This window comes from Streptomyces sp. NPDC052687 (genome assembly GCF_040678395.1).
Taxonomy (GTDB): Bacteria; Actinomycetota; Actinomycetes; order Streptomycetales; family Streptomycetaceae; genus Streptomyces.
The window spans coordinates 1-112578 of record NZ_JBFATR010000008.1 but is presented as its reverse complement, the minus strand read 5'-3'; the positions used below and the strand labels follow the sequence as shown (position 1 = coordinate 112578).

Here is a 112578-nt window from a genome sequence, read left to right as displayed (position 1 = left end):
GCCGGGCAGCTGCTCGAACGTCACCGTGTGCGCGGCCTGCATCAGATCGCGCAGGATCCGCCCGGTGTCCGCGGTGGCTTCCATCGTCGCCGGTCCTTGGTTCGCAGGGTCATCTCACCGGGGGCGGCCGGTCCGCCGCCGGTGCGCCGTCGGGCGCGCTTCCGCGTACCCACACAGCGGGAGGCGACGCCTGGCGGCCGGTCGCCCCGGTCGGGTCGGGCTGGACGGGGGCGCGTCATGACTCCGGGCGGTCCGCGCCGGGCCGGCGCACCACCGTGAGCAGCCCGTCGCGGGCGGCCAGCGCCTCCAGGGAGAGGGTGTGATAGCCGGCGTGGTCGAACAGCACCGTGATGCGGTCCCGGTCCTCGCTCAGCACCGTGCCGTCGCCCCACTGCTCGTGCCGTACCTCGGTCCCGACGGGATAGCGGGCCGCGGCCGGGTGGACGGGCCGCTCCTCGGGTCCGCTCCCGGCGCTCACCGCGCTTCGCGGGTCGTCCTCGTCGCAGCGGTCGCAGTTGCCGCACGGCGCCTCGTACTCCTCGCCGAAGTAGCCGAGCAGGAAGTGCCGCCGGCAGCCGGTGGTCTCGGCGAACGCGCGGGCCATCTCGACGCGTGACCGGTCGGTGCGGCGGTGTGCCTGCGCGGCCCGCGCGGCCCGCTCCGTCGCGCGGCCCGGGGTCATGCCGGGGGCGGGGCGGATCTCCCCGTCCTCCCCCGTGGCGACGGCGCCGGCCTCCTCCAGCAGGTTGACGGCGGCGGTGACCCGGTTCCTGGACAGGCCGGTCTCCTCGCGCAGCTCGTCCAGGCCGGCGGCGTCGTCGCCGTCGTCGTCGTGGACGGCGTCGGCCACGTCGGACAGGGTCTCGCGGCTCGGGGTGCGGCCGGCGAACCAGGTCTGCATCCCGGTGTCCCGCGGCCGGTAGTGCAGTACGGCGAGGGCCGGGCGGCCGTCCCTGCCGCAGCGGCCGATCTCCTGGTAGTAGGCGTCCAGGGAGCCCGGCAGCGACGCGTGGAGGACGAACCGTACGTCCTCCTTGTCGATGCCCATGCCGAACGCCGAGGTCGCCACGACCACGTCGGCGGCGCCGGAGAGGAAGGCGTCGTGGACGCGGGACCGCTCGGCGGCGCGCAGCCCGGCGTGGTACGCCTCGGCGGTCAGTCCGAGGGCGGCCAGTTCGGCGGCGTAGTGCTCGGTGTCCTTGCGGGTCCCGGCGTAGACGATGCCCGGCTTGGGCTCGGCGGCGGCCCGTTCGACGACGGCGCGGCGCCGGTCGTCCTCGTCCATGAAACGGTGGACCTCCAGCCTGATGTTCGGCCGGTCGAAGCCGGTCACCATCACGCGTGGCCGCCGCATGCCGAGGCGCTCGGTGATCTCCCTGCGCACCGGTGGGGCGGCGGTGGCGGTCAGGGCCAGGACCGGCGGTCTGCCCACCCGGCGCACCGCGTGGTGCAGTCGCAGGTAGTCGGGGCGGAAGTCGTGGCCCCAGGAGGACACGCACTGCGCCTCGTCCACGACGAACAGCGCGGGCCGGGTCTGCGCCAGCCGCTCCACCACCTCGTCCTTGGCGAGCTGCTCGGGGGACAGATACAGGAAACGGGCCTCGCCGCGGCGCACCGCCTCCCAGGCGGCCTCGGTCGCCGCCGCGCCCACGTCGGAGTTGACCGCGACGGCCCCGGCGGCGGCGTCGTCGTCCGGCAGCCCGGCGATCTGGTCGCGCTGCAGGGCCAGCAGGGGGGACACCACCACGACCGGCCCGGACAGCATGAGGGCGGGGACCTGGTAGACGGCGGACTTGCCGGATCCGGTCGGCATGACGACGAGGGCGTCCTCGCCGCCGGCCACCCACTCCATGGCCGTGAGCTGGCCCGGCAGGAGCGTGTCCCAGCCGAACACGTCCGCGGCGATCTCCCGCAGGCGCGCGGCGCGGGCCTCTTCCTTCCGCGACCGTCCCGCCATGGCCCGCTCCCCTCTCCGCTCGTGCGGGCGCGCCCGGCCGCGTCCCGACGCCAGGCGAGTACCCGGTGAGGGGATGCGCACCCGCGCGCCGGGGAAGCGTGCGCCGGGCCCGCGCGGTGTTCAGGCGAGGTCCGTGGGGATGGGCGGCAGTCCCGCGCCCACCCGCGCCGCCGTCTCCCGCAGCCAGATGTGGGCCGCGTCGTGGGTGTGCACCGGGTGCCACCACAGCGCCTCGCGCAGGGGTACCGCCTCGTACGGCGGTTCCAGGACGCGGACGGCGGCGAGCGGTTCGACGAGGCGGGCGAGGCGTTCCTGGATGAGCGCGATCCGTCGGGTCCCGGCGACCAGCAGTGGCAGCAGCTGGAAGCTGTCGACGGAGACCTCGGCGCGCGGTTCGATGCCGAGCATGCCGAGCTGCCGTACGGCGGGGGCGTCGTAGGTGCGCTGGTAGGTGACCCACGGGAGCTGGGCCAGGTCCTGCCGGGTGAGCCGGTCGCCGACGCTCGGGTGATCGTCGGCGACGAGGAAGACCCAGCGGTCGTCGTAGAGGTCGGTGGCGGGGAAGTCGCTGATCACTCCGTGCGGCATGAGCAGGCCGTCGGTGGCGCTGAGCAGCGTCGCGGTGTCGTCCACCACGGTGGACGGGGTCTGGGTGAAGCGGAGCCGGATGCCGGGGGCCTCGGCGTGCACCACGCGGGCCAGCTCGGCGCCGAAGACGGCCACGGCGTAGTCGGAGGCGACCAGCTTGAACTCGCGGCTCTCGCGCAGCGGGTCGAAGTCGGCCTGGCTGGAGAAGAGGCGTTCGAGGACGTCGCAGGCGGTGGAGGTGCGGTCCAGGAGGACCTGGCCGAGGGCGGTCAGTTCGTAGTGGCCGCCGACGCGGGCGAGCAGGTCGTCGTCGAAGTGGCGGCGCAGCCGGGCGAGGGCGGCGCTCATCGCGGGCTGGCTGAGTCCGACGCGCTGCCCGGCGCGGGTGACGTTGCGTTCCTCCAGGAGGGCGCGCAGGGCCACGACGAGGTTGAGGTCGAGGCGGGCGAGGTTCACGGGGCTTTCCCTTGCGGTGGGGCGACGATCCAGGGGGTATACACGCGACGGATGCCGATCATCCACACAATCTATTTCCCTGATCGCGGGCGGCGGGTCCAGATTAGTGCCACCGCACTCAGGAGGACATGTCCGTGAAACCTGAACCCGCGTCCGCGCTCTTCGCCGGACCGTTCGCCCTCGCCACTCTCTCGGCCCCGGACGGGCCCGCCTTCCCCGCCCTCGTCACCCCCGACGCCCAGGTGCTCGATCTGCGAGTCGCCCTCGCCGACGGACAGTTGACCGTGCGGGGACTCCTTGAGGACTGGGAGGCGGCCCTGCCGCGGCTGCGGGCGCTGGCCGGGGGCGGCGGGCCGGAGCGCGCGCCGCTGGCCGGCTTGCGCGTGCACGCGCCGGTCGAGCCGCGGCAGGTGTTCCAGTCGGGGGCGAACTACCGGCAGCACGTGATCGACCTGCACGTCGCCCACCGCGCCCCCGGCGACGACCGGCCCGAGGCCGAACGGCGCGCCGAGGCGGCGGAGATCATGGACCGCCGGGCGGCCGAGGACCTGCCGTACGTCTTCATCGGCCTGCCGAGCGCGATCACCGGGCCGTACGACGATGTCGTCCTCCCGGCGTGGGCGCAGCAGCCCGACTGGGAGCTGGAGTTGGCGGTCGTGATCGGCCGGCCCGCGCACCGGGTGTCCGTGGCGGAGGCGCTGGACCACGTCGCCGGGTACACGATCGCCAACGACCTGACCGACCGCGCGACGGTCTTCCGCCGGGACATGCCGCAGATCGGCACCGACTGGCTGCGCAGCAAGAACGCGCCCGGCTTCACCCCGCTCGGCCCGTGGATCGTGCCCGCCGAATCGATCGCGGACCCCGACGATCTGCGGGTCACGCTGAAGCTGAACGGCGAGACCATGCAGGACGAGTCCACCAAGGACATGATCTTCAAGGTCGCCCGCATGGTGTCCTACGCCTCCCAGAGCGCGCGGCTCCTGCCGGGCGACCTGGTGCTGACCGGCTCCCCGGCCGGCAACGGCATGCACTGGGGCCGGCTGCTGCGCGACGGTGACGTGATGGAGGGCTCGATCACCGGGCTCGGCGTCCAGCGCACCCGGTGTGTCGCCGAGGACGCCTCGTGAACCGCGACGACCCCGAGGGCGCGATCGCCGAGGCCGCCGAGTCCTGCTCGAACTGGGGGCGTTGGGGTGAGGACGACGTCCTGGGCACGCTCAACTTCCTCGACGAGGCGAAGCGGTGCGAGGGTGCCGCACTGGTTCGGCGGGGCGTCAGCTTCTCGCTGTCGCAGCGGTTCGACATGAACGGCCCGCAGAAGGGCTGGCGGCGGCGCACCAACCCGGTGCACACCATGCTGGACACCGGCACCGACGCCGCCCTCGGCGTCCAGGGGTTCCCGCACGGCATCGGCGGCGCGGACGACGTGATCGCGATGCCGTTGCAGTGCTCCACCCAGTGGGACGGGCTCGGCCACATCTTCGACCACGGCCTGGCGTGGAACGGCCGCCCGGCCGAGAAGGTCGTCACCTCCGACGGCGACCTCGTCACCGGCATCGAGCACATGGCGCCGTACGTCGCGGGGCGCGGGGTGCTGCTGGACACCGGCCGGGTCATCGGCGACGACGGAGAGCTGCCCGACGGTTTCGCGATCACCGAGGAGCACCTGACGGCGACCGCCGAGGCGCACGGGCTGCGGGTGGGCCGCGGTGACATCGTGCTGGTGCGCACCGGGCAGCTCGCCCGCGTCCGCCGCGACGGCTGGGGCGACTACGCGGGCGGCCCGGCGCCCGGTCTGTCGTTCACCACGGCCGGCTGGCTGCACCGCACCGAGATCGCCGCCGTCGCCACCGACACCTGGGGCTTCGAGGTGCGGCCCAACGAGTTCGAGAACGCCTTCCAGCCGCTGCACCAGGTCGTCATCCCCCACATGGGCCTGCTCGTGGGCGAGATGTGGGACCTGGAGGCGCTGGCCGAGGACTGCGCGGCCGACGGCGTGTACGAGTTCTGGCTCACCGCCGCTCCCCTGCCGATCACCGGGGCGGTCGGTTCCCCGGTCAGTCCGATCGCCGTCAAGTGACCCGGCCCTCACGCACGTTGCCTCCTCCAGCAAGCGCGGAACGAAGGAGTTCCCCATGAGCACACCCCGCCAGGTCCTCGTCGTCGGCGGTGGCGCGGCCGGCAACGCCGTGACGATCCTGCTGCGCCGGGCCGGGATCGCCGTGGACCTGATCGAGGCCAAGGACGACTGGAACGCCACCGCCGGCTCCGGCATCACCCTCCAGGGCAACGCCCTGCGCATCCTGCGGGAACTCGGCGTGTGGGAGCGGGTGCGGGAGTCCGGCTTCGGCTTCGGCTCGGTCGGCATCACCGCCCCGGACGGCACCGTCCTGCACGTCGCCCGCGACATCCGCACCGGCGGCGACGACCTGCCCGCCACCGTCGGCATGCAGCGCCCGCGCCTCCAGCAGATCCTCATCGACGCCGTCCGTGCCTCCGGAGCGGCCGTTCGCCTCGGCACCCGGGCCGAGGCCTTCGACCAGGACGGCGAGGGCGTCTCCGTACGGTTCGACGACTGCACCCAGGGCCGCTACGACCTGGTCGTCGCCGCCGACGGCCTGGGCTCCGCGACCCGCGCCGCCATCGGCATCACCGACAAGCCGGAACCGACCGGCATGGCAATCTGGCGGATCGCCGCCCCGCGCCCCGCGGGCGTGGTCCGCACCGACCTCGCCTACGGCGGCCCCGCCTACATCGCCGGGTACTGCCCCACCAGCGACACCACCCTCTACGCGTACGTCGTCGAGGCCAACCGCGACCGCGCCTCCATACCCCCCGAGTCGTACGCCGACGAGATGCGCCGCCTGGCCTCCGCGTACGGCGGCCACTGGCCGGAGATCACCGCGCACATCACCGACCCCGCGAAGGTCAACTACACCTGGTTCGACCGGCTGCTGGTGGAGGGCTCCTGGCACCGCGGCCGCATCGTCCTGATCGGCGACGCCGCGCACTGCTGCCCGCCCACCCTCGCCCAGGGCGCCGCGCTGTCCCTGGAGGACGCGTGGGTGCTGGCCCGGCTGCTGACCGGCGCCGACCGCTGGGACGACGCGCTCCTCCAGGCTTACTACGAGCGGCGGATCGCCCGGGTCCGTCCGGTCGTGGAGGCGTCGGTGCGGATCGGGCAGTGGCAGCTGAAGGGTGTACGGGACGCCGACATGCCCGGTCTGATGGCCCGCACCATGACGATGCTGCGGAAGCTGCCGTGAGCACGGCCCCCACCGTGGACGTCCACGCCCATGTGCTGTTGCCGGAGGTCGACGCGCTGGTGGCCGGCCTGCCGGGGCTGGCCGAGGCGAAGGCCCTGGACGCCCGGCGCAACGGCCCCGCGGCCCTGGCCGTCAGTGGCCCCATGGTGCGCGAGCGGATACCGAGGCTGACCGACGTCGGCGTGCGCCTGGCGGCGATGGACGCCCAGGGTGTGGACGTGCAACTGGTCAGCCCGTCCCCCTCGCACTACCACTACTGGGCGGACGCGGAGACGGCGGAGAAGGTGTGCCGGCTGGCCAACGAGGCGACGGCGGCGCACTGTTGGGCCGCCCCGGACCGGCTGCGCGGGCTCGGCCTCGTGCCGCTCCAGCACCCCGAACACACCGTCCGCGCCCTCGATCACGCCCTGGAGCAGGGCCTGTCCGGAGTGGAGATCTCCAGTCACGCCCCGGGGCGGGAACTGTCCGACCCGGCCTACGAGCCACTCTGGTCGCGGGCGGAGCAGACCGGCGCCCTGATCTTCCTGCACCCCTTCGGCTGCACGCTCGACGAGCGGCTGGACCAGTGGTACCTGTCCAACACCGTCGGACAGCCCACCGAGAACGCCGTCGCGCTCTCGCACCTCATCTTCTCCGGTGTGCTCGACCGGCACCCGGGGCTGAAGCTGATCGCCGCCCACGGCGGCGGCTATCTGCCCACCCACATCGGCCGCTCCGACCACGCCTGGACCGCCCGCCCCGACGCGCGCGCCGACTGCGCCCACCTGCCCAGCAGCTATCTGAAACGCCTGTACTTCGACTCCCTCGTCCACGACCCGCACGTCCTGCGGGAGCTGGTCCGGGTCGCCGGTGCCGACCGGGTGCTGCTCGGCTCCGACTTCCCCTTCGACATGGGAACCGAGGACCCCGTCGCGGCACTGCGCGCCGCACGGCTTTCCGAAGCCGACTTCGACGCAGTACGCGGCGCGAACGCCGCCGCCCTGCTCAACCTCACCCCCGCCTGAGGAGGACTCCCATGAGCGCACGTCTGCTCACCCATCTGCGGCACGTCGACCTCGCCGTGCCCGACTACGCCAAGCAGCTCGACTTCTACGCCGGCGTCTGGGGCCTGACCAAGGTCGCCGAGGACTCCGGCATCGCCTTCCTCGCCGCCGAGGGCTCCCCGGAGCAGTACGTCGTCCGGCTGCGCCAGTCCGACGAGAAGCGCCTCGACCTCGTCGCCTACGGCGCCGCGAGCCCGGCCGACGTCGACACGCTCGCCGAGCGACTCCTCGCCGGGGGCGTGCGGCTGATCTCCCAGCCCGGCAAGGTCGACACCCCCGGCGGTGGTTACGGCTTCCGCTTCTTCGACGTCGACGGCCGCACCATCGAGGTCTCCGCCGACGTCGAGGTGCGGCAGCACCGCAAGATCGAGGAGAAGGAGTCCATCCCGGTCAAGCTGAGCCACGTCGTCCTCAACTCCCCTGACCTGAACCGGACTCGCGAGTGGTACGAGCACCACCTCGGCTTCCGCCTCTCCGACACGCTCAGCTCGCCGCACATGGGCGAGGTCATGCACTTCATGCGGATCTCCAACCAGCACCACTCCATGGCGCTGGCCAAGGGCCCGCACACCTCCCTGCACCACATCTCCTTCGAAATGCGCGGCCTCGACGAGTACATGCGTGGCTCCGGCCGCGTCATCCGCGCGGGGTACCGGAAGATCTGGGGCCCGGGACGGCACATGGCGGGCGACAACACCTTCACCTACTTCCTCGACCCGCACGGCAACACCGTCGAGTACACGACGGAGCTGGAGTGCCTGGACGAGGACACCTGGCACCCGCACGTCTACGACTTCTCCCGGCCCGAGGTCACCGACCAGTGGGGCACGGCCAACCCCATGAACGAACTCGTCGCCAAGGAGTCCTTCAACGACCCCGACCGCGGTGTCTTCGTCGCCCCGCCGGTCTGACCCCACCCCTCGCTCCTGGGGGCGCGGCCGGCTGTCACCTGCCCTGACTCGGTCCCGCCGCGCCCCTTGGCCCGCCCCCGGAGCCGCACCATGCGTTTCGCCGCCTACACACACCACCATCGCCGCCGCGTGGCCGTCGTGGAGGACGACGGCACCCTGCTGCCGCTGCCCGGCGTCACCTCCCTCACGGACCTGCTGCGGGAGTCCGGCGGCCTGCCCGGCCTGCTCGCCGCGGGCGCGGCGGCGCTCGACGTTCCGCCCGGCCCGCATCTCTCCGAGGTCCGCCTGCTGCCTCCCCTCCAGCCCGCCTCCCTACGGGACTTCGTCACCTTCGAGGAGCACGTCGAGGGCGTACGGCGGTCCGTGGACAGCGTGGCGGGCGTACCCGAGCAGTGGTACGCGGCGCCGGCCTTCTACTTCACCAACCCGCACGCCGTCTACGGCCCGGACGACGGGATACCGGTACCGCCCGGCTCCGCCGTCCTCGACTTCGAGCTCGAAGTGGCCGCCGTCATCGGCCGCGAGGGCCGCGACCTCACCCCCGAGCAGGCCCGCGACCACATCGCCGGCTACACGATCCTCAACGACTGGTCCGCCCGCGACCTGCAGTCCGCGGAGATGCGGGTCGGTCTCGGTCCCTGCAAGGGCAAGGACACCGCGACCACGCTCGGCCCTCACCTGGTCACCGCCGACGAACTGGAGCCGTACCGGGACCCGGACGGCTTCCTGCGCCTGGCGCTGACCGCCGAGGTCAACGGCGAGGTCGTCGGCCGTGACCTGCTGTCCAACATGAGCTGGACCTTCGAGGAGATGGTGGCCTACGCCTCCCGTGGCACCCGGGTCGTGCCCGGTGACGTCCTGGGCTCGGGCACCTGCGGCAACGGCGGCTGCCTCGCCGAACTGTGGGGCCTGCGCGGCGAACGGGACCCGCGCCCGCTCGCACCCGGTGACACCGTCACCCTCACCGTGGAGGGCATCGGCACCGTGTCCAACACGGTCGTCCCGGGCCCGGCCCCGGTGACGATCCCCGCCGGCCGCCGCCGTCCCCGGGAGCGGCCGTGAGCGGTCCGCGGTCCGCGGTCCGCGGTCCGCGGTCAGGGCACGTTCACCAGTTTCTGCCGCACGACGATGGCGTTGAGCCGGACGGCGAACGGCGCGGTGTCGGTGAGCCCCAGGGTGCCCACGCGGGTCTTGTCCAGGCCGACGGTGACGTCGGCGCAGAAGGCGACGGCGTACAGGTGGTCGCCGGCCACCTCGTCCTGGAGCGCGAAGAACAGGTCGCGGTAGTAGCCGGTGCGGTCGGATTCCTCCGCGTAGTACGCCAGTCCCGGTGCGCCCTCTTGCTCCGCGAGACCGGTGAAGGCGTCCATGAGGTGGCGCTCGACGGTGTCCCAGAAGGCGGCCTCGGCCGCCTCGCGCGGAAGCGCCTGACGGACCGCCTCCTTGAGGGAGAGCGCCATCACCAGCATCGGCGCCTCCTCCCGGAGCCCCCAGCCGCGGACCGTCCTGACGATCTCGCTGTCGGGAAGCGCGGCGGCGGCATCGCGGATGTGGGCGAAGTCGTAGTCGACGGTGGCGGGTGCGATCGCCTCCTGAAAGGCGCGGTCCAGCGCCCGCGCCTGTGCGAGATGTGCCTCGTCCACCTCGATGACGGTCCTGAAACGGGCAGCCAACTCCCCCTCCTTCAACATTTTGTTGCAGCGGTGAGGCGTCAGTATGCCCGCACCGACGCAGCCGGCGCGACCCTCGGGACGCCGGGGCGGATGTGGGGTGGCTTTCGGTGAACTACTTTCCGGCGAACGCGAGCACCGGCCCCGGCTATGCTCGGGTGCGCTTTCGCATACAGCATCGCCGCCTGTCCGAGGACGTGACCTGGCTTGAAGTCGACGCCTGTTGAGCTGGTGGCCCTCATCGCCGTCTTGGTGCTTGTCGCCGTGTTCGTCGCCGCCTGGCTGCTGCGGAGAACGCGGCGGCGGACGGTCGCCGCTGCGGACGGTCCTCCCCCACCGGGCACCGCGGACGTGACCGGACTCCCTCCGGCAGGGCTGCTGGTCCCGGAGCAGGTCCTCGCGGCCGCCGGCTCGACGTCCGCCACGATCTGGGACGCGCTGGAGGCCGCGGCGGCGCCGGTCGCCGTCGAGTACCACCCGGTCGGCGAGAGCGAGCTGGCGAAACTGCGGACCGTGCCCGTGAACGCGGCGATGCAGCAGGCGCTGACCGATATCGTGAAGGCCCTCGACCCGAAGAGCCCGACCCTGTTCCGCGTCGTGCTGCCCAAGGGCGCCGAGCTGGTCAAGGCGGCGGGAACGTCCGGGTTCAGAGGGTTCTCCCGTACGGGCGGCACGACGGCACACGCGGTTCTCAAGCCTGTCGCCGCCGGAGGAGCCGTCGCGGCGGGCTGGCCGGTGCTGGCCGTCGCGGGAACCGTCCTGGCGATGGACATGATGGCGCAACGTGAACAGCGAGCACACCAGCGCCGGGTCGAAGCCGTCCTGGGCCGCCAGGAGGAACGACACTACGTCGAGCGCATCGCGCACCAGCGGTCGGCGGACGCCCAGTTGTCCCGCGCGGCCAGTCTCATACTCGACGGGCATCACCCCCGGCTCGAACTCGCGCTGAAGAGCGCGGACGACGAGTTCTACCGGGCTCAGCAGTTCCTGGAGAAGTACCGCGGCGCCGTCGACGAGCTGGTGGACGAGGACGGGAAGGCCGACTTCCGCCGTCTGGAAGAGGCTCTGGGCGGCGAGACGAAGGAGACCGGTCACTTCGTCCGGGAGCTGCACCTGGCACGGGCGGCGATCGCGGTGCAGCGCAAGGCGCTGGTCGTGCACGCGGCGGCGGTGGCTCTCGCCGATCCCGCCAATCCCTACACCGCGCTGCGGAGATTCGTGGAGTCGCAGGTGCACCGCCTGGAGGACGCCGACGCGGTCGCGACCGAACTCACCGAACGCCTCGGGCAGGTCCAGCTCAAGGGCCGCTGGTACGACTCCGACAAGTCCGTGTCGGCGCGGCAGGAGTTGCTGCGCGCGCAGATCTCCCCTGCCGAGGTCGAGGGCGACACGGAGATCCGCTGCGTCGTGACGTCGTCCGGCCGGATCCTCCAGGTCCTTCCGCCCGCCGAAGACGAGCCCGCGGAACCCGCGCACGACGAGTAGCCGCGGTCAATACTCCGTCCGGGAGTCGCCTTGGACACCGCGGAAGGTTCTACGCGCGTCGTCGTCGACGTCGGTATATCGGAAGACACCAGCCCGAACTGCCGTGGTTGGAGCAATGACCACAACCATTGATCAGGGGCCGCAATACACCCTGAGCTGGGGCAGAATTCCGGCCGCACCGTCCAGAAAAGGCAAGAGGAAACATCTGTGCGACCACGACTCTCCGGCGCTCGCGCCTCCATAGCCGCACTCGGACTGCTGGCCTCCCTCGTCACCGCCTGCGGCTCGTCCGGCGGCGGCGCCGACAGGACGACGCTGCGCCTGGTGGCAGCCGAGTACGGCAACAGCCCCTCGACCAGCTCCAAGGCGTACTGGGACGAGCTGAGCGCCGCCTTCACCGCCGCCCACCCCGGCACGAAGGTCGAGGTGACGCTCCTCCCGTGGACCGATGTCGACCGTGAGGTCACCCGCATGGTCGAGGAGGGCAACGCCCCGGACGTGGCGCTGATGGGCGCGTACTCCGACTTCGCCGCACAGGGCCGGCTCTACGCGGCGAGCGAGGTGCTGTCGGTCAGGGCGGAGTCGAACTTCCTGGCGCCGCTCGCCGAGGCGGGTTCGGTCCGCGGCACCCTCTACGGCCTGCCCTTCGTGGCCAGCAGCCGGCTGCTCTTCTACAACAAGGAGCTGTTCGACGAGGCCGGGGCGCAGCCGCCGAAGACCTGGTCGGATCTCAAGGCCGCCGCCCAGGCGCTCAAGGCGCGGGGCGTGCCGTACCCGTACGCCCTGCCGCTCGGCCCGGAGGAGGCGCACGCCGAGGCCCTGATCTGGCAGCTGAGCAACGGCGGCGGGTACGCCGACGACAGCGGCGGCTACAGCATCGCGTCCGAGCGGAACACGCAGACGTTCCGCTGGATCAGGGACAACCTGGTCGCCCCCGGCCTGACCGGTCCCGTCCCGCCGGCCCGGCTCGACCGGCAGGACGCCTTCGCCGCGTTCCTGCGCGGCGATGTCGGCATGCTCAACGGCTACCCGTCCCTCCTGCACGAGGCGCGGGCGAAGGGCATCGAGGTCGGAACCCTGCGCATGCCGGTGTCGGACACCCTGGGCGACGGACAGGCCCCGCCGTCCGTGGGCGTCGCCGACTGGATGATGGCCTTCAAGCACGCCGACAACCGCGAACTGACCAGCGACTTTCTGGAGTTCGTATACAAGGACGAGAACCTCAGCGAGTTCGCCGGGCGCTACCACCTGCTGCCCTCGACGGTGACCGCCACGCGCACCTCCGCGGACGCGGCGGCGGACCCCAGCGGAGAGCAGTTCCTCGCCGCACTGCGCGGTGCCCGGCTGTACCCGGTCAACGAACCGTCCTGGCTCCAGGTCAGCAACATCATCAAGCGCAACATCGGCAAGGCGGTCGCACCGTCCGCCGACCCCGAGGCCGTACTGGAGGACATCGCCCGGCAGGCCCGGAAGACCACCGGGAACCCGTAGGCGGGTGACCAGGCGGTTCGTCGCCGGTCGAGGTGTCGCCCCGGGCGGGCAGGGGCACCCGTGCGCCATGGACACACCTCACCGCTCCCTCGCCGATCACACGTTGCCCGCGCTCGCCGAGGGGTACGCCTGGCTGCCCAACCGGATGAGGCGGAGCGCGGACCAGGTCGTGCGGACCCGCCTCATGGGCCGTCCGGCGCTGGCCGTGCGGGGGCCGGAAGCGGTGAGGTTCTTCTACGACGAGCGGCACGTGCGCCGCCACGACGCCCTTCCCGGCCCGGTGCTGAGCACCCTGTTCGGCCACGGGGCGGTCCACACCCTCGACGGGGACGCCCACCGCGTGCGCAAGGACCTGTTCCTGCCCCTGCTGGGCGTCGAGCGGATCGCGGGGGTGGTCGAGCATGTCACCGCCGCGTGGGACGAGGCGGTCCCCACGTGGGCCGGCCGCTCCTCCGTCGTACTGCTCGACGAGGCGAGCGTGGTGCTCACCCGAGGGGTCTGCCGCTGGGCGGGGATCCCCCTGACCGACGACGACGCCGAGCCGCTGGCGCGGGACCTGGTCGCGATGGTGGACGGGTTCGCCACCCTGGGGCCGCGCCACTGGCGGGCCCGGCGTGCCCGCGCCCGGCAGGAGGCACGGCTGGCCCGCCTGGTCGAGGACGTCCGGTCCGGCGCGGTGACCGCCCCCGCGGACTCGGCCCTCGACCAGGTCTGCCGGCACCCGCACGCGACCGGTGAGCCGCTGGAGCCGCGGACGGCCGCGGTGGAACTGCTCAACGTCATCCGCCCCACCGTCGCCGTCTGCTGGTTCGTCGCCTTCGCGGCGCACGCGCTGCACCGGTGGCCGCAGAACCGGGAGCGGCTGCGCGGCGGTGACGCCGCCTGGGCCGCGGCCTTCACGCACGAGGTCCGCCGCTTCTACCCGTTCGCCCCGTTCCTGGGCGGCCGGGCCGTCACCGACCTGACCTGGCAGGGCGAACACGTGCCGGCCGGCGGAATGGTGCTGCTGGACGTGTACGGGCAGCACCACGACGAGAAGCTGTGGGGAGATCCGTACGCCTTCCGCCCGCAACGGTTCCTGGACCGGCCCGTCGACCGCGACGAACTGATCCCGCAGGGCGGCGGCGATCCCCGGCACGGGCACCGCTGCCCGGGCGAGGGCATGACCATCGGACTGCTGGAGGCTCTGGCGACACGGCTGGCCCGCCTGGAGTACACCGTTCCGGAGCAGGACCTGACGATCTCGCTGCGGCGCATCCCGGCACGACCGCGCAGCGGCTTCGTCATCGCCGACGTGCGCCCGCCCGCCGCATGACCGCCGAGGTGACGAAGGCGGCGCGGCTGGTCGCGCGAGCCGCGGCGGGCAGCCCCGGTGCGGAGGTTCCCCGGCGGGTGTGCGCGGCGGTGCGCGAAGGGCTCGGCGTGGACGGTGCCACCTTGTCGTTGCTCACCGACACCCCCGCCCGCCAGCTGCTCGCCGCGTCGGACGATGCCGCCCTGCAGCTGGAGGAGATCCAGTTCACGGTGGCGGAGGGACCCTGCGTCAGCGCCGCGCGGACCGGCGAGCCCGTCGCCGTGAACGATCTGCGGCACGAGCTGACGCCCTGGCCGCTGTTCGGGGCGATGACACGGGAGAAGCTGCCGGAGGTGCGCTCCGTCTACGCGCTCCCGCTGTTCTTCGGCGACTACGTCCTCGGGTCGGTCGACCTGCTGGCGACGCGGCCCGGCGCGCTAGACGAGGAGGCCCTGGAGCAGGCGGCCGACGTGGCCGACGCCGTGACGGCGGCGCTCATGCCGACCCGCGAGATGCTGCTGACCGGGAACGACGCCCCCGTGTGGGAGCCGGAGCGGGTGGTCCGGGCCCACTGGTTCGACACCTGGCGCGCGGTCGGGGCGCTGGCGGCCCGACGGCGGGTCACCCCGGAGGACGCCCTCGCCCTCATGCGCGCCGAGGCCTTCCGCACCGGCAGGTCGCTGCCGGACATCACCACGGACATCCTGCGCGACCCGCCCGGTACGTCGTAGGCGCGCCGGCATGCAGTAGGCGCGGTACGTCGTAGACGCGCCGGTACCTAGTAGGCGCGGTACGTCGTAGACGCGCAGGTTCAGGCGCCGAGCTGTGTCACGGCGACGTCCAGGCGCGCGGCGATCGCCTCCAGGTCGCGCCCGGACGCGTCGTCGGTGTCGAGCCGGGCGACGAGGTCTTCCCTGGAGATGACCTCCGCGGCACCGCGCCACCGATCGTCCGTGAGCGCCGACGCCGGTACGACGGCGGCGGCACCGGCCACGACGACCAGGACCGGCTCGTCGGCGTCGGACTCCAGCAGGGCCTTGACGTGCTCAGACGTGATCATTGCGGTTCCTCCGTTCCTTCGGTTTCTCCGGTCGCCGCGGACGGCTCACGGGTAACCCACAGCACCGCGCGCACTCCACTCAGGCGGTGCGTGCCGCGGAGAGATAGGGCGACGCGGTCGGGGTACTCGCCGCACACCGGGGCCCACCGGCGCGCGCCCTCCGCGCGGACGGCGCGCGCCGCTCCCCCGCACCCCCACTCCGCTTCCCGAGGATGTGATCCCCCATGACTCCCGCTGGGAAATCGCTGACGGCGGCCGCCGCGGGTCTGGCCGCCGGGACCGCCGTCCTGCTGCGCCGCGCGAAGGCACGTACGACAGCGAAATCCGCCGGAGACCGGTGGCTGACGGTGACGGTCAACCGTGAACCCGGTGAGGTGCAGCCCGACAAGCTGCCGTCCCCGCTGCGGGAGTACGGCGACCGGATCGAGACGCGCGTCCGCCCGGCACCCGGCGACCGGGGCACGGAACTGGCGGTGCGCCTGCGGGAGGCGGAGCCGGACGCCGCGTACTCCGTGCCGGCCCGGCTCGCCGGTGCGGACCCGCGTCAGGACCTGCGCCAGGCCCTGCGCGAGGCGAAGTCGCTGCTGGAGGCGGGTGAGGTCCTGCGACCCGACGCCCCGCCCACCACACACGACACCCCGGGCGGAAAGCTCGTCGGTCTGCTGAGTCGCCGCGCGGGCGGGGAGGGAGTGCTGTGAAGGCCCTGTGCTGGGAAGGCGTCAACAAGCTCGCCGTGGAGCAGGTGCCCGATCCGGAACTGCGCAACGACCAGGACGTGATCGTACGGCTCATCGCGGGCACCACCTGCGGTTCGGACCTCCATCTCATCGGCGGCTACATCCCGTTCATGCGCTCCGGTGACGTCATCGGCCACGAGTTCCTCGGCGAGGTCGTCGAGGTCGGCTCCGGCGTACGCAAGCACCGGGTGGGCGACCGGGTGGTGGTCTCCTCGTTCGTCGGCTGCGGGCGCTGCTGGTACTGCGCCCACGACCTGTGGTCCCTGTGCGACAACACCAACACCAACCCCGGCATCGGCCAGGCCCTGTTCGGCGCCGACACGGGCGGCATCTTCGGCTACTCGCACGCCATGGGCGGCCTGCGCGGCAGCCACGCCGAGTACGTGCGCGTCCCCTTCGCCGACTACGGCGCCTTCCCCGTCCCGGAGGGTGTCGACGACACCAGCGCCCTGTTCGTGTCCGACTCGGTGCCGACGGGCTGGATGGGCGCCGACCTGGCGGGCGTGAAGCCGGGCGACGTGGTCGCCGTATGGGGCTGCGGGGCGGTGGGCCAGATGGCCGCCCGCGCCGCGATCCTGCTGGGCGCGGAGCGGGTGATCTCCATCGACCGCATTCCCGAACGGCTGGAGATGACCGAGCGGTACATCGGCAGCGAGGTCATCGACTACACCGCCACCGACGTCGGGGCCGAGCTGCGTGAACGCACCGGCGGCCGGGGGCCGGACGTGTGCATCGAGGCGGTCGGCATGGAAGCCCACAGCGACAGCCCCGTGCACCTCTACGACCAGGTCAAACAGCAATTGCGGCTGCAGACGGACCGCCCCACCGCCGTACGCCAGGCCATCCACGCCTGCCGCAAGGGCGGCACGGTGTTCGTCCTCGGTGTCTTCGCCGGCGCGGTCGACAAGTTCCCGCTGGGCGCGGTGATCAACAAGGGTCTGACCGTGCGGGGCGCGCAGCAGCACGGCCAGCGTTACATCCCGATGCTGCTGGACCGCCTGGCGGCCGGTGAGCTGAGCACCGCCCACCTGGCGACCCACACCCTCTCCCTGGACGAGGCGCCGCGCGCGTACGACATGTTCAAGGAGAAGACGGACGGCTGCGTCCGCGCGGTGATCCGTCCGGACGCGTGAGCCGTCGGGGGGCGGCGGTCAGTCGGTGACGGACAGGACGATCTTGCCGGTGGTCCGGCGGGAGTCGCCGAGTTCGTGGGCCCGGGCCGCCTGGGCCAGCGGGAGCACCGCGGCGATCTCGGGGCGCAGCAGGCCCGCGTCCACGAGTGCCGCGATCTCGCGCAGGCCCGCCTGGTCGGCTTCCACGATCATGAACGCGGCGCGCCGGCCGAGGGCCGCCGCCTCGTCCGCGAGGTAGGCCTCGGCCGGGGAGGCGAGTGAGACGAGCACGCCGCCCGGGCGCAGGGTGCGCAGCGAGCGCGGCCCGTAGGCGCCTCCGATCGCGTCGACGACCACGTCGACCGGTTCGATCACCGTCTCGAAGTCGGTCTCGGTGTAGTCGACGAGTTCGTCCGCGCCGAGGCCGCGCAGGAATGCGTGCTTGGCCGCGCGGGCGGTCCCGATCACGTGTGCGCCGCGTGCCTTGGCCACCTGGACGGCGAGGTGTCCGACGCCGCCCGCCGCCGCGTGGATCAGGACGCGCTGCCCCGGCCGCACCTCGGCGACGTCGACGAGCGCCTGCCAGGCGGTGAGCGCGGCCAGCGGCAGCGCCGCGGCCTGCGCGTGGGTCAGGGCGCGGGGCTTGCGGACCAGGTGCCGGGCGGGCGAGGTCACGTACTCGGCGTAGGTCCCCGCCGGGAGCGGGTGGCGCGGCAGCCCGAACACCTCGTCGCCGGCCGCCAGCGTGGTCACTCCGGGACCGACCGCCTCGACCACGCCGGAGACGTCCCAGCCGAGCCGGACCACCGTGCCGGCCAGTCCCCCGGAGGCGCGGTGCCAGGAGTCGGTCGGGTTGACGCCGGCCGCGCGTACCCGGACCAATACCTCGGCCGGACCGGGCTCCGGACGCCGCGCCTCGACCAGTCGCAGGACCTCGGGGCCGCCGAAACCGTCCTGGCCGATCGCACGCATGGTCGTCTCCCCCATGTGACTCTCCCGTTCTCGTCGGTGCGGGGCCCTTCGGCCCGGTGTTCTCGTGGCTCGCGGGTGCGGCCGGCGCGGAACGAGCGCGCGGTCCGGAGCCGGGCTGCCGCGAACCGGCCGGCTGCGGCGTCCCGGCGACCGTCAGCGGCAACCCCCCGGGCGTGCGCAGTCGTCAGCACTGCACGTGAACACAGCAGGTCAACGCGGCACATCGCCGTCTGGCAGACTGCCCGCCGGTAACCGGCCGATCAACGCCCGATACCGCAACCCGTGTTTAGCCCCACTCAACACCGCAGGAGCGCCCGTGTTCGAACGTCTGGAACTGGAGGCCTTCCTCACCCTGGCCGAGGAACTGCACTTCGGGCGCACCGCCGAACGTCTGCACGTGACCACCGGCCGGGTCAGCCAGACGATCAAGCAGTTGGAACGCCGGGTCGGCACGGACCTGTTCGAGCGGACCAACCGGAGCGTTCGCCTCACGCCCCTCGGTCTGCGGCTCTACGAGGACGTCCGGCCGGCGTACGAACAACTGCGGACGGCGATGGACCGCGCGGTGGCGGCCGTCCGCCGCGCCCGCAGCACCCTGCGGGTGGGTTACGTCGGCGCGGCAGCGGGCCAGGTCGTCCACCGGGCGGCGGACCTGTTCGCCCGGCAGGAGCCGGACTGCCTGGTCCGGGCCCGGGAGACCCAGGTCGCGGAGGCGCTCCAGCGGCTGCGCGCCGGTGACGTGGACGTCCTCGTCACCAGCCTGCCGCTCGCCGCGTCCGACATCGCCGTCGGCCCCGTGATCTTCTCCGAGGCCCGGATGCTGGCCGTGCCGTCCCGGCACCCGCTCTCCGGCCGCACGGCGGTGGTCATGGAGGACCTCGGTGACATACCCCTGCTGCGGCTGGCCGGCGCGTTGCCGGGCGACTGGCCCTCCGACCGCTGGCCGGAGCGCACCCCGGAGGGGAGGCTCATCCGCAGCGGGCCGCGTTTCGAGACGTTCCAGGAGGCCCTGCACCTGGTCGGCACCGGCAGCGGGGGAGTGATCGTCGGCGCCCAGGTCACCCGCTTCTACGGCCGTCCCGACATCACGTACATCCCCTTCTCCGACGCCCCGCCCGTCGACTGGGCACCGGTCTGGCTCAAGAGCGGCACCACCCCCTTGGTCCGCGCCTTCGCCCACACCGCACGCGAGGCCGCCGACCAGGTCCACCGGGAGGACGGGGAGGACCGCTGAGGACCGGGACGACCGGACGACCGGGAGAACGGGGAGGACCGGGAGGACCGCTGAGGACCGGGACGACCGGGAGGACCATGAGCACCGGCCCCTTCCTACCGTGTGGCGACACGCAAAACGTCCCCGTCGAACGTCAGGAAGTGGTGCCGATGCTGTCGCCCGCGACCGCTCCACCAGCCCCGTCCAACCTCAAGCGCATCGTCGCCGCCCGACGGCGGTGGCTCGGCGCCCGCGACGCTGTTCGCGCCGCGGGCCGGGACCTTCGGCCATAGAGGCGCACTACGGGAGGACGATGTTGCGGCCGGGCCCGCCTTCGAGGGCGTCCTCTCCGGTGCCGCCCCAGACGAGGTCGTCGCCGCCTTCGCCGTCCAGTGTGTCGTTGCCGGGGCCGCCGAGGACGATGTCGCGGCCGTCCCCGCCCATGGCGTGGTCGTCGCCGGGGCCGGCGTGCACGGTGTCGTCACCACCGTAGCCCTCGATCATGTCGTCGCCCCGGCCGCCCCACATCTGCTGGTTGCTGCTGTCACCCATCAGGTGGTCCATGCCGTCGCCGCCGTGCAGGGCGGCCGGTCCCATGACCATGTCGTTCCCCGCGCCGCCCAGCACCGTGCGTGCGGTGTGGGCGTGCAGTTCGTCGTCGCCGGGGCCGCCGCTGACGGTGCCGATCCCGGGGGTGAAGGCGGCGATCGTGTCGTTGCCGTCGCCGAGGAAGACGTCGATCCTGTCGGGCCGAGGGCTGTCGGCGGGCAGTTCGCAGACGACGGAGGTGGTGTCCTCGGCTCTGGAGTACGCACAGTGGTCGCCCGGTTCGAGCGGGACCACGTCGCTGAAGCCGATCCGCCGGATCCCGTCGCTGGTGTACATGGAGAATATGCTGAGGTCGTTGGTCTGCCCCGCGGCGGCGGTGAAGACAATCGACTGAGTTGTCCAGTCGGCTCCGACGCGGGCCTTCGCCTCGGTGGTGGCGGCTGCCGGGCCGACGGCGAGGCCGGCGGTGAACAGGATCACGGCGACCGCGCTGACGGCGGCTCGGTTTCGGTTCATGAGACCTCATCTCGCTGGAGTGACGGTGGACCGACCTGCTTGGCGTGGTGCTGCGGGGACCGGGCGGACCCGGTCGTGAAGGCAGTCTCCCCCGCTGGTCCAGATCTGCAAGACCGCGAATTTCAGGCTTCGCTAGCTCATTTCTGGCTCAGCGAAGGCGAGTTGGCCGACGTTGTCGATGGTGGGGACTGCCGGAGGAGCGGAAGTCGCTGCCTGGGTCCGGGCGCAGGAACCTCGCCAACCGGGTGCTCGCGGTGACTACCGCCGGATCGTCGAGCTGGTGGCTGCCACGTGGGTGAGGGCGGAGTGCTCTGCGGGAGAACCATCATCAGTGGAACGGACCCGGGCGTCGATCTACTCGCGGCAGATCCCCTGCTCGCGCCCACCCCTGTGATCAACTGTGTTTGTTTCATTGACATTTCACCCAGAGCCCCTACCGTTGGGAGCGCTCCCATAACAGCGTAGCAACTGGAAGGAGTTCCCCCCACATGCGCAAACAGAGTCCGTTAACCGGGCGTTCGCGGTCGTCCCTCCGTCGGCCTCTCCAGGCGCTCGTCATGCTGTTCGCCGTGGTTGCCGGCGCACTGACCTGGTCGGCACCCGCCCAGGCGCACGGCACCATCGTCAGCCCCGCCACCCGCGCGTACCAGTGCTGGAAGACGTGGGGCAGCAACCACACGAACCCGGCCATGCAGACCCAGGACCCCATGTGCTGGCAGGCCTTCCAGGCCAACCCCGACACCATGTGGAACTGGATGAGCGCGCTCCGCGACGGCCTCGGTGGCCAGTTCCAGGCGCGGACCCCCGACGGGACGCTCTGCAGCAACAACCTTTCCAGGAACGCCAGCCTGAACAAGCCCGGGCCGTGGAAGACGACCAACGTCAGCAACAACTTCACGGTTCAGCTGTACGACCAGGCGTCCCACGGTGCCGACTACTTCAGGGTCTACGTGAGCAAGCAGGGCTTCGACCCCAAGACCCAGACCCTGGGCTGGGGCAACCTCGACTTCATCACGCAGACCGGCCGCTTCGCCCCGGCGCAGAACATCTCGTTCCCCGTCCAGACCTCCGGCTACACCGGACACCACATCCTGTTCGTGATCTGGCAAGCCTCGCACCTCGACCAGGCCTACATGTGGTGCAGCGACGTGAACTTCGGCTGAGCCGGGGAGCACCGCACACGGCACCGACCTCTGCCAGGCGCCGGTAACCCGCCGCCCGGCCGACCGAGCTCCGTCGCGGCATGGGACCCATGTGGTCACCCTGCCCGACGGAGCTTCCTGCGCTCCTGGTGCTGTGACGGAGACCTTTGCCGGGCCGCTCGTTGTGCTGGATGTCAGGACGGCGTGTGACAGGGGGCGGATATGGCATCACCGATGAGGGTTCGCGTCCAGGCCGACGAAGACACCGTCCGGGATGTGATCCACCGGTTCAACGAGATGGGCCTGGCCTGTCTGGACCGGTGGGCAGGAGGCCGTCCCCGCCTGCTGGGCAGCGCGGACGAGAACGTCATCGTCGCGGCGGATCCGCCGGTTCAGGTGCGCCGGCGGGGCCTGGACGTGTGTCGTGTCACTGGCTGCTCCGTGGGCTGTAGGGCTGGAGGAGTTGGTCGACGGGTGCGTAGTCGTCGGTGAGCGGTCGGGCATCGCCGATCCAGGAGGTGAGGTCGTCACCGGTCGCGATCCTCCAGCCGGTATGCCGGGCGTCCAGCGCATCCTGGACCGCGCGCAGGTCGACCGGTCGGCCGGAGGCGACCACCACCAGATTGCCGCCCTCGGGGGCGGTGGTCGGGTCGAGGCCGATGTCGGCGGCTTCGCCGACGAGGGCGACGTGCTCGAAGGTATCGCTGAGAGTGGCTGCTTCGGCACGTGCGAAGGCCATACCACCGTGATCGATGAGGTTGGCGACGTACAGGCCGTCCTCGTCGAGCACCCGCCGTACGTCCTTCATCGCTTCGACCGTGGTGAGGTGCCACGGCACGCTGACGCCCCCGAAGGCGTCGCCGACAACGAGGTCACAACTGCCGGCGTCCAGTCGCCGCAGGCCGAGCCTGCCGTCCTCGGTACGTACATCGATACCGGCTTCTGATCCCAGACCGAGTCGGTCGCGGTTGATGCGCACGACCCCGCTGTCGATCTCCGATACAAGGCTGCGCGTCCCGGGCCGCGTGGCCGCGAGGTAACGGGGGAAAGTGAGTCCGCCGCCGCCCAGGTGGTAGGCAGCGAGTGGCTCACCTTCAGGAAAGGCGGCATCGACCACCGACGCGATGGCGCGCACATACGTGAACTCCAGGAACGTCGGGTCGTCGAGGTCGACGTAGGAGTGCCGCACGCCGTCCAGGACGAGTGTGCGGCCGCTGCCCCGGTCGGGGTCTGCGACGACCCGTACGCAGTGGTACTTGGTCTCCGTGTCGCAGGCACCGGGCGCGACCACGGTGGCGAGGCCGCCGGCCACGACCACGAGTGTCAGGGCAGGGGTGCCGCTCCACCCGCGCGTTCGCCACTCGACCAGCGCCGAGCCGACCACCAGCAGCGTTCCGAGGCCGATCAGTATGCCGCTGACCGGCAACCGCGACACGAGGACGAAACCGGTGAGGACCGTGCCGGCGATGGCGCCGACGGTGCCGACACCGGACAGCCGGCCGACAACCGTTCCGGTCTCGGCGAGGCTGGTCAGACGCATCTTGGTCACGATCGGCGTCACTGCGGAGAGCAGCGCGCCCGGCACGAGGATGGTCAGCGACGCGATGAACAGGAGCACCGGTGGTGCCCACTCCGCGGTGGTGCGCAGAACGGCCGGGGTGAGCGCCACGACCACTCCCGACACCCCGAGCGACGGGCCCAGGAGCCGTCGTGCATCGACCTGGTCAGCGATGCGCCCACCCAGCCAGGAGCCGACGGCGATCGCGGTGAGGGCGATCCCGATCACCATGGTGCTGGTCTCGAGGGTGAGACCGAGGTAGGGAGCCAGCAGCCGCAAAGCCACGATCTCGACCACCAGGACCGCGGCCGAGGACCCGGACACAAGCACGGCAGCGGCACGGGGACCCAGGCCGGAGTTGTCAGGCGTGCCCTCGGCGACAGACGAGGAAGACGATCCGGTCACGAGCGACATCCTTGCACGCGACTCATCGAAGCGAGGTCGATAGTTCCCGAGGAGACCGTCGGAGGCGACGGCGCACTACCCAGCTGCGTGCAGCCTGCCGCGCGCCATCGCCGACGCTGCACCGGCCTGGACGACGACCCGACAACCCAGTGATCATCACCGGCTTGAGGCCACCTCTGGAACACGCTCATTCGGTCACACGTCCTGCCCCCATCAACGCAGCACAGTCAGCGCCAAGTCAGCACCGGAGACGTGAGGACGGGTCATGACGCGGGCTTTCAGTCAGGACTGAACCAGGTCGCCGAAGCACCCTTCGACGAGCCAGCATGGGGACCGCGCGCATAGCTCGCCTCAGAACTATGGTGTCCCACCACATACGCCTCTGACGTGCCCGTTTCTACGGTGTGGCGACACGCAAAACGTCCCCGTCGAACGAACGTCAGGAAGTGGTGCCGATGTCGTCGCCCGCGACCGCTCCGCCAGCCCCGTCCAACCTCAAGCGCATCGTCGCCGCCAGCCTCATCGGCACCACCATCGAGTGGTACGACTTCTTCCTCTACGGCTCCGCGGCCGCGCTCGTCTTCAACCAGTTGTTCTTCCCGGAGTCCGATCCGCTGGTGGGAACGCTGCTGTCGTTCCTGACGTACGCGGTGGGATTCGCGGCCCGCCCGCTCGGGGCGCTGGTGTTCGGGCACTACGGTGACCGGCTCGGGCGCAAGAAGCTGCTGGTGCTGAGTCTGCTGCTGATGGGCGGGGCGACGTTCGCGATCGGCCTGCTGCCGACGCACGCGACGATCGGCAGCGCCGCGCCCGTCCTGCTGACCGTGCTGCGGCTCGTGCAGGGGTTCGCGCTCGGCGGCGAGTGGGGCGGGGCCGTGCTCCTGGTGTCCGAGCACGGGGACGCGCGGCGCCGCGGGTTCTGGGCCTCGTGGCCGCAGACCGGCGCGCCGGCCGGGCAGTTGCTCGCCACGGGTGTGCTGTCGCTGCTGACCGCCGTGCTGTCGGACAGCGCGTTCACCAGCTGGGGCTGGCGGATCCCGTTCCTGCTGTCCGGGGTGCTGGTGATCGTCGGGCTGTGGATCCGGCTGTCCGTCGACGAGTCGCCCGTCTTCCGGCAGGCGCTCGCGCAGGCCGAGGCGCGCAAGGCGGAGCGGTCGGCGGAGGTCGAGAAGCTGCCGCTGGTGGCCGTCCTGCGGCACCACTGGCGGGACGTGCTCATCGCGATGGGCGCGCGCATGGCGGAGAACATCAGCTACTACGTCGTCACCGCGTTCATCCTCGTCTACGCCACCACCGCCGCCGACGTCTCCAAGCAGACCGCGCTCAACGCGGTGCTCATCGCCTCGGCCGTGCACTTCGCCGTCATCCCGCTGTGGGGCGCGCTGTCGGACCGGGTCGGGCGCCGGCCCGTGTACCTGGTGGGCGCGGTCGGGGTGGCCCTGTGGATGTTCCCGTTCTTCGCGCTCGTCGACACCGGTTCCTTCGGCAGCCTGCTCCTCGCGGTGACCGTCGGTCTGGTGCTGCACGGAGCGATGTACGCCCCGCAGGCCGCCTTCTTCTCCGAGATGTTCGCGACCCGGATGCGCTACTCGGGCGCCTCCATCGGTGCCCAGTTCTCCTCGGTGGCGGCCGGTGCCCCCGCCCCGCTGATCGCGACCGCCCTGCTGGACGCGACCGGCGGCTCCACGTGGATCGCCCTGTACGTGATCGCCGCGGCGCTGCTCACCGTCGTCGCCGTGGCGGCGGCCAAGGAGACCCGCAACCGCGACCTGGCCGACATCGAGTCCCCCGCGGACGCCACGCCCGGGAGCGCGCGGGCCACGGACGCGCACACCGTCTGACCCGCTCGCCCGCCGACCGCGGTCCGTGTACGCCGGTGCGTACGGGGGCCGCGGTCAGCGGCGTTCCGGTGCCGACAGCCGGTGCAGGCGCAGGGCGAGCTGGATCTCCAGGGCCCGTGACGGCGTCTGCCAGTCGTCGCCGAGCAGCCGCGCGACGCGTTCCAGGCGCTGGGCGACCGTGTTGACGTGGACGTGCAGCTCGTCCTTGGTGCGGGCGGGGCTCATGCCGCAGGCGAAGTAGGCGTCGAGGGTGCGCAGCAGCTCGGTGCCGCGTCGTGCGTCATACGCCACCACCGGACCGATGGTGCGGTCCACGAAGCCCGTCACGTCCCGGTCGCCGGCCAGCAGCAGTCCGAGGAAGCCGAAGTCGTCGGCGGCGGCGCCGTCTCCGCTGCGGCCGAGCAGGCGCAGGGCGTCGAGACAGCGGCGGGCCTCCGTGTATGCCGCGGCCACCCCGTCGGGGCGGGCCGCCAGGTCCCGCACCGGAGGGGAGGCGCCGACAGTGACCGCCTCGTGGACGGCTCTGCCGAGGTGGCGGGCGGTGCGCCGGGCGAGTTCGGTGGCGCTGTCGCGGGAAGCCAGCGGCAGGAGCAGGACCGTGCCGCCGTCGCGGGCCGCGGCAAGTCCCTTGCGGGTGGCGGCGAGGTGGGAGGCGGCGGACCACAGGCGGCGCCGGGCGGCGGCCTCCTGGTCGGCGTCGGCGGCGGGGCCGTCGAGCCGGGCGGCCAGCAGGACGTGGGTGGCGTCGAGGTCGGCGTGCAGCCGGGCGGCCCGCTCGCGCAGCAGCCGCGGGTCGCGGTCGCGGGCGTCCAGCAGGTCGTCCAGCAGTTCGCCGCGCACGCGCTGTTCGGCCTCGGCGGCGGAGCGGCGGGCGAGCAGCAGCAGGGAGGTGACCATCGCGGCGCGCTCCAGGGTGCGCTGGTCGACCGGGTCGAGGCCGGGATGGCCGCGCAGCACCAGCGCGCCGAGGAGTTCCCCGCCGGCGGCGACGGCGGCGATCCAGTCGTCCTGGTGCCGCACCGCGTGGCCTTCGGCGCGGGACTCGTCCAGGGCGCTCGCCGGGGCGCCGTCCGGTTCGGTGAACTCGACGGTGCCGTCCAGGACTTCGGAGACGGCGGCGGCCACGTCGTGCACCCCGCCGCCGCGCAGCACGAGTTCGGCGAGCCGGTCGTGCACCTCGGAGGCGCGTTCGATGACGCCGCTGCGGTCCTGGATGATCTCGTTGGCGCGTTCCAGGCGGGCGAGGGCGGAGCGGGTCTCGGTGAGCAGGTTGGCGGTGTCGATGGCGGCGGCGGCCAGCGCGGCGAAGGAGCCGAGCAGCGCGATCTGCTCGCGTTCGAAGACCCGGGCACGGCGGTCGGCGGCGAAGAGCACCCCGATGACGTGGTGCCCCAGCATCAGCGGCACGCCGAGGATGGCGACGAGTCCCTCGTCGCGCACGCCCGCGTCGATGGTGTCGGTGTGCTGGAAGCGGTCGTCCTTGAAGTAGTCGTCGGTGACGTACGGGCGGGCGGTCTGCGCGACGAGACCGCCCAAACCCTCGCCCATGCCGAGCCGCAGCTGCTGGAAGCGGGCCGCGACCGAGCCCTCGGTGACCCGCATGTAGGTGTCGCCGCGGACCGGGTCGTTGAGGCTGAGATACGCCACGTCGGTGCCGAGCAGGGAGCGGGCGCGCTGCACGATCGCCTGGAGGACGGCGTCCAGGTCGCGCAGCCCGGCGAGGTCGTGGGCGGTCTCGAACAGCGCCGACAGCTCGGCCTCGCGGCGGCGCCGCCCCTCCAGCTCCGCGCGCACCCGCAGCGCGAGCAGTTTGGCGCGCTCCAGCGCGGCGATCCGCTCCCCCGGCCGGCCCTCGGCGCGGGCGAGCAGCACCGGCCGCTCGTAGGCGTCGACGGGCGCACCGCGCGCCAGCAGTTCGAGGAACGGCGCCTCGGCGTCCTCTTCCGGCGGGGTGAGGCCGTGGGCGGGCACGCCCGGCACGCCGGCGGCGGGCGGCTTCCCTCCCCCGGCGGCGCGCTGGGCGGACTGCACATGATCGCGGGACATGCTCACAGCATTCACCATGACGCGGTCGCCCCGGCAGCCCTGTGGACGACTCCGGGCCGCCGGGGCGGGCTCAGTGCGCGGTCCAGCCGCCGTCGAGGACCAGCGAGGTGCCGGTGACGAAGGACGCCTGCGGCGCGCACAGGTACGCCACCGCCTCCGCGACCTCCTCCGGTTCGATGAGCCGCTTCACCGCGCTGTCCTGGAGCAGCACCTCGGACAGGACCCGCTCCTCGGGGATGCCGTGCGCCCGCGCCTGGTCGGCGAGCTGCCGCTCGACCAGCGGGGTGCGGACGTAGCCGGGGTTCACGCAGTTGGAGGTGACGCCGTGCGGCGCGCCCTCGAGCGCGGCGGTCTTGGACAGGCCCTCCAGTCCGTGCTTGGCGGCGACGTACGCCGACTTGTACGGCGAGGCGCGCAGCCCGTGCACGGAGGAGATGTTCACGATCCGGCCCCAGCCCTGCCCGTACATGTGCGGGAGGGCGCCGCGGATCAGCCGGAACGGGGCCTCCAGCATCACGGTGAGGACGGTGTGGAAGACGTCGGGCGGGAACTCCTCCAGCGGCCGGACCAGTTGCAGTCCGGCGTTGTTGACGAGGACGTCGGTGCCGGCGGCGACGAGTTCGGCGGCGTCCAGGTCGGTGAGGTCGAGGACGTGCGGCTCGACGGTGCCGGCCAGGCCCGCGGCCTGTTCGGTGAGCGCGGCGAGCCCGGCGTCGTCCCGGTCGACCGCTCTGACCTTGGCCCCGGCGGCCGCGAGCCGCAGCGCGCAGGCGCGGCCGATGCCACCGGCGGCCCCGGTGACGAGAGCGGTGCGGCCCCCCAGGTCGAGCGGAGGCGTGGACGGCCCGGACGGAGAACCGGAGGGCACGGGCGGCGGGCCGGGAAGGTCACGAGGCGCGGTCATGTCCTCGACCCTAGGCAGCGCCCGCCCCCCGCCCCATGTGGTCAGCCCCCACAGTTCACTGCGAAGGCATAGGCTCGAACCACGTGGGTGCGTCCGACAGGGCCTGCTTGATCCGCAGCAGTTCGGACTCCTCCAGCTCCGGCAGCGCGTCCACCTCGAACCAGCCGACCTCCAGCGACTCCTCGTCGTTGACCCGCGCCTCACCGCCCACCGCGCGGCAGCGGAACGTGATGTCCATGTACTGGCAGATGTCGCCGTTCTCGTACGTCACCGGGGCCAGCGCCTGTACGACGACCACCCGCTCGGGGACGCACCGCACCCCGGTCTCCTCGTGGACCTCCCGTACCGCGCAGGCGGCCGGCTGCTCGCCCGGGTCCGGAATGCCGCCGATCAGCGACCACCTGCGGGTGTCGGTGCGGCGGTTGAGCAGCACTCTGCCCTCGTCGTCGAAGACGAGCGCGGTGACCCCGGGGAGCCACAGCAACTGGTGTCCGGCGGCGGCCCGCAGGGTGCGGATGAAGTCGGGAGTAGCCATGCGCCCGACCCTAGCGGGCCGGTCCGGTCCGCCCCCGCGCGTTCCGGGGGCGTACGTCGGCCGTCGGGTCGGACGACGGCCGACGACTGCCATCGGGTCGGACGACGGCCGACGACTGCCATCGGGTCGGACGACGGCCGACGACTGCCATCGGTCAGACGTCAGCCGCGCGCCGCCCGCGCGCGGCCACGGCGACCGCCCGGCCCAGGCCGCCCGCGGCGACCAGCAGGAGGACGATCTCGGGCAGGATGCCGAGCCGGGTGGCGGGGGTCTCGGAGGAGCGCAGCGGCACCTCCTGGACCAGGGAGTCCGCGACGAACATGCCGGTCTTCCGGGTGATCGTGCCGTCCGGCAGGATGATCGCGCTGACGCCGCTGGTCACCGGCACGGTGACGGTCCGGCTGTGCTCGACCGCGCGGATCCGCGACATGGCGAGCTGCTGGTAGGTCATCTCGCTGCGGTCGAAGGTCGCGTTGTTGCTCGGCACGGAGATCATCTGCGCGCCGTGGGTGACGGTGTCCCGTACGGCCCAGTCGAAGGCGGCCTCGTAGCAGGTGGCCAGGCCGACCTTGACGCCGGCGAGGGTGAAGACGCCCGGTTCGCCGCCCCGGCTGAAGTCCTGGCGGACCATGCCGGTCCAGTCCTCGTTGATCGCGTCGAGGAGCGAGCGCAGCGGCAGGTACTCGCCGAAGGGCTGGATCTGCCGCTTGTCGTAGGTGTCCACGGGTCCCTTCTCCGGGTCCCACAGGATCTGCTCGTTCAGCAGCTTGCCGTCGCGTGCCACGACACCGCCGACGGAGACCGGCACCCCGATGGCCTTCGCGGCACGGTCGATGACCACGCGGGCGTCGGCGTTGGCGAAGGGGTCGATGTCGGAGGAGTTCTCCGGCCAGAGCACGAAGTCGGGCCGGGGGACCTTCCCGGCCTTCACCCGGGCGGCCAGCCGTTCCGTCTCGCGCGCGTGGTAGTCGAGCACCGCGCGGCGCTGGGCGTTGAAGTCGAGGCCCGCGCGGGGCACGTTGCCCTGGATGACGGCGACCGTGGCGGTGCCGGTCTCGGCCTTGTCGCTGACCAGCGGCAGGGCGGCGAGGGCCGCGAGCGGCGGCACGGCCAGGCCGAGCAGCGCGGTCAGCGCGGCGGACCGCCGCACCGCGCGGGCGCGGCGGGCGTGCACCGCGAGCCGGATCACCTCGCACAGGCCGAAGCCGCACAGGACGACCGCGAAGCCGAGCAGCGGGGTGCCGCCGACGGCGGCCAGCGGCAGGAAGACGCCGTCGGCCTGACCGAAGGCGATCTTGCCCCACGGGAAGCCGTGGAAGGGCACCCGCGCGCGTGCCGCCTCGCCCGCGATCCACACGGCCGCCGCCCACACCGGCCAGGCGGGCAGCCGGGACACGGCGGCGACGCCCGCGCCGACCAGGGCGACGAACAGCGCCTCGATCGCCACCAGGGCGAGCCAGGGTCCGGGACCCACCTCCACGCCCGTCCACACCAGCAGCGGCAGCAGGAAGCCGAGGCCGAACAGATAGCCGAGGCCGAGGCCCGCCTTCACGCCGCGACCGCGCAGCACCCAGCCGAAGGCGGCGAAGGCCGGCAGGGCCAGCCACCACAGGGTGCGGGGCGGGAAGCTGACGTAGAGCAGCACTCCGGAGAGCGCCGCGGTGGCGGCCGGGACGAGGCGCTGCAGGCGCGCGCCGCGCGGTGCGGGCGCGGTCCGCGGCCGCACGTCGTCCGACTCGCCGACAGAGGTTGCGGTGACGGTCACTCCGGGAGTCTACGGCGGCCTTCCCCACCGCCGACAGCGCGGCCGCCCCCGCCCCAGCCCTCCTCTCCGGCCCCCGGCGCCCCCCTCGTCTCCAGCGCCCGCCCTCCGGCCCATGCCGCCCCTCCGCGCCCCCCCGCTCGTACATCTCGTCCCGGCTCATCCACAAACCGCCCACCAGCCGTTACGGTGTGCCCGAGCCGTGAGCCGTCCGTCGGGGAAGCGGGCGGCGGACGGGTCCGTCACAGGTCGGGGGACCGGTTTCGGGGGCGGGTGGGGCCGTGGGGAACACGAAGACGGCGTCGGTGGCCGGTGAGGACGCCGACGACGAGCGAAGAAACGTTTCTGACGCGGCGGGAGTGGCCGTGCTCGGAGCCTGTGCCGCATGGTCGCTGATCACGGCGGCGGCGCACGGCGGCCGGCCTGAGGGCGTGCTGCTGGCGGTGCTCGCCGTGGCCGCCGGATACGCCGCCGGGCGGATCGGCGCCTCGCTGCTGCCGGTCGCCGCGCCCTGCGCCGGCGCCCTTGGCGGGCTCGCCCTGACCGTCGCCGTACCGCACCTCGCTCCGGGACCGGCGTCCGGCGCCCCGCTCGGACACGCGGGGGCCGTCGCCGCCCTGCCGGCCCTGGCCACGGGCGCCGCCTGCTGCGCCGCCTGGTCGGCCGGCGCCGGCCCGCTGCGACCGCTGCTCGGCGCGCTGGCCGCCGGGATCACGGTGACCGCGGCGCTCGTGGGCTCGACGGCGGGCGCCGTGGCCTGCACGGCGGTGCTGCTGGTCTCGCTCGCCGCCGCCCGCGTACGGCGCCGGGGGCCCGCCCTCGCGGGGCTGGCGCTGGCCGCGCTGCTGGTCACCGGCGGGATCTGGGCGGTCGCCGCGCGCGTACTGCCCGCCGGGGTGTCCGCGTCGCTGGAAGGGCCGCTGACCCGGCACCGGATCGAGCTGTGGCGGGACGCGCTCGCCCTCGCGCGCGGGGACGCGGCGCTGGGCGTGGGGCCGGGGCGGTTCGAGGAGCTGAGCCAGGCCGTGGCCGCCGCACCGCTGTCGGACGGCAAGCCGCACTCGGCACCGCTGCAACAGGCGGCCGAGCAGGGCGTCGTCGGGCTGCTCCTCCTGGCGGCGGTGTTCTGCTGGCTGCTCTGCGCCTTGTGGCGCACCGCGCGCCCCACGCCGGTGGCGCTGACCGCGGGCGCGGCGCTGACGGCGGTCGCGGTGGTCTGCGCGGTCGGCAACGCGCTGAGCTTCACCGCGGTGACGGCGGGTGCGGGGCTGCTCGCGGGGCTGGCGACCGCGCGGCCCCTGCACCGCGAGCCGTCCCCCGGCGCGGAGCGGCCGTGAGGGGGGCGTCCGGGGTCAGCGGGCCGCTCCGGGCGCGCGGGGCAGCAGGCGGTCCCGGATGACCCGTACGGCAGCCTCGGCGTCGTCCACGGTGACCGTGAGGGTGTGCCCGTCCCACAGCCGGAGGATCACGCCCTCGCCGCGCCGTACGACGACGGCGGTGCCCTTCTCGGGACGCCAGCGGTAGCCCCAGCCGCCCCAGTGACGGGGTGTGACGTACGGCGTGAAGTCCGCGCCCACCACGTCGGACAGGGGGATGCGGCGGCGCGGTACGCCGATGTGGCCGCAGCGGATCTCCAGGCACTCCCGGTCCACCCGCAGCGCGACGTGCACGAAGGCCAGGGTGCCGAAGAGGACCAGCAGCCCCGCGGCGATGCACCCGACGACGGCCATGACCAGCGGGGCGATGCCGTTCGTCCACGGGGAGTCCACGGCCAGCTCGATGCCCAGCGCCAGGCAGGCGGCACCGATGAGCGCCAGCAGCCACTGGACCCGGTTGGTGGCCCGGCCGGTCCAGACGTCGGGGTGGGGCGCGTGCGCGTCCGGGGGGTGGTGCCTCATGTCCTCGAGGTTACTCAGCTTTCGCTGGGCGGGTAGTCCGTCGCGCACCGTCACTGGCCCACCCGGGCGGTGGCCCCGCACGCGCCGGCCCGGCCGGACCACCCGCGCGCCTCTCCGCTCCCCCGCGCGGCTCCCATGCGCGGTCCCTCACGGGCCCGTGACCGGCGGCGTCAGCGCGGATCGGCCACCCGCGCGGGGACGGCGGCCGGCGCGAGCAGGCGGCCCTCCTCGTAGGCCAGCGCGGGCTCGGGCAGCGCGCCCTCGCGTCCGCTCAGCAGCACCGTCACCCCGCCGCGCGCCGCGTTCCCGGGCTCCGGGCGGGCGCCGATGCGGCGCAGCGCCTGCGCGGCGACGGCACCGGCCGAGCCGCGCAGGACCAGCGGCGGACGGCCCGGCCGCCGCACGGCGGCGCGGATGCGCTCGGCGACGAGTTCGTAGTGGGTGCAGCCCAGGACGACGGTGGTGACCTCGGCCGGCGTCAGCTCGGCGGCCGCAGCGACGGCCGCGTCGATCGCCGCCTCGTCCGCGTGCTCCACGGCCTCGGCGAGCCCCCAGCACGGCACCTCGGTGACCGGCACCCCGGCGGCGAAGTCGCGGATGAGTCCGCGCTGGTAGGGGCTGCCGGTGGTGGCGGGCGTGGCCCAGATCGCGACGGGGCCGCCGCCGGCCGCGGCCGGCTTGATCGCCGGGACGGTGCCGATGACCGGGATGCCGGGCTCCAGACGGGCGCGCAGCGTGGGCAGGGCGTGGACGGTGGCGGTGTTGCAGCCGATGATCAGGGCGTCGGGCCGGTGCGCGGCGGCGGCCTCGGCGACGGCCACGGCACGCGCGGTGAGGTCCTCGGGCGTGCGCGGCCCCCAGGGCATGCCGTCGGGGTCGAGGGAGAGCACCAGATCGGCGTCGGGGCGGAGGCGCCGTACCGCGGCGGTCGCCGCCAGCAGCCCGATTCCTGAGTCCATGAGCGCGATCTTCACCCGGCCACGATAGTCGATGTGCCCGTGCCGCCCGCCGCCGTGAGGCACACTGCGCGGGTGAGCGCCCTCGCGTGGATCGCCGCCGGTTCCCTCGCCGCCTGGCTGTGGCTGCTGCTCGGCCAGGGCTTCTTCTGGCGTACGGACGTCAGACTGCCGCCGCGGCGCGATCCGGCCGACTGGCCGTCCGTCTGCGTGGTCGTGCCGGCCCGCGACGAGGCGGAGGTGCTGCCGGTGAGCCTGCCGTCGCTGCTCGGCCAGGACTATCCGGGGCGCGCGGAGGTGTTCCTCGTCGACGACGGCAGCACGGACGGAACCGGGGAGCTGGCGCTGGAGCTGGCGCGCCGGCGGGGCGGGCTGCCGCTGACCGTGGTGTCGCCGGGCGAGCCGCCCGCGGGCTGGACCGGCAAGCTGTGGGCGGTGCGGCACGGAATGAGGGAGGCACGCGCGCGAGGGCCCGAGTACCTGCTCCTGACGGACGCCGACATCGCGCACGCCCCGGACAGCCTGCGCACGCTGGTGGCCGCGGCCCGCACCGGCGGCTTCGACGTGGTCTCGCAGATGGCGCGGCTGCGGGTGGACAGCTTCTGGGAGCGGCTGGTCGTCCCCGCGTTCGTCTACTTCTTCGCGCAGCTGTACCCCTTCCGGTGGATCGGCCGGCCAGGCGCGCGGACGGCGGCCGCGGCGGGCGGGTGTGTGCTGCTGCGCACCGGGGCCGCCGAGCGGGCGCGCGTCCCGGACGCCATCCGGCACGCGGTGATCGACGACGTGGCCCTCGCCCGCGCGGTGCGCGGCGGCGGAGGCCGGCTGTGGCTGGGGCTGGCCGACCGGGTGGACAGCGTGCGCCCCTATCCGCGCCTGCGCGACCTGTGGCGGATGGTCTCGCGCAGCGCCTACGCCCAGCTGCGGCACAACCCGCTGCTGCTGCTCGGCACCGTCGCGGGACTGGCCGTCGTCTACCTGGTGCCGCCGGCGGCACTCGCCGCGGGGCTGCTCGCGGGCGACGCGGCGGCGGGAGCGCTGGGCGGCGGGGCGTGGCTGGTGATGGCGGGAACGTACGTGCCGATGCTCCGCTACTACCGGCAGCCCCTGTGGCTCGCGCCTCTCCTGCCCTTCACCGCGTTCCTGTATCTCCTGATGACGGTCGACTCGGCGGTGCGGCACTACCAGGGGCGCGGTGCGGCGTGGAAGGGCCGGACCTACGCCCGTCCGGACGCCGTGCCCGACGAGGGCTGACCGCGCCCGCCGCTCGCCCGCCGCGCCCCCGCTCCCCCGGCTCGTCGGGGCGGCTCACTTGCGTCCGGGCGTCCAGTTCATGCCCCATCCGTAGGCGCGGTCGACGGTCCGCTGCGGGCTGACGCCGTGCTCGGGGATCAGATAGCGGGCCTCGCGCTGGACGATGAGGTCGCCGCCGTTGTTGGTGATCAGCGCGAGCGCGCAGACCGGGGACGGGACCGTGCACTCGTCCAGGGAGAAGTCGATGGCGGCGCCGTGCTGCGGTTGCAGGGTGACCGTGGCGTGCAGGTCGGCGAAGGAGCGGGCGCCCTCGTAGATGGTGACGAAGACGAGGATGCGCCGGAAGGCGTCCTTGTAGTCGAGGTTGACGGTCAGGTTCTCGCCTGCGGCCACGGCACCGGTGCGGTCGTCGCCGTCGAGATGGATGTACGGCGGCTGGTGCAGCGAGCCGAAGGTGTTGCCGAGGGCCTGGACGACGCCCTTGCTGCCGTCGGCGAGTTCGTACAGCGCGCACAGGTCGAGGTCGAGGTCGGAGTGCGTGGCGACGGCCCGGCCCAGCTTGCTGCCCCAGCCCGAGAACTGCTTGTGCACCTGCCAGTTGAGGTTCACCCGGAGCGCGCCCGAGGTGCCGCCCTGCTTGGCGAGGGACACGGTCGGGGCGTTCTTGGTGAGCGTGACCTTGGTGAGCCGGACGGGGGCGGCGGGCGGCGCGGCGGGCGAGGGCGGGGGCGCGGGCGCCGTGAAGGGTGCGGTCACGGGCGGGGCGGGAGGCGTGGGCGCGGCGTAGGGCGAGGGAGGGGCCGGCGAGAAGGGAGGCGCGGGCGCCACGGGAGCCGCGGGCGGGGCGGAAGGCGCGGCGTGCTGTGGTTCGTCGACCGTGATGCCGAAGTCCGTGGCCAGTCCCTCCAGGCCGCTGCCGTAACCCTGGCCGACCGCGCGGAACTTCCACGCGCCCTGACGCCGGTAGAACTCGCCGAGCACGAACGCGGTTTCGACCGTCGCGTCGGTGCTGTCGAAGCGCGCCACCACATCGCCCCGGGCGGCGTCCTTGACCTCGATGGACAGCTCCGGCACTTGGCCGAAGGCGCCGCCGTCGGCGGAGGCGGCGAGGACCACCGTCTCGACGGCGGGTTCCACGCGCGCGAGGTCGACGAGCAGGGTGTCGGTCACCCGGCCGCCCACGTCCCGCTTGCCCTCGTGGCGGACCGCGCCGGAGGAGTGGGCGGGCTGGTTGTAGAAGACGAAGTCGCCGTCGGAGCGGACCTTTCCCCCGACGAGCAGCAGCGCCGAGGCGTCCGCGTCGGGGACGCCCGGTCCGCCGCGCCAGCCCACCTCGACCCGCAGGGCCGTCGTCGGCACCGGCTTGTTCGATCCTTTCGGCATGGACATGTCCGCCCCCATCGCGCGTTCTCCCGGACTCTCCGGACGCCCAACCTATTGCCCCCGGCGACGAAGTCCCACAGGGCGTGCACAACAGCCCGCGCGCCCCGTCCGGGAGCTGTACGAAGATCAGACGGCAACCAGCGGTAACCCGCCCGGAACTGAGCCTTTACACCATCCGAACGCCGCGCGCCGCCCCTTTTTCCCGAGTTCGCTCGCATTGGGGATCCAGCGTCACCGCAGACACGGAAAACAACCCCATTATCGGTCTCCCCAACCAGCACATCGTGGGCTTAACTTATGTGCCATGACCTCCCCCCGCTCCACTTATGGTGGCGGCTACTACTCCGCCTCCTTCCCGGACACTCCGATCTACGACTCCCTCGTGGCCGAGCGGGGCACCCCGCAGATCGCCCCGATCCGGGTCCCCGCCGCCTACGACGCGCCGGCCGCGCCCTCGCTGCCCGCGCTGCCGTCGGCACTCCCCGCCCTCCCGGCGGCCCCCGCCCAGCCCGCCTACGGCTATCCGCAGCAGCACGCGCAGCACACGCAGCCCGCCGCGCCGCTGCAGCACGCGGCGCCGACGGCGTACATCCCGCAGCAGGCCACCGCGCCCCGCGGCTACCCGGGTCCGCAGGCCCCGCAGCAGCCGCGCCCGGCAGCCGCGCCCGCCGGCGGCTACGAGGCGATGCGCCCCGCGGCGCCGCGCCCGGCGCCCGCTCCCTACCAGGACCCGTACAACAACCAGCAGTACCGCGGCTACTGACCGCCTCCCCGGGCTCTCCACGCCACCTGGCACGATGGCCCCATGGGGAACGCGGAGCTGCAATCGATACATGTCCATCCGGTCAAGGCGTTCCGGGGCCTGTCGCTCCCGGAAGCCCTCGTGGAGCCCTGGGGGCTGGCCGGAGACCGACGCTGGGTGCTGATCGACGACGGGGGAAAGGTCGTCACGCAACGCCAGCAACCGCGCCTCGCGCTGGCCGTCGCCGAGCTGCTGCCCGGCGGCGGCCTTCGGCTGTCCGCGCCCGGCCTCGACCCGCTGACGGTGTCCGTGCCCGAGCCGGCGGACACCGTGCGGGTGGAGATCTGGCAGGACAAGGTGGAGGGCGTCCCGGCCGGTGCCGCCGCGCACGCGTGGTGCAGCGCCTATCTCGGGACCGACGTCCGCCTGGTGCACATGGACGATCCCGCCACCCGCCGCCCCGTGGACCCGGAGTACGCGCTGCCCGGCGAGACGGTGAGCTTCGCCGACGGCTTCCCGCTGCTGCTCACCTCCGCGGCCTCCCTCGACGCCCTCAACGCGCTCATCGCGCAAGGTGACCACGCAGCGGAGGGCCCGCTGCCGATGAACCGCTTCCGGCCCAACCTGGTGGTGGCCGGCAGCGAGCCCTGGGCGGAGGACGACTGGTCCCGGATCGCCGTCGGCGAGGTGGAGTTCCGCGTCGCCAAGCCCTGCGGGCGGTGCGTCGTGACCACCACCGACCAGACCAGCGCCGAGCGCGGGCGCGAGCCCCTGCTCTCCCTGGGCCGCCACCGCCGGATCGGCGGCAAGCTGGTCTTCGGCCAGAATCTGGTGCCCCTCTCCCCCGGCACCGTCCGGGTCGGCGACCCGGTGCGCGTCCTCGCGTAGACGGGCCGGCCGCCCCCGGCCGGCCCGGCGCCGCAGGGGCGCGAACCCCGGCACGACACGGCGGGCGGGGGCGAGATCCCGCCAAGTCACCGACGCCCGGGAACCGTGCCGCGGCACCCGCACGTTGGCGTTGCGTGAGAACTTCATGAGGGCCCGGCCGCCGGCACGGACGCACGCCCGCCCCGGCGGGTGCGGCGCCCTGACCGGCCGGTCCCTCGCCTGAACGGCTCCGCCGGGGATGCCCGCGAGGCGGAAGGGGGGTGCGGGAGTGCGAGCCCTGAGCGGACTCTGGCGCTGGCGGCACAATCCGCTGCGCCGTGCCACCGATCTGGCCGAGGCGTGGCTGGCCCTGACGGCGCTGCTGCTGATGCTCCTCGCCGCTCCCCTGCTCGGCGTCCTCGTCGGCTCCTCCGCGCAGGACTCCCTGCAACGCGCGGCGCGTGAACAGCGCCTGAACCGCCACCAGGTGACGGCCGCCGTCGTCCGCCGGCTGGAGCGCGGCCCGCTGGAGGCCGACCCCGAGACCGCGACCCGCGACACCCGCACCCGCGTGCTCGCCGCATGGACCGCCCCGGACGGCAGCGCGCACCGGGGCCCGGTCCTCGCGCGGCTCAAGTCCGCCGAGCCCGGCGACCGGTTCGTGCTCTGGACCGACCGGCGCGGTCACCTGGTGGGCCGGCCCCTGGACTCCGCCGCCGCCACCACGCACGCCGTCCTCGCCGGAGTCGGTACGGCGCTGCTCACCGCGGGGCTCGTCGAGACCGGCAGACGGCTCGTCCTGTGGCGGATGGTCCGCCGCCGCCACGCCCGCCTCGACCGGGCCTGGCAACAGGCCGGCCCGGACTGGGGCAGAACCGGCGCCGGAAGCTGAATCCGCCGTCCGGCGACGGCGGCCGACCGCCTTCCGGCTCCGGTCAACCCACGGTCCGCGCGCACGCTACGGTGGACCGGCCGAACTCTTCGGCAACGACCCGCGTACGACGAGGTGGGGGCACAACAACGCCATGGCACAGGGCACGGTCCAGGTGACGCACACCGGCACGTCGCGGTGGCGGCGCCGCACGGGTGAGTACGCATCGCTCGCCGCCGCCCTGGAGGCCGCGGCCGACGGTGACGTGCTCACCGTCGCCCCCGGCACCTACCGGGAGAACCTCGTGGTGCGCCGCGCGGTGACGCTGCGCGGCCCCGAGGGCTCCCCCGGCTCGGTGCGCATCGCGCCGGCCGACGGCGTGCCGCTGACCGTGCGGGCCTCCGCGGTGGTGCAGGACCTGCACGTGGAGGGCCAGGACGCCGCGGCGCCCGCCCTGCTGGTGGAGGACGGCACCCCGGAGCTGGTGGACGTCCGGGTGGTCACCCGGTCCGCCACCGGTATCGAGGTGCGCGGTGCGGCCCGGCCGACCGTGCGGCGGTGCACCGTCGACAATCCGGCGGGCATCGGCATCGCCGTGGTGGACGGCGGGGGCGGTGTGTTCGAGGAGTGCGAGGTGGTCGCGGCCGGTCAGGCCGGCGTCGCGGTGCGCGGCGGTGCCCGCCCGCGTCTGGAGCGCTGCCGGGTGCACCACGCCTCCGGTTCGGGGCTGACCGTCACCGGTGAGAACTCCGCGCTGGAGGCGCTGGGTTGCGAGGTCTACGAGGTGCGGGGCAGCGGGGTGCAGATCACCGGCCGCGCGACCGGGCATCTCACCGACTGCGATGTGCACCGCACCACCGCGGACGGTGTCACCCTCGACACGGACGCGGTGCTCACCCTGGCCGACTGCCGGATCCACGACATCCCGGAGAACGCGGTCGACCTCAGGTCCCGCTCGGTGCTGACGCTGACCCGCACCAGCGTGCGGCAGTTCGGTCGCAACGGCCTGTCGGTGTGGGACCCGGGCACGCGCGTGGACGCCAACCAGTGCGAGATCTTCGACAGCACCGGCGACTATCCGGCGGTGTGGGTGAGCGACGGGGCGACGGCGGTCCTGGATGCCTGCCGGGTGCATGACGTGCCCGACGCCCTGTTCGTCCTCGACCGGGGGTCCCGCGTGGACGTCGTCGACAGCGATCTGTCCCAGGTGCGCAACACGGCCGTGTCGGTGAGCGACGGCGCGACCGCCCAGCTCGACGACTGCCGCATCCGGGACGCGGCGACGGGCGCCTGGTTCCGCGACCACGGCAGCGGCGGCACCCTGAACAACTGCACGCTGGACGGCACCCAGACCGGCGTGATCGTCACCAAGGGCGCGGACCCGGTCATCGAGCGGTGCACGGTCGACTCGCCCGCGGAGGCGGGCTTCTACGTCTCGGCCGGGGGCCGCGGCAGCTTTCTGAACTGCCGGGTGACGGGCAGCGGCGGCTACGGCTTCCATGTGATCGACGGCTGCCGTACGACGCTGAGGAAGTGCCGTACGGAGCGGTGCGCGCGCGGTGGCTACGAGTTCGCGGACGGCGGCCCGGACGCGGGCGCGGGACCGGTCGTCGAGGACTGCACAAGCGACGAGAGCGCGGGGCTGCGGACGCCCGCGGCGCCGGAGCCGGCCGTGCAGACAGTCGGTGGCTCTCCGGGGCTGCTGGGCACGATCCCCGACCAGCGGCCCACCGAGCAGCCGCCCGCGAGTCCGGCCTCGCCGCCGAAGCCGGTGCGCACCTCCAAGGACGTGCTCGGCGAACTGGACGCGCTGGTGGGCCTGGAGAGCGTCAAGCGCGAGGTGCGGGCGCTCACGGACATGATCGAGGTGGGCCGGCGCCGGCAGCAGGCGGGCCTGAAGGCGGCCTCGGTCAAGCGGCATCTGGTCTTCACCGGCTCCCCCGGCACCGGCAAGACCACGGTGGCCCGGCTCTACGGCGAGATCCTGGCCTCGCTCGGCGTGCTGGAGAAGGGCCATCTGGTCGAGGTGTCCCGCGTGGACCTGGTCGGCGAGCACATCGGCTCCACGGCGATCCGCACCCAGGAGGCCTTCGAACGGGCCCGCGGCGGCGTGCTGTTCATCGACGAGGCGTACGCGCTCTCGCCCGAGGACGCGGGCCGGGACTTCGGCAAGGAGGCCATCGACACCCTGGTGAAGCTGATGGAGGACCACCGCGACGCGGTCGTGGTGATCGTCGCCGGGTACACGGCCGAGATGGAGCGGTTCCTGTCGGTCAACCCCGGTGTCGCCTCCCGCTTCTCCCGCACCATCACCTTCGGCGACTACGGCCCGGAGGAGCTGCTGCGGATCGTGGAACAGCAGGCCGAGGAGCACGAGTACCGGCTCGCGCCGGGCGCCGCCGAGGCCCTGCTGAAGTACTTCACGGCGATCCCGAAGGGCCCCGCGTTCGGCAACGGCCGCACCGCGCGGCAGACGTTCGAGGCGATGGTGGAGCGGCACGCGAGCCGGGTCGCCCAGTTCGACGAGCCGAGCACGGACGACCTGACCCTGCTGTACGCGGAGGACCTGCCGGACCTGCCCTGAGCGGGGTCGCTCACGGCGCGCACGGGGGCCGCTGGCCCGGCAGGTCGGGCCGCAGCCGGGCCAGCAGCCGTTCGCGTTCCTCGGCGAACGCGGGGTCCGCCTGGTAGTCGGAGTGGCCGAGGACGGGCGCGGGCAGCGGATGGTCGTCGGTACGGCCGTGCGCGAGGGGGTCCTGCAGCGGGGCGCGGTCGACCTCGGGGCCGCCGTCGGCGGGCACCCTCACCGGTCCACCGATGGGGTCGGTGAGCCGGTACAGATTGCGCCAGCAGTCGACCTCGTGGTGCAGGGCGCTCAGCGCGGCCGGCCCGAAGTGGGCGGGGAACCAGCGGCCGTACAGCCGCTCCAGCGGGGAACCGTAGGTCAGCAGGGCGACGCGCCGGCGGGTGGCCGGGGAGAGCTGCCAGGCGGTGGCGGCGGCCAGGACGCTGCCCTGGGAGTGGCCGGAGAGGACCAGCCGTCCGCCGGTGGTGCGCGTCCAGGTGTCGATCCGCCAGGTCAGGTCGGGCACCGCGCGCTCGGCGTAGCAGGGCGGGGCGAAGGGGTGGGCGGCGCGCGGCCAGAAGGTGCCGACGTCCCAGAGGATGCCGATGGTGCGGCGCGCGGAGGCGTCCTTGTAGGCGCGCCGGCCGCAGGTGACGAACAGTATGAAGCCGAAACCGATGAGCCAGGAGCCCAGTGCCTGCGCGGTCTCGGCGGCGCCCCGGACGAAGTCGTAGGCGTCGCGGGTGGCGCGGCTCGGGGTCTGTCCGGTGACCAGGGCGCCCACGAGTGCCCCGGCGCCGAGCAGCAGGGTGGAGACGGAGACGACGGCGACGAGGAGGGGGCCGCGGTCGGTGAGGGAGGCCATCGCGCGGACCCGGGCGATCCGCCGGGTGCGGTCCGGTTCCTGGCGCTCGCCGGGGTAGTCGCGGGCCACGGCCTCGCGTTCGGCGCGGGCGAGCCGCAGGGCGCGCCGGGCCAGTACGCCGCAGAGCACGAGCAGGACGACGAGCAGCGGCGGGATCACGGAGGCCTGCCAGGTGAGCAGGACGGGCGGGCCGGGGATGACGGCGTGGGTGCCGTCCAGCCAGTCGGCGACCCGCTGGGACACCCCGCCGGACATCACCCCGCCGAGCGCGCAGGCCAGCATGGCGACGGCGGGCCCGCCGAGGCCCTTGAGGGCGGCGCGGGCGTCGGGCCGGGTGCGGTGGAGCAGGTGGGCGACGCCGGCGAGGGCGATGACGAGCAGGCCCTGGACCAGGTTGATGGCGCCGAAGACGGCGTCGCCCGGCAGCCGGCCGGAGGACTCCCAGGCCGGCCGCTCCCACCCGCCGTACACGAGGGCGAGGGCGAGCAGGAGGAGCGCGACGAACGGCAGGCGGCGGACGAGTGACTCGTCGGTCGCCCGGTCGACGCGGCGCTCGCTGCGGCCCCGCGCGCCCACCACGGCGACGGCGACGGCCGCGACGGCGAGCAGGGCCGCCGACAGCAGCAGGCCCGCCGCGTCGAGCACGGCCGGCCCGCCGGGGGCGCGGTCGTGCCGGACGGCGGGGCCCATGACCGCGGCGGCCACCGTGAGCAGGCCGGCGGCGGTGTGCGCGGCGCGCAGCCGGGCGACCAGGCGCCGCCCGTACCAGAAGCCGGGCCGGGCCAGCGCGGTCGGCGCGTCGTCCTCGGCGGGCCGCGGTGCGGTGGTGAGGGGCAGCTGGGACTCGTAGGCGTTCCAGGTGCGCAGGGAGAGGTACCAGAGCAGGCCGACGAGGGCGGCGGGCAGCAGTGCGGCGAGGGCGAGGCGGCGGCCCGGCAGGCTCCACCAGCCGCCGTCGGAGACGGTGGGTGACAGGAAGCCGATCCAGGAGTGCCGTGCGGCGCACGCGGAGGTGCCCGCGCACTGCCAGGCGGCGAGGTCGAGGGCGACCTCGCAGGCCGCCGCGGTCAGCAGCACCGTCAGGGTGAGTCCGGCGAGCCGCACCAGCAGCCCGTAGAGGCGGATCACGCGGGGGCGGCCCTCGGCGGCGGGGCGCATCCAGTGGGCGAGGTTGACCACCATGAACGGCAGCAACAGCAGCCACAGGGCGCGGGCGCCGTTGCCGGAGGTCAGGTTGCACCAGACGTACGCCTCGGGAACGGGGCGGCCGTCGGTTCCGGCGTTGCGCGCGGGGTCCTCGACGTCGGCGGTGCGGCGGAAGACGGCGGCCGTGTCGTCGCCCGCGACCCGGGTCGTGCGCGGATCGTCCAGCATCCGATCCGGTGTGGTGCCGCCCACGCCGTGGACCAGCAGTTCCATGGCTGCTCCGGGCCCGCCGGGCCCGGTCGCGGCAGCCGTCTCGGTCAGGGCACGTTCCTGCGCGTTCTCCACCTGTGGCACTTCCCCCGTGACGCACCGTCGGCAATCTCGTCCGTGCGGGCACCAGGATTGCCCGCCGGACGGATGACATACCCCCATCGTCACGGAATCTCCCCGATACGGGTCACGGATGAGCCGCAGATGAGACACAAGTGACATGTGCGCGTCCGGCAGCCGATGGCGCGGCCCGACCCGGCCCGTGCGAGGATGGGACGCCCGCGCACCGAGACCACGGGATACGCCCTCGTCGACGGGGGTGCGCCCGCTTCGGACGGATCCGGGGGTGCGGGGGCGAGTCGGAGGTTTGAGGGAAAGGACCGGAGCGTACGTGAGCGAGAATCAGAACCTCCTCGCGGAGCAGCGGCGCGCCCTGATCCTGGACGAGGTGCGGCGCCGTGGCGGCGTCCGCGTCAACGAGCTGACCCGCAAGCTCGGTGTGTCGGACATGACGATCCGGCGTGATCTCGACGCGCTGGCCCGGCAGGGTGTGCTGGAGAAGGTGCACGGCGGCGCGGTGCCGGTGGCGGAGGCGAGTACGCACGAGCCCGGCTTCGAGGCGAAGTCGGGTCTGGAGCTGTCCGCCAAGGAGGACATCGCGCGGGCCGCGGCCGAGCTGGTGGCGCCGGGTGCGGCGATCGCGCTGTCCGGCGGGACGACGACGTACGCGCTGGCGCACCGGCTGCTGGACGTGCCCGACCTGACCGTCGTGACCAACTCGGTGCGGGTGGCCGACGTCTTCCACACGGCACAGCGGACCTCGGGGCAGCGCGCGGGCGCGGCGACGGTGGTGCTGACCGGCGGGGTACGCACGCCGTCCGACTCGCTGGTGGGCCCGGTGGCCGACCAGGCGATCGCGACGCTCCACTTCGACGTGCTGTTCCTCGGTGTGCACGGGATATCGGCCGAGGCCGGCCTGTCGACGCCGAACCTCGCGGAGGCGGAGACCAACCGGCGCCTGGTGCAGTCGGCGCGCCGGGTGGTGGTGGTCGCCGACCACACCAAGTGGGGCACGGTGGGCCTGAGTTCGTTCGCGACGCTGGACCAGGTCGACACCCTGGTGACGGACGCCGGGCTGCCGGCGGAGGCCCGCGCGGAGATCTCCGAGCATCTGCGGCTGGTGGTCGCGGGCGAGCCCGAGAAGGACGAGGACGCGGACGGCTGACGCGACGTCAGCGACGGCGCTGCCGCCGGTCAGGGGGCACCTCGGGCCGGCCGGCCGCGCCGGGTGGGACTCGGCCCGGCCTCGCCGGGAGCGCGTCCGCGCCGCGCTGACGACGGCCGCCCTGCCGGGCGGACGACGCGACCTCGCGGACGCCCGGACGCCTCCTAGTCGGGCCAGACGCCCGTCGCCAGCAGGGACTCGATCGCCGCCGCGTACGGGCGGATGTCCAGCCCCTGCTCGGCGAGCCAGGTGTCGGAGTAGTACTTGTCGAGGTAGCGGTCGCCCGGATCGCACAGCAGGGTGACCACGCTGCCGGTACGGCCCTCGGCGGCCATCTCGGCGACGATCTTCAGCGCGCTCCACAGCCCGGTGCCGGTCGAGCCCCCCGCCTTGCGCCCGATGGCCTGTTCCAGCGCGCGGACGGCGGCGACGCTCGCCGCGTCGGGGACCTTCATCATCCGGTCGACGGCGCCCGGTACGAAGCTCGGTTCCATCCGGGGGCGGCCGATGCCCTCGATGCGGGAGCCGCAGTCGCAGGTGACGTCCGGGTCGCCGGTGGTCCAGCCCTCGAAAAAGCAGGAGTTCTCCGGGTCGGCGACGCACAGGCGGGTGTCGTACTGCATGTAGTGGACGTAGCGGGCGATGGTCGCGGAGGTGCCGCCGGTGCCGGCCGTGGCGACGATCCACGCGGGCTCCGGGAAACGCTCCAGGCGCAGCTGGCGGAAGATCGACTCGGCGATGTTGTTGTTGCCGCGCCAGTCGGTGGCCCGCTCCGCGTAGGTGAACTGGTCCATGTAGTGCCCGCCGGTCTCGGCGGCGAGGCGGGCGGACTCCGCGTACATGGTGCGCGGGTCGTCCACGAAGTGGCAGCGGCCGCCGTGGAACTCGATCAGGCGGATCTTCTCGGCGCTGGTCGTGCGCGGCATGACGGCGACGAAGGGCACGCCGATCAGCTTGGCGAAGTACGCCTCGGAGACGGCCGTGGAGCCGCTGGAGGCCTCGATGACCGGGCGGCCGGGGCGGATCCAGCCGTTGCACAGGCCGTAGAGGAAGAGGGAGCGGGCGAGGCGGTGCTTGAGACTGCCGGTGGGGTGGGTCGACTCGTCCTTCAGGTACAGGTCGATGCCCCAGTGCTCGGGCAGCGGGAAGCGGAGCAGATGGGTGTCGGCGGAGCGGTTGGCGTCCGCCTGCACCTTGCGGACGGCTTCCTTCAGCCAGTCGCGGTAGGCGGAGTCGGTCCGGTCGACGTCGAGGGTGTCGAGGGTCGCGCCGGCGGGGGGCTGCTGGGGGGTGCTGGTGCTCACGACGGGGCTCCTTAGGCTGCGCGCCGACGGCGCGTCGCGCGGCCGACACCCCGATGATAGACAGCTTCCGCACGCTTCTCACCTGCATAAACGCATCTTTGGAGGGGTCAAAGGCGGGCTGCGGGAACAGGCGTGCGAGGGGGTGGGCACCGTGCACGGCGGGGGCGCATTCGACCGAGTGCTCCGGGTGTCCGGTGCGCCCGGCACATGCGCACTGGTGCTCGATGCGAGGGCGGGGCAGACTGCACCGGGGGCGGGGTGATGCCGCCCGGCGGGGCCACGCGTGACGACGCGACAAGGGGGCGTTCGGGGCATGGCGGAGCCGGAGTTCACGGCCATGGGCGTGCGGATCGGCAAGGGGCTGCGCTCGCTCACCCGGGCCGGACAGGTCCGGATCAGGCGCGGCCGGCTGGAGCTGCTGACCAGTTACGGCAGCGAGATCGACAGCGCGCCGGTGCAGGCGGTGCGGGCGTCGCGGCCGTGGTTCGGCTCCGACGGACGGGCCCTCGCCGACCTGAACGGCAACCGGTACCTCCTGACCCTGGGCGAGCACGATCCGGCGCCGGGTGAGCCGGGGCCGCCCGCGGCGGGCCGGTTCATCGAGGCGGTACGCCGGGCGGCGGGGCGCGGCGACTGAGATGACCGAGACGAAGGCGACATCCGCGAGTTGCGCCACCGCACCCCCTGGGTCACGCTGGTCTCACGTCACTCTGGGTTTACCGGCGATAACGCTGCGAACCAGCCCGCCGGGCACGACAGCAGGCGGCCGTTTCACGCGGGCTCCCTGCTGGATCCGAACTCCGTGTTCTTCCGGACCTCACGTCGGGGAGTCGCAGCCGTGATCAGTTACCCAAGCAGACACTGCACGGTGGAGCTCCAAGCCCTGCCGTCGCGGATCGGCCAGGTCCGCAGAATCGTTTCTGCGCAATTGCGCTACTGGCACCTGGACGCCTTGATAGACCGGGCCACGCTCGGTGTGACCGAACTGCTCACCAACGTCCACCGGCACGCCCAGCCCGACAAGATGTGCACCGTGGAGATCGAGCTGCTGCTCGACCGGCTGAAGGTCTCGGTGCGCGACCACGATCCCCGCCTCCCGGTGGTGGCGGACGCCGAGTCGCTGGCCACCTGCGGGCGCGGGCTCGCGATGGTGGCGGCGGTCAGCGAGAGCTGGGGGGCGCTGCCGGACGGCGAGCAGGGGAAGGTCGTCTGGTTCACCCTGCCGACACCGGCCCCCACCCGCAAGGCGCCCCCGCGCCCGCCCCGGCGCACCGACACGGAACCGTCGCCGCGTCCGCCGCGCCGCGCGGAGCTGGAGACAACCGTGCGCCGCTTCGCGGAGATCGAGCCCGTGACCGCCCCGGAGCCGGCCGCCGAGACGCGCCGGCCCGCACATGCTCCCGCCCGGTCGGCCGTTCCCGGCTGATCGGGCGGTGAGCGCGGCCGCGTTCGCCTCCCCAGCAAGCCGCCCGCCCGGCGCCGTCCCGCCGCACCTTCACCGCCGGCACGGCGCCCGCCCCTTCCCGCGCCGTCACCTTCCACCCGCACCTCCCGCCCGTCCGAACTGCTCCTCCAAGACGGACAGCCGGCGCCAGTACCCCTCCCTCGTCGATCTCACCGGAGGCGAAGCGGCGGCCGAGGACGGTGATGGGTGAGGGGTGGTCGGCGGAGGCGGGGCGCCCGGAGGTGCCGTGGCCGCGCCACGCGGTGCGGCGCAGAAGCGTGATGCCGCCGAGGACGACGGCTGCCCAGACCAGTGGGAAGAAGAGGATCCAGGCGCCGGGGGCGGTGTCGCCGAGGTGGGCCAGGGTGTGCGTGGTGGGTCATCTCCCGAGTCGTTTCCTCCCGGATCCGGTGATCCGTGATCCGGTGTCCGGTGATCCGGTGGTGCTTCGAGACTGACCCCGAAGTGGGCGCGGAGGCGTCGTACCGCCGGCGGCGATCGGCGTACGTCGCGGGGAGTACCCGCAGGACCGGCGCGTGCGCAACGGCCGGGAAAACGACAAAGGCAAGGAGCCACGCGCTCCTTGCCACTCTCAACGTATAGCGCACCGGGGGGCTTGCGGCAAGGCCCCCGTCGTCGCGCAGAATCTCCGGCCTGGACCGGAACGCGCGGGAAATCGGGGTGCGGAGATGATCGACGTGATCGTGGTCGGCGGTGGGCCGACCGGGCTGATGCTGGCGAGTGAGCTGCGGCTGCACGGTGTGCGGGTGGTCGTGCTGGAGCGGCTGGCCGAGCCGACGAAGGAGTCGCGGGGGCAGGGCCTGCACGCGCGCAGCGTCGAGGTGATGGACATGCGCGGCCTGCTGGAGCGGTTCCTGGCGGTGAGTGAGAAGTTCCAGGTGGGCGGCCTGTTCGCCGGGATCGCCAGGCCGTGGCCGGACGGGCTGGACACCGCCCACCCGTACGGCCTCGCCACCCCGCAGCCGGTGACCGAGCGGCTGCTGAACGAGCGGGCGGTGGAGCTGGGGACCGAGATCCGGCGCGGGTGCGAGGTGGTCGGGGTGAGCCAGGACGAGGACGGGGTGAGCGTCGAACTGGCGGACGGCACGCGGCTGCGCTCGCGTTATGCCGTCGGGTGCGACGGCGGCCGCAGCACGGTGCGCAAGCTGATCGGCGTGGGCTTTCCCGGCGAGGCGGCCACGGTGGAGACGCTGCTGGGCGAGATGGCCCTGACCGCGGACCGGGAGACGATCGACGCCGTCGTCACGGAGGTCCGCAAGACCCAGTTGCGGTTCGGTGCCGTTCCCCTCGGGGACGGGGTGTACCGCGTCGTCGTACCCGCCGACGGGGTGGCCGAGGAGCGTACGGCACCGCCGACCCTGGAGGAGTTCCGGCGGCAGCTGCGGGCCGTCGCGGGCACCGACTTCGGCGCGCACGCGCCGCGCTGGCTGTCCCGGTTCGGCGACGCCACCCGGCAGGCCGAGCGGTACCGGGCGGGACGGGTGCTGCTCGCGGGCGACGCCGCGCACATCCACCCGCCGACCGGCGGGCAAGGGCTCAACCTCGGTGTGCAGGACGCGTTCAATCTCGGCTGGAAGCTGGCCGGCGCGGTGGCCGGCTGGGCTCCGGCGGACCTGCTGGACAGCTACCACGCCGAACGGCACCCGGTGGCCGCCCGCGTGCTGCGGAACACGCGGGCGCAGATCGCGCTGATGGGCACCGATCCGGGCGCGACCGCGCTGCGGGAGCTGTTCACGCGGCTGATGGACTTCGAGGACGTGAACCGGTACGTCACCGGGATGATCACCGCCGTCGACGTCCGCTACGACTTCGGCGAGGGCCGCGAACTGCTCGGCCGGCGGATGCCTGACCTGCCGTTGAAGCAGGGCCGGTTGTACGAGCTGACGCACGCCGGCCGGGGGCTGCTGCTGGACGGCACCGGGCGGCTCTCGGTCGCGGGCTGGACCGACCGGGTCGACCACGTCGTCGACGCCGGCGAGGTACTGGACGTACCCGCGGTGCTGCTGCGCCCGGACGGCCATGTGGCCTGGACCGGTGAGGACCAGGAGGGCCTGCTCGGCGGATTGCACAGGTGGTTCGGAGCGCCGCTGCGGTAATCCACTCGACGAGTGTAACTACTAGTATGTACAGTCGCTTCATGAGTACCTCCGAGCGACTGATCCAGTCCACCCGCGAGCTGCTCTGGGAGCGCGGTTACGTGGGCACGAGTCCCAAGGCGATCCTGGAGCGGGCCGGCGCCGGGCAGGGCAGCATGTATCACCACTTCAAGGGCAAGCCGGATCTCGCGCTGGCCGCGATCCGGCGCACGGCCGAGGAGATGCGAGCGACCGCGGAGGGTGTGCTCGGCGGGCCGGGGACGCCGTACGAGCGGATCGCGGCGTATCTGCGGCGCGAGCGTGACGTGCTGCGCGGCTGCCCGGTCGGGCGGCTGACCATGGACCCGGACGTCGTCGCCAGCGAGGAACTGCGCGCGCCCGTCGACGAGACGCTCGACTGGCTGCGCGAGCGGCTCGCCGGGATCGTCGTGGAGGGGCAGGAGTCGGGCGAGTTCGCGGCCGGGCTCGACGCCGAGGAGGTGGCGGCGACGATCGTCGCGACCGTCCAGGGCGGTTACGTCCTCGCCCGCGCCTGTGGGCTCCCGTCCGCCTTCGACGCGGGGGTGCGCGGCCTGCTCGCCCTCCTCGCGCCGCCCGCCCGGCCCACCGTCTGAGGAGCCGTCCGGTGCACGCGATGCAGTACGAGATCACCCTGCCCGCCGCCTACGACATGGAGATCGTCCGCGCGCGGGTCGCCCGCCTCGGACATGCCCTCGACGACTGGGAGGGGCTGGGGTTCAAGGCGTATCTGATGCGGGAGCGCGGCGTGCAGGGGTCGCCGGTCAACCAGTACGCGCCGTTCTATCTGTGGAACACCGTGCGGGGCATGAACTCCTTTCTGTGGGGCGAGGGTTTCCGCAGGCTCAGCGACGACTTCGGGCGGCCCGTCGTGCGGCAGTGGACGGTGCTCGCCTATGAGGAGGGCGCCGCCGCCGGGGCACCCGCGCGGGTCGCGGTGCGTGAGCGCCGGGCGATACCGGAGGGCGCCGTGGCCGGTGCGGTCGCCGGGGAGGCGACGCGTGAGGCCGCGCGGCTCGCGGCGCGTGGCGGCGCGGTGTGCGCGGCGGCGGCCGTGGACACCGCCCGCTGGGAGCTGGTCCTCTTCTCACTCTGGGCGGACGACACACCGGAGGCGGACGGTGACGTGTTCCGGGTGCTGCATCTGTCGGCGCCCGAGCGGGCGCGGCTGCCACGGGGCCGGCAGTGGTGAGCCGGGTCCGCACGGTGCTCGGGGACGTGCTCCCCGGGCAGCTCGGCGTCTGCGACGCGCACGACCATCTCTTCCTGACCAGCCCGCGCCTGCCGGGCCAGGAGCTGCGGGACGTGTCCGCGGCCCGCGCGGAGCTCGCCGCGTTCCGCGCGGTGGGCGGCGGCAGCGTGGTGCAGTGGACGCCGTACGGCATGGGACGGCGCGCGGCCGAACTGCCGGGACTGTCCCGGGAGACGGGGGTGCACGTGGTGGCGGCGACGGGACTGCACCAGGCCGCGCACTACGACGACGCCACGCTGGGCGGGCTCCGCGACCGGCTCGCGGAGGTCTTCGTCGCCGAACTCACCGAGGGCATCGGCGCCTCGGGCGATCGGGCGGGGGTGCGGGCGGGGCTGATCAAGGTGGCGGGCGGGTTCCACGCCCTCGACGCGCACGCCCGCTGGACCATGGCCGCGGCGGCCGAGGCGCACCACGCGACCGGCGCGACCGTCGCCGTCCATCTGGAGCTGGGCACGGGCGCGCTCGACGTACTGGACCTGCTGTGCGGCGAGTTGGGTGTGCCGCCGCACCGGGTGGTCCTGGGGCATCTCAACCGCTCGCCCGACCCGGTCGTCCACCGCCTGGCCGCCGAGTCGGGCGCCTTCTTGGGCTTCGACGGCCCGTCGCGGGCCCATCACGCCACGGACTGGCGGATGCCGGACGCCGTACGGCGACTGGCCGACGCCGGGTTCGCCGACCGGCTGCTGCTCGGCGGGGACACCACGACGTCCGCCGCCCGCTCGGTGCACGGCGGCCCCGGTATGCCGTATCTGCTGCGCCGGGTGCGGCCGAGGCTGGCGGCCGAGCTGGGGGCGGAGCTGGTCACGCGGGTGCTCACGGAGAATCCCGGGCGGGCGTTCGCGGTGGACTGGGCCTGCTGAGCGCTCGGTCGCGCCGCGTGGCCCGATCCTGTCGGCCGCTGTCCCGCCGGGGTGTTTCAACGGCGCGGCGGGCGCCCCCAGGATGGGGATCTTCGGGCCACGGGGGTCCGGGCGGGAGAAGGGGGACGGGGCATGGCCCTGGAGATGCGCGAGCGGTGCGAGCGGTGCGGAACGGCGGCGCTGCCGCCGGACGGGCCGGCCCTCATCTGCTCGTACGAGTGCACGTTCTGCGCGTCGTGCGGCGCCGCCCTGCGGGGCTGCCCCAACTGCGGCGGGGAGCTGGTGGCCAGACCGCGCCGGGCCGTGGCCGGTCAGGGCAGGTCTTGAACTGCCGCCACACTGCTCATACTTGACCGATCGTTCTCGAATCGCCTAGGGTCACGGTATGGCGAGGAGCAAGGAATTCGACCCGGACGCCGTTCTGCAGTCGGCCCTCGAACTGTTCTGGCAGCGGGGGTATGAGGCGACGTCCATGGCGGACCTCGTCGAGCACCTCGGGATCGGACGCGCCAGCATCTACGCCACCTTCGGCAACAAGCGCGATCTGTACCTGAAGGCGCTCGACCGGTACGGCGAGTCGCAGAACCCCACGCTCCTGCGCGAGTTGTCCCAGCCTGGTCCCGCGCTGCCCGCCGTGCGCACGGTCGTGCGGCGGTTCGCGGCCGAGGCCATGGACGACGCCCGCCGGGCGGCCGGGTGTTTCGTCACCAACACGGCGGCGGAGCTGGCCCCGCACGACACCGCCGCGGCCCGGCGGGTCGAGCTGAGCTGGGAGCACGTGGAGACCCTGCTGCACTCGGCACTGGTGCGCGCCCAGGCCCAGGGCGAGCTGGCCGAGGAGCGCGATCCGCGGGCGCTGGCCCGGATGCTGCTGGTGCTGATGCAGGGGCTGCGCGTGGTCGGCAAGGCGTCGAGCGATCCGGCGCGGGTGCGGGACGCCGCCGAGCAGGCGCTCGCGCTGCTGGACTGAGCCGGACCCATGAAGCATTCGACGGGGCGGTCGCTTTTCGCTGCCCTGATACTTGACCGAACGATCCAGAAAGGGGGGTGCATGGCCACGGAAGAGGGGCGTGCGATCGAGCAAGGGCCACTCATGACGGCGGGTGACGCCGCCGAGCCCCTGCCCGGCCCAGTGCCCGCCGCCCGCCCGGCCTTCGCGCTGCTCGGCTCCTTACAGGTCACGCTGATCTTCACGCTGGCCGCCGTCGCCGTGCCCCTGCCCGAGATCGGCCGCCGCTTCGGACTGGGGCGCGAGGAGCTGATCCTGCTGAGCGCGGCCTACGGGCTGGCCTTCGCCGGCCTGCTGCTGTTCGGGGGCCGCCTCGCCGACCGGTACGGCGGGCGGCGGACCCTGCTCGCCGGGCTGCTGCTGTTCGGCGCGGCCTCGGTCGCCGCCCCGCTCGCCCCGGCGTATCCACCGCTGCTCGCCGCCCGGTTCGCGCAGGGCGCCGGTGCCGCCCTGGTCGCGCCGGCCGCCATGGCCGTACTGCGCAACCTGTTCCCCGCGCCGCCCGCCTACCGGCGCGCGATGGCGACCTGGGGCGGGCTGTCGGTGCTCGGCGCCACGGCGGGCAACCTGCTCTCCGGTGTCATCTCCGCGCTGCTGTCCTGGCGTTGGGCCTTCGCCGCACCGCTCGCCGTCACGGCCCTGGCTCTGCCGCTGGCGCCGCGCCTCCTCCCGGCGGACCGGCCACGAGACTTCTCGGGCTCCCCCGACGGTCGCGCGCCCCGCCTCGATCTGCCGGGCGCGCTGCTCGCGACGGCCGGGATCGTGACCGTCAGCTACGGACTCGTCCTCACCGACGCACGCCCCTGGACCTCGGCGCACGTGCTGGGGCCGCTGCTGGCGGGCGGGGCGCTGCTCGCGGTGTTCGCGGTCGTGGAGCGGCGTACGGCCGACCCGTTGCTGCCGCCGGGCTTCCTGCGCGACGCGCGGCGGGCGCTCGGACTCGTCGCCACGGCGCTCACGGCGGCCGGGACCAGCACCGTCTTCGTGCTCTTCTCCCTCCACCTCCAGCAGGAGCGCGGCTGGTCGGCGCTGTCCGCCTCGGCGGCGTTCGTGCCGTTCGCCGCGGTGCTCCTCGGCTGCGGACGGGTGGCGGGGCGGCTCGTCGCCCGGCACGGTCCCGCCGCGGTCACCGGGGGCGGGCTGGCGGCGGGGGCCGCCGGGCTGGGGCTGCTCGCGCTCACCGGGTTCGACGCCGAAGTCCCGTACGGCTACGGCGTGTTGCCCGGCTTGGTGCTGCTGCCCGCCGGAGCCGCCGCCGCGTTCGCCGGCGCCGCCGTGCTCGCCACCGACCGGGTGCCCGCCGCCCGGACGGGGCTCGCGGGCGGGGTGCACAACACCGCGATGGAGGCCGGGCCGACCCTCCTCTTCGCCCTGCTGCTGGCCGCCGGTGGCGACCGGGCGAGCCTCGCCGCGGCGGCCGGGCTGTTCGCGCTCGCCGTCCCGCTGCTGCGCCTCGCGCGCTCCTGACCATCCGATCCGATCCACTCGATTTCCCTGAGACCCTGACAAGAGAGGCAGTTCCCCATGTCCCGTACGCGTTTCACCGATCGCACCGTCCTCGTCACCGGCGCCGGGTCCGGCATCGGCCGGACCACCGCCCTGGCGTTCGCGGCCGAGGGAGCCCGGGTCGTCGTCGCCGGGCGGCGCCGGTCGGCGCTGGACGAGACCGTCGCGCTGATCGAGGCGGCCGGCGGTACGGCGCTCGCGCACGCCGCCGACGTCAGCCGCGCCGACGAGGTGGCCGCGCTGGTCCGGGCCGCCGTCGACCGGTTCGGCTCGCTCGACGTGGCCGTCAACAACGCGGGCGTGTTCCGGGGCGGGCCGCTGCCCGAGATGCCCGAGGAGGACTGGCGGACCCTCTGGGACGTCAACGTCACCGGCGTCTTCCTCGCCATGGCGGCCGAGATCCGCCGGATGCGCACCCAGCCGGGCGGCGGCGCGATCGTCAACGTCGCCTCCAACCTGGGTGCCCACCAGCAGGTGAACGGCGCCACCGCCTACGCCGCGACCAAGGCGGCCGTCACCTCGCTCACCCGGGGCGCCGCCCTGGAGCACATCCGCGAGGGCGTGCGGATCAACGCGGTCAGCCCCGGCGCGTCCGACACGGCCATGTCGCTCCGGCCGGGCGAGACCGAGGAGGAGCGGGCCGTACGGATGAAGGAGCAGTCGCCGCTCGGCCGGGTCGCGTCGACGGAGGAGGTGGCGCAGGCGGTCCTCTATCTGGCGTCCGACGACGCCGCCTCCCTGGTCGGCACGGACCTGGTGGTCGACGGCGGCGCGTCCCTCTGAGGCGGGTCCTTGCAGTAGCCGTCCGGTCGAGCCGCACACATCCTGTGCGTCGCGTCCGGTGCCCTCCGCCGAGTTGAGGCCACGCTCAACTCGGCGGACGGGCACCGCATCCCGGCGAGCACGCACCCGTGCGCGTGCGACGGGGCGATCGAGGTGTACGGCGGCGCCGGGGCGCAGCCGGTCGCCCGGCGGCGCTCGCGTCGCCTCAGCGGCGAATAAGGCCGAGGTCGGTGGCGGTGGCGACGGCTGCGGTGCGTGAGTCGACGTGGAGTTTGGCGTAGATGCGGGCCAGGTGGGACTTGACGGTGCCCTCGGTCAGGTGGAGGCGGTCGGCGATGGCCTGGTTGGACAGGCCGTCGGCGACCAGGGCGAGGACTTCGGTTTCGCGCCGGGTCAGGGCGGTGCCGGGGGCGCGCAGCCGGTTCATCAAGCGGTTGGCGACCGTGGGCGCCAGGGTGGTGCGGCCGGCGGCCGCGGTGCGGACGGCGGCGGCCAGGTCCTCGGGTGGGGCGTCCTTGAGGAGGTAGCCGGTGGCGCCGGCCTCGATGGCGGGCAGGGTGTCGGCGTCGGTGTCGTAGGTGGTGACGATCAGCACGCGGGGTGCGCCGGGGCGGGCGGTGATGGCGGCGGTGGCCTCGGCGCCGTTCATTCCCTTGCCGAACTGGAGGTCCATGAGGACGACGTCGATGTCCCCTCGGGCGGCGCGGGTGATGGCGTCCTCGACGGTGGCGGCCTCAGCCACCACGGTCATGCCGTCCTCGGTCTCCAGCACGGCGCGCAGCCCTGCCCGTACGACGGGGTGGTCGTCGGCCAGGAGCAGGCGGATGGGGGTGTCGGTCACGGGCGGGCCTCGGGCTCGGTCTCGGCTGGCGGGGTGAGGGGGAGCTGGGCGGCCAGGGCGGTGCCGTGGCCGGGGGCGGATGCGAGGGTGAGGGTGCCGCCGAGGGCGTGCACGCGGGCGCGCATGGCGGCCAGTCCGAAACCGCCGGTCTCCGGGTCGGGGGCCGGAAGCCGGTCGGGATCGAAGCCGCGTCCGTCGTCGACGATGTCCACCGCGACGTGGTCGCCGAGGTAGCTCAAGGTGACTTCGACGGTAGCGGCTTCGGCGTGGCGGACGGTGTTGGCCAGCGCGGACTGGGCGACGCGCAGCAGCACGACCTCGTGCGCGGTGGCCAGGGGTACGGGTTCGCCGGTGAGGTGGAAGCGTGCGGTGAGCCGGTGACGGGTGCTGGTGGTGGCGCACAGGCGCTCCAGGGCGCCGGCGAGCGTGGTGCCCTCCAGGGCGGGCGGGGCGAGGGCGGCGACGAAACGGCGGGCCTCGGCGAGGTTGTCCACGGCGGCCTGCCGTGCCTGGTCGACATAGCGGGCGGCGTTCTCCGGTGTCCGGGGCAGGGCGCGTTCGGCAGCGCGCAGCAGCAGCTGGATGCTGGAGAGTCCCTGGGCGAGGGTGTCGTGGATCTCGCGGGCCAGGCGTTCGCGTTCGGCGAGCACTCCGGCGGCGTGCTGTGCGGTGGCCAGGTCGGCGCGGGTGGCGGTCAGTTCTTCGATCAGGTGCCTGCGCTGTTCGCTCTCCCGGTACAGGGCCTGGTAGCCCCGCACCACCGCGACGGCCACGGCGGCGCCGAGGGCCGGGCCGATGGCCATCGCGGGGCTGAAGAAGCCCTGGTGCACGGCGAAGCCGGCGGTGGCCGCCACCGCCGTGGCCGCCACCGCCGCCAGTCCCGCGCGGCGCGGCAACAGGTGGAGCTGGAGGAAGTACAGCGGGAACGCCACCCACACCCCGTCGGCGGACAGAGTCAGCAGCACCAGCCAGCAGGCGCCCACGGCGGCCAGCCACAGTGCGGCGGCCCGCCGCGAACGGCGCACCCGGGGCAGCACGGGACCGACCGCGTAGATCACGGCGCACGCCGCGGCCGTGGCGGTGATCAGCCCGGTGTGCGGGCGGTGGTCGGCGACGGCCCGGCCGGCGGCCAGAGCGAGCAGGGCGACGACCAGCACGTGCAGGCACCAGGCCAGAGCGCGCGTGGTGGAGGTCAGGGTGGGGGCGGTGGTGTTCACAGTTCTTCCAGCCTATGGAGAAGCCCCCGGCCCGGCTTCCATCGAAAGTTACAACCGGCGTGCCGCCTTTCGGTGCGGCGAGTGCTGTCCTGGGCCAGATGCCCAGGCGGGGGTCTGGCAGCGACGGTGGAGCCACAGCGCTTCCACCCGTGCCAGTGACATCCCATGAAGAGGCAGGCCCAAGCCGTGTTCGTTGCCTGGAGAGATCTGAGGTTCGCCAAGGGGCGCTTCGCGCTGATGGGGACCGTCATCGTGTTGATCACCCTGCTGGTGGGCCTGCTGTCCGGGCTGACCGCCGGTCTGGGGCAGCAGAACGTCTCCGCGATCACGGGACTGCCCGCGGACAAGATCGCCTTCGCGGCGCCCAGTGCGGGTGAGGACCTGTCGTACTCCGATTCCACCGTCACCGAGCGGCAGTGGCGGCAGTGGGCCGCGACGCCCGGCGTGAGCAGCGCCGAACCGCTGGGCATCACCACGACCAAGGCGAGCGTCGGAAGCAAGAGCACCGGGGCTTCCGTCTTCGGTGTGCGGCCGGGCTCCGCACTCGCCCCCGGCGGTGACAAGATCGACGATCAGGGGGCGGTCCTGTCCGCCGCCGCGGCCGACGGCCTCGGCGTGACGACCGGCGACACCTTCACTCTGGGCGGACGGAGGGTGAGCGTCGCCGCGGTGAGCGGGGATGCCTCCTTCAGCCACACCCCGGTCATCTGGACCAGCCTCGACACGTGGCGGAAGACCGCGCCCCCCACGGGCGGGACCGACGGGGCGACCGCCACCGTCATCGCCCTGAGCACCACCTCCGGCGCCGACATCGGCGCCGCCGACGAGGCCGCGGGCACGAAGACGCTCGCCAAGGACGACTCGCTGTCCGCGATCGGCTCCTACGCCTCCGAGAACGGCTCCCTGCAGCTGATGCGCGGCTTGCTGTTCGCGATCTCCGCCCTGGTCATCGGCGCCTTCTTCACCGTGTGGACCATCCAGCGCAGCGGCGACGTCGCCGTCCTCAAGGCCTTGGGCGCCTCCACCGCCGGTCTGCTCAGGGACGCCCTCGGCCAGGCCGTGATCCTGCTGACCGGCGGCACGCTGATCGGCACCGGCATCGCCGCCGGCCTCGGAGCCCTCGTCGCCGGGAGCGCGGTTCCGTTCCTCCTCACGCCCGCGACCGTCCTGGTCCCGGCCGTCGTGATGATCGCGCTCGGCGCGCTCGGAGCCGCCCTGTCCATCCGCCGCATCACCTCCGTCGACCCGCTGACCGCCCTGGGGAACGCCCGATGAGCCTGCGTCTGACCGACATCACCCTCACCTACCCGGACGGCGACAACCGGCTCACCGCCTTGGACCAGGTGACCCTTGAGGTGCCCAAGGGCAGCCTGACCGCGGTCGTCGGGCCTTCCGGCTCCGGCAAGTCCAGCCTGCTGGCGGTCGCCGCCACCCTGATCACCCCCGATGCCGGCACCGTCGTCGTCGACGGCACCGACACCACCGGGATGGGCCGCGGCGAATTGGCGGAGCTGCGCCGCCACAAGATCGGCATCGTCTTCCAGCAGCCCAGCCTGCTGCCCTCCCTCACCGCCGTCGAACAGCTTGAGGTCATGGCGCGGATCGTCGGCCTCAAGCCCCGCACCGCCCGGGCCCGGGCCATGGAACTGCTCGACGCCGTCGGCCTGGCCGACCGGGCCCGCCGGCGTCCCCATCAGCTCTCCGGCGGCCAGCGTCAGCGCGTCAACATCGCCCGGGCCCTGATGAACGACCCCACCGTCCTGCTGGTCGACGAACCCACCAGCGCCCTCGACCACGAACGCGGCGCCTCCGTCGTCGACCTCATCACCCGCCTCACCCGCCGGCAGGCCGCCGCCACCGTCCTGGTCACCCACGACCGCACCCACCTGACCGCCGTCGACCACATCGCCGAAGTCCACGATGGTCGCCTCCGACTGCCCGCGGCGGCCCGCTGATCCGCCGACGCCCAGCGCCGACGCCCACCGTCACGGGAACGTGCCCCAGCACAACGGGGCACGGCACGCCCCCATCCCGTCGTCCGCACTCTGAGATGGTCTTCCGGGCCGCAGCCGCGTTCTGCCAGCATCCCCCGCATGCAGCAGCAGCTGATTATCAGCGGCGGCGTGCCGGCACCGAACCCGCGGGAGTGACCCTCCCCGGTTCACCGCCCGCACGCAGACCTCTCGCACCTCGCGAGGGGTCTTCTCGTTTTCCGGCCCCACCACGGCCCCACCACGGCCCCCCGGCCCCACCCCGGCCCCATAGACAAGGACCCCCCATGGAACACGCCCGGCTCACCGTCACGCTCCAGCTCGGCCACGGGACACTCGCACGACTCGCCGCCACCCTCAACAACCACCACGTGCTGGGTCTCGCGTACACCACCGCGTCACCGGGCCCGGCCACGGCCGTCGTGCACGTGCCGCGGCCCGACGCCCCGCGCGCACAGCAGAAGCTGCGCAGACTCGTCGACGTGATCGACGTGTCGCTGGAACTCGGGTCGGCCGGCACCGCCGAGACGCCAGGCCCTCCCTCGCCCGCCATTGGTGCAGCCCCGCCCGCGCACGGTCCGACCGACGCCCTGAGCGACGGGGCCGCCTCCCGCGCCGACGTCGTCACCCTGTCCCCCGGACCGTGAACCGAGCGCCGTACGCTCCGGGCCCAGGCGGGGAGTTGCGCCGCCCCTGCCCGGTGCCCGGCCTGCTGCTCCTCCTGCTCGCCGCCGTCGTCCTCGTCGAGCCGCTCAGGCGCGGGCCGGGGGTCAGTACGACAGGGCGCCGAGCGGGTCGTCCAGCACCGGCTGCCACGCCAGTTCCGCGGCGCCGACCAGGCTGTTGTGGTCGAGCGTGCAGGGCAGGATCGGGACGCCGCCGCTGCGGCCCCACAGGCTGCGGTCGGCGACGACCGCGCGCAGCCGCTCGGGGTCGGTGTCGAGGAGCGTGCGGTGCAGGCCGCCGAGGATGATCCGGTCCGGGTTGAGGATGTTGACCAGCCCGGCGAGGCCGAGGCCCAGCCGGTCGATCAGTGCCTCGGCGGCCGTGCGGACGGCCGGGTCGTCGTACTCCTCGCGCAGCAGGTCGTTGGCCTGCTGGAGCAGCGACACCTCGGGGCCGGGCTCGCGGCCCGCCGTGGTGAGCAGGGCCAGCGGGTCGGCCTCGACGTCGAGGCAGCCGCGGCTGCCGCAGTGGCAGGGACGGCCCTCGGGGTTGACGGTGAGGTGGCCGACCTCCAGGGCCAGGCCCGAACTGCCGGAGTGCAGGCGGCCGTCGAGGACCAGCGCGCCGCCGACGCCGCGGTGCCCGGTGGCCACGCACAGCAGGTCGCGGGCGCCGCGGCCCGCGCCGTGCCGGTGCTCGGCGAGTGCGGCCAGGTTGACATCGTTGGCGGCGAACGCGGGTCCGTCGATGCCGGCGGCGCGCACGCGGTCGGCGAAGATCTCCCGCACCGGCGCGCCCGCCGGCCAGGCCAGGTGCAGCGGGTTCAGCGCCAGGCCCTCCGGCTCGGCGACCGCGGACGGCACCGCGAGACCGGCGCCCACGCACCGCCGTCCGGTCTGCCGCAACAAGTCGGCGCCCGCCTCGACGACCGAGCCGAGCACCTTCGCCGGGTCGGCGTCGACGGTCTCGCAGCCGGGCGCGGTGGCGACGATCCGCCCGCCGAGCCCGACGAGGGCGGCGCGGAAGCCGTCGGCGTGCACCTGCGCGGCGAGCGCGACGGGCCCGTCGTCGGCGAGCCGCAGCCGGTGCGAGGGGCGGCCCTGGGAGCCGGCGGCGGCGCCGGGCCGGGCGTCGACCCGGATCAGGCCGAGGGCCTCCAGCTCGGCGGCGACCGCGCCGGCCGTGGCGCGGGTGACGCCGAGTTCGGCGGTGAGCACGGCGCGGGTGGGCGCCCGTCCGGTGTGCACCAGCTCCAGTGCGGGTCCGAGCGCACCGCGCCCCCGGTCCAACCGCGTCCTCGAGGTGGTCCCTTCCCCCGCCGGCCGGGGGTCCGCCTTGCCGCTCATGAGGGCGAGTCTCCCATGATCCGCGCGTCATTCGGCGGGCGGGAAGCCGCTCACCCGCAACGTCACGTTCAGCCGCCCGCGCAGCCCGAGTCCGGGCGGCGCGGTCCCCGGCCGCACGCGCGGCACCCCGTGGTAGGCGAGCCGGGAGGGCCCGCCGAACACGAACAGGTCACCGCTGCGCAGCTCGACGTCCGTGTACGGGCGGGCGCGGGTCACGGTGTTGCCGAACCGGAAGACGCAGCTGTCGCCGAGACTCAGGGACACCACCGGGGCGTCGGAGCGTTCGTCGGCGTCGCGGTGCATGCCCATGCGGGCGTCACCGTCGTAGAAGTTGATCAGGGCGATGTCGTAGGGCGGCGTCTCCTGTCCGAGGGCGTCGCGCACCGCGCGCCGGGCCAGCGCGTCCAGCCACGCGGGGAACGGCTTCACGGGCGCGCCGTCGCCGTCGGTGACCGTGCGGGCGTAGGCGTACGGGTACCAGTGCCAGCCGAGGCAGACCTGGCGGGCGGTCATGGTGCCGCCGCCCGGGGTGCGCACCGTGCGCAGCCCGGCGGGCGGGCGCGCCCACTCCCGGCAGGCGGCCAGCAGCGCGCGCTGCCCGTCCGGATCCAGCCAGTCCGGCAGGTGCACCGCGCCCGGCGCGATTTGCGCGCGGGGCCGGGGGAACAGCTCGGCGTCCATGCCGTCCATCCTCCCCCACCGACCCTGAGCTGCGGCTCGGCTAGGGTTGACACACGATGAACGACCGTATGACGACCCCCTGGGGCGAACTGGCGCTCACCCGTTTCCCCGCCGACCCGCGCGAGAGGCTGCGGGCGTGGGACGCCTCCGACGCGTATCTGCTGCGGCATCTCGCGGCCCGGGAGGCGCCGCTCACCGGGACGGTCGTGATCCTCGGCGACCGCTGGGGCGCGCTGGCGACGGCGCTCGCGGGGCACGGCCCGACGCAGATCACCGACTCCTTCCTCACCCAGGAGGCGACCCGGGCGAACCTGGAGCGGGCCGGGGTGCGGCCCGGCACCGTGCGGCTGCTCACCACGCAGGACGCGCCGCCGGAGCGGATCGACGTGCTGCTGGTGCGGGTGCCGAAGAGCCTGGCGCTGCTGGAGGACCAGCTGTCGCGGCTGGCGCCCGCGCTGCACGCGGAGTCGGTGGTGGTCGGCACCGGCATGGTCAAGGAGATCCACACCTCGACGCTGCGGCTGTTCGAGCGGATCATCGGCCCTACCCGCACCTCGCTGGCCGAGCAGAAGGCGCGTCTGATCTTCTGCACGCCGGACCCGTCGCTGTCCCGCCCCGCGAACCCGTGGCCGTACCGGTACGCGCTGCCCGACGGGATCGGGGCCGTCTCCGGGCGTACGGTCGTCAACCACGCGGGGGTGTTCTGCGCGGACCGGCTCGACATCGGCACCCGGTTCTTCCTCGGGCATCTCCCGCGGGCGCGCGGGGCGCGGCGGGTGGTGGACCTGGGCTGCGGCAACGGCGTCGTCGGTACGGCGGTGGCGCTGGCCGATCCGCGGGCCGAGGTGCTGTTCGTGGACGAGTCGTTCCAGGCGGTGGCGTCCGCGGAGGCCACCTACCGGGCCAACGGGGTGCCCGGACACGCCGAGTTCCGGGTCGGCGACGGGCTGGCCGGGGTGGCGTCGGACAGCGTGGACGTCGTCCTCAACAACCCGCCGTTCCACTCCCACCAGGCCACGACGGACGCCACCGCCTGGCGGATGTTCAGCGGCGCCCGGCGGGTGCTGCGGCCGGGCGGCGAACTGTGGGTCGTCGGCAACCGGCACCTCGGCTACCACGTGAAGCTGCGGCGCCTGTTCGGCAACAGCGAGGTCGTCGCGAGCGACCCGAAGTTCGTCGTGCTCAGGGCGGTCAAGCGCGGCTGAGCCCACCCGGTCGTCTGCGCCCGTTGCGGGGGCCGGGGACGGGGTCAGGCCGGGCGCAGGGTGCGGATGACGCGTTCCACCGTGCGGGTCATCGCCTCGCGGGCCGCGGTGAGATAGGGGCGGGAGTCCGCCGCCTCGGGGTGGGCGGTGAGGTGGGCGCGGATGGCGCCGGTCATGGCGAGGTTGAGGGCCGTGCCGACGTTGACCTTGGTGATGCCGCCGGCCACCGCCGCGGTCAGTTCGTCGTCCGGCAGGCCGGAGGAGCCGTGCAGGACGAGCGGCACGTCGAGGCTGGCGGAGAGGCGTTTGAGCAGGGCGTGGTCGAGGCGGGCGGTGCGGGTGGTCATGGCGTGGACGCTGCCGACGGCGACGGCGAGGGCGTCGACGCCGGTGTCCGCGACGAACGCGCGGGCCTGGGCCGGATCGGTGCGCGCGCCGGGCTCGTGGGCATCCTTCGGAAGCCGGCCGTCCTTGCCGCCGATCTCCCCCAGCTCGGCTTCGATCCACAGTCCCCGGGCGTGCGCCCAGTCGGCCGCGGCGCGGGTCGCGGCGAGGTTGTCGGCGTACGGCAGCCGTGCCGCGTCGTACATGACGGAGCTGAACCCGGCGTCCGGGGCCTGCCGCAGCAGGTGTTCGCTCTGTACGTGGTCGAGGTGGAGGGCGACGGGCACGGCGGCCCGTTCGGCGGCGGCGACGGCGGCGCGGGCCAGCGGCAGCAGCCGTCCGTGACGGAACTTCACGGCGTTCTCGCTGACTTGGAGGACGACGGGCGTGTCCGTCGCTTCCGCGCCGGCGACGACCGCCTCGATGTGTTCCAGGGTGATGATGTTGAAGGCGGCCACGGCGGAGCCTTCCGCGGCGGCCGCGGTGACCAGCTCGCCGGTGGTGACGAGAGACACGGTCCGTCCGTCCTTTCCGGCAGGGGTCAGGGGGCGAGGATCACCGAGCGGGTGAGATGGCGGGGGCGGTCCGGGTCCAGGCCGCGGGCGGCGGCCACGGCGACCGCGAGCCGCTGGGCGCGGACCAGTTCGGCGAGCGGGTCGAGCGCGCCGCCGATCCACGCGGCGCCGGTGGCCCGCACCTGTTCGGCCAGTCCCGGAGGTGCCTCGCCGATCATCCAGGTGGCGGTGGAGTGCGTGGTGACGCTGATGGGCCCGTGGCGGTACTCCATCGCCGGGTAGGACTCGGTCCACGCGCCGGCGGCCTCGCGCAGCTTCAGGGCGGCCTCGTCGGCCAGGCCCACGGTCCAGCCGCGGCCGAGGAAGGCGAACTGGGCGCGGCCGACGAGGTCCTGGGGCAGTTCGGCGGTGAGCGCGGCGCGGGCGTCGGTGACGGCGGCGTCGGTGTGCAGGCCCAGGTGGGCGCGGAGCAGGGTGAGTGCGGTGGTGGCGAACCGGGTCTGGACGACGGAGCGTTCGTCGGCGTAGTCGAGGACGACGAGGTCGTCGGCGGCGTCGCGGACGGGGGTGTCCGGGTCGGCGGTGACGGCGGTGGTGCGAACGCGGCCGCGGACCTTCCCGAGCAGTTCGAGGACTTCGGTGGTGGTGCCCGAGCGGGTGAGGGCGACCACCCGGTCGTAGCGGCGGCCGTACGGGAACTCGGACGCGGCGAAGGCGTCCGTCTCCCCCTGTCCGGTGCTCTCCCGCAGCGCGGCGGCGGCGCGCGCCATGTAGTACGAGGTGCCGCAGCCGACGAGTGCGACCCGCTCGCCCGGCGCGGGCAGGACCGCGCGGTGCGAGGGCGCCTGCGACGCGGCTCGGGTCCAGCACTCCGGCTGGGTGCGCAGCTCGTCCTCGACATACGTCATGCCGTAGCCCTTCCCGAACAGTGATGTGATTGTTCGTGCAAGATAGCGCGCCATTTCGAGCAGCTTCAAGCATCAGGTGGCGAGTCGGGGTGCGTTAGGGTCGCCGGGAGACGTGGACGGATGGCTGGTTCGGAGGTGTGGATGTCGCGCGACGCCCGCTGGAAGGCGCTGCTGGAACTGCTCGTGGAGCGGGGCCGGCTGAACGTCGAGGAGGCCGCCGCCGAGCTGGCGGTGTCGGCCGCGACGATCCGCCGCGACTTCGACCGGCTCGCCGAGCAGCAGATGCTGGTGCGCACCCGGGGCGGGGCGGTGGTGCACGGGGTGTCGTACGAACTCCCGCTGCGGTACAAGACGGCCCGCCGCGCCTCCGAGAAGCAGCGCATCGCCAAGGCCGTGGCCGAGCTGATCGCGCCCGGTGAGGCGGTCGGGCTGACCGGCGGCACGACCACCACCGAGGTGGCCCGCGCGCTCGCCGTGCGCGGCGATCTCGGCTCCGGCTCGCCCGCCCTGACGATCGTCACCAACGCCCTCAACATCGCCAACGAGCTGGCCGTACGGCCCCAGTTCAAGATCGTGGTGACCGGCGGGGTGGCGCGGGCGCAGTCGTACGAGCTGATCGGGCCGCTCGCCGACGGGGTGCTGACGCAGGTCACCCTCGATGTGGCGGTGCTGGGCGTGGTCGCCCTCGACGTGGTGCACGGCGCGGCGGCGCACGACGAGGCGGAGGCCGCGATCAACCGGCTGCTGTGCGAGCGCGCCGAGCGGGTGGTCGTCGCGGCCGACTCCAGCAAGCTGGGCCGCCGCGCCTTCGCCCGGATCTGCGCGACCGAGGCCGTGGACACCCTGGTCACGGACACGGCGGCGGACGAGACCGTCGTACGGCGCTTCGAGGAGGCGGGGGTGCGGGTGCTGGCGGTGTGAGGCAGTCCGGGCCCGCGCCTCGGCCGCCCGCTCCCCCTCCCGGCCCCGCCTGACTCCTCGGCCGCCGCTCCCCCTCCCGGCCCCGCCTGACTCCTCGGCCGCCCGCTCCCCCTCCCGGCCCCGCCTGACTCCTCGGCCGCCGCTCCCCTCCCGGCCCCGCCTGGCATCCGCCCGCTCGCCCGTCCCGCCGCCGCCTGACGCCTCAGCCGCCCGCTCCCCCGTCCCGCCCCTGCCTGACTCCTCGGCCGCCCACTCCCCCCTCCCGCCCCTGCCTGACTCCTCGGCCGCCCACTCCCCCCTCCCGCCCCTGCCTGACTCCTCGGCCGCCCACTCCCGTGTCCTGCCGTCGGCCTGACCCCTGCTCCAGCCCTGCCCGACCCTGCCCCGACCTCGTCGCCGTACGGTCTGATCGATTCCGGGAGCCCGGCGATCGGCACCGCCCTAAGCTGGAACCGCACGGCGGCGGACCGTTCGCGGGAGACCCGAGAGGGCTCACCGTTCGAGGGAGGCGGCGATGGCCGAGGTGTCGAAGGACGGAATATCCGGGGGTCCGCGCTATCTGCCGACCGCCGAGCACGGACTGATCGGCGACCTGCGCAGCGTCGCCCTGGTGGGCACGGACGGCACCATCGACTGGTACTGCTGCCCCGCCTTCGACGCCCCGAGCGTCTTCGCCTCCATCCTGGACGCGGAGCGGGGCGGCTCCTTCCGGATGTCGGCGGCCGGCCCGGCGAAGACCAAGCAGTTCTACTTCCCGGACACCAACGTCCTGATCACCCGCTTCTTCACCGAGGACGGCGTGGGCGAGGTGCAGGACTTCATGCCGATCCGCGGCGAGAAGGTCGAGGCCGAGAGGCACCGGCTGATCCGCCGGGTGGTGTGCGTGCGCGGGTCGGTGGTGTTCCGTACGCACGTGGCGCCCCGCTTCGACTTCGGTGCCCGGCCGCACACCCTGCGCATGGACGGCGCCGTGGCGTTCTTCGAGTCGGCGCAGCTGTCGCTCGCGCTCACCGCGACCGTGCCGCTGGAGGCGGACGGGTTGGACGCGCGGGCCGAGTTCAAGCTGGCCGAGGGCGAGTCGGCGGTGTTCGCGCTCGACCAGGTCGGCGGCGAAGTGGCCCCGCGCCGGTGTCCGCGCCTGGAGGCGGAGGACCAGTTCGAGGCGACGGTGGCGTACTGGCGTAAGTGGCTGTCCCAGTCCAAGTACCGGGGCCGCTGGCGGGAGATGGTGCACCGCTCGGCGCTCACCCTGAAGCTGCTCACCTACGCGCCGACCGGTGCGATCGTCGCCGCCCCGACCACCAGCCTGCCCGAGCAGCCCGGCGGCGAGCGCAACTGGGACTACCGGTACGTGTGGGTGCGCGACGCCGCGTTCTGCGTCTACGCGCTGCTGCGCCTGGGCTTCACGGGCGAGGCCGAGGCGTTCATGAACTTCGTGACCCGGCACATCAGTCCGGGCGACGGCCGGGCCTCCGGCCCGCTGCAGATCATGTACGGCATCGACGGCCGCACCGACCTGACCGAGCACGAGCTGACCCACCTGGAGGGCCACGAGGGATCCGCCCCGGTCCGGGTCGGCAACGCCGCCGCGGAACAGCTCCAGCTGGACATCTACGGCGCGCTCATCGACTCCATCTACCTCTACGACAAGTGGGCGCGGCCCGTCTCCAGCGACCAGTGGGACGACGTCTGCGCACTGGTCGACTGGGTGTGCGAGCACTGGGACCAGCCGGACGAGGGCATCTGGGAAACGCGGGGCGGCCGGAAGAACTTCCTGTACTCGCGGCTGATGTGCTGGGTCGCGATCGAGCGGGCCATCCGGATGGCCAACCGGCGCGGCCTGCCCGCCGATCTGCCCCGCTGGCAGGAGGCGCGCGACACCATCTACCGGCGGATCCACAGCCGCGGCTGGTCCGAGAAGCGGCAGGCGTTCACCCAGTACGAGGACGGGGAGGTGCTGGACGCGGCGGTGCTGATGATGCCGCTGACCAAGTTCATCGCGCCCACCGACCCCAAGTGGCTGTCCACACTGGACGCGCTGACCGAGGAGCTGGTGTCCGACTCGCTGGTCTACCGCTACGACCCGGAGGCCAGCCCGGACGGACTGCGCGGCGACGAGGGCACGTTCTCGATCTGCTCGTTCTGGTACGTCGAGGCGATGGTGCACGCCGGACGGGTCGACGAGGCTCGGCTGGCGTTCGAGAAGATGCTCACCTACGCCAACCATCTCGGCCTGTACGCCGAGGAGATCAGCCACACCGGCGAGCAGCAGGGCAACTTCCCGCAGGCGTTCACCCATCTCGCGCTGATCAGCGCGGCCTTCAACCTGGACCGCGCCCTCGGCTGACCGCCCCCCCTTCCCCCCATCCTCCGGTCCCCGGCGTCCGCGGGTCACGTGCGCGCCGCGCCCTATGATGGCCGCCGCCCTCGCGCTCCGCGGCCGGCGCCCCGTACCCGAAAGGCCTGCCCGATGAAGACCGCAACGGCACGCCGCCGGGTGCTCACCGGCGGGACGACGGCCGCGTGCGTGGCCGCCACCGTGCTCGCCGCCACCCTCTCCGGCACGGTGGAGACCCGGCCGGCCGCGCGGCAGAGCGACACGGCGGCCGCCCGGACGCTGCCCCTGGGCCCCGCGACACTCACGGAGACCCGGACCTCCCGGCGGGTCGCGCCAGGTGTGACCCACCTCGCGATCGAGCGCGGCCGGGCGTCGGCGGACGACGTGTGGACCGTCACGATCGGCGTGGCGACCAGCGAGCCGGAGGCCGCCGCGCTGGAGGAGAGGGTCCGCGCCGCCGGGTACGCACCGCGGCGTGACCCCACCGCCGGCCCGGACCCCCGGGGGCCCGCCGGCCGGCCGCTCGGCTGGACGGTGCGGGTGGGCCGGTACGCCGACAAGGCCGCCGCCGACCGGGCCAGGAGCGAGATCGCGGCCCGCGGACTGCCCGGCAGCGTCCAGCACACCGGCGAGGACGGGCACGCGACGACCGGGCCCTGGTCCCTGGACGTGCTGATCGTCGATCCCGCCGTCTTCCGCGGCCGGCTGCGCGCGGAGCTGGCCGACGGGATCGTGCCGGGCCGCGAGACCACGAGCGCCATGGCCCGGCGCACCGGCGCCCTCGCCGCGGTCAACGGCGGATACTTCGTCATCGGCGGCAGCCGGACGACCCCCGGCAATTGGATCGCGGGCACCGACGGCGACCTCGCCGGGGTTTCCGTGATCGGCGGGGAGCTGGTCTCGGAGGCCGTGAACGGGCGGCCCGCCCTGATCGTGCCGGGCGCATCGGGCCGGGGTACGGCGGTGCGCCGGGTGGGGACCCGGCTCACGGTCCGCGCGGCGGACGGCACCGCCCGCGAGGTGACCGGCCTCAACCGGCAGTCCGGCCTGATCGTGAACTGCGGCGGTGTGGGCAACGCCGTCCCGTTCTCCCGCCCCGCGCACGACTACACCTGCGGCAACCCCGACGAACTCGTCGCCGTCACACCGGCGTTCGGCACGACCGCGCCGCAGGGCCCCGGCTTCCAGGTCACGCTGGACGCCGACGGGCGGGTGACCGATCTGCAGGAGGGCCGAGGCGGGTCCGTCCCCGTGCGGGGCACCGTGCTCCAGGGCACCGGAGCCGGAGCCCGGTGGCTGCGCGAGCACGCCCGGCCCGGTGCCACGCTGGCGGTGCGCGGCGCGGTGGTGGACGCCGAGAAGGGCACCCGGCTGCCGCTCACCCCGAAGACCTCCGTCGTCAACGGCGGCCCGCTGCTGCTGCGCGGCGGCCGAACGGTCCTCGATCCGGTGCGGGACGGGTGGAGCCCGGAGGACATCGAGGGCGCGGACCGCGCCGCCTTCTACAACGGCTGGTATCTGCGCCGCAATCCGCGCACCGCGGCCGGCGTCACCCGCGACGGACGCCTCGTGCTGCTCACCGCCGACGGCCGCCGCCCCGGCCACAGCGCCGGGCTGTCCCTCCCCGAGACCGCCGCCGTCATGCGCGCCCTCGGCGCGGTGGACGCCCTGAACCTGGACGGCGGGGGTTCGACGGCGATGGTCGTGGGCGGGGAACTGCAGGGCCTGCCCAGCGACGCGGCGGGAGAGCGCCCGGCCGGTGACGCGCTGGTCGTCCTGCCCCGGTCACCGCGATAGCCCGGTTCCCGAGAGCGGCGCCCCCTCCCCCGGCTGCGGCCCCCCCCTTACTGCCCGAGCGGCGCGGGCGGGGCGGCGTCCCGGACCGGTTCCGGGAGCGGGGGCCGGGCGGGGGTGGCCCGCTCCCTGGTCAGGGCGTGGATGATCCGGCGGGCCAGGAGGGGGTCGGCGGGCAGCACGTGGGAGGCGAACCAGCGGGCGGCCGCGGGGTGGGGGGACGGGTCGGTGAACTCGGGGCCGGCGTAGTCGTCGAGCGGCGGATCGTAGACGTATCCGGCGACCACCCCGTGATCGACGAGCCGTTCCACGAGGGCGTCCCGGTCGTGGACCAGGAGGGGCACGCGGAACAGCGGCACCAGGCCGTCGTGGGCGGTGAGCGCCCGGAGCGGCGGGGAGGACCAGGCGCTGCGCGCCAGCGCGGCGACACCGGCCCTGCGGCGGTCGAGGTCGCCGTCGAGCCGGGCGAGCCGCAGCCCCAGCTGGCCGCGCAGCAGCGCGCCGTGGCGGGCCCGGAAGTCGTGCAGGTCGACGCGGACCCACGGTTCGTACGCGGTGAGGCTGGGCGCCTCGCGCGCCGAGCCGGTGAGGCGGGGGGCGTGCAGGGCCATCCGGAAGTCGTCGCGTTCGAGCAGGCCGAGGCGGCGCATGGAGCGCCACACGGGCCGCACCAGGTGCAGGGTGCGCACGGTGGACCGGGCCAGGGGGCGCAGGGTGGTGGCCAGGTCGGCGCGCAGCCGGCGCGGGACCAGCAGATCGTCCCGCAGGAGTTCCAGTTCGCGGCGGGTGCGGGCGTCCTCGACGGCGAGGAAGCCGCCGGCCGTCGCCGCCACGTGCTTGGACAGGCTGAAGGCCGCCGCCGTGCCGAAGGTGCCGATGGGGCGTCCGTCCACGTGGGTGCCGATGGCGTGCGCCGCGTCCTCGATGAGCGGGATGCCGAGGGTGTCGCAGCGCCGGCGCAGGTCCACGACCCGGTCGGGCATGCCGTACAGGTTGGTGGTCAGGACGGCGTCGACGGTGCGCCAGGTGGTGTCGGGGACGGCGTCCGGGTCGATGTTGCCGTCCCAGACGTTCACGGGTGCCTGGACAGGGCGCAGTCCGGCGGCGAGGACCACGAAGAAGACCACGTCGTCGTTGACCGGGGACATCAGCACCCGGGCGCCCGGCCGGCACCAGCGCCGCAGGGCCAGGTAGAGGGCCAGCCGGGCCGAGGGGGTGTAGACGCACTCGCGTCCGAGCCGCCGTGTCATCGCCGCGGCGAGCCGCGATCCGTACGGCATCGTCACCTCTTCCGTTCTTCCGTGAAAGCCGTTGGGGCGGGTCGTCGGGACCGGCGGCACGTCGGGAGGGCGTGGGCCGTCGTGTCACGGCGGGCGGGGACGGTGGCAGGCCGGACGTGGGACTCAGCGCGTCCGGGTGCGCGCGAGGACGCCGGTTACGCGGCCGGTGCGCAGGGTGCCGGCGGTCTTCAGCAGGCGGTCGGCGGGCTCGCGCAGGCGCGGGTGGGCGAGGACGGTGTTGCGCAGTCCGCGCACGGGTCCGCGCCACAGCCGGTGGGCCGCCGCCACGGGCGACGCGTCCATCGCCCGGTGCCGGGCCCGCGTCAGCGGGGCCTCCAGTTCCTCCGGTCCGTGGACCGTGATGCTGCGCGAGCTTCGCATGGCCGACCGCTCCCCCCAGAACTGCGCCGCGAGGCTCAAACGTGGCGAAACAGTACGCACCCTGTCAAGGGCGCCTGCGGATACGGGCCGGAGCGACCCCGGTCACAGTCACCGGACGCCAGCATGGTTATCATCTGAGCGCCACCTAGCTCGAAAGATGGATCTGTGACTGTCAACGAGGACTCGTTCACAAACTGGAAGAACCGCGAAGAGATCGCGGAGTCGATGATCCCGATCATCGGGAAGCTGCACCGGGAGCGGGACGTCACCGTCCTCCTCCACAGCCGCTCCTTGGTGAACAAGTCGGTCGTCAGCATCCTCAAGACCCACCGCTTCGCCCGGCAGATCGCCGGCGAGGAGCTGTCGGTCACCGAGACGATGCCGTTCCTGCAGGCGCTGACCACGCTCGACCTCGGGCCGTCCCAGATCGACATCGGTATGCTCGCGGCCACCTACAAGGCCGACGACCGCGGCCTGTCGATCGAGGACTTCACCGCCGAGGCCGTCGCCGGCGCCACCGGCGCCAACAAGATCGAGCGCGGCGAGGGCCGCGACGTCGTCCTCTACGGCTTCGGCCGCATCGGCCGCCTCGTCGCCCGCCTGCTCATCGAGAAGGCCGGCTCCGGCAACGGGCTGCGGCTGCGCGCGATCGTGGTGCGCGGCGGCGGCGACCAGGACCTCGTGAAGCGGGCCTCGCTGCTGCGCCGCGACTCGATCCACGGCCAGTTCCAGGGCACGATCACCGTCGACGAGGAAGCCGGCACGATCGTCGCCAACGGCAACACCATCAAGGTGATCTACGCCGACGACCCCTCCGAGGTCGACTACACGGCGTACGGCATCAAGAACGCCATCCTCATCGACAACACCGGCAAGTGGCGCGACCGCGCGGGCCTGTCGAAGCACCTGCGTCCCGGCATCGACAAGGTCGTGCTGACCGCGCCGGGCAAGGGCGACGTCCCGAACATCGTGCACGGCGTCAACCACGACACGATCAAGCCGGACGAGAAGATCCTGTCCTGCGCCTCCTGCACCACCAACGCGATCGTCCCGCCGCTGAAGGCGATGGACGACGAGTTCGGCGTGTTGCGCGGCCACGTGGAGACCGTCCACTCGTTCACCAACGACCAGAACCTGCTGGACAACTACCACAAGGCCGACCGCCGCGGCCGGTCCGCGCCGCTCAACATGGTGATCACCGAGACCGGTGCCGCCTCGGCCGTCGCCAAGGCGCTGCCGGACCTGAAGGCGCCGATCACCGGCAGCTCGATCCGCGTGCCGGTGCCGGACGTGTCGATCGCCATCCTCAGCCTGCGCCTGGGCCGCGAGACCACCCGCGAGGAGGTCCTGGACTACCTGCGGAACGTCTCGCTGACCTCGCCGCTCAAGCGCCAGATCGACTTCACCACGGCGCCCGACGCGGTCTCCAGCGACTTCATCGGCTCGCGCCACGCGTCCATCGTGGACGCCGGCGCCACCAAGGTCGACGGCGACAACGCGATCCTGTACCTGTGGTACGACAACGAGTTCGGCTACTCGTGCCAGGTGATCCGCGTCGTCCAGCACGTCTCCGGGGTGGAGTACCCGACCTACCCGGCGCCCAGCGCCTGATCCGGGGCACGGCGGCGGCCGTCCGTCCGGCCTCACCGGTCGGGCGTACGGCCGCTGTCCAGTTTTCGCCGGAGAGAGCGCAACCATTCCGGGAACCCGGCTGTCTCAGCTGATAACGGACAGCTCATCCCCCCGGGGGACACCATGGCACGTACACGAACAGCATGGGCGGCAGTCGCGCTCATGGGCGCGACACTGGCGGCGGCGACGGTGCCGGCCCAGGCCACCGCGCTCACCACCACCCAGACCACGGCCTGCCCCACCGGCTGGGGCAGCCGCGCCAAGACCGCCGACGCGGGCACCACGGCACCGGTGACGGACATCAGGGCGGGCCGCCACGCCTGCTTCGACCGGCTGGTCGTCGACATCCCCGGCGGCGGGAAGAACGTCGGCTACCGGGTCGGCTACGTCGAACGCCTCCACCAGGACGGATCGGGGCGTCCCGTCCCGGTCGCCGGCGGCGCCGTCCTCGAGGTGCGGGTCACCGCCCCCGCCTACGACCCCGACACCGGCGCGCCCACCTACCCCGGCCGGGTGGGGCGCCCCCTGCCCGGCGTCGACCTGACCGGGTACCGCACCTTCCGCGACACCCGCTTCGCGGGCAGCTTCGAGGGCGAGACCCAGATCGGCCTGGGCGTCCGCGCCCGCCTGCCGTTCCGGGTGACGCAGGTGGCCGACCGGGTCGTCATCGACGTGGCCCACACCTGGACCGGGAGCCGCTGAGGACCACCGGCGCGCCCCCTCGGCGAGCCGGAGGGCTCCGGAGCGCGCCGGTGAACCCTCGCTCACACCGGCTGCCGGGTCCGCCCGGCAGCCGGTGACGTACGTCCGGACGCCGCCCTTGACGGCCGCGACCGGGGACTCGGACGCGGATGTCAGGGCCTGCGCGGCACGCGCACGGTGAGGACGAGCCGGGGCGTGCCGGCTGCCGAGGAGGGCGGACACCCCCTAGCGGGCGGTGAGGAGGTGGCCGGCGTGGCGGAGGGTGTGGCGGGCGACGTTCCTGCCGAGGGTGATGCCGGCCTCGTCGGCCGTGCGGGTGTGGATGCCGGACCACACCCGGGCGTCCACGTTCTCGTCGGACAGCTGCTTCCAGGCGGTGTAGGTGCGGGTCACGCCGGGCGCCGTGGGGCTGGTCAGGTCGAACGGGGCGGTGCGGGGGCCGGTGAGCACCGACAGGACGGTCTCGGCGGCGCCGGAGTAGGTGGCGTGGCCGCTCGGGTAGTCGGGGTGCGACGGGGTCGTGTGCAGCGGCGTCCAGGCGGGGTCGGGGTCGAGGGCGCCGGTGCGGATCGCGGTCACCGGACGCCACCGCTCGTAGGCGTACTTGCTGTCGGAGGTGGCGATCTGCGTGTCCACGAGCGCGGTGTGGAACAACGCCACCAGCCGCGCCTGTCCGGCGATGCCCCGCGCGGTGCGGGAGAGCGCGACCCGCAGCGGCTCGGTGTAGAGGGTGAGCGAGGAGCCGTACCAGAAGGCGGCGGTCTCCGTCTGCCGGGCGCTGCGCACCGCGCTGTCCGCCGCGCCGTACGCCCGCACCTCGGCCAGGTCGGCGGCGTAGCGCGCGGAGTCGAGCGCGGGCGGCGGGCCCAGCCGGAACTGGTCGGCGGTGGTGAGCGCGAACGGCCGGGCGAGGCGGTTGCCGTACTGGGTGGCCGGGGCGTACGCGGGCGGCGTGGGCTGCCACACGCCGGGCGCGGCGGGCCGCACGGGGTAGGGCGCGTTCACGGTCGCGGGGTCGAGCCCGTCGCCCTGCCGCTCGGCGAGGGCGAGGTCCGCCTGGCGCTGTCCGGCGGCGACACCGCGGCGTTCCGCGGGGCCGTCGGGGATGGCGTCGAGGGTCGCCGTCAGCTGGGCGTCGAGCTGTTCGGCGCGGCTCGGGACGAGGGTGACGAGGGCGCGGTGCACGGCCGCGGCGAGGGCCGCCTCCTGGTAGGGGCGGCGTTCCACGCCGTCCGGCACCGCGCGGGTCGCGCGGGCCGCCGCGAGCCAGCCGATCGCCCAGGTGCGGCTGTTGGTGACCTGGGTGGGCGCGCCGGCCGTCGCGATGGTCTCGGCCGTGGCGTCGTACCAGGTGAGCGCGGTCGCCGCCCGGTCGTGGCCGGCCGCGGTGGCCTGCGGGACCGCGACGGAGGTGGTGAGCAGGGCGGTCGCGCCCAGCGCGGAGAGGGCGAGTCGTGATCTGAGCGCACTCATGCGGGGTCCTTGGGTGAGATCGCGGGTGTCAGGGGGGTCAGGGATACGGCGGCGGGGCGCGGGAGTCCGTAGTGGTCGCGCAGGGTGGTGCCCCGGTAGGCGGTGCGGAACAGGCCGCGGGCGCGGAGGATCGGCACGACGTGCTCGGCGAAGCGGCCGAACCCGCCGGGCAGCCAGGGCGGCATGATGTTGAAGCCGTCGGCCGCGCCGTGCTCGAACCACTCCTGGATGTGGTCGGCGATCTGCTCCGGGGTGCCCGCGACGACCTGGTGGCCGCGGGCCCCGGCGAGGCGGTGCAGCAGCTCGCGGACGGTGGGCCGTTCGCGGTCGACGATGTCGAGGACCAGCCGGAAGCGGCTGCCGTTGCCGCGTTCGCTGCCGGTTTCGACGAGTTCGCGCGGGAAGGGCTCGTCGAGCCGGTCGGCGGTGAGGCGGACGCCGAGCAGCCGGTGCAGCAGGTCCAGCGAGTAGGCGGGCTGGACGAGTTCGTCGAACTGCCGGCGCAGCGCGTGCGCCTCCGCCTCGGTGGAGGCGATGTACGGGCTGATGCCGGGCAGGACGAGCACCAGGTCCGGGTCCCGGCCGAGCGCCGCCGCCCGGCTCTTGATGTCGGCGTAGAACTCTTGTCCGCTCGCCAGCGTCTGGTGGGCGGTGAACACGGCCTCGGCGTGGCGGGCGGCGAACGCGCGGCCGTCCCGTGAGGAGCCGGCCTGGACGTAGACGGGGCGGCCCTGGGGGCTGCGCGGTGTGTTGAGGGGGCCGCGCACCCGGAAGTGGCGGCCCTGGTGGTCGATGGGGTGGATGCGGTCGGTGTCGGCGAACAGCCCGGTCTTCTGGTCGGCGACCAGTGCCTCGTCCTCCCAGCTGTCCCAGAGCCTGGTGACGACGTCCACGAACTCGTCGGCGCGGTCGTAGCGTTCGGCGTGCGTCGGGTGGGCGTCGAGGCCGAAGTTCGCGGCGGCCTGCGGGGCGCCGGTGGTGACGATGTTCCAGCCGGCCCGGCCCCGGCTCAGATGGTCCAGGGACGCGAGGAGCCGGGCCAGATTGTACGGCTCGGTGTAGGTGGTGGACGCGGTGGCGACCAGCCCGATCCGCTCGGTGGCCGCGGCGATGGCGGCCAGCCAGGTGAACGGTTCCAGCCGGAAGCGGCTGGCGTGCCGGACGTCGTCGGCGAGGGACGGCCCGTCGGCGAGGAACACGGCGTCGAACGTGGCGTCTTCGGCGGCGCGGGCCAGCTCCTGGTAGAAGCCGATGTCCAGCAGCCGTTCCGGATCGGTGCCGGGGTGGCGCCAGGCCGCCTCGTGGTGGCCGCCCGGGTAGACGAAGAGGTTCAGGTGCAGGTGGCGTCGCCCGGTCATACGGGGGTGACCTCCTCCAGCGGGTCCACGCCCAGCCGGACGAGCAGACGCTCGCGCAGTGCGGCGTACTCGGGGCCGTCGGGGCGGCGCGGGGCGGGCAGCTCCACCGGCAGGTCGGCGGCGATCCGGCCCTCGTCCAGCACCACCACCCGGTCGGCGAGGACGATCGCCTCGTCGACGTCGTGGGTGACGAGCAGTACGGCGGGCCGGTGCCGGGCGCACAGCCGGCGCAGCAGGGCGTGCATCCTGATCCGGGTGAGGGCGTCCAGCGCGCCGAAGGGTTCGTCGGCCAGCAGCAGTCGCGGTTCACGGACCAGGGAGCGGGCGAGCGAGACGCGCTGCTGCTCGCCGCCGGAGAGTTCCACCGGCCAGGCGCGTTCGCGTCCGCGCAGACCGACCTCGGCGAGGGCGTCCCGGCCGCGCTGTTCGGCGTCCGGCCCGGTCAGGCCGAGGACGACGTTGTCCAGCACGCGTTTCCAGGGCAGCAGCCGGGCGTCCTGGAAGACGACGGAGAGGTGGTCGGGGGCGACGAGGGTGCCGCTGCCCCGCACGTCCCGGTCGAGCCCGGCCAGCGCCCGCAGGAGGGTGCTCTTGCCGGAGCCGCTGCGGCCGAGCAGGGCCACGAACTCGCCGGGCGCGATGGTGAGGTCGAGTCCGTCGAGGACACGGCGCTGCCCGAAGGAGCGCACCAGCTGCTCGATCCGGACGGCGGCCCGCTCGCCGTCGCGGGGTTGCGCGCCGGTCAGCTGCCGAGGGTGCGTCGCCATGACAGCGTCCCCCTCTCCACGAGCCGCACCAGGGCGTCGGAGAAGAGCCCGAGCAGGCCGTACACGACGAGGCCGACGAGGATGACGTCGGTCTGCCCGTAGGTCCGCGCGAGCTCCATCATGTAGCCGATGCCGCTGGTGGCGTTGACCTGTTCCACGACGACCAGCGCGAGCCACGCGGCGGTCACCGCGAAGCGCATCCCGAGCAGGAAGCCGGGCAGCGCACCGGGCAGGACGACGTGCCGGACGAACGCGAGCCGGCCGAGCCGGACGGTCTCGGCGAGTTCGACGTAACGGTGGTCGATGGCGCGCAGCCCGTTGTGGGTGTGGATGTAGACGGGGACGAACACGCCGAGGGCGATGGTGACGACCTTCATGGTCTCGCCGATGCCGAACCACAGGATGAGCAGCGGGATCAGCGCCAGCGAGGGGATGGCCCGCTTGATCTGCACGGGGCCGTCGATGACCGCCTCGCCGATCCGGCTGAGCCCGGCGACGAGCGCGAGCAGCAGCCCGCCCGCGACGCCGAAGAGCAGTCCCAGGAGGGCCCGCCGGGCGGAGGTGGCGAGGTGGTCCTGGAGCCGTCCGCCGGCGAGGAGGTCGCCGGTGGTGGCGGCGACGGTCCACGGCGAGGGCAGACTGCGCGGGTCGAGCAGCCCGGCCGCGGAGCCGCCCGCCCAGAGGGCGAACAGCAGCAGCGGTCCGAGCGCCCACCCGTACGGCACGGGACGTCCGGGTGCGAGCCGCGGGCGGGGGCGGCGGGGGCCGGCGGACGAGGGGGCGGGCGGGGAGGCTGGGGGCGAGGAGTCTGGGGGCGAGGAGTCTGGGGGTGGGGAGTCTGGGGGTGGGGAGCCCGTCGACGATGAGGTCGCGGGTGGGGAGACCGCGGGCGAGGAGACCGCAGACGAGGAGACCGTGGACGAGGAGACCGCAGGCGAGGAGCCGGCAGACGAGGAGGCCGGGGACGAGGGCGGGGTCGGCTGATGGCCGAAGACGGCGGCGCTCATGAGGCGTCTCCCGCGGTGCGGTCCGCTGCGGCGTTCCCGGCGCCCGCCTCTCCGGCTCCCTCGATGGCGGCGGCGCCCACGGATTCGTAGCGGCGGTCGAAGAGAATGCCCGCGTCGAAGGCCTCACGCTGCTGTTCCCTCGCCAGCAGGTCGATGGTCTGCTGCTGACGCCGGATGGCCGCGCCCCAGTCCGCCGGAATGTCCGGATGCCCGGCCCGCTCCACGAGGTATTCGCCGTCCTCGCGGCTCAGGCCCTGGTCCTTGACGTAGAAGCCCTCGACCCATTCCTCGGGGTGTGTGTCGATCCAGATCCGGGCGCGCGCCCAGATTTCCACCAGTTCCCTGATCGCGGCGGACTTCTCGGGGTCGCTGACGGAGTCGGTGAGCGCCCACAGATGTTCGGGATCGTCGCGCAGTCCGTGCCGGATGGTGGTGGCGCCGTCCTTTCCGTATTTCGCGAGATAGCGCTTGATGTTGACGTCCGCGATGGGGGCGGCGTGCACCTGGCGGTTGCCGAGCGCCGTGGGATAGACGTCGTCGGTGCTGGCCAGCTCGACGAGCTCGACGTCGTCCTGGGTGAGGCCGGCCTTCCGCAGGATCCGCAGCACGAGCGCGCCCTGCGCCTGCCCCGGACTGTAGGCGATCTTCTTCCCGCGCAGGTCGGCGAGGGTCTTGATGCCCGCGCCGGGCGCGATGCCCAGCTCGTAGACCGGGTACCGCAGGGGGTCCTTGCGGAACTCGGCCGCCACGAGCTTGGTGTCGAGACCCGTCCAGTAGGCGTTGATCGCCGGGATGTCCGCGGCGGAGCAGACGTCGAGCGCGCCCGCCCGGAAGGCCTCGGAGCACTTGGGACCACCGCTGATGTTGGCCCACGCGACCTTGAAGGGCAGCTTGTCGATCTGCCCCGACAATTCGAGCGCGACCTTCAGTTCCGGTGATCCGACGGTGAGGGTGGTGTCAGGCGAGACGGTGGCCGGGATCTCCCGGCCGGAGACGTCCTTGCCGACCGAGGCGGTCTGTGCGGAATCCACGCACGAGGTCAGCAGCAGAACGAGAGCGGACGCGGCCGCGACAGCCGCGGCCCTGGTTGCGGGCATGCGTATATGAGCGATCATGGACGCCTTCGGAGCGGGAGATCGGAAGAAGGGGCCGCGGTGGAACGTCAGCTACACACCGCGGTGGCGACCCGCATGAAATCAATGGCCCGCCGCCGGTAAAAGCGCTCGGAGGTCCGCATGACGCCGAACCTAACGACGCGTCAAAGACCGGTCAACAAGTCCCCACCGGGCCGGCCGGTACTGCAACGACACCGTCGTGGCGACGCCATACGGGCGTTACAAGCCCGGCTCCGAGGCATTGTTCGCCCCCCCCTTGCCCGGGCCCGAGGCCTTGTCCACCCCACTGTCCACCCCCTTGCCCGCCCCCGGTGCCCCTCCTAGTCTGAGTTTGTGCCGGAAATAAACAAAACCCGTTCGCACAGCGTCGTGCCGGGTCACCCCAGCCAGCTCACCCGTCTCCGCATCGCCCTGACCACCTTCTTCGCCCTCGACGGCTTCGTCTTCGCGGGATGGGTCGTCCGGATCCCCGCCATCAAGGAACAGACCGGCGCGTCCCCCAGCGGCCTCGGGCTCGCCCTCCTCGGCGTGTCCGCCGGCGCCGTCGTCACGATGACCCTGACCGGGCGGCTGTGCCGGCGGTTCGGCAACCACCGGGTCACCGTCGTCTGCGCCGTCCTGCTCTCCCTGAGCGTCGCCCTGCCCCCGCTCACCCACTCGGCGCTCACGCTGGGCGCGGTGCTGCTGGTGTTCGGAGCGGCGTACGGCGGGATCAACGTGGCCTTCAACAGCGCCGCCGTGGATCTGGTGGCCGCGCTGCGCCGGCCGATCATGCCGAGCTTCCACGCGGCGTTCAGCCTGGGCGGGATGCTCGGCGCGGGGCTCGGCGCCCTGGTGGCGGGGGCGGTGTCGCCCACCCGGCACCTGCTGGGGCTGACCGTCGTCGGCCTGGCGGTCACCGCGGTCGCGGCACCGGGGCTGCTGCGCCACCGGCTGCCGCAGCCCCCGGAACGGCTGCGCCCCACGGCGGGCGCCACACCTCGCCCGGATCACCCGGATCGCCCGGATCGTCCAGATCACTCGGACCGCCCAGACCACAAGAACCGCCCGGACCGCCCGGACCGCCCAGGCCACAAGGACCGCCCGGACCGCCGCACCCGCGCCCTCGTCCTGGTCTTCGGACTGATCGCCCTGTGCACCGCCTACGGCGAGGGCGCCCTGGCCGACTGGGGCGCGCTGCACCTGGAGCAGGACCTCGGCGCCTCCCCCGGCGTCGCCGCGATCGGCTACTCCTGCTTCGCCCTCGCCATGACCGTGGGCCGGCTGAGCGGGACGGTGCTGCTGGAGCGCCTGGGCCGGACCCGCACGGTGGTGGCGGGCGGTGCCACCGCGGCGGTGGGCATGCTGCTCGGCGCCCTCGCGCCGTGGCTGTGGGCGGCGCTGCTCGGGTTCGCGGTCGCGGGCCTCGGTCTCGCCAATCTCTTCCCGGTCGCCGTGGAGCGCGCGGGAGCCCTCTCCGGTTCGAACGGGGTCGCCGTCGCCTCGACACTGGGCTACGGCGGCATGCTGCTCGGTCCGCCCGCCATCGGTTTCATGGCCGACTGGTTCTCCCTGCCGGCCGCGCTCACCAGCGTCGCGGTGCTCGCCGCGCTCGCCGCGCTGATCGGCCTGACGACGCGGCGCGTCACGGCCACCTGACGCGAACTCCCCGCCGCCTGAACGCGTCAGGGGCCCGGCTCCCCCGCGGTGTGCCGGGCCCCTGAGTGCACGGGTCAGAAGCTGCGGGCCGGGTCGTCGGTGATGGGGCGTGCGCGGATGGTGGCCTGGTAGCTCTGGACCCCGTCGACGGGGGCGACGGCACGGTAGGACGGGGTCCTGTTGATCTCGTCCCGGGCGGCGATCGCCTGCTGGACGAGGCCGCCGTCGAGCGTGGTCGAAGCGCCACCGGTCGACACCCGGTCGCGCGGCCTCCGCGGCCCTGGAGCACCCCTGAACGGCCGTGTGAACGCCCGTGCGGGGCACGCCTCGTCGACGCGTGTGCGGAAACTCCCTTGCGCTGGAGCGCACTTCATCCGGCACACTCGCCCGCATGGCACCCACCGCCCCGAAGACGGGCCGTTTCATCGAAACCCTCGACCGGGAGGGCCGGTTGCTCGCGGCGGCGGCCGAACAGGCCGGTACGGACGCCAAGGTCCCCACCTGTCCCGGCTGGCGGGTGCGCGATCTGCTGCGCCACCTCGGCGCGGTCCACCGCTGGGCCGCGTCGTACGTCCGCGAAGGACGCACGGAGGGACGCCCCATCGACGACCCTCCCGGCCTGGACGGGGCGGAGCTGGTGGACTGGTACCGCGAGAGCCACCGCGGACTCGTCGACACCCTCTCCGGAGCGGCGCCCGACGTCGTCTGCTTCACGTTCCTGCCGGCGCCGTCACCACTGGAGTTCTGGGCACGCCGCCAGGCGCACGAGACGACCGTGCACCGCTACGACGCGCAGGCGGCCCTCGGCGGCACCCCGGACCCGGTCGAGCCGGACCTCGCGGCGGACGGCATCGACGAGTTGCTGCGCGGCTTCCACGCCCGCTCCCGCAGCCGGGTCCGCACGGAGACGCCCCGCACACTGCGGGTGCGCGCCACGGACGCGGACGCGGTGTGGACCGTACGACTGTCCTCGGAGCCGCCGGTGGCCACGCGAGACGACTCCGGGGAGGCGGACTGCGAACTGTCGGGCGACGCCGAGGAGTTGTATCTGGCGCTGTGGAACCGGGTGCCCGTGCCGTCGGTCACGGGCGACCGGGCGCTGGCCGCGCTGTGGCGGGAGCGGTCGGCGGTCTGAGGACACCGGCCGCCGGCCGCGGGTGCCGCGGGTCAGCCGGTCTCGGCATCCTCCGCGCCCGCCGCGCGCGCCCCGTCGTCCGCACCCTGCGGACCGCCCGCGTCGCCCGGGTCACCCGCGTCGTTCAGGTCACCGGCGTCGTCCGCCTCGCCCCTCAGCGTCCGGGCCAGCACCGCCCGGTGCACCGGCAGCACCTCGGCGTGCAGGGCCCGCCCCTTGTCGGTGAGGGCCACGCGGACGCCGCGCCGGTCCTCCTCGCACATGCCGCGGCTGACCAGCCCGTCCTTCTCCAGCCGGGCGATCAGCCGGGACAGCGCGCTCTGGCTGAGATGGATGCGCCCGGAGATCTCCTGCACGCGGTAGCTGCACGGGCCCTTCGGCCGCTCGCCCTGGGCCAGCACGTCGAGGACCTCGAAGTCGCTGGCGCACAGACCGTGCCCGTGCAGGGCCCGGTCGAGCTCTCCCTGGGTGCGGGCGTGCACCGCCAGGATGTCCCGCCACTGCTCCACAAGCGCCTGCTCGGCCGCCTTCTTCGCCGCCATGTCCGCACCGTAGCAGAGAAACCGTTTTATTGCATCGGAATTAAATGCGTTTGCATCTCATGCGCGTGCATGTAGTGTCCCGGTCATGACCTCTCCGCTCACCGACGCCCCGTCCTCCGAGGTGCGCTGGACACCTCGCCTGTGGGGCACCCTGCTCGTGCTCTGCGCCGCCATGTTCCTGGACGCGCTCGACGTGTCCATGGTCGGCGTGGCCCTGCCGTCCATCGGCACCGACCTCGGCCTGTCCACCTCGACCCTGCAATGGATCGTCAGCGGCTACATCCTCGGCTACGGCGGCCTGCTGCTGCTCGGCGGACGCACCGCCGACCTGCTGGGCCGGCGCCAGGTCTTCCTCGTCGCCCTGGGTGTCTTCGCCCTCGCCTCGCTCCTCGGCGGACTCGTCGACTCCGGCCCGCTGCTCATCGCCAGCCGCTTCATCAAGGGGCTGAGCGCGGCGTTCACCGCCCCGGCCGGCCTGTCGATCATCACCACGACGTTCCCGGAGGGCCCGCTGCGCAACCGGGCCCTGTCCATCTACACCACCTGCGCGGCCACCGGCTTCTCCATGGGCCTGGTGCTGTCCGGGCTGCTCACCGAGGCCAGCTGGCGCCTGACCATGCTGCTGCCCGCGCCGATCGCCCTGATCGCCCTGCTCGCCGGTCTGAAGCTGCTCCCGCACAGCACCCGCGAACGCGAGCACCGCGGCTACGACATCCCCGGTGCCGTCCTCGGCACCGCCGCGATGCTGCTGCTGGTCTTCACCGTCGTCCAGGCACCCGAGGCCGGCTGGGCCGCCGCCCGCACCCTGCTGTCCTTCCTGGCGGTGGCTGTGCTGCTGACGGCGTTCGTCCTGGTCGAGCGGCGTTCGCCGGGACCGCTGGTGCGGCTCGGTGTGCTGCGCTCCGGCACCCAGGTCCGCGCCCAGCTCGGCGCGATGGCCTTCTTCGGGTCGTACGTCGGCTTCCAGTTCTTGGTCACCCTGTACATGCAGTCGCTGCTCGGCTGGTCGGCGCTGCACACGGCGCTCGCCTTCCTGCCGGCGGGCGCGCTGGTGGCGTTGTCCGCGACTAAGGTGGGCGCGATCGTCGACCGGTTCGGCACCCCGCGCCTGATCGCGGCCGGCTTCGCGCTGATGGTCGCCGGATACGCGCTGTTCCTCGGCGTCGACCTCGACCCGGTGTACGCGGTCGCGATCCTGCCCAGCATGCTGCTGATCGGCGCGGCCTGCGCGCTGGTCTTCCCGTCGCTGAACATCCAGGCCACCAACGGGGTCGAGGACCACGAGCAGGGCATGGTGTCCGGGCTGCTGAACACCTCGGTGCAGGTCGGCGGCGCGATCTTCCTGGCGGTGGTCACCGCCGTCGTCACCGCCAACACGCCCGCGAGCGCCTCCCCGCAGGCCGTCCTCGACAGCTACCGGCCCGGCCTCGTCGTGGTCACGGGCATCGCCGTCGCCGGCCTGCTGATCTCGCTGACGGGTCTGCGCACCCGGCGCGGCGGGCCGTCCGTGGTGGTCGTCAAGTCCACCGCCCCGCAGGCGGAGCGCGTGCCGGTACGCGACTGAGGACGCCCTCCATGTGACCTCAGGTGACGGAAAGCCCCGGCGCCCGGCGGAGCCCGTTGTCCCGCCGGGCGCACGGCTGCGAAACTCGGATCATGACGACATACGGGGGGCGGCGCGACCAGGCCGCACGGGACGCCATCACGGTGGAGATCGGTTACGCGCTGTGCAGCGCGGCCTTCGCGGCGGCGGTGGTCTTCGGGGCGCTGGCCGGGCCGGTGTGGCTGTTCACCCTGCCCGGCATCGCGGAGACCGTGCTGCTGCGCACCGCTCAGGTGGTCGCGCTGGTGCTGTTCGCGGCGCGGGTGATCTCGGTCCTGGTCCGCTTCCGGACGGACGCTCAGCCGAGCCGGCCCGGCCGCACCAACCCCGACTCGTAGGCCAGTACGCCGAGTTGGGCCCGGTCGCGGGCGCCCAGCTTCACCATCGTGCGGCTCACATGGGTCTTGGCGGTGAGGGGGCTGACGACCAGGCGGCGGGCGATCTCCTCGTTCGACAGGCCGATGCCGACCAGCGCCATCACCTCCCGCTCCCGCTCGGTGAGCGCGGCCAGCGCGCCGGCCACCGCAGGCTCCTTGGAGCGGGCGGCGAACTCGGCGATCAGCCACCGGGTCACGCCCGGCGAGAGCAGCGCGTCGCCCGCGACCACCGCGCGGACCGCGCGCAGCAGTTCGTCCGGCTCGGTGTCCTTCACCAGGAACCAGGAGGCGCCCGCGCGGATCGCCTCGAAGACGTACTCGTCCAGCTCGAACGTGGTCAGCATGACCACCTTCACGTCCGCCAGCCCCGGGTCCCGGGTGATCCGCCGGGTGGCGGCGAGTCCGTCGAGGACGGGCATGCGGATGTCCATCAGAACGACGTCCGGGCGCACTTCGCGGACCCGGCGCAGCGCCTCCTCGCCGTCCGCGGCCTCCGCGACGGCCTCGATGTCGGGCTGCGCGTCGAGCAGCGCCCGGAAACCGGCCCGCACCAGGTGCTGGTCGTCGGCGAGCAGTACGCGGATCACCGGTCCTCCTCCTCGGGGTGCGGCGGCGCCAGCGGCAGTACGGCGACCACGCGGAACCCGCCGTCGGGGCGCGGGCCCGCCTCGATGGTGCCACCGAGGGCGGCGGCCCGCTCCCGCATCCCGGCCAGCCCGTTGCCGCCGCCCGCCCGCGTCGGCGCCGGTCGCCGGGCCGTCGTCGTCGATCCGCAGCCGCAGCGCGCCGGCCTCGCGGGTGAACCGCACGCGCGCGTGCCGGGAGCCGGAGTGCCGGACGACGTTCGTCAGCGCCTCCTGGACGATCCGGAAGGCGGCGAGGTCGGTGGCCGGCGGCAGCCGCGGGGCCGTGCCCTCGACACGGACGGTGAGGCCCGCGTCCGCCGCCGCCTCCACCAGCTCGGGCAGCCGGTCGAGACCGGGGGCGGGGGCACGCGGCGCGTCCCCGGGGGTGCGCAGACTGTCGAGCATCTGGCGGACCTCGCCCAGCGCCTCCTTGCTGACGCCCTTGATGATGGTGAGCGCGGTCCGCGCCTGCTCGGGGTCGGTGTCCAGCAGGGCGAGTCCGACGCCCGCCTGCACGTTGATCACGGAGAGGCTGTGCGCGAGGACGTCGTGCAGCTCGCGGGCGATCGCAGCCCCTCCTCGTCGGCCCGCCGCCGCGCCGCCCGGGCCCGCTCGGCCCGCTCCCGCGCCCCCTGCTCGCGCCGGGCGCGGGCCGGCTCCGCGAGGGCCACGATCGCCACGACCCAGGCGGCGGTCACCGCCTCCTGTCCCCAGGAGGCCGCCGTGTCCCCGGACGGCGGCAGCCACCGGTACGGCCGGTGCGCGACCAGCACATGCGCCGCCCGCAGCGTGCCGAGCGCCGCCCAGGCGGCCCTGCGGTGCCCGGTGACGATCGCGTTGAAGCAGGCGACGGCGACCGTCAGCAGCACCGGCCCGTACGGATACCCGGCGCCCAGGTAGACCGCGACGGTCGCCGCCGTACCGAACGCCACGGCCCGCGGACACCGGTGCCGCCACAGCAGCTGCCCGGCCGCGATCAGCAGCAGGACGCGCGCGAAGGGGTCGAGGGCGGCCCGCTCGTCCAGCTGGCCGCGCGCGGCGATCTGCGAGCCCGCCAGCACGAACGCGGTGAGCAGCACGGTGGAACGCCACGGCCACCGGGCCCGTCGCTCCTCCCCGTCCGCGCCGTCCCGCCACGGCGGCCCAGGCCCCCACCACGCGGGCGGACCGCCCGGACGTACGCGCTGCTCCTCCATGCCCGCCACGCCAGACGCCGGTCCGCGTCACCGGCGTCCCCCGCGGGAGGTCATCACATGTACTCCCCACGGGGTACGTCCGCCCGGATGCCGCCGCCCTCGCGGCAGTGCCCGGAGGAAGCCTGCGGCCGCTCGGCGATCACTTGTGCACGAGCCCCACGGAGTGGGCCAGCTGGGCCACCGCGTGGCGGAAGAACGGCTCGCGGTCCTCGACGACCCGGTTGAACTGGCCGAAGACCTCGAAGCCCACCAGCCCGAACAGCTGCGCCCAGGCCGCGACCAGCACGGCCACGACCTCCGGCGGGAGGTCGGGGGCGAGGTCGGCGGCGATGCGCTCGGCCTCGGCGCGGAGCCCGGCGGGCAACGGGGTCCTGGCGACGCCCTTGCCCCGGTGGGCGTCGCGCACGATCCGGATGAGGAGGTGTCCGACGCGGGCGGCGGGCGGGACGGTGGCCTGCGGGGCGGTGTAGCCGGGCACGGGCGAGCCATAGATCAGGGCGTACTCGTGGGGGTGCGCGAGCGCCCACGCGCGCACCGCCTCGCACACGGCCGTCCAGCGCCGTACCGGCCCGGCGTCGGCCACCGCGTCGTGCGCGGTCTCGGCGGCCTCGCCGAGGGAGTCGTAGGCGTCGATGATGAGCGCGGTCAGCAGGTCGTCGCGGCTGGGGAAGTAGCGGTAGAGCGCGGAGGAGACCATGCCGAGTTCCCGGGCGACCGCGCGCAGGGAGAGCTTGGCGGCGCCGTCGACCGCGAGCTGCCGGCGGGCCTCGCTTTTGATGGCCTCGGTGACTTCGATCCGGGCTCGGGCGCGGGCACCGCGCGGGGCGCTGGGGGCGCTCGGGGCGTCGTGCGGGGTGCTCGGGGCGCTGGGGGCGTCGTGCGGGGTGCTCGGGGCGCTGGGGGCGTCGTGCGGGGCGCTGGGGGCGTCGTGCGGGGCGCTCGGGGTGGCGCTTGTGCCTGCCGTGTCGCTGCTGCTCATGGCGGCAGTCTTCCATGGATGCGGGAGCGGTGCACTGAAACGAGAGCACTGCACGTGAACGAGAGCAGTGCACGCGAGTGAGAGCAGTGCGCGCGAGCGAGAGCAGCGCACATGAGCGAGATCGGTGCACACATTCGAGAGCAGCGCTCTTGCGTTGGATCAGCGCTCTCGTGCACACTGCTCACAACCGAGAGCACTGCTCACACTGACGGCGGCGCACACCCAAGGCCGCGCCCGCACCCACGCCCCACCCATGACCCACGCCCCACCCACGACCTCCAGGGGGAACCATGTCCACCCACATCCGCAAGCCCGGCTGGCTCACCGTCAACGTCATCAACCGCGCCGTCGCCTGGCTGACCCGCCGCGGCCTCAGCGTCTGGGGCTCCCGCGTCCTCGCCGTCCGCGGCCGCAAGAGCGGCGAGTGGCGGACCACGCCGGTGAACGTGCTGACCGTCGACGGCGGGCGGTATCTCGTCGCGCCGCGCGGGCACGTCCAGTGGACGCACAACATGCGCGCGGCAGGCGGCGGCGAGCTGCGTCTCGGCCGGACCGTGGAGGCCTTCACCGCCACCGAGGTCGCCGACGACGACAAGCCGCCGCTCCTGCGCGCCTACCTTAAGCGGTGGAAGGCCGAGGTGGGCGTGTTCTTCAACGGCGTCGGCCCCCACTCCCCCGACGCCGAGCTGCGCCGTATCGCCCCCGACCACCCCGTCTTCCGCATCGAGACGAGTTCCGTCAGGACGACGAGCTGACCTCGGCCCCGGCGGTTCCGTTCCCGTTCCCGCTCCCGGATCCCGACCCGTTCCCGGCCCCGGCTCCGGACCCTGCCGCACCCGCGGACTCGGTCTCGGCCCCGGGCCAGGCCCCGGCCCGCCGGTCGAGCAGGGTCAGGGCCCGCTGCGCGATCGGCCGGGTCCGGACGATCTCGCCCACGGACGTCGAGCCGCGCGTGATGTCCATGAACGCCCGCCAGGCCGGCCGGAAACCGGTCAGCGCCGCGTGGAACAGGCCGGGCCGCCGCTCGAACGCCTGGAGCAGCCGCTTGCCGACGGCCATCTCCACGCCCAGCCCGGCCTTGACGGCGAACGCGTAGTTCAGGGCCTGCCGGCGGGTGTCCACGGCGTCGTGCGCCTCGGCGATGCGCACCGCCCACTCCCCCGCGAGCCGCCCCGAGCGCAGCGCGAACGAGATGCCCTCGCGGGTCCACGGCTCCAGCAGCCCCGCCGCGTCCCCGCACACCAGCACCCGCCCGCGCGACAGCGGCGAGTCGTCGGCGCGGCAGCGGGTCAGATGGCCGGAGGAGACGCTCGGTTCGAAGCCCGCGAGACCGAGCCGCCCGATGAAGTCCTCCAGGTACCGCTTGGTCGCGGCGCCCTCGCCGCGCGCCGAGATCACGCCGACGGTGAGCGTGTCGCCCTTGGGGAAGACCCAGCCGTAACTGCCCGGGATCGGCCCCCAGTCGATGAGGATCCGCCCCTTCCAGTCCTCGGCGACCGTCTCCGGCACCGGGATCTCCGCCTCCAGGCCGAGGTCGACCTGTCCGAGCTTCACGCCGACATGCGCTCCTATGCGGCTGGCGCTGCCGTCCGCGCCGACCACGGCCCGCGCGAGCACCGTCTCGCCGCCCTGGAGGACGACGGCGACGGTGCGCCGGTCCGGGACCGCCGAGCCGTGCTGCTCGACCCGCTGGACGGTCACGCCGGTGCTCAGCTCGGCGCCCGCCTTCTGCGCGTGCTCGACCAGCCGCTGGTCGAACTCGGGCCGGTTGACGAGCCCGAAGAGCATCTGCTTGGAGCGCCGGGTGCGGGCGAAACGGCCGTTGTGGGAGAACGTCACCGCGTGCACGCGGTCCTTGAGCGGCAGTTCGAAGCCGGGCGGCAGGGCGTCACGCGAGGGCCCGATGATGCCGCCGCCGCAGGTTTTGTAGCGGGGCAGCTCCGCCTTCTCCAGCAACAGCACACGCCGTCCGGCCACCGCCGCCGCGTAGGCGGCCGAAGCCCCCGCGGGTCCCGCGCCCACCACGACGACGTCCCACACCTGCCGCACGTCGTCCGCCGAAGAGTTCTCGCTGCTCACGATGGTCTGCTGCTCCCGATCCGCCGCCTGCCGCTCCCCCGGCCCTCGGTCGGGCAGGGGTCCCCCATGTCCTTCGCATCCTACGGCGAAGATCGCGCGAGGCCGCTGTGGGAGGATCGGCACTACTCGCACTCGTACAACGTCGCACCCACAAGGAGCGTGCTCATGTCGTCGAATCCGGTCGCCGAGACCGTCGCCTCGCTGATGCCCAGGGCGAAGGCGGAGCTCACCGAACTGGTGGCCTTCAAGTCGGTGGCGGACTTCGACCAGTTCCCGAAGAGCGAGAGCGAGGGCGCCGCGCGGTGGGTCGCGGACGCGCTCACCGCCGAGGGGTTCCAGGACGTGGCCCTGCTCGACACCCCGGACGGCACCCAGTCGGTCTACGGCTACCTGCCCGGCCCCGAGGGCGCGAAGACGGTGCTGCTGTACGCGCACTACGACGTGCAGCCGCCGCTGGACGAGGCGGCCTGGACCACCCCGCCGTTCGAGCTGACCGAGCGGGACGGCCGCTGGTACGGGCGGGGCGCCGCCGACTGCAAGGGCGGCGTGATCATGCACCTGCTGGCGCTGCGCGCGCTGAAGGCGAACGGCGGCATACCGGTGCACGTCAAGGTGATCGCCGAGGGCTCCGAGGAGATGGGCACGGGCGGTCTGGAGCGGTACGCGGAGGCGCACCCGGAGCTGCTGGAGGCCGACACGATCGTGATCGGTGACGCGGGCAACTTCCGTGTGGGCCTGCCGACGGTCACCTCGACGCTGCGCGGGATGACCCTGGTCCGCGTGCGGATCGACACCCTGGCGGGCAATCTGCACTCGGGCCAGTTCGGCGGCGCCGCGCCGGACGCGCTGGCCGCGCTGATCCGCGTCCTGGACTCGCTGCGCGCCGAGGACGGCTCGACGACCGTGGACGGGCTGACCGCGGACGCCTCGTGGGACGGCCTGCAGTACGACGAGGAGCAGTTCCGCAAGGACGCCAAGGTGCTGGACGGCGTGGAGCTGATCGGTTCGGGTACGGTCGCGGACCGCATCTGGGCGCGGCCCGCGGTCACCGTGCTCGGCATCGACTGCCCGCCGGTGGTCGGCGCGACCCCGTCGGTGCAGGCGAGCGCGCGGGCGCTGGTGAGCCTGCGGGTGCCGCCGGGCGTGGACGCGGCGGAGGCGACGAAGCTGCTCCAGGCGCACCTGGAGGCGCACACCCCGTGGGGCGCGCGGGTGAGCACCGAGCAGATCGGCCAGGGCCAGCCGTTCCGCGCCGACACGACCAGCCCGGCGTACCAGGCGATGGCGGAGGCGATGGCGGTGGCCTACCCGGGTGAGGAGATGCAGTACGCCGGCCAGGGCGGCTCGATCCCGCTGTGCAACACGCTCGCCTCGCTCTACCCCCGCGCGGAGATCCTGCTGATCGGGCTGAGCGAGCCGGAGGCGCAGATCCACGCGGTGAACGAGAGCGTGTCGCCCGAGGAGCTGGAGCGGCTGTCGGTGGCGGAGGCGCTGTTCCTGCGCAACTACGCGGCGAGCTGAGGCACCGCCTCCGCTCTGCTCTCGGCCAAGGCCCCTCGCCTCGCGGCGGGGGGCCTTCTACCGTCCTGCCATGGACGTCATCGAACTCCTCCCCCGTCTGCACCTGCTGCGCTTCCCGGTCGGCCAGGCCTATCTCTGGCGGGACGGGGACGAGTTGACCCTGGTCGACGCCGGTCCGGGCGGCTCGGGCGCGGCGCTCGCCGAGGCGGTCGTAGGGCTGGGCCGGGTCCCGCGCGACGTACGGCGGATCGTGCTGACGCACTTCCACGAGGACCATGTGGGCGGGGCGGCGGAGTTCGCCGCGCTGAGCGGGGCGGAGGTGTACGCGCACGGTCTGGACGCGCCGTACGTCCGGGGTGAACGACCCGGTCCGCCGCCGGTGTTCGAGGACTGGGAGCGCCCGGTCCACGCGGAGGCGGCCAGGCACCTCCCGCCGGACGACTTCCCGCGCCCGGCCCGGGTGACGGAGGTGTCCGACGGCGACCTGCTCGGCTTCGGGGGCGGGGCGCGGGTCGTCCACGTACCGGGCCACACCGAGGGCAGTGTCGCGTTGCATCTGCCGCGGCACGGGGTGCTGTTCACCGGGGACGCGGTGGCCGCGTCCCCCGTGGACGGCGCGGTGCTGCCCGGTGTGTTCAACCTGGACCGGGCACGCACCCTCGCGTCGCTGCGGCGGCTGGCGGAACTCGACACGGAGGTCGCCTGCTTCGGGCACGGCGATCCGGTGCTCGCGGGGGCCGGCCGGGTGCTCGGGAAGGTGGCGGAGGGCGCTGTCTAGGGTGTGTCGGGCGCCGTACCGTCGTGCCGGTAGCCGACCGGGACGCCGGCCTCCAGGTACAGCGCCGCTCCGCGCTCGCGGGCTCTCAGGGCCCAGCGCAGGCGTTCGTAGCGTACGGGCGGCAGCAGGCCGGCGGCTTCCTGTTCGGTGACGAAGCGCCAGCCGCGCAGTTCGGGTCCGGGCAGCAGGACCCGGGCCGTCTCGGCGGAGTCGAGGCGTCCGCCGTCGAACAGCAGCCGCAGCCCGCCGTAGCCGGGGGGTGCGGGCGGTTCCCAGTCGGCGACGAGCAGCCGCGGTACGTCGGTCAGACGGATGCCGGTCTCCTCGGCGACCTCGCGCATGCCGGCCCGGGCGGGTGCCTCGCCGGGCTCCACGACGCCGCCGGGGAACTCCCAGCCGGGCTTGTAGGTGGGGTCGACGAGCAGCACGCGGTCCTGCTCGTCGAAGAGGAGGACGCCGGCGGCCAGCGTCTCGGCGGTGGGTTCGGGGGTCTGCACGATCTCGCAGACGGGCACCTCGCCGGCGGCGACGGCCGCCGCGATGCGGACGGCGGTCTCGTAGGGGGTGAGGGTGCCGTTGTCGACGAGATGGGCGTCCGCGGCGAGCCAGGAGGCGAGGGCGGCGCGGTACGGCTCGATGTGGTCGTAAGCCCACTGCCGTATCCGTATCTCGCCGTCGGGGAGGTCCGGTGGGATCTCCCGGTGGGCTATCCGCTCGCGCAGTATCGTTTCGGCCGGGGCGAGCAGCACATGGCTGACGGTGATCCGGCGGGCGGCGAGCCCGCCGAAGATCTCGTCGCGGTAGTCCTGGCGGAGCAGGGTCATGGGGACCACCAGGGTGCCGCCGAGTTCCGTCAGCATCGCGGCCGCGGTGTCGATGACCAGCCGGCGCCAGATCGGCAGATCCTGGAAGTCGCCGACCTCGGCGAGGTGTTTGGCCGGCAGCAGCTGTGCGAGTGCGCCGCCGATGACCTCGGGGTCGAAGAGCGTGCTGTTCGGGATCAGTTCGATCAGTTCCCGTGCGGTGGTCGTCTTCCCCGCACCGAACGTGCCGTTGATCCAGACGACGGTCACGTTTCCCCCTCTTCTGTTGGCCCCCTGTGGCTTGCCCGCTCCACCCTGCCACGGAAACCAGCCCCCGTTGAGGGCGCACAAGCGGAAGGCGCCGGTCCCCGTGGCGGGGAACCGGCGCCTTTCGGCCCTGAACCGGGTCAGTTCTCCTGCTCGCCGGACGCGTCGCCGCCGGCGGCGTCGCCGCCGGACGTGTCCAGGCTGTCGTGGGCGAGGACCGGGTCGAGGCTGCTGACGGTGTCGCCCACGGTGAGGCCCGACAGCTGTTCCCCGAGCGCGTGCGACGGGGTGACCGCCGCGACGACGAATCCGGTGGCGAGGGAGGCGATGGCGAGCATGCTGCGCTTCTTCATGCCCCGTTCAACTGAGAACGGGGCACGAGGTCACGCGTGCGCGGCGAGGACGTCGCCCCGCGATCCCTCAGACAGCCGCCGCGGCCGTGTCCGTGCGGTGGGCCAGGACGGCGGCGGCCGCACCCACCAGGCCCGCGTCGGTGCCCGTCCGGGCCGGGGCGATCTCCAGGTGCCGGACGAAGGAGAGGGTGGCGTAGTCGGACAGCGCCCGGCGCAGGGGGGTGAACAGGACATCGCCCGCGTTGCCCACGCCGCCGCCGATCACGGCGATGTCGATCTCCACGAGGGTCGCGGTCGCGGCGATCCCCGCGGCGAGCGCGCGGGCGGCCCGCTCGAAGGAGGCGACGGCGACCGGATCGCCGGCCCGCGCCGCGGCGGCCCCCGCGGCGGCGGAGGTGTCGCCGTCCGGGCCGGGCCGCCAGCCGTTCTCCAGGGCGCGCCGGGCGATGTTCGGGCCGCTCGCGATGCGCTCCACACAGCCGCGCGCGCCGCACGGGCAGGGATCGCCGTCGAGGTCGACGCTGATGTGCCCGATGTGGCCCGCGTTGCCGGTCGGGCCGGGGTGCAGCCGCCCGTTCAGCACCAGGCCGCCGCCGACGCCCGTGGACACCACCATGCACAGCGCGTTGTCGTGCCCCCGCGCGGCGCCCTGCCAGTGTTCGGCGGCGGTGATGGCCACGCCGTCGCCGATCAGCTCGACGGGCAGCCCGCCGGTCGCCGCCCGGACCCGCTCGACCAGCGGGTAGCCGCGCCAGCCGGGCACGTTCACCGGGCTCACCGTGCCGGCGGAGGCGTCCACCGGCCCGGCGCTGCCGATGCCGACGGCGTCCACGCGGCTCCACAGCGGCACGGCGGCCAGCTCGTCGAGGACGTCGCGGACGGCCCGCATCACGGTGTCGCCGTCCTCCTGCGCGGGCGTCGGGCGCTGCGCCCGCACCACGATCCGGCCGCCGCCGTCCACCAGCGCGCCTGCGATCTTGGTGCCGCCGATGTCGAGCGCGGCCACGAGGTCGGTGTGCATCAGAGTCGGATCTCCCCGTCAACCAGGTGTGTTCTCCCCGTCGACCAGGGGAGATGGGCCGGCCGGTCCTGCGGTGGGGCGCGGGTCCGGAATGTGCGGTGGACAGTCTCTCCCGCGCCTGACAACGTTGTCCAGGCTCTATGCTCGACGCCACATCCTCGTACAACCCCACGGACCTACGCACCCCCGTGGATCACAGGACAGGACACCGCACCGTGCCCGAGACCATCCGCCGAGCCGACCGTCTCTCCGGCAGCCGCTACGGCAACCGGCCCACCATGAAGGACGTCGCGGCGCGCGCCGGAGTCGGACTGAAGACGGTCTCCCGGGTCGTCAACGGCGAGCCGGGCGTCACACCGGAGACCGAGCAGCGCGTCCAGGAGGCCATAGCGGCGCTGGGCTTCCGCCGCAACGACAGCGCGCGGGTGCTGCGCAAAGGCCGTACGGCGAGCATCGGGCTGGTCCTGGAGGACCTCGCCGACCCGTTCTACGGCCCGCTGAGCCGCGCGGTCGAGGAAGTGGCCCGCGCCCACGGCGCGCTGCTGATCAACGGCTCCAGCGCGGAGGACCCGGAGCGCGAGCAGGAACTGGTGCTGGCGCTGTGCGCGCGACGGGTGGACGGGCTGGTGGTGATCCCCGCCGGGGACGACCACCGGTATCTGGAGCCGGAGATCAGGGCGGGCGTCGCCACGGTCTTCGTGGACCGCCCGGCCGGGAAGATCGACGCGGACGTGGTGCTGGCCGACAACTACGGCGGCGCCCGCGACGGCGTGGCCCATCTGATCGCGCACGGGCACCGCCGTATCGGCTTCATCGGCGACATGCCCCGCATCCACACCGCCGCGGAGCGGCTGCGCGGCTACCGGGCCGCGATGGAGGACGCGGGGATAGCGGTCGAGGAGTCCTGGATGTCGCTCGGCGCCACGGACCCGGCGCGGGTGCGCCGCGCGGCCGAGGACATGCTGTCCGGGCCGGCGCCCGTCACCGCGGTCTTCACGGGCAACAACCGGGTCACCGTGACGGTGATCCGGGTGCTGGCCGAGCACAGCCGCCGGGTGGCCCTGGTCGGCTTCGACGACATCGAGCTGGCTGACCTGCTCCGGCCCGGCGTCACGGTCGTCGCGCAGGACGCGGCGGCGCTCGGCCGGACCGCCGCCGAGCGGCTGTTCCGTCAGCTGGACGGCTCCCTGACCGTGCCGGAGCGGATCGAGCTGCCGACCCGGCTGATCACCCGCGGCTCCGGTGAGCTGCCCCCGGCCCCCTGAGGTTCCCGTGACCGGATCCGGTGACCGCTCCCTGCGCGCGCTCGGCCTCGCCGACGCGCCGCGCGACCACCCGCTGATCTATCCGGGCGCCTGGCCCGAGGACTCCGGGCTGCTCACCGGGGACCGCCTGCTGCCCCTCGACCGGCTGGTGTACGAGGACCGGGTGCCGGTCCTCACGGTCGGCTCCAACGCCTGCCCCGGGCAGCTGCGCCACAAGATGGACGAGGCCGGCGTCGATTCGCCCGTTCCCCTGGTGAAGACCCGGGTGACCGGCCTCGACGTGGGCGTCTCGGCGCACGTGAGCCGCATGGGCTATGTGTCCGCCTCGCCGTTCGCGGCGCCCGGTGTGGTGCGGGAGCTGTTCGTCATCTGGCTGGACGCCGAGCAGCTCGCGGTGGTCGACGCCAGCGAGGGCGTGCCGCTGCCGGACGGCAACTTCCGGCGGGCCTGGCTGCCGGCGCCCGAGGTGCGGATCGAGACGGCGGACGGCCGTACCCTGCCCGGCGCGTACGCCTATGTGAACCGCCGCGGCGTCCTCCGCGACGGCACGGACGCGCCGCGCCGCCACCCCGGCCGGCAGCGCGTCCTCCTCACCGCACTCCTCACCGCGCTCCCCCGCTTGCGGGCCCTGTTCGGCGTCTCGCCGGAGGAGTTCACGGCGCGGGCCCGCGCCGACCGGAGGCTGTGCGACCGGGGCACCCGGCTGTTCGCCGAGGAGAAGCTGGTCACGATGTCCGGCCTGGAGCAGTACGCCGGGACCGGACCGGGCGGCCGGTTGGACGGCGAGCCGGGCAGCGGCGACCGGCCCGGTGGGCCACACGGGCCCGCGGCCCCGCAGTCCCCGCAGGGAGGCCGCTGAGGGGCGGGAAGGGGGCGCGGGACAGGGTGTACGGCAGTCCGGGGACGGCCTGCGGGGCACGGGCCGTCAGCCGGCCGAGGGGGTCAGGTCGCCTCGGCGGGGGGCGGCGAAGCCCTCCAGGTCGGCCCGGGTCAGTCCGGACAGCCTGGCGACCTCGGCGATGTCCAGGGCGCCGCAGTCGAGGCCGCGCAGCAGGTAGCCGCTGAGGGCCTTGGCGGTGGCGGGCTCGTCCATGACGTCGCCGCCGGCGCGGTTGGCGTAGCGGGCAAGGCGGCCGGCGGCCTGTTCGAAGCCCTCGCGGTAGAAGGCGAAGACGGCGGCGTAGCGGGTAGGGATGTGGCCGGGGTGCATGTCCCAGCCCTGGTAGTAGGCGCGGGCCAGGGCGCGGCGGGTGAGGCCGTAGTGCAGGCGCCAGGCGTCGTGGACCTTCGCGGTGGGACCGACGGGCAGGACGTTCGTGGAGCCGTCGGAGACGCGTACGCCGGTGCCCGCGGCGGCGACCTGCATGATCGCCTTGGCGTGGTCGGCGGCGGGGTGGTCGCTGGCCTGGTAGGCGGCGGAGACGCCGAGGCAGGCGCTGTAGTCGAAGGTGCCGTAGTGCAGGCCGGTGGCGCGGCCCTCGGCGGCCTGGATCATCCGGGCGACGGTGGCGGTGCCGTCGGCGGCGAGGATGGCCTGGCTCGTCTCGATCTGGATCTCGAAGCCGATCCGGCCGGGCTCCAGGCCGTGCGCCTTCTCGAAGGCCTCCAGGAGCCGGACCATGGCGGTGACCTGCTCGGGGTAGGTGACCTTGGGCAGGGTCAGGACGAGTCCGCCGGGCAGGCCGCCCGCGTTCATCAGGCCGGTGAGGAAGACGTCCAGGGTGCGGATGCCGCGGTCGCGGACCGGCGCCTCCATGCACTTCATGCGGATGCCCATGTACGGGGCGGCGGTGCCGTTCTCGTACGCCTCGGCGATCAGGCGGGCGGCGCGGGCCGCGTCCCGGTCCTCGTCCTCGCCCTGGTAGCCGTCCTCGAAGTCCACCCGCAGGTCCTCGATGGGTTCGCGCTCCAGCTTGGCGCGGACGCGGGAGTAGACGGGCTCGGCGAGGTCGTCGGAGAGGCCGAGAGCGGCGGCGAAGGACGCGGCGTCGGGGGCGTGCTCGTCGAGGGCGGCGAGGGCCTGGTCGCCCCAGGAGCGGACGGTGCCGGCGGTGAAGGCGTCGCCGGGAACGTAGACGGTGTGGACGGGCTGGCGGGTGCCGGGGTCTCCGGGGTAGAGGCGCTCCAGTGCGGCGTCGACCGGTGCGAGGGAGGCGCTGATCTCCTCGCCGACGGCGCCCGCGAGGCTCGTCGCGACCTGCTCCTGCTGGCCCTGACCCATCCCAACACCCTCCTGTTTTCCACTCTACGGAATCAACAATCCGTTGAACGAAAACTATCCGTGGACTCGCGGCTGGTCAACACCCTCAGTAGAGCACCCGCGTACGCCGAGGCCCCCGTGACCGTCGCGGTCACGGGGGCCTGGCTCAGCCGTGCAGGGATCAGCCCTTGCGGGCCTTGACCTGCTCGGTCAGCTGCGGGACGACCTCGAACAGGTCGCCGACGACGCCGTAGTCGACCAGGTCGAAGATCGGGGCCTCGGGGTCCTTGTTGATGGCCACGATGGTCTTCGAGGTCTGCATACCCGCGCGGTGCTGGATCGCGCCGGAGATGCCGGCGGCGATGTACAGCTGCGGGGAGACGGACTTGCCGGTCTGGCCCACCTGGTTGGTGTGCGGGTACCAGCCCGCGTCCACCGCGGCGCGCGAGGCGCCGACGGCCGCGCCGAGCTGGTCGGCGAGGGCCTCGATGATCGCGAAGTTCTCGGCACCGTTGACGCCGCGGCCGCCGGAGACCACGATCGCGGCCTCGGTCAGCTCCGGGCGGCCGGTCGACTCACGCGGCGTGCGGCCGGTGATCCTGGTGCCGGTGGCCTTCTCGGAGAAGGTCACCTCCAGGGCCTCGACCGCACCGGCGGCCGGGGCGGCCTCCACGGCGGCCGAGTTCGGCTTGACCGTGATCACCGGGATGCCCTTGGAGACACGGGACTTGGTGGTGAAGGCGGCGGCGAACACCGACTGGGTGGCCACCGGGCCCTCGTCGCCGGCCTCCAGGTCGACGGCGTCGGTGATGATGCCGGAGCCGATGCGCAGCGCCAGGCGGGCGGCGATCTCCTTGCCCTCCGCGGAGGACGGGACCAGGACGGCGGCCGGCTGGACGGCCTCGACCGCGGCCTGGAGGGCGTCCACCTTCGGCACGACCAGGTAGTCGGCGTACTCGGCGGCGTCGTGGGTCAGGACCTTCACCGCGCCGTGCTCGGCGAGCGCGGCAGCGGTGTCGGCGGCGCCGTTGCCGAGGGCGACGGCGACCGGCTCGCCGACGCGGCGGGCCAGGGTCAGCAGCTCCAGGGTGGGCTTGCGGACGGCACCGTCCACGTGGTCGACGTAGACGAGGACTTCAGCCATGGGACTTCTTCTCTCCTGCTTGCGAAGTTGAGGGGCGGTCAGCGAAGCCGGGCTCAGATGAACTTCTGGCCCGCGAGGAACTCAGCGAGCTGCTTGCCGCCCTCGCCCTCGTCCTTGACGATCGTGCCGGCCGTGCGGGCCGGGCGCTCGGCCGCGGAGTCGACGGTGGTGTAGGCGCCCTCGAGACCGACCTCGTCGGCCTCGATGTCCAGGTCGGACAGGTCCCAGGACTCCACCGGCTTCTTCTTGGCGGCCATGATGCCCTTGAAGGACGGGTAACGCGCCTCGCCCGACTGGTCGGTGACGGACACGACGGCCGGCAGGGAGGCCTCGAGCTGCTCGGAGGCGGCGTCGCCGTCGCGGCGGCCCTTGACGACGCCGTCCTCGACGGAGACCTCGGAGAGCAGGGTGACCTGCGGGACGCCCAGGCGCTCGGCCAGCAGGGCCGGGACGACGCCCATGGTGCCGTCGGTGGAGGCCATGCCGGAGATGACCAGGTCGTAGCCGGCCTTCTCGATGGCCTTGGCCAGGACCAGGGAGGTGCCGATGGCGTCGGTGCCGTGCAGGTCGTCGTCCTCGACGTGGATGGCCTTGTCGGCACCCATGGAGAGGGCCTTGCGCAGGGCGTCCTTGGCGTCCTCGGGGCCGACCGTCAGGACGGTGACCTCGGCGTCGTCGGCGTTCTCGGCGATCTGGAGCGCCTGCTCGACCGCGTACTCGTCCAGTTCGGAGAGCAGACCGTCCACGTCGTCACGGTCGACGGTCAGGTCATCGGCGAAGTGCCGGTCGCCAGTGGCGTCGGGCACGTACTTCACGGTGACAACGATCCTCAAGCTCACGCCGGCTCTCCTACTGCCTCGTCATTTCTCGGCTGCCTCTTGCAGGCAGCATAGGCGCCCCAAGCGGCCGCTCCCGACCGGGGCGACCTGCGCTCCCGGCCGAAATATTACTCGTCAGTACACCCAGTTCGTTCCCGCTAAGCAAGCGCTTTGAACTGTGACCTTCGCAACGCAGCGTAACCGGAACTCGACGCCTTCGCAGGCCGACCGGGACGTGATCAATCGCGCAGCGCGGTGAACCGGCCCTGGTGGTAGAGCAGCGGACGGCCGGCGCCGGCGGGGTCGCCGACGACGATCTCGGCGAGCACGATCCGATGGTCCCCCGCGGGCACGCGCGCGTGGACCCGGCACACCAGCCACGCCAGTACGCCGTCGAGCACGGGCACGCCCTCGGGACCCTCCCGCCAGGCGGTGGGCGCGCCGAACCGGTCGGCGCCGCTGCGGGCGAAGGTCGCGGCCAGCTCCTGCTGGTGCTCGCCCAGGATGTGGACGCCCACGTGGTCGGTCCCGGCGATGGCGGGCCAGCTGGACGCGGCGGTGCCGACGCCGAAGGAGAGCATCGGCGGATCCGCGGAGACCGAGGTGAGGGAGGTGGCGGTGAAGCCGACCGGGCCGGACTCGCCGCGCGCGGTGATCACCGCGACGCCGGCCGCGTGCCGCCGGAAGACGGCGCGGAGCAGGTCGGGAGAGGCGGGCTGCGGCGGCGTGCCCGGGCGGGGGGCGGGCAGCCCGGAGGCCGACTGGGCCGGAGCGGACCGGCCGGGAGCGGACCGGCCGGGAGCGGACCGAGCGGGAGTGGTCGCCACGGAGGAGTTCGCAGCCGACGAGTTCGGAGCCGAAGAAGCCGGAACGGAAGAAGCCGGAACCGCAGAAGTCGGAACGGAAAAGGTCGAAGCCGGAGAGCTCGTAGCGGGAGCGGTCGGAGCCGGGCCGGCCAGATCAGGCGTTGCCGTCATGGAGTGGGGCCTTCTGAGGGTGGGGACGAGCGGGTCCGTGGCTGCTCAGCAGCCCGGACAGCGTGCGCTCGCGGTGCGGGCGAGATCGATGTGGGCCCGCCCGTGGAGAAGGAGTTCCGAAGGCATAGGGTCAGGCTGACGATAGCCGGCATGCACAGTCAAGTCTCTCCGGGCTTCTGGGAGCTGGGTCACGTCGGCCTCAGACGGCTTCGCCGAGGGCCGCGATCACGTCGGCCTTGCGGGGCTGCCCGGTGGCCCGGCGGACGATCCGGCCGTCGGCGTCGAGCACCAGCACGGTCGGCGTGCGGAGGATGCCGAGGCGCCGGACGAGGCCGAGACGGGACTCGGCGTCGATCTCGACATGGCTGACGCCGGGCACCAGGCCGGCCACCTCGCCGAGGATCCGCCGGGTGGCCCGGCAGGGGGCGCAGAAGGCGCTGGAGAACTGCACCAGCGTGGCGCGCTCGCCCAGCTCCGCGCCCAGCTCGGCCGCATCGAGCCGCTGCCCCTCGTCCCGCACGCGCACCCGTACTCTCCCGTTCCGCCGCCGTCGCAGCACTCCGAAGACGCCGGCCGCCGCGAGCACCGCACAGCACACCATCAGTCCGGTCATCACTGTGCTGCAGCGTTCACGAGACCGCAAAGATTCCCGGCCCGTGCGGGCGGCCCGTTGCGGAATGCTGGATTCATGGACATCGACGTGAGGGGGCCGCGGTTCGGGGGGCGGCCGTGACGGCCGCCGTCCTGGCGGTGTGCTGATCACCGGATACGTGTGGCTGCCGGCATGGCAGACGCTGGTGTTCGCGCTCGGCGCGGCCGGCGGGGTGGGGCGATCGCCGTACGGGTGGGTGTTCCGGAGGGCGGTACGCCCGCGGCTCGGGCCGCCGACCGCGTTCGAGTCGCCGGAGCCGCCGCCGGAGCCGCCGCGGTACGCCGCCTTCGGGTACTGCCTGGGCTGCGAGGTGTACCTGCTCGCGCGGCGCGTCACGGTACAGGCGGAGTGAGGAGCGGGGGAAAACCCGAGGTGATCATGGCTGGGACGTGACGAGGATCTCGCCGCATACGGGCACGGGGACTGGCTACCCGTCCGTTCTTGGGGCACCATCTGCGACAGGCCGTAAACCTACGGCTGCGTAACTTTCCACTGGGAGCCCCTTCCCAGGAGAGAAGGAAGGGTCCACTTCGTCCATGGCAGAGCTCGTCTACCGTCCCGTCATCGGTCTCGCCCGCACGATGTTCAAGGTGTGGGACCTCAAGATCGACTGCAAGGGCTCGGAGAACATCCCGCGCTCGGGCGGTGCCGTGCTGGTCAGCAATCACATCAGCTACCTGGACTTCGTCTTCAACGGGCTGGCGGCGCTGCCGCAGAAGCGGCTCGTCCGTTTCATGGCCAAGGAGTCGGTCTTCCGGCACAAGGTGTCCGGGCCGCTGATGCGCGGGATGAAGCACATCCCCGTGGACCGCAAGCAGGGTGAGGCGGCGTACGCGCACGCCCTCGAATCGCTGCGGTCCGGCGAGGTCGTCGGGGTCTTCCCGGAGGCGACCATCTCGGAGTCGTTCACGCTGAAGAGCTTCAAGTCGGGTGCCGCGCGCCTGGCGCAGGAGGCGGGCGTGCCGCTCATCCCGATGGCGGTGTGGGGCACCCAGCGGCTGTGGACCAAGGGCCACCCGCGCAACTTCAAGCGCAGCCACACCCCGATCACCATCCGCGTGGGCGAGGCGATCGAGGCGTCCCGCGACAAGTACGCCGGCGCCCTCACCCGGCAGCTGCGCGAGCGCGTGCAGGAGCTGCTGGAGGCCGCGCAGCGCGCCTACCCGGTCCGTCCGAAGGACACCGACGACCCGTGGTGGCTCCCCGCCCATCTCGGTGGCACCGCCCCGACGGCGGACGAGCTGCGGGCGGTCGAGGCGCACTGACCGGAGTGTCCGGGTGCCGGGGCTCAGAGCGCCGTGGGAAGTGTCCGCATCAGATGCGCCCGGTCGTCGGCGGCCCGCAGGGCGGCCAGGACGGCCGGGTGAGGCGCGGCGTACAGCACGGGGTGGTCCAGCTCACCGGAGTCCGGATCGGTGACGAAGGCCAGCCGTTCACCGTCGAGTGAGAACCGGGCGTCCACGCCGGGTTTGTTGCCCCGGGGATCCTGCCGGTGCCAGGCGCCGCGGAAGCGGACGGCGACCAGGCCGTGCACCACGTCGAACTTCTGGTAGCACAGCGCCGTCGGGATGTCCTCCGCGCGCAGCAGCGCGGCGAGTGCGTGCGCCTTGGCGTAGCAGATGCCGGTCCCCTGCTCCAGCACGTCGGAGGCCCGCCAGGTGACGCGCGGGTCGCCAAAGTCCTGCGAGTGGGCAATGGTGTCGCGGACGAACTCGAAGGCCGCGCGCGCATATTCATACGAGTCGGCCACCTCCCGAGCCAGGCGGTCGGCGGTTTCCCGCACCAGCGGATGATCGTGATCGATGACCTCGTCGGCGGCCAAGTAGGCGGACAGGTCGGCGGTTTGCTGGATCAGCTGCATGCTCGTGAAGCCTAGGGCCCGAGACGATCACAGGTCAATGGATTTACCGGCAGCCGTATATATATGCAGAGCGCGTGCCTGTGTCCACATCCGGTCAGCAGCGGATACGACGAAGAGCGGCCGCCCCGTGGGACGGCCGCTCCCTCATGTCCTGGCCCGTCAGCGGGCCATCTCCTCCTTGAGGGCCGCGACGAACGCGTCCACGTCCTCCTCGGTCGTGTCGAACGCGCACATCCAGCGCACGACGCCGGCCGCCTCGTCCCAGAAGTAGAAGCGGAACTTCTTCTGCAGCCGCTCGCTCACCTCGTGCGGGAGCCTGGCGAAGACGCCGTTGGCCTGCACCGGGTACAGGATCTCCACGCCGTGCACCGCGCGGACGCCCTCGGCGAGGCGCTGGGCCATCTCGTTGGCGTGACGGGCGTTGCGCAGCCACAGGTCCTTGGCGAGCAGCGCCTCCAGCTGCACCGACACGAAGCGCATCTTCGAGGCGAGCTGCATGGACATCTTGCGCAGATGCTTCATCTTGCGGACGGCGTCCGGGTTGAGGACGACGACCGCCTCGCCGAACAGCGCGCCGTTCTTCGTCCCGCCCAGCGAGAGGATGTCCACGCCGACCGCGTTGGTGAACGTGCGCATCGGCACGTCCAGCGAGGCCGCGGCGTTGGCTATCCGGGAGCCGTCCAGGTGCACCTTCATGCCGTGCGCGTGGGCGTGCTCGCAGATCGCGCGGATCTCGCCCGGCGTGTAGAGGGTGCCCAGCTCGGTGCTCTGGGTGATCGACACGACCTGCGGCATCGCGCGGTGCTCGTCGTCCCAGCCCCAGGCCTGCCGTTCGATCAGCTCGGGGGTGAGCTTGCCGTCGGGGGTCGGCACGGTGAGCAGCTTCAGGCCGCCCATGCGCTCCGGGGCGCCGCCCTCGTCGACGTTGATGTGGGCGCTCTCGGCGCAGATCACCGCGCCCCAGCGGTCGGTGACCGCCTGGAGCGCGACGACGTTGGCGCCGGTGCCGTTGAAGACCGGGAACGCCTCGGCGCTCGCGCCGAAGTGGCTGCGGATGATCCGCTGGAGGTTGTCGGTGTAGGCGTCCTCGCCGTACGCGACCTGGTGTCCGCCGTTGGCCAGGGCCAGGGCGGCGAGCACCTCCGGGTGGGCGCCGGCGTAGTTGTCACTGGCGAAACCGCGGACCTCCGGGTCGTGATGGCGACGCGCGTCGGTCTTCGGGGGGTTCACGGCTTCTCGGTCAGCCACAGACGGTTTCCGTTCACTTCCGCGGCGGGCTTGTCCCAGACGCCGACGATCGCCTCGGCGAGGTCCTTGACGTCCGTGAAGCCCGCGAACTTCGCGTTGGGCCGCTCGGCGCGCATCGCGTCGTGCACCAACGCCTTCACCACCAGGATGGCAGCCGCCGAGGTCGGACCCTGCTCGCCCCCGGCCTTGCGGAAGTAGTCGGCCAGGGCCAGCGTCCACGCCTCGGCGGCGGCCTTGGCGGCGGCGTACGAGGCGTTGCCCGCGGTGGGATTGGTGGCGCCGGCCGCGCTGATCAGCACGTACCGGCCGCGGTCGCTGCGCTGGATGGCCTCGTGGAAGGCGAGGGAGGTGTGCTGCACGGTGCGGATGAGCAGCAGCTCCAGCAGGTCCCAGTCGTCCAGGTTGGTCTTGGTGAAGGTCTCGCTGCCGCGCCAGCCGCCGACGAGGTGGACCAGGCCGTCGACGCGGCCGAACTCCTTCTCGGTGCGGGTGGCCCAGTCGCGGGTGGCCTCCAGGTTGAGCAGGTCGACCGTCTCGCCGGTGACGGTGGCGCCGCCGGAGGCGTAGCGCGCCGCGTCCACGGCCTCGGCCAGCCGCTCCGGCTCGTTGTCGGCGCCGACGACCGTGGCGCCGGCCTCGGCGAGCCGCAGCAGCGCCGCCCGCCCGGCGGGTCCGCCCGCGCCGGCGACCGCGATCACCGCACCGCTGAGAGCCCCGTTCCCCATGTTCTTCGCCTCCTGCTGAGCAGTGTTCTCGGTACGGCGGTCGCTCACGCGGCGATCCGCTCGGCGCTGTCCGCCGTGATGCCCTTGGTGGAGGCGATCACGTTCTTCAGCTTCTTGGACAGTGCCTCATAGAACATGCTCAGCGGAAACTCGTCCGGAAGCACGTCATCGACGAGCTTGCGCGGCGGCTGGGTCAGGTCCAGGGCGTCCGGGCCCTTGGCCCACGTGGAGCCGGGGTGCGGGGCCAGGTAGGTGGCGACCAGTTCGTAGCCGGCGAGCCAGTGGACGAGCTTCGGGCGGTCGATGCCGTCGCGGTAGAGCTTCTCGATCTCGGCGCAGAGCTGGTTGGTGACCTCGGGCGCACGCTTCCAGTCGATGGACAGCTTGTTGTCGGTCCAGCGCACCACGTCGTGCCGGTGCAGGTAGGCGAAGAGCAGCTGGCCGCCGAGGCCGTCGTAGTTGCGGTTGCGGTCGCCGGTGACCGGGAAGCGGAACATCCGGTCGAACAGCACGGCGTACTGCACGTCACGGGCCTGCGGGACGCCCTCGGCCTCCAGCTTCACGGCCTCCTTGAAGGCGGTGAGGTCGCAGCGCAGCTCCTCCAGGCCGTACATCCAGAACGGCTGGCGCTGCTTGATCATGAAGGGGTCGAACGGCAGGTCGCCGTGGCTGTGGGTGCGGTCGTGGACCATGTCCCACAGCACGAAGGCCTCTTCGCAGCGCTTCTGGTCGTGGACCATGGCGGCGATGTCCTCGGGCAGCTCCAGGCCGAGGACGTCGACGGCGGCGGCGGTGACCCGGCGGAAGCGGGCCGCCTCGCGGTCGCAGAAGATGCCGCCCCAGGTGAAGCGCTCGGGCGCCTCGCGCACGGCGATGGTCTCGGGGAAGAGGACGGCGGAGTTGGTGTCGTAGCCGGCCGTGAAGTCCTCGAACTTGATGCCGCAGAACAGCGGGTTGTCGTAGCGGGTGCGCTCCAGCTCGGCCAGCCAGTCGGGCCAGACCATGCGCAGCACGACCGCTTCGAGGTTGCGGTCCGGGTTGCCGTTCTGCGTGTACATCGGGAAGACGACCAGGTGCTGGAGGCCGTCCTGCCGGTCGGCGGCGGGCTGGAAGGCCAGCAGCGAGTCCAGGAAGTCCGGGACCTGGAAGCCCTCGTCCGCCCAGCGGCGCAGGTCCTTCACCAGGGCCGCGTGGTAGGCGGCGTCGTGCGGGAGCAGCGGGGAGAGCGCCTCGACGGCCTCGGTGACCTCGCGTACGGCGGCCTCGGCGTCCTCGCGGCGCGGGGCGCCCTCGGCCTCGAAGTCGATCGATCCGTCCTTGGACTGCCATGGCCGGATCCGCTCCACGGCATCCTTGAGCCGGGGCCACGCAGGGTGCTCCACGACCCTGTCCGCCGAAGGAACCTGGCCCTCCGTACCCACCTGCACAAGAACTTCCGTCATGTCCCATCCTCCGCTGGAGAACCTTGCGTAAAGACACCGTATGCATATGCGGTTTCTCCCAGCAAGAGGAGGAGCGGGAAATTATCCTGCGCAGCCCCATCATCACCGAACTTTTTCCTGTCTCTCACGGTGGGTCGTGACACGCGTCGCGGAACCGTCACCGCCGCGCCACGTTCGCACGACACCGCGCGGGCGGCCGGGGACGCACGGGCAGGCTGCCCGTATGACGATTCCCGGTCAGGCGTGCGGCTGCGGTGAGGAGCAGATCCCCTGGATGCTGACGCACTTCGGACTGCTCGGCGCGGCCGCGCTGGTGCTCGGCACGCTCGTCGTGATGCTCCTGGCCGGGTGGGGCCTCGCAGCAGTCGTCTGGCTGGTGCGCCGGCGCCGGCCCGCGCCCGGCACCGAGGCGCCGGACGGGCTGCGGTCCTTCGACTGGTCGGACGGGGAGTCCTGGCGGACACCTTGCGGACCGGCCGCCGAAAGCCGGCTGCGCTCCGGCACGATGTGTGCGCGGCCGGTTCCCTTCCGCGACGGGCCCACTAGGCTGACGGACGTGTCCGTCGACGGAAGCGAGCGAACCTTGAACTTCCTCACCATCGGTCATCGCGGAGTCATGGGTGTCGAGCCCGAGAACACCCTGCGTTCCTTCGTCGCCGCCGAACAGGCCGGCCTCGACGTCATCGAACTCGATCTTCATCTGAGCAAGGACGGCGCCCTCGTCGTCATGCACGACGCCGAGGTCGACCGCACGACCGACGGCAGCGGCCCCATCGCGGAGAAGACGCTGGCGGAGCTGCGCGCCCTGGACGCGGGCGACGGCGAGCGGATCCCGGTCTTCGAGGAGGTCCTGGACGCGGTGAGCACCCCGCTCCAGGCGGAGATCAAGGACGTGGCGGCGGCGCGGGCGCTGGCGGAGGTGATCCGGCAGCGGGGGCTCACCGGCCGCGTCGAGGTGTCGTCGTTCCACGACGACGCCATCGCCGAGACGGCCCGGCTGCTGCCCGGCGTGCGCACCGCGCTGATCGCCAGCCGCTACGGCACCGACATCGTGGAACGCGCGGCGCAGGCCGGTGCCGCGACGGTCTGTCTCGACATCCGCCGCCTCACCCTGGAGGTCGTCGAGCACGCCCGCGCGGCCGACCTGCGGATCATCGCCTGGGTGGTGAACTCGCAGAAGCATCTGCGGCTGGTGCGGGCGCTGGAACTGGACGGCGCGACCACCGACTACCCGGACATCAAGCGCACCGGCCGCTTCACCGCGTGAGCCTCAGTCCAGCGGCTTGACCAGCAGCTCGAACTGCAGGTCGGGACGGAGCGGGAGGCCGAAGCGCTCGTCGCCGTACGGGAAGGGGGACAGCTCACCCGTACGGCGGTAGCCGCGCCGCTCGTAGGCGATCAGGTCCTCGCGCACGGAGATCACCGTCATGTGCATCTCCCGCGCGCCCCAGGTCTCGCGCGCTTGGCGCTCCGCCTCCGCGATGACCGCCTTGCCCAGTCCGGCGCCCTGGAGCGTCGGGCTGACCGCGAACATGCCGAAGTAGGCGTACTCGCCGCGGTGTTCGAGCTGGCAGCAGGCCACGACGGTGCCGTCCCGCTCGACCGTCAGCAGCCGGCTGTCCGGCGACGTGACGACCTCCAGCACGCCCTCGGGGTCGGTCCGCTGTCCTTCGAGGATGTCCGCCTCGGTGGTCCACCCGGCCCGGCTGGCGTCGCCGCGGTACGCCGACTCGATCAGCGCCACCAGCGTGTCGACGTCGGCCTCCGTGGCGTCGCGGAAGGTCAGTCCGGTGGTGGCGGTGTCCATGCGGTACGTCTCCGTTCTCGGCGCGGCTCGGGCAGGGACGAGCGTAACCCCGGCGCTAGGCTCCGGTGCATGGTGCATGTACTGGGCAGCCGGATCCTGCTGCGCCCCGCGGACCCCGAGCGCTCCCGGACCTTCTACGGCGAGCGGCTGGGCCTCGCCGTCTACCGGGAGTTCGGCACCGGTCCCGAGCGGGGCACCGTCTACTTCCTCGGCGGTGGCTTCCTGGAGCTCTCCGGACGCTCCGACACCCCGCCCTCCCCCGCCGTACGCCTCTGGCTCCAGGTGGCCGACGCGCAGGCGGCGCACGACGAGCTGCGCGGCCGGGGGGTGGAGATCGTCCGGCCGCCGGTGCGGGAGCCGTGGGGTCTGATCGAGATGTGGATCGCCGATCCGGACGGAACGCAGATCGTGCTGGTGGAGGTGCCGGCGGATCATCCGCTGCGGTACCGGCCGGGGATCTAGGGGATCGGGGGTCCGAAGAGGCGTCGCACGGACGTTCGGCGGTCGGCGGGCGAGGTCAGCGGCAGACTGAGCGGCTGAGTCCCGGCTCGGATGGCCGTCGGGCAGGGCCGGGGCTAGCGTGCTGGCAGGGGGCGCCCCGGCGTCCCCGCACCCCGGCCGGCTGCGGAAAGGGACGCCATGAAGCTCGACGCGCCGGTGACCGGCGGGCCCTGCTGGGCGGAGCTGGCCACCAGTGACCTGGAGGCGGCGCAGCGGTTCTACGCGCGGCTGTTCGGGTGGCGGTGCGCGACCGATCCGCGGCAGGAGGCGGGCGGCTACACCCTCGCGCACCTCGGGGACGCGGCGGTCGCGGCGCTGGCCCCGCTCTACCAGGAGCCGCAGCCGGTGGCGTGGAACGTGTCGTTCGCCGTGGCCGACGCGGACGCCACCGCCCGGCTGGTCGAGGAGGCGGGCGGACGGGTACTGCTCGGGCCCATGGACGTGTTCGACCTGGGCCGTTTCGTGGTGGCGCTCGATCCGGGCGGCGCGGCCTTCCAGCTGTGGCAGGCGCGCGAGTTCCCCGGCGCCGGGGTGTTCAACGCGCCCGGCTCGCTCGGCTGGGTGGAGCTGCTGACCCGCGACCCGGCCCGCGCGGAGCGCTTCTACACCACGGTCTTCGGCTGGACGGTGCGCCCCTCGGAGCACTATCCGCAGTGGGGCGTCGGCGGCGCCGACTTCGGCGGCATGATCACCATGGACGACAAGTTCCCGCACGAGGTGCCGCCGCACTGGCTGCCGTACTTCGCGGTCGCCGACGTCGACGCCTGCGCCGCCACGGCGGCCGGCGCGGGCGGCACGGTGCTCATGGCGCCCACGTCGGTGCCCGAGGGCCCGCGCATCGCCGTGCTGCGCGATCCGCAGGCCGCCGTGTTCGGCGTGTACCGGGCCGGCGACCACGACTGAGCCCGCGCGGGCTTGCGCTGGAGTGCGCTCCATCTCCTGGCGTCGACCGCACGAACTGCTCGAAGGGGAAAGCGACGTGCGGTACACACTGTTCGGCAGGACCGGGCTGCGGGTGAGCGAGCTGAGCCTCGGCGCGATGGTCATGGGCGACGGCCTGGACCACGGCTCCGACGAGGACACCAGCGCACGGCTCCTCGACGCCTACGCGGAGGCCGGCGGCAACTTCGTCGACACCGCCGACATCTACGGCAAGGGCGCCTCGGAGCGGCTCCTGGGCCGGCTGCTGGAGGGGCGGCGCGACGAGTTCGTCCTGGCCAGCAAGTACACGTGCGGCACCCGGGACGGCGATGTCAACGCCGCCGGCAACCACCGCAAGAACCTCGTGCGGTCGGTGGAAGACAGCCTGGAGCGGCTGCGCACCGACCGGCTGGACGTGCTGGGGTGCACGCCCGTGACCACTTCACCCCCGTCGAGGAGGTGATGCGCTCCCTCGACGACCTGGTGCGCGCCGGGAAGGTGCTCTACGTCGGCGTCTCCGACTGGGCGGCGTGGGAGATCGCGCAGGCCTGCACCCTGGTCGAGCTGCGCGGCTGGACGGCGTTCGCGGGTTCCCAGCTGCGCTACAACCTGCTGGAGCGCACCCCGGAGCGGGAACTGCTGCCGCAGGCGCGGGCGTTCGACCAGGCGGTCCTGGCCTGGGCGCCGCTGGCGGCCGGGAAGCTGACCGGCAAGTACCTGCGCGGCGAGGCGGGCCGGCTCGGCACGTCCGGCGGCACGGCCGACGCGCGCGAGGAGGCCGTCGTCCGCACCGTCGTGGAGATCGCCGAGCAGGGCGGCTGGTCCCCGGCACAGGTGGCGCTGGCCTGGCTGCTGGGCCGGCCCGGGAACGTGGTGCCGATCGTGGCGGCGACCAGCGAGAGCCAGCTCGCCGACAACCTGGGCGCGGTCGAGGTCCGGCTCGACGCCGACGCCGTGGCCCGGCTCGACGAGGTGAGCGCCGTACCGCTGGGCTTCCCGCACGACTTCCTGCGGGAGCCCGGGGTGACCCGGACCGTCTACGGGGACCGGTGGGAGCGGATCGACGAGCGGCGCTCCACGTACCGGCGCAGCGTCCACGACGTCCTCTGACCCCGCGGGGCTCAGGTGCGCCGCACCCCGCCCAGGCGTCCCTCCAGCTGAGTGAGGAGCGCGCCGAGCAGGGCCGCGAGTTCGCCCTGTTCGGCGCTGCCCACGCCGGACAGGACGGCGCTCTCGTAGGCCAGTTGGTCGGGCAGGATGGCGTCGACCAGTTCGCGTCCGGCGTCCGTGAGGCGGACGTGGGCCACCCGGCGGTCACGGGTGTCGCCGCGCCGCTCGACCAGGCCGCGCTCGGTGAGCTGCTTGAGCCGTTTCGTGACGGCGGCGCCCGAGGAGAAGGTCTCCCGGGCCAGCTCGCCGGGCGTCAGCTCGTGGCCGGTGCGGCGCAGCGCGCCGAGCAGGTCGAACTCGGGCCGGCTGAGCCCGGCCCGGCGCAGCGGGGCGTCCTCGGCCTGCTGGAGGAGGGCGGCGCAGCGGTTGACCCGGCCGATGATCTCCATGGGCGCGGTGTCGAGGTCCGGGTGGACGGCGCGCCACTGCCGTACGACGGCGGCCACGGTGTCGGCTCGTGCGGCCTCGCGGCTCTCTTCCGTGTCCGGCCGCCCGTTCGTCGCCGTCATGGCCGTGGTTCCTCCGTGGTCTCGTCCTGGTCCGGCCGGGCGTGGGTGCCGCGGTCCGGTGCGGTGCGGACGGCGTCCGTCGCCGGGGTGTCCGCTGGTCCGTCCAGGATGAGGCCGCGGCGGCGTACCGTCTCGGCGAGCGTACGGTGTCCGGCCTGCTCGGCGCGGTCGACCCGGTCCGCGGGCGGGGTGCGCCGGCACCGCTCGCCGGCCGCGGCGTCGGCGGCGGCGCGCAGCTCGGCCAGGGCGGCGGCGAGGGACTGGCGGGCCGCTTCCAGGGCGCCGGGGGCCGGGTGCGGTTCGGCGAGGAGGCGGGCGGCGCGCTCGCGGGCGCGTTCGGCCGCGGCGAGCGCGTGCTCCAGGCGGGGGCCGGCGCGGCGGTCGGTGACCGCGACGGCGGCGGCCAGGCCGAGCAGCGCGCCGACGAGGGTGTCCACGACCCGCTCGGTGACCAGCTCGCCGGGATCCTGGTAGCCGGTGAACTCGGTGATGAGCAGCGCCATCGGGGTCACGCAGACGCTGCCGAGCCAGTAGTTGCGGCTGATCAGCGCCTCGGCGCCGAAGCTGAACGCCAGACAGCACAGGACCAGGGCGGCCTGCCCGAGATGGGCGAGCGGGGCGACGGCGGCGAAGACGAGGACACCGGCGAGGTTGCCGACCACGCGCTGCACGCTCCGGCTCCAGGTGAGGGCGAGGTTCGCCTGGTAGAGGGCGGCGGCGGTGACGAGGGCCCAGTAGGGGCGGCCGATGCCGAGGGCGAGGGAACCGTATCCGGCGAGGGCGCAGCCGAGGGCCGTGCGGGCGGCGATGGGGGTGAGCGGGGCCAGCCGGTGCCGCAGCCGCTCGGCGGGGCTCTCGGCGGGGCTCTCGGCGGCGTCCGGCTCGACGGGTACGGGGGCGCCGTCGTACGGCACGGGGCCGGTGCCGCGCAGCGCGCGGGCCCGGGCGCGCAGCCGTTCCGGGTCGGCGTCGGCGGGTTCGACGTCGCCGACGAGGAGTACGCGCGGATCGTCGGGCGGGTGCTGGAGGAGGAGATCGGGCGCGGTGAG

Annotated in this window: 101 protein-coding genes and 8 pseudogenes (1 of these 109 only partly in view); 57 read left to right on the top strand and 52 right to left on the bottom strand. The window is 73.5% G+C overall.

The genetic code is table 11. From position 1 onward, the window contains the following. The 3 genes from AB0K92_RS11075 to AB0K92_RS11065 form a co-directional block, all read right to left on the bottom strand. On the bottom strand, window positions 1-84 hold the beginning of the coding sequence (locus AB0K92_RS11075) for a PP2C family protein-serine/threonine phosphatase (RefSeq protein ID WP_365921554.1). The gene continues 1137 nt to the left of window position 1, outside the view; the window shows 84 of its 1221 coding nt (coding positions 1-84); its start codon is at window positions 82-84; its stop codon lies off the left edge, out of view. A 151-nt stretch (window positions 85-235) separates the two neighbouring features. Further along, window positions 236-1957, bottom strand: coding sequence for a RecQ family ATP-dependent DNA helicase (locus AB0K92_RS11070; protein ID WP_365921552.1), 1722 nt, complete (start codon window positions 1955-1957; stop codon window positions 236-238). Window positions 1958-2077: 120 nt separating this feature from the next. After that, window positions 2078-3001 (bottom strand): LysR family transcriptional regulator, encoded by a 924-nt coding sequence (locus tag AB0K92_RS11065; protein ID WP_365921550.1) that lies wholly within the window; start codon window positions 2999-3001, stop codon window positions 2078-2080. Window positions 3002-3129: 128 nt separating this feature from the next. On the opposite strand from AB0K92_RS11065, the gene AB0K92_RS11060 reads away from it, so the two are divergent. The 6 genes from AB0K92_RS11060 (at window position 3130) to AB0K92_RS11035 (ending at window position 9286) form a co-directional block, all read left to right on the top strand. Further along, complete coding sequence (locus tag AB0K92_RS11060; RefSeq protein ID WP_365921548.1) at window positions 3130-4131, top strand: fumarylacetoacetate hydrolase family protein; 1002 nt, start codon at window positions 3130-3132, stop codon at window positions 4129-4131. After that, complete coding sequence (locus tag AB0K92_RS11055; protein ID WP_365921546.1) at window positions 4128-5084, top strand: cyclase family protein; 957 nt, start codon at window positions 4128-4130, stop codon at window positions 5082-5084. The genes AB0K92_RS11060 and AB0K92_RS11055 overlap by 4 nt, the downstream gene beginning before the upstream one ends. A gap of 55 nt (window positions 5085-5139) precedes the next feature. Next, a complete protein-coding gene (locus AB0K92_RS11050) occupies window positions 5140-6270 on the top strand; it encodes an FAD-dependent oxidoreductase (RefSeq protein WP_365921544.1) in 1131 nt (376 codons plus the stop codon). After that, on the top strand, window positions 6267-7274 hold the full coding sequence (locus AB0K92_RS11045; RefSeq protein ID WP_365921542.1) for an amidohydrolase family protein: 1008 nt from the start codon (window positions 6267-6269) through the stop codon (window positions 7272-7274). The genes AB0K92_RS11050 and AB0K92_RS11045 overlap by 4 nt, the downstream gene beginning before the upstream one ends. 11 nt (window positions 7275-7285) lie before the next feature. Continuing rightward, window positions 7286-8224, top strand: coding sequence for a VOC family protein (locus tag AB0K92_RS11040; RefSeq protein WP_365921540.1), 939 nt, complete (start codon window positions 7286-7288; stop codon window positions 8222-8224). Window positions 8225-8314: 90 nt separating this feature from the next. Then, the gene (locus AB0K92_RS11035; protein WP_365921538.1) at window positions 8315-9286 is read left to right on the top strand and encodes a fumarylacetoacetate hydrolase family protein; all 972 of its coding nucleotides are present in this window, start codon (window positions 8315-8317) and stop codon (window positions 9284-9286) included. A gap of 32 nt (window positions 9287-9318) precedes the next feature. Here AB0K92_RS11035 and AB0K92_RS11030 read toward each other — a convergent pair whose 3' ends face one another. Continuing rightward, the gene (locus AB0K92_RS11030; RefSeq protein WP_365921536.1) at window positions 9319-9897 is read right to left on the bottom strand and encodes a Type-2Aa cytolytic delta-endotoxin; all 579 of its coding nucleotides are present in this window, start codon (window positions 9895-9897) and stop codon (window positions 9319-9321) included. Window positions 9898-10101: 204 nt separating this feature from the next. Between AB0K92_RS11030 and AB0K92_RS11025 the strand changes: the two genes are divergently transcribed. From AB0K92_RS11025 to AB0K92_RS11010, 4 genes are all read left to right on the top strand, one after another. Next, complete coding sequence (locus AB0K92_RS11025) at window positions 10102-11379, top strand: hypothetical protein (RefSeq protein ID WP_365921534.1); 1278 nt, start codon at window positions 10102-10104, stop codon at window positions 11377-11379. Window positions 11380-11586: 207 nt separating this feature from the next. Then, window positions 11587-12870, top strand: a complete 1284-nt coding sequence (locus AB0K92_RS11020) for an extracellular solute-binding protein (protein ID WP_365921532.1) — start codon at window positions 11587-11589, stop codon at window positions 12868-12870. 67 nt (window positions 12871-12937) lie between these two features. Further along, entirely contained in the window at window positions 12938-14185 is a 1248-nt protein-coding gene (locus AB0K92_RS11015) for a cytochrome P450 (RefSeq protein ID WP_365921530.1), read from the top strand. After that, window positions 14182-14895: a GAF and ANTAR domain-containing protein gene (locus AB0K92_RS11010; protein ID WP_365921528.1), complete on the top strand. Its 714-nt coding sequence runs from the start codon at window positions 14182-14184 to the stop codon at window positions 14893-14895. The genes AB0K92_RS11015 and AB0K92_RS11010 overlap by 4 nt, the downstream gene beginning before the upstream one ends. Before the next feature lie 80 nt (window positions 14896-14975). On the opposite strand, the gene AB0K92_RS11005 is transcribed toward AB0K92_RS11010, so the two are convergent. Further along, on the bottom strand, window positions 14976-15224 hold the full coding sequence (locus AB0K92_RS11005) for a hypothetical protein (protein ID WP_365921526.1): 249 nt from the start codon (window positions 15222-15224) through the stop codon (window positions 14976-14978). Between the two features lie 224 nt (window positions 15225-15448). Here AB0K92_RS11005 and AB0K92_RS11000 point away from each other — a divergent pair, with 224 nt between their 5' ends. Together AB0K92_RS11000 and AB0K92_RS10995 are read left to right on the top strand one after the other, a co-directional pair. After that, window positions 15449-15922 carry a hypothetical protein gene (locus AB0K92_RS11000; RefSeq protein WP_365921524.1) on the top strand — a complete coding sequence of 158 codons (474 nt, stop codon included), beginning with the start codon at window positions 15449-15451 and terminating at the stop codon, window positions 15920-15922. Next, window positions 15919-17094 (top strand): zinc-dependent alcohol dehydrogenase, encoded by a 1176-nt coding sequence (locus AB0K92_RS10995; protein ID WP_365921522.1) that lies wholly within the window; start codon window positions 15919-15921, stop codon window positions 17092-17094. The genes AB0K92_RS11000 and AB0K92_RS10995 overlap by 4 nt, the downstream gene beginning before the upstream one ends. Before the next feature lie 18 nt (window positions 17095-17112). On the opposite strand, the gene AB0K92_RS10990 is transcribed toward AB0K92_RS10995, so the two are convergent. After that, window positions 17113-18060 (bottom strand): NADP-dependent oxidoreductase, encoded by a 948-nt coding sequence (locus AB0K92_RS10990; protein WP_365921520.1) that lies wholly within the window; start codon window positions 18058-18060, stop codon window positions 17113-17115. 301 nt (window positions 18061-18361) lie between these two features. On the opposite strand from AB0K92_RS10990, the gene AB0K92_RS10985 reads away from it, so the two are divergent. Then, window positions 18362-19279: a LysR family transcriptional regulator gene (locus tag AB0K92_RS10985; RefSeq protein WP_365921519.1), complete on the top strand. Its 918-nt coding sequence runs from the start codon at window positions 18362-18364 to the stop codon at window positions 19277-19279. A gap of 279 nt (window positions 19280-19558) precedes the next feature. Here AB0K92_RS10985 and AB0K92_RS10980 read toward each other — a convergent pair whose 3' ends face one another. Further along, a complete protein-coding gene (locus AB0K92_RS10980) occupies window positions 19559-20323 on the bottom strand; it encodes a calcium-binding protein (RefSeq protein ID WP_365921517.1) in 765 nt (254 codons plus the stop codon). Window positions 20324-20880: 557 nt separating this feature from the next. Between AB0K92_RS10980 and AB0K92_RS10975 the strand changes: the two genes are divergently transcribed. Continuing rightward, entirely contained in the window at window positions 20881-21486 is a 606-nt protein-coding gene (locus AB0K92_RS10975) for a lytic polysaccharide monooxygenase (RefSeq protein ID WP_166004560.1), read from the top strand. 201 nt (window positions 21487-21687) lie between these two features. Continuing rightward, window positions 21688-21840, top strand: a pseudogene (locus AB0K92_RS10970) (helix-turn-helix domain-containing protein); the annotation flags it as partial. 52 nt (window positions 21841-21892) lie between these two features. Here the strand turns inward: AB0K92_RS10970 and AB0K92_RS10965 are convergent. After that, a complete protein-coding gene (locus tag AB0K92_RS10965) occupies window positions 21893-23428 on the bottom strand; it encodes a fused MFS/spermidine synthase (protein ID WP_365921643.1) in 1536 nt (511 codons plus the stop codon). Window positions 23429-23883: 455 nt separating this feature from the next. Between AB0K92_RS10965 and AB0K92_RS10960 the strand changes: the two genes are divergently transcribed. Beyond that, window positions 23884-25269: an MFS transporter gene (locus AB0K92_RS10960; protein ID WP_365921514.1), complete on the top strand. Its 1386-nt coding sequence runs from the start codon at window positions 23884-23886 to the stop codon at window positions 25267-25269. 54 nt (window positions 25270-25323) lie between these two features. On the opposite strand, the gene AB0K92_RS10955 is transcribed toward AB0K92_RS10960, so the two are convergent. The 4 genes from AB0K92_RS10955 to lnt form a co-directional block, all read right to left on the bottom strand. Then, window positions 25324-27315: a GAF domain-containing protein gene (locus AB0K92_RS10955; protein WP_365921512.1), complete on the bottom strand. Its 1992-nt coding sequence runs from the start codon at window positions 27313-27315 to the stop codon at window positions 25324-25326. A gap of 70 nt (window positions 27316-27385) precedes the next feature. After that, window positions 27386-28219, bottom strand: coding sequence for a 3-hydroxybutyrate dehydrogenase (locus AB0K92_RS10950; protein WP_365921510.1), 834 nt, complete (start codon window positions 28217-28219; stop codon window positions 27386-27388). A gap of 55 nt (window positions 28220-28274) precedes the next feature. Next, complete coding sequence (locus tag AB0K92_RS10945; protein WP_365921506.1) at window positions 28275-28754, bottom strand: NUDIX domain-containing protein; 480 nt, start codon at window positions 28752-28754, stop codon at window positions 28275-28277. A 154-nt stretch (window positions 28755-28908) separates the two neighbouring features. Then, window positions 28909-30519 carry an apolipoprotein N-acyltransferase gene (gene lnt / locus AB0K92_RS10940; protein ID WP_365921504.1) on the bottom strand — a complete coding sequence of 537 codons (1611 nt, stop codon included), beginning with the start codon at window positions 30517-30519 and terminating at the stop codon, window positions 28909-28911. 302 nt (window positions 30520-30821) lie between these two features. On the opposite strand from lnt, the gene AB0K92_RS10935 reads away from it, so the two are divergent. Further along, window positions 30822-31853, top strand: coding sequence for an O-antigen ligase family protein (locus AB0K92_RS10935; protein WP_365921641.1), 1032 nt, complete (start codon window positions 30822-30824; stop codon window positions 31851-31853). Window positions 31854-31868: 15 nt separating this feature from the next. On the opposite strand, the gene AB0K92_RS10930 is transcribed toward AB0K92_RS10935, so the two are convergent. Both AB0K92_RS10930 and AB0K92_RS10925 read right to left on the bottom strand, forming a co-directional pair. Then, a complete protein-coding gene (locus AB0K92_RS10930; RefSeq protein WP_365921502.1) occupies window positions 31869-32414 on the bottom strand; it encodes a hypothetical protein in 546 nt (181 codons plus the stop codon). A 170-nt stretch (window positions 32415-32584) separates the two neighbouring features. Continuing rightward, on the bottom strand, window positions 32585-33388 hold the full coding sequence (locus tag AB0K92_RS10925; protein ID WP_365921500.1) for an aspartate/glutamate racemase family protein: 804 nt from the start codon (window positions 33386-33388) through the stop codon (window positions 32585-32587). 57 nt (window positions 33389-33445) lie between these two features. Here AB0K92_RS10925 and AB0K92_RS10920 point away from each other — a divergent pair, with 57 nt between their 5' ends. Next, window positions 33446-34621, top strand: a complete 1176-nt coding sequence (locus AB0K92_RS10920) for a glycosyltransferase (RefSeq protein WP_365921498.1) — start codon at window positions 33446-33448, stop codon at window positions 34619-34621. Window positions 34622-34675: 54 nt separating this feature from the next. On the opposite strand, the gene AB0K92_RS10915 is transcribed toward AB0K92_RS10920, so the two are convergent. Beyond that, the gene (locus AB0K92_RS10915) at window positions 34676-36004 is read right to left on the bottom strand and encodes a TerD family protein (RefSeq protein WP_365921639.1); all 1329 of its coding nucleotides are present in this window, start codon (window positions 36002-36004) and stop codon (window positions 34676-34678) included. 304 nt (window positions 36005-36308) lie between these two features. Between AB0K92_RS10915 and AB0K92_RS10910 the strand changes: the two genes are divergently transcribed. From AB0K92_RS10910 to AB0K92_RS10895, 4 genes are all read left to right on the top strand, one after another. After that, on the top strand, window positions 36309-36767 hold the full coding sequence (locus AB0K92_RS10910; RefSeq protein WP_365921496.1) for a DUF6643 family protein: 459 nt from the start codon (window positions 36309-36311) through the stop codon (window positions 36765-36767). Window positions 36768-36809: 42 nt separating this feature from the next. Next, entirely contained in the window at window positions 36810-37634 is an 825-nt protein-coding gene (locus tag AB0K92_RS10905; protein WP_365921494.1) for an MOSC N-terminal beta barrel domain-containing protein, read from the top strand. Between the two features lie 268 nt (window positions 37635-37902). Next, window positions 37903-38505: a hypothetical protein gene (locus AB0K92_RS10900; RefSeq protein ID WP_365921492.1), complete on the top strand. Its 603-nt coding sequence runs from the start codon at window positions 37903-37905 to the stop codon at window positions 38503-38505. A gap of 133 nt (window positions 38506-38638) precedes the next feature. Next, window positions 38639-41068 carry a right-handed parallel beta-helix repeat-containing protein gene (locus tag AB0K92_RS10895; RefSeq protein WP_365921490.1) on the top strand — a complete coding sequence of 810 codons (2430 nt, stop codon included), beginning with the start codon at window positions 38639-38641 and terminating at the stop codon, window positions 41066-41068. Window positions 41069-41078: 10 nt separating this feature from the next. On the opposite strand, the gene AB0K92_RS10890 is transcribed toward AB0K92_RS10895, so the two are convergent. Next, window positions 41079-43334, bottom strand: a complete 2256-nt coding sequence (locus AB0K92_RS10890) for a hypothetical protein (protein ID WP_365921637.1) — start codon at window positions 43332-43334, stop codon at window positions 41079-41081. A 388-nt stretch (window positions 43335-43722) separates the two neighbouring features. Here AB0K92_RS10890 and AB0K92_RS10885 point away from each other — a divergent pair, with 388 nt between their 5' ends. Then, window positions 43723-44556, top strand: a complete 834-nt coding sequence (locus AB0K92_RS10885; protein ID WP_365921488.1) for a DeoR/GlpR family DNA-binding transcription regulator — start codon at window positions 43723-43725, stop codon at window positions 44554-44556. Between the two features lie 164 nt (window positions 44557-44720). Here AB0K92_RS10885 and AB0K92_RS10880 read toward each other — a convergent pair whose 3' ends face one another. Beyond that, complete coding sequence (locus AB0K92_RS10880; protein WP_365921486.1) at window positions 44721-45860, bottom strand: PLP-dependent cysteine synthase family protein; 1140 nt, start codon at window positions 45858-45860, stop codon at window positions 44721-44723. 313 nt (window positions 45861-46173) lie between these two features. Here AB0K92_RS10880 and AB0K92_RS10875 point away from each other — a divergent pair, with 313 nt between their 5' ends. Together AB0K92_RS10875 and AB0K92_RS10870 are read left to right on the top strand one after the other, a co-directional pair. Next, the gene (locus AB0K92_RS10875; RefSeq protein WP_365921484.1) at window positions 46174-46497 is read left to right on the top strand and encodes a hypothetical protein; all 324 of its coding nucleotides are present in this window, start codon (window positions 46174-46176) and stop codon (window positions 46495-46497) included. Between the two features lie 201 nt (window positions 46498-46698). Next, a complete protein-coding gene (locus AB0K92_RS10870; protein WP_365921482.1) occupies window positions 46699-47286 on the top strand; it encodes an ATP-binding protein in 588 nt (195 codons plus the stop codon). 105 nt (window positions 47287-47391) lie between these two features. Here AB0K92_RS10870 and AB0K92_RS10865 read toward each other — a convergent pair. Beyond that, window positions 47392-47668: pseudogene (locus AB0K92_RS10865) on the bottom strand (SHOCT domain-containing protein). A 325-nt stretch (window positions 47669-47993) separates the two neighbouring features. Between AB0K92_RS10865 and rox the strand changes: the two are divergent. The 8 genes from rox to AB0K92_RS10825 all read left to right on the top strand — a co-directional run bounded on the left by rox (window position 47994) and on the right by AB0K92_RS10825 (window position 54849). After that, window positions 47994-49421, top strand: a complete 1428-nt coding sequence (gene rox, locus AB0K92_RS10860; RefSeq protein ID WP_365921480.1) for a rifampin monooxygenase — start codon at window positions 47994-47996, stop codon at window positions 49419-49421. Window positions 49422-49447: 26 nt separating this feature from the next. Further along, window positions 49448-50035: a TetR/AcrR family transcriptional regulator gene (locus AB0K92_RS10855; RefSeq protein ID WP_365921478.1), complete on the top strand. Its 588-nt coding sequence runs from the start codon at window positions 49448-49450 to the stop codon at window positions 50033-50035. 11 nt (window positions 50036-50046) lie between these two features. Next, window positions 50047-50631 (top strand): DUF4865 family protein, encoded by a 585-nt coding sequence (locus tag AB0K92_RS10850; RefSeq protein WP_365921476.1) that lies wholly within the window; start codon window positions 50047-50049, stop codon window positions 50629-50631. Further along, window positions 50628-51551, top strand: a complete 924-nt coding sequence (locus tag AB0K92_RS10845) for a phosphotriesterase (RefSeq protein WP_365921474.1) — start codon at window positions 50628-50630, stop codon at window positions 51549-51551. Before AB0K92_RS10850 ends, AB0K92_RS10845 begins: the two co-directional genes overlap by 4 nt. Window positions 51552-51683: 132 nt before the next feature. Next, the gene (locus AB0K92_RS10840) at window positions 51684-51878 is read left to right on the top strand and encodes a DUF1272 domain-containing protein (protein WP_365921472.1); all 195 of its coding nucleotides are present in this window, start codon (window positions 51684-51686) and stop codon (window positions 51876-51878) included. Window positions 51879-51936: 58 nt separating this feature from the next. Beyond that, complete coding sequence (locus AB0K92_RS10835) at window positions 51937-52521, top strand: TetR family transcriptional regulator (protein WP_365921470.1); 585 nt, start codon at window positions 51937-51939, stop codon at window positions 52519-52521. Window positions 52522-52602: 81 nt separating this feature from the next. Next, on the top strand, window positions 52603-54027 hold the full coding sequence (locus tag AB0K92_RS10830; RefSeq protein ID WP_365921468.1) for an MFS transporter: 1425 nt from the start codon (window positions 52603-52605) through the stop codon (window positions 54025-54027). A gap of 57 nt (window positions 54028-54084) precedes the next feature. Beyond that, window positions 54085-54849 (top strand): glucose 1-dehydrogenase, encoded by a 765-nt coding sequence (locus AB0K92_RS10825; RefSeq protein ID WP_365921466.1) that lies wholly within the window; start codon window positions 54085-54087, stop codon window positions 54847-54849. Between the two features lie 205 nt (window positions 54850-55054). On the opposite strand, the gene AB0K92_RS10820 is transcribed toward AB0K92_RS10825, so the two are convergent. After that, the gene (locus AB0K92_RS10820; protein WP_365921464.1) at window positions 55055-55690 is read right to left on the bottom strand and encodes a response regulator transcription factor; all 636 of its coding nucleotides are present in this window, start codon (window positions 55688-55690) and stop codon (window positions 55055-55057) included. Further along, window positions 55687-56907, bottom strand: coding sequence for a sensor histidine kinase (locus AB0K92_RS10815; RefSeq protein ID WP_365921462.1), 1221 nt, complete (start codon window positions 56905-56907; stop codon window positions 55687-55689). The genes AB0K92_RS10820 and AB0K92_RS10815 overlap by 4 nt, the downstream gene beginning before the upstream one ends. Before the next feature lie 186 nt (window positions 56908-57093). Between AB0K92_RS10815 and AB0K92_RS10810 the strand changes: the two genes are divergently transcribed. From AB0K92_RS10810 to AB0K92_RS10800, 3 genes are all read left to right on the top strand, one after another. After that, window positions 57094-58182: an ABC transporter permease gene (locus tag AB0K92_RS10810; protein ID WP_365921635.1), complete on the top strand. Its 1089-nt coding sequence runs from the start codon at window positions 57094-57096 to the stop codon at window positions 58180-58182. Beyond that, the gene (locus AB0K92_RS10805) at window positions 58179-58862 is read left to right on the top strand and encodes an ABC transporter ATP-binding protein (protein WP_365921460.1); all 684 of its coding nucleotides are present in this window, start codon (window positions 58179-58181) and stop codon (window positions 58860-58862) included. Before AB0K92_RS10810 ends, AB0K92_RS10805 begins: the two co-directional genes overlap by 4 nt. 323 nt (window positions 58863-59185) lie before the next feature. Further along, window positions 59186-59545 (top strand): hypothetical protein, encoded by a 360-nt coding sequence (locus AB0K92_RS10800; RefSeq protein WP_365921458.1) that lies wholly within the window; start codon window positions 59186-59188, stop codon window positions 59543-59545. A gap of 123 nt (window positions 59546-59668) precedes the next feature. Here the strand turns inward: AB0K92_RS10800 and AB0K92_RS10795 are convergent, their stop codons facing one another. Further along, window positions 59669-60910 (bottom strand): ROK family protein, encoded by a 1242-nt coding sequence (locus tag AB0K92_RS10795; protein ID WP_165995823.1) that lies wholly within the window; start codon window positions 60908-60910, stop codon window positions 59669-59671. Window positions 60911-60937: 27 nt separating this feature from the next. Next, window positions 60938-61591 (bottom strand): alpha-ketoglutarate-dependent dioxygenase AlkB, encoded by a 654-nt coding sequence (locus tag AB0K92_RS10790; RefSeq protein ID WP_365921455.1) that lies wholly within the window; start codon window positions 61589-61591, stop codon window positions 60938-60940. Between the two features lie 68 nt (window positions 61592-61659). Here AB0K92_RS10790 and AB0K92_RS10785 point away from each other — a divergent pair, with 68 nt between their 5' ends. Further along, window positions 61660-62796: a methyltransferase gene (locus AB0K92_RS10785; protein ID WP_365921453.1), complete on the top strand. Its 1137-nt coding sequence runs from the start codon at window positions 61660-61662 to the stop codon at window positions 62794-62796. Between the two features lie 44 nt (window positions 62797-62840). On the opposite strand, the gene AB0K92_RS10780 is transcribed toward AB0K92_RS10785, so the two are convergent. Together AB0K92_RS10780 and AB0K92_RS10775 are read right to left on the bottom strand one after the other, a co-directional pair. After that, the gene (locus AB0K92_RS10780; RefSeq protein ID WP_365921451.1) at window positions 62841-63695 is read right to left on the bottom strand and encodes a ketose-bisphosphate aldolase; all 855 of its coding nucleotides are present in this window, start codon (window positions 63693-63695) and stop codon (window positions 62841-62843) included. Between the two features lie 26 nt (window positions 63696-63721). Beyond that, window positions 63722-64603 (bottom strand): SIS domain-containing protein, encoded by an 882-nt coding sequence (locus AB0K92_RS10775; RefSeq protein WP_365921449.1) that lies wholly within the window; start codon window positions 64601-64603, stop codon window positions 63722-63724. Between the two features lie 141 nt (window positions 64604-64744). On the opposite strand from AB0K92_RS10775, the gene AB0K92_RS10770 reads away from it, so the two are divergent. The 3 genes from AB0K92_RS10770 to AB0K92_RS10760 all read left to right on the top strand — a co-directional run bounded on the left by AB0K92_RS10770 (window position 64745) and on the right by AB0K92_RS10760 (window position 69659). Beyond that, window positions 64745-65524, top strand: coding sequence for a DeoR/GlpR family DNA-binding transcription regulator (locus AB0K92_RS10770; protein ID WP_365921633.1), 780 nt, complete (start codon window positions 64745-64747; stop codon window positions 65522-65524). A 514-nt stretch (window positions 65525-66038) separates the two neighbouring features. Then, window positions 66039-67871, top strand: coding sequence for a glycoside hydrolase family 15 protein (locus AB0K92_RS10765; protein WP_365921447.1), 1833 nt, complete (start codon window positions 66039-66041; stop codon window positions 67869-67871). Window positions 67872-67994: 123 nt separating this feature from the next. Beyond that, window positions 67995-69659: a phosphodiester glycosidase family protein gene (locus AB0K92_RS10760; protein ID WP_365921445.1), complete on the top strand. Its 1665-nt coding sequence runs from the start codon at window positions 67995-67997 to the stop codon at window positions 69657-69659. A 47-nt stretch (window positions 69660-69706) separates the two neighbouring features. Here AB0K92_RS10760 and AB0K92_RS10755 read toward each other — a convergent pair whose 3' ends face one another. Further along, window positions 69707-70936: a DegT/DnrJ/EryC1/StrS family aminotransferase gene (locus AB0K92_RS10755; protein ID WP_365921443.1), complete on the bottom strand. Its 1230-nt coding sequence runs from the start codon at window positions 70934-70936 to the stop codon at window positions 69707-69709. Window positions 70937-71059: 123 nt separating this feature from the next. Next, window positions 71060-71227: pseudogene (locus AB0K92_RS10750) on the bottom strand (cellulose biosynthesis protein CelD); the annotation flags it as partial. Window positions 71228-71482: 255 nt separating this feature from the next. On the opposite strand from AB0K92_RS10750, the gene AB0K92_RS10745 reads away from it, so the two are divergent. Then, window positions 71483-72928: a glyceraldehyde-3-phosphate dehydrogenase gene (locus AB0K92_RS10745; protein ID WP_165995841.1), complete on the top strand. Its 1446-nt coding sequence runs from the start codon at window positions 71483-71485 to the stop codon at window positions 72926-72928. A 183-nt stretch (window positions 72929-73111) separates the two neighbouring features. Next, window positions 73112-73651: a hypothetical protein gene (locus tag AB0K92_RS10740; protein ID WP_365921441.1), complete on the top strand. Its 540-nt coding sequence runs from the start codon at window positions 73112-73114 to the stop codon at window positions 73649-73651. Between the two features lie 225 nt (window positions 73652-73876). Here the strand turns inward: AB0K92_RS10740 and AB0K92_RS10735 are convergent, their stop codons facing one another. The 5 genes and pseudogenes from AB0K92_RS10735 to AB0K92_RS10715 form a co-directional block, all read right to left on the bottom strand. After that, complete coding sequence (locus AB0K92_RS10735; protein ID WP_365921439.1) at window positions 73877-75124, bottom strand: vanadium-dependent haloperoxidase; 1248 nt, start codon at window positions 75122-75124, stop codon at window positions 73877-73879. Beyond that, window positions 75121-76482 carry an LLM class flavin-dependent oxidoreductase gene (locus tag AB0K92_RS10730; protein ID WP_365921437.1) on the bottom strand — a complete coding sequence of 454 codons (1362 nt, stop codon included), beginning with the start codon at window positions 76480-76482 and terminating at the stop codon, window positions 75121-75123. The genes AB0K92_RS10735 and AB0K92_RS10730 overlap by 4 nt, the downstream gene beginning before the upstream one ends. Continuing rightward, window positions 76479-77249 (bottom strand): ABC transporter ATP-binding protein, encoded by a 771-nt coding sequence (locus tag AB0K92_RS10725; RefSeq protein WP_365921435.1) that lies wholly within the window; start codon window positions 77247-77249, stop codon window positions 76479-76481. Before AB0K92_RS10725 ends, AB0K92_RS10730 begins: the two co-directional genes overlap by 4 nt. Continuing rightward, window positions 77225-78022 (bottom strand): annotated as a pseudogene (locus AB0K92_RS10720) (ABC transporter permease); the annotation flags it as partial. The gene AB0K92_RS10725 and the pseudogene AB0K92_RS10720, both read right to left, overlap by 25 nt. A gap of 230 nt (window positions 78023-78252) precedes the next feature. Continuing rightward, window positions 78253-79353, bottom strand: coding sequence for an ABC transporter substrate-binding protein (locus AB0K92_RS10715; RefSeq protein WP_365921433.1), 1101 nt, complete (start codon window positions 79351-79353; stop codon window positions 78253-78255). Between the two features lie 387 nt (window positions 79354-79740). On the opposite strand from AB0K92_RS10715, the gene AB0K92_RS10710 reads away from it, so the two are divergent. Continuing rightward, the gene (locus AB0K92_RS10710) at window positions 79741-81009 is read left to right on the top strand and encodes an MFS transporter (protein ID WP_365921431.1); all 1269 of its coding nucleotides are present in this window, start codon (window positions 79741-79743) and stop codon (window positions 81007-81009) included. Window positions 81010-81083: 74 nt separating this feature from the next. Here AB0K92_RS10710 and AB0K92_RS10705 read toward each other — a convergent pair whose 3' ends face one another. Then, window positions 81084-81266 (bottom strand): hypothetical protein, encoded by a 183-nt coding sequence (locus AB0K92_RS10705; RefSeq protein ID WP_365921429.1) that lies wholly within the window; start codon window positions 81264-81266, stop codon window positions 81084-81086. A gap of 134 nt (window positions 81267-81400) precedes the next feature. Here AB0K92_RS10705 and AB0K92_RS10700 point away from each other — a divergent pair, with 134 nt between their 5' ends. After that, window positions 81401-82144 carry a maleylpyruvate isomerase family mycothiol-dependent enzyme gene (locus AB0K92_RS10700; RefSeq protein ID WP_365921427.1) on the top strand — a complete coding sequence of 248 codons (744 nt, stop codon included), beginning with the start codon at window positions 81401-81403 and terminating at the stop codon, window positions 82142-82144. 155 nt (window positions 82145-82299) lie between these two features. Here AB0K92_RS10700 and AB0K92_RS10695 read toward each other — a convergent pair. Next, window positions 82300-82686 (bottom strand): annotated as a pseudogene (locus AB0K92_RS10695) (MarR family transcriptional regulator); the annotation flags it as partial. A gap of 85 nt (window positions 82687-82771) precedes the next feature. Between AB0K92_RS10695 and AB0K92_RS10690 the strand changes: the two are divergent. Continuing rightward, window positions 82772-84250, top strand: a complete 1479-nt coding sequence (locus tag AB0K92_RS10690; protein WP_365921425.1) for an MFS transporter — start codon at window positions 82772-82774, stop codon at window positions 84248-84250. A 92-nt stretch (window positions 84251-84342) separates the two neighbouring features. Beyond that, window positions 84343-84627: a DUF6332 family protein gene (locus AB0K92_RS10685; protein WP_365921423.1), complete on the top strand. Its 285-nt coding sequence runs from the start codon at window positions 84343-84345 to the stop codon at window positions 84625-84627. Here AB0K92_RS10685 and AB0K92_RS10680 read toward each other — a convergent pair. The 3 genes and pseudogenes from AB0K92_RS10680 to AB0K92_RS10670 all read right to left on the bottom strand — a co-directional run bounded on the left by AB0K92_RS10680 (window position 84588) and on the right by AB0K92_RS10670 (window position 87467). Continuing rightward, window positions 84588-85253: a response regulator transcription factor gene (locus AB0K92_RS10680; protein WP_365921421.1), complete on the bottom strand. Its 666-nt coding sequence runs from the start codon at window positions 85251-85253 to the stop codon at window positions 84588-84590. The genes AB0K92_RS10685 and AB0K92_RS10680 overlap by 40 nt on opposite strands. Beyond that, a pseudogene (locus AB0K92_RS10675) lies at window positions 85250-86488 on the bottom strand (sensor histidine kinase). The gene AB0K92_RS10680 and the pseudogene AB0K92_RS10675 overlap by 4 nt, the downstream one beginning before the upstream one ends. Before the next feature lie 139 nt (window positions 86489-86627). After that, entirely contained in the window at window positions 86628-87467 is an 840-nt protein-coding gene (locus AB0K92_RS10670) for a WHG domain-containing protein (protein WP_365921419.1), read from the bottom strand. Window positions 87468-87757: 290 nt separating this feature from the next. Between AB0K92_RS10670 and AB0K92_RS10665 the strand changes: the two genes are divergently transcribed. Beyond that, window positions 87758-88222 (top strand): nitroreductase family deazaflavin-dependent oxidoreductase, encoded by a 465-nt coding sequence (locus AB0K92_RS10665; RefSeq protein ID WP_365921417.1) that lies wholly within the window; start codon window positions 87758-87760, stop codon window positions 88220-88222. Here the strand turns inward: AB0K92_RS10665 and AB0K92_RS10660 are convergent. Further along, window positions 88206-89546 carry a geranylgeranyl reductase family protein gene (locus AB0K92_RS10660; protein WP_365921415.1) on the bottom strand — a complete coding sequence of 447 codons (1341 nt, stop codon included), beginning with the start codon at window positions 89544-89546 and terminating at the stop codon, window positions 88206-88208. The two genes, AB0K92_RS10665 and AB0K92_RS10660, sit on opposite strands and share 17 nt — an antisense overlap. Before the next feature lie 165 nt (window positions 89547-89711). Here AB0K92_RS10660 and AB0K92_RS10655 point away from each other — a divergent pair, with 165 nt between their 5' ends. Together AB0K92_RS10655 and AB0K92_RS10650 are read left to right on the top strand one after the other, a co-directional pair. Further along, entirely contained in the window at window positions 89712-91067 is a 1356-nt protein-coding gene (locus AB0K92_RS10655; protein ID WP_365921413.1) for a dipeptidase, read from the top strand. Between the two features lie 70 nt (window positions 91068-91137). Further along, window positions 91138-91845, top strand: a complete 708-nt coding sequence (locus AB0K92_RS10650) for an MBL fold metallo-hydrolase (RefSeq protein WP_365921411.1) — start codon at window positions 91138-91140, stop codon at window positions 91843-91845. Here the strand turns inward: AB0K92_RS10650 and AB0K92_RS10645 are convergent. The 3 genes from AB0K92_RS10645 to AB0K92_RS10635 form a co-directional block, all read right to left on the bottom strand. Then, the gene (locus AB0K92_RS10645; RefSeq protein ID WP_365921409.1) at window positions 91842-92918 is read right to left on the bottom strand and encodes an NUDIX domain-containing protein; all 1077 of its coding nucleotides are present in this window, start codon (window positions 92916-92918) and stop codon (window positions 91842-91844) included. The two genes, AB0K92_RS10650 and AB0K92_RS10645, sit on opposite strands and share 4 nt — an antisense overlap. Window positions 92919-93055: 137 nt before the next feature. Then, the gene (locus AB0K92_RS10640; RefSeq protein ID WP_365921407.1) at window positions 93056-93268 is read right to left on the bottom strand and encodes a hypothetical protein; all 213 of its coding nucleotides are present in this window, start codon (window positions 93266-93268) and stop codon (window positions 93056-93058) included. A gap of 67 nt (window positions 93269-93335) precedes the next feature. Further along, on the bottom strand, window positions 93336-94289 hold the full coding sequence (locus tag AB0K92_RS10635) for an ROK family protein (RefSeq protein WP_365921405.1): 954 nt from the start codon (window positions 94287-94289) through the stop codon (window positions 93336-93338). A gap of 215 nt (window positions 94290-94504) precedes the next feature. On the opposite strand from AB0K92_RS10635, the gene AB0K92_RS10630 reads away from it, so the two are divergent. Continuing rightward, a complete protein-coding gene (locus tag AB0K92_RS10630; RefSeq protein ID WP_365921403.1) occupies window positions 94505-95554 on the top strand; it encodes a LacI family DNA-binding transcriptional regulator in 1050 nt (349 codons plus the stop codon). 7 nt (window positions 95555-95561) lie between these two features. Then, window positions 95562-96413, top strand: coding sequence for a hypothetical protein (locus tag AB0K92_RS10625; RefSeq protein ID WP_365921401.1), 852 nt, complete (start codon window positions 95562-95564; stop codon window positions 96411-96413). A 66-nt stretch (window positions 96414-96479) separates the two neighbouring features. Here the strand turns inward: AB0K92_RS10625 and AB0K92_RS10620 are convergent, their stop codons facing one another. From AB0K92_RS10620 to AB0K92_RS10600, 5 genes are all read right to left on the bottom strand, one after another. After that, on the bottom strand, window positions 96480-97775 hold the full coding sequence (locus tag AB0K92_RS10620; RefSeq protein WP_365921399.1) for an aldolase/citrate lyase family protein: 1296 nt from the start codon (window positions 97773-97775) through the stop codon (window positions 96480-96482). A 160-nt stretch (window positions 97776-97935) separates the two neighbouring features. After that, the gene (locus AB0K92_RS10615; RefSeq protein WP_365921397.1) at window positions 97936-98898 is read right to left on the bottom strand and encodes an electron transfer flavoprotein subunit alpha/FixB family protein; all 963 of its coding nucleotides are present in this window, start codon (window positions 98896-98898) and stop codon (window positions 97936-97938) included. A gap of 53 nt (window positions 98899-98951) precedes the next feature. Next, the gene (locus AB0K92_RS10610; RefSeq protein WP_365921395.1) at window positions 98952-99737 is read right to left on the bottom strand and encodes an electron transfer flavoprotein subunit beta/FixA family protein; all 786 of its coding nucleotides are present in this window, start codon (window positions 99735-99737) and stop codon (window positions 98952-98954) included. A gap of 218 nt (window positions 99738-99955) precedes the next feature. Further along, window positions 99956-100465 carry a flavin reductase family protein gene (locus AB0K92_RS10605; protein ID WP_365921631.1) on the bottom strand — a complete coding sequence of 170 codons (510 nt, stop codon included), beginning with the start codon at window positions 100463-100465 and terminating at the stop codon, window positions 99956-99958. 427 nt (window positions 100466-100892) lie between these two features. Next, window positions 100893-101306: a thioredoxin family protein gene (locus AB0K92_RS10600; protein WP_365921393.1), complete on the bottom strand. Its 414-nt coding sequence runs from the start codon at window positions 101304-101306 to the stop codon at window positions 100893-100895. Window positions 101307-101381: 75 nt separating this feature from the next. Here AB0K92_RS10600 and AB0K92_RS10595 point away from each other — a divergent pair. Continuing rightward, window positions 101382-101697 (top strand): annotated as a pseudogene (locus AB0K92_RS10595) (DUF4395 family protein). A 184-nt stretch (window positions 101698-101881) separates the two neighbouring features. Then, a complete protein-coding gene (locus AB0K92_RS10590) occupies window positions 101882-102610 on the top strand; it encodes a lysophospholipid acyltransferase family protein (protein ID WP_365921391.1) in 729 nt (242 codons plus the stop codon). A 23-nt stretch (window positions 102611-102633) separates the two neighbouring features. On the opposite strand, the gene AB0K92_RS10585 is transcribed toward AB0K92_RS10590, so the two are convergent. The 4 genes from AB0K92_RS10585 to AB0K92_RS10570 form a co-directional block, all read right to left on the bottom strand. Further along, on the bottom strand, window positions 102634-103206 hold the full coding sequence (locus AB0K92_RS10585; RefSeq protein ID WP_365921389.1) for a transglutaminase domain-containing protein: 573 nt from the start codon (window positions 103204-103206) through the stop codon (window positions 102634-102636). Window positions 103207-103365: 159 nt separating this feature from the next. Continuing rightward, entirely contained in the window at window positions 103366-104436 is a 1071-nt protein-coding gene (locus AB0K92_RS10580) for a low specificity L-threonine aldolase (RefSeq protein WP_365921387.1), read from the bottom strand. Then, window positions 104433-105179: an SDR family NAD(P)-dependent oxidoreductase gene (locus tag AB0K92_RS10575; protein WP_365921629.1), complete on the bottom strand. Its 747-nt coding sequence runs from the start codon at window positions 105177-105179 to the stop codon at window positions 104433-104435. The genes AB0K92_RS10580 and AB0K92_RS10575 overlap by 4 nt, the downstream gene beginning before the upstream one ends. 44 nt (window positions 105180-105223) lie before the next feature. Continuing rightward, complete coding sequence (locus AB0K92_RS10570) at window positions 105224-106621, bottom strand: DUF6421 family protein (RefSeq protein WP_365921385.1); 1398 nt, start codon at window positions 106619-106621, stop codon at window positions 105224-105226. A gap of 583 nt (window positions 106622-107204) precedes the next feature. Here AB0K92_RS10570 and AB0K92_RS10565 point away from each other — a divergent pair. Beyond that, window positions 107205-107888: a glycerophosphodiester phosphodiesterase family protein gene (locus AB0K92_RS10565; RefSeq protein WP_365921627.1), complete on the top strand. Its 684-nt coding sequence runs from the start codon at window positions 107205-107207 to the stop codon at window positions 107886-107888. A gap of 3 nt (window positions 107889-107891) precedes the next feature. Here AB0K92_RS10565 and AB0K92_RS10560 read toward each other — a convergent pair whose 3' ends face one another. After that, complete coding sequence (locus AB0K92_RS10560) at window positions 107892-108428, bottom strand: GNAT family N-acetyltransferase (RefSeq protein WP_365921383.1); 537 nt, start codon at window positions 108426-108428, stop codon at window positions 107892-107894. A 69-nt stretch (window positions 108429-108497) separates the two neighbouring features. Here AB0K92_RS10560 and AB0K92_RS10555 point away from each other — a divergent pair, with 69 nt between their 5' ends. The 3 genes and pseudogenes from AB0K92_RS10555 to AB0K92_RS10545 all read left to right on the top strand — a co-directional run bounded on the left by AB0K92_RS10555 (window position 108498) and on the right by AB0K92_RS10545 (window position 110960). Then, a complete protein-coding gene (locus AB0K92_RS10555; protein WP_365921381.1) occupies window positions 108498-108890 on the top strand; it encodes a VOC family protein in 393 nt (130 codons plus the stop codon). Window positions 108891-109067: 177 nt separating this feature from the next. Beyond that, the gene (locus AB0K92_RS10550) at window positions 109068-109832 is read left to right on the top strand and encodes a VOC family protein (protein WP_365921379.1); all 765 of its coding nucleotides are present in this window, start codon (window positions 109068-109070) and stop codon (window positions 109830-109832) included. A 76-nt stretch (window positions 109833-109908) separates the two neighbouring features. Continuing rightward, window positions 109909-110960: pseudogene (locus AB0K92_RS10545) on the top strand (aldo/keto reductase). An 11-nt stretch (window positions 110961-110971) separates the two neighbouring features. On the opposite strand, the gene AB0K92_RS10540 reads toward AB0K92_RS10545, so the two are convergent. Both AB0K92_RS10540 and AB0K92_RS10535 read right to left on the bottom strand, forming a co-directional pair. Beyond that, the gene (locus AB0K92_RS10540; protein ID WP_365921377.1) at window positions 110972-111529 is read right to left on the bottom strand and encodes a MarR family transcriptional regulator; all 558 of its coding nucleotides are present in this window, start codon (window positions 111527-111529) and stop codon (window positions 110972-110974) included. Continuing rightward, window positions 111526-112578: FUSC family protein (locus AB0K92_RS10535; protein WP_365921375.1), on the bottom strand; the 1053-nt coding region annotated here is incomplete at its 5' end. The genes AB0K92_RS10535 and AB0K92_RS10540, both read right to left, overlap by 4 nt.

Bases quoted from the DNA above. Each gene is read 5' to 3' on its own strand.
- AB0K92_RS11070 (WP_365921552.1), bottom strand. From the start codon at position 1,957: ATGGCGGGACGGTCGCGGAAGGAAGAGGCCCGCGCCGCGCGCCTGCGG.
- AB0K92_RS11060 (WP_365921548.1), top strand. From the start codon at position 3,130: ATGTCCGTGAAACCTGAACCCGCGTCCGCGCTCTTCGCCGGACCGTTC.
- AB0K92_RS11050 (WP_365921544.1), top strand. From the start codon at position 5,140: ATGAGCACACCCCGCCAGGTCCTCGTCGTCGGCGGTGGCGCGGCCGGC.
- AB0K92_RS11040 (WP_365921540.1), top strand. From the start codon at position 7,286: ATGAGCGCACGTCTGCTCACCCATCTGCGGCACGTCGACCTCGCCGTG.
- AB0K92_RS11035 (WP_365921538.1), top strand. From the start codon at position 8,315: ATGCGTTTCGCCGCCTACACACACCACCATCGCCGCCGCGTGGCCGTC.
- AB0K92_RS11015 (WP_365921530.1), top strand. From the start codon at position 12,938: ATGGACACACCTCACCGCTCCCTCGCCGATCACACGTTGCCCGCGCTC.
- AB0K92_RS11010 (WP_365921528.1), top strand. From the start codon at position 14,182: ATGACCGCCGAGGTGACGAAGGCGGCGCGGCTGGTCGCGCGAGCCGCG.
- AB0K92_RS11005 (WP_365921526.1), bottom strand. From the start codon at position 15,224: ATGATCACGTCTGAGCACGTCAAGGCCCTGCTGGAGTCCGACGCCGAC.
- AB0K92_RS11000 (WP_365921524.1), top strand. From the start codon at position 15,449: ATGACTCCCGCTGGGAAATCGCTGACGGCGGCCGCCGCGGGTCTGGCC.
- AB0K92_RS10990 (WP_365921520.1), bottom strand. From the start codon at position 18,060: ATGGGGGAGACGACCATGCGTGCGATCGGCCAGGACGGTTTCGGCGGC.
- AB0K92_RS10980 (WP_365921517.1), bottom strand. From the start codon at position 20,323: ATGAACCGAAACCGAGCCGCCGTCAGCGCGGTCGCCGTGATCCTGTTC.
- AB0K92_RS10975 (WP_166004560.1), top strand. From the start codon at position 20,881: ATGCTGTTCGCCGTGGTTGCCGGCGCACTGACCTGGTCGGCACCCGCC.
- AB0K92_RS10960 (WP_365921514.1), top strand. From the start codon at position 23,884: ATGTCGTCGCCCGCGACCGCTCCGCCAGCCCCGTCCAACCTCAAGCGC.
- AB0K92_RS10955 (WP_365921512.1), bottom strand. From the start codon at position 27,315: ATGTCCCGCGATCATGTGCAGTCCGCCCAGCGCGCCGCCGGGGGAGGG.
- AB0K92_RS10950 (WP_365921510.1), bottom strand. From the start codon at position 28,219: ATGACCGCGCCTCGTGACCTTCCCGGCCCGCCGCCCGTGCCCTCCGGT.
- AB0K92_RS10945 (WP_365921506.1), bottom strand. From the start codon at position 28,754: ATGGCTACTCCCGACTTCATCCGCACCCTGCGGGCCGCCGCCGGACAC.
- AB0K92_RS10930 (WP_365921502.1), bottom strand. From the start codon at position 32,414: ATGAGGCACCACCCCCCGGACGCGCACGCGCCCCACCCCGACGTCTGG.
- AB0K92_RS10915 (WP_365921639.1), bottom strand. From the start codon at position 36,004: ATGCCGAAAGGATCGAACAAGCCGGTGCCGACGACGGCCCTGCGGGTC.
- AB0K92_RS10910 (WP_365921496.1), top strand. From the start codon at position 36,309: ATGACCTCCCCCCGCTCCACTTATGGTGGCGGCTACTACTCCGCCTCC.
- AB0K92_RS10905 (WP_365921494.1), top strand. From the start codon at position 36,810: ATGGGGAACGCGGAGCTGCAATCGATACATGTCCATCCGGTCAAGGCG.
- AB0K92_RS10895 (WP_365921490.1), top strand. From the start codon at position 38,639: ATGGCACAGGGCACGGTCCAGGTGACGCACACCGGCACGTCGCGGTGG.
- AB0K92_RS10890 (WP_365921637.1), bottom strand. From the start codon at position 43,334: ATGGAACTGCTGGTCCACGGCGTGGGCGGCACCACACCGGATCGGATG.
- AB0K92_RS10875 (WP_365921484.1), top strand. From the start codon at position 46,174: ATGGCGGAGCCGGAGTTCACGGCCATGGGCGTGCGGATCGGCAAGGGG.
- rox (WP_365921480.1), top strand. From the start codon at position 47,994: ATGATCGACGTGATCGTGGTCGGCGGTGGGCCGACCGGGCTGATGCTG.
- AB0K92_RS10855 (WP_365921478.1), top strand. From the start codon at position 49,448: ATGTACAGTCGCTTCATGAGTACCTCCGAGCGACTGATCCAGTCCACC.
- AB0K92_RS10840 (WP_365921472.1), top strand. From the start codon at position 51,684: ATGGCCCTGGAGATGCGCGAGCGGTGCGAGCGGTGCGGAACGGCGGCG.
- AB0K92_RS10835 (WP_365921470.1), top strand. From the start codon at position 51,937: ATGGCGAGGAGCAAGGAATTCGACCCGGACGCCGTTCTGCAGTCGGCC.
- AB0K92_RS10830 (WP_365921468.1), top strand. From the start codon at position 52,603: ATGGCCACGGAAGAGGGGCGTGCGATCGAGCAAGGGCCACTCATGACG.
- AB0K92_RS10825 (WP_365921466.1), top strand. From the start codon at position 54,085: ATGTCCCGTACGCGTTTCACCGATCGCACCGTCCTCGTCACCGGCGCC.
- AB0K92_RS10805 (WP_365921460.1), top strand. From the start codon at position 58,179: ATGAGCCTGCGTCTGACCGACATCACCCTCACCTACCCGGACGGCGAC.
- AB0K92_RS10800 (WP_365921458.1), top strand. From the start codon at position 59,186: ATGGAACACGCCCGGCTCACCGTCACGCTCCAGCTCGGCCACGGGACA.
- AB0K92_RS10795 (WP_165995823.1), bottom strand. From the start codon at position 60,910: ATGAGCGGCAAGGCGGACCCCCGGCCGGCGGGGGAAGGGACCACCTCG.
- AB0K92_RS10790 (WP_365921455.1), bottom strand. From the start codon at position 61,591: ATGGACGCCGAGCTGTTCCCCCGGCCCCGCGCGCAAATCGCGCCGGGC.
- AB0K92_RS10785 (WP_365921453.1), top strand. From the start codon at position 61,660: ATGACGACCCCCTGGGGCGAACTGGCGCTCACCCGTTTCCCCGCCGAC.
- AB0K92_RS10775 (WP_365921449.1), bottom strand. From the start codon at position 64,603: ATGACGTATGTCGAGGACGAGCTGCGCACCCAGCCGGAGTGCTGGACC.
- AB0K92_RS10770 (WP_365921633.1), top strand. From the start codon at position 64,745: ATGTCGCGCGACGCCCGCTGGAAGGCGCTGCTGGAACTGCTCGTGGAG.
- AB0K92_RS10765 (WP_365921447.1), top strand. From the start codon at position 66,039: ATGGCCGAGGTGTCGAAGGACGGAATATCCGGGGGTCCGCGCTATCTG.
- AB0K92_RS10760 (WP_365921445.1), top strand. From the start codon at position 67,995: ATGAAGACCGCAACGGCACGCCGCCGGGTGCTCACCGGCGGGACGACG.
- AB0K92_RS10755 (WP_365921443.1), bottom strand. From the start codon at position 70,936: ATGCCGTACGGATCGCGGCTCGCCGCGGCGATGACACGGCGGCTCGGA.
- AB0K92_RS10740 (WP_365921441.1), top strand. From the start codon at position 73,112: ATGGGCGCGACACTGGCGGCGGCGACGGTGCCGGCCCAGGCCACCGCG.
- AB0K92_RS10735 (WP_365921439.1), bottom strand. From the start codon at position 75,124: ATGAGTGCGCTCAGATCACGACTCGCCCTCTCCGCGCTGGGCGCGACC.
- AB0K92_RS10730 (WP_365921437.1), bottom strand. From the start codon at position 76,482: ATGACCGGGCGACGCCACCTGCACCTGAACCTCTTCGTCTACCCGGGC.
- AB0K92_RS10725 (WP_365921435.1), bottom strand. From the start codon at position 77,249: ATGGCGACGCACCCTCGGCAGCTGACCGGCGCGCAACCCCGCGACGGC.
- AB0K92_RS10715 (WP_365921433.1), bottom strand. From the start codon at position 79,353: ATGCCCGCAACCAGGGCCGCGGCTGTCGCGGCCGCGTCCGCTCTCGTT.
- AB0K92_RS10700 (WP_365921427.1), top strand. From the start codon at position 81,401: ATGGCACCCACCGCCCCGAAGACGGGCCGTTTCATCGAAACCCTCGAC.
- AB0K92_RS10690 (WP_365921425.1), top strand. From the start codon at position 82,772: ATGACCTCTCCGCTCACCGACGCCCCGTCCTCCGAGGTGCGCTGGACA.
- AB0K92_RS10685 (WP_365921423.1), top strand. From the start codon at position 84,343: ATGACGACATACGGGGGGCGGCGCGACCAGGCCGCACGGGACGCCATC.
- AB0K92_RS10670 (WP_365921419.1), bottom strand. From the start codon at position 87,467: ATGAGCAGCAGCGACACGGCAGGCACAAGCGCCACCCCGAGCGCCCCG.
- AB0K92_RS10665 (WP_365921417.1), top strand. From the start codon at position 87,758: ATGTCCACCCACATCCGCAAGCCCGGCTGGCTCACCGTCAACGTCATC.
- AB0K92_RS10655 (WP_365921413.1), top strand. From the start codon at position 89,712: ATGTCGTCGAATCCGGTCGCCGAGACCGTCGCCTCGCTGATGCCCAGG.
- AB0K92_RS10650 (WP_365921411.1), top strand. From the start codon at position 91,138: ATGGACGTCATCGAACTCCTCCCCCGTCTGCACCTGCTGCGCTTCCCG.
- AB0K92_RS10640 (WP_365921407.1), bottom strand. From the start codon at position 93,268: ATGAAGAAGCGCAGCATGCTCGCCATCGCCTCCCTCGCCACCGGATTC.
- AB0K92_RS10635 (WP_365921405.1), bottom strand. From the start codon at position 94,289: ATGCACACCGACCTCGTGGCCGCGCTCGACATCGGCGGCACCAAGATC.
- AB0K92_RS10620 (WP_365921399.1), bottom strand. From the start codon at position 97,775: ATGGGTCAGGGCCAGCAGGAGCAGGTCGCGACGAGCCTCGCGGGCGCC.
- AB0K92_RS10615 (WP_365921397.1), bottom strand. From the start codon at position 98,898: ATGGCTGAAGTCCTCGTCTACGTCGACCACGTGGACGGTGCCGTCCGC.
- AB0K92_RS10600 (WP_365921393.1), bottom strand. From the start codon at position 101,306: ATGACCGGACTGATGGTGTGCTGTGCGGTGCTCGCGGCGGCCGGCGTC.
- AB0K92_RS10590 (WP_365921391.1), top strand. From the start codon at position 101,882: ATGGCAGAGCTCGTCTACCGTCCCGTCATCGGTCTCGCCCGCACGATG.
- AB0K92_RS10585 (WP_365921389.1), bottom strand. From the start codon at position 103,206: ATGCAGCTGATCCAGCAAACCGCCGACCTGTCCGCCTACTTGGCCGCC.
- AB0K92_RS10575 (WP_365921629.1), bottom strand. From the start codon at position 105,179: ATGGGGAACGGGGCTCTCAGCGGTGCGGTGATCGCGGTCGCCGGCGCG.
- AB0K92_RS10570 (WP_365921385.1), bottom strand. From the start codon at position 106,621: ATGACGGAAGTTCTTGTGCAGGTGGGTACGGAGGGCCAGGTTCCTTCG.
- AB0K92_RS10560 (WP_365921383.1), bottom strand. From the start codon at position 108,428: ATGGACACCGCCACCACCGGACTGACCTTCCGCGACGCCACGGAGGCC.
- AB0K92_RS10555 (WP_365921381.1), top strand. From the start codon at position 108,498: ATGGTGCATGTACTGGGCAGCCGGATCCTGCTGCGCCCCGCGGACCCC.
- AB0K92_RS10550 (WP_365921379.1), top strand. From the start codon at position 109,068: ATGAAGCTCGACGCGCCGGTGACCGGCGGGCCCTGCTGGGCGGAGCTG.
- AB0K92_RS10540 (WP_365921377.1), bottom strand. From the start codon at position 111,529: ATGACGGCGACGAACGGGCGGCCGGACACGGAAGAGAGCCGCGAGGCC.